Raw genomic sequence first — 112884 nt, 5'->3', positions numbered from 1 at the left:
TTTTCCCGCGGACATGGCCTGCGTGGGTTTGTCCGAGTCGCCGGAAAGCCCGCTGCTGCGCGCGCCCGGGGGCGCGTGGCAGGCGTGTTCCTACCGCATCGGAAGCGATTGGGTGGCCTCGGTGGTGTGGCAGGCCCCGCAGGATCGAGCCGCGGACGCGGTGGCGCCGCAATGGATCTGCCTGCCCGCTTGCGCCTTGCCGCCGCCCGCGCCGTTTGGCCGCTGGCGCTCCGATTCAGACTGATCCTAGCTGCGATTTTTCTGCCCGCCCTTAAAGATGTATTATGAATATATGTTTAAAGGCGAGCACGATCGCCATTCAAGGAGCCGTAGATGTTGAGTCCCCAAGTCCGCGAGCTGGTCAAGGCCACCGCCCCTGTCCTGAAGGTCCATGGCGTGGCCCTGACGAAGCACTTTTACGCGCGCATGTTCCAGCACAATCCGGAACTCAAGCACGTGTTCAACCAGGCCCACCAGGCCGGCGGCGCGCAGCAGCATGCGCTGGCCGGCGCGGTAACCGCCTATGCGGAGCACATCGACGATCCCTCCGTGCTGATGCCGGTGGTGACGCGCATCGTGCACAAGCACGTCAGCCTGGGTATCCGGCCCGAGCACTACGCCATCGTGGGCAAGCATCTGCTGGCGTCCATCCGTGAAGTGCTGGGCGACGCCGCCACGGACGAACTGGTGGATGCGTGGGCCGCGGCCTACGGGCAGTTGGCCGATCTGCTGATTGCCGAAGAGGCGCGCCTGTACGCGGAATCGGCCAACAAGCCGGGCGGCTGGACCGGCTGGCGTGCGTTCCGCGTGGTGGGCAAACAGCCGGAAAGCGCCGAGATCACCTCCTTCTACCTGGCGCCGGCCGATGGCGGCACGGTGCCGGCGTACCGGCCGGGGCAGTACGTGTCGGTGCGCGTGTATGTGCCGGAACTGGGACTGATGCAGCCTCGCCAGTACAGCCTGTCGGACGCGCCGGGGCAGGACCGCCTGCGCATCTCGGTCAAGCGCGAACCCGCTGGCGACCAGACGCCGGCGGGGCGCGTGTCCAATGCGCTGCACGACCGCCTGGAAGAGGGCGGCGTGCTGGACGTGGCGCCGCCGCAGGGCGATTTCCACCTGCGTGAAGACGGCGACGCGCCGGTCGTGCTGCTGAGCGGGGGCGTGGGCCTGACGCCGATGGTGTCGATCCTGAACCATCTGGTGCGGGCCAACGACGATCGGCAGATCCGCTTCGTGCACGGCTGCCGCGACCGGTCGGTGCATGCCATGCGCGACCACGTGAACGATATCGCCGCGTCGCGCGCCAATGTGCGCAAGGCGGTGTTCTACGAAGAGGTGGCCCATGGCGACCAGCCTGGCCGCGATTACGACCACAAGGGGCGCGTCGATCTGCACGCCATCCGCGAGGAGGCCATCGTGCCGGGCGCCGATTACTACCTGTGCGGCCCGGCTGCTTTCATGCGGGCGCAGCGCGAGGCGCTGCTGGGCCTGGGCGTGGCCGAAGACCGCATCCACGCCGAGGCATTCGGCACCGGCGGCGTCGCCGCCTGAGCGGTGTATCCTGGCGGCCTGATGTTTCCGGGCCGCCCGGTCTCCGCCCCACACCCATGCAATTGACCCGATTCACCGACTTCGGCCTGCGCGTCCTGATGTACCTGACGCAATGCCGCGACCGGCCCGCCGCCGTCACGATCCCCGAGATCGCGGACCGCTTCGACTTGTCGCGCAACCATCTGGTGAAGGTGGTGCATTTCATGTCGCAGCGCGGCTGGGTCAGCACCTCGCGCGGCAAGGGCGGGGGCCTTGCGCTGGCGCATCCGGCCACCCACTACCGGGTCGGCGACCTGGTGCGCGAGCTGGAACAGCAGGGACCGCTCATCGACTGCCGCGAGCCGCCCTGTGCGCTGGACGGCGTGTGCCGGCTGGCGGGCGTGCTGGCGCAAACGCTGCAGGCGTTCTACGACGCGCTCAACGCCTACACGCTGGCCGATCTGGTGCGCGAACCGACCGCCGCCGCCATCATCAAGCTGCACCGGATCGCCTGATCCCAGGGCATGAAGTTTGGTTATGGCCCCTGCGGCGTTTGGCATTTGCCGGCGCCGGGACCCCGTTACAGAATGGACCGGTTCGCGGTCTTTTTTGGATAACGGTATGCGCGTTTGCGTGATTGGCGCGGGCGTCGTCGGTGTGACGTCGGCCTATTTCCTGGCGCGCCAGGGTCATGAAGTGGTGCTGGTCGACAGCCAGCCCCGTCCGGCGGAAGTCTCCAGCTATGCCAACGGCGGTCAGCTCAGCTACAGCTATGTGGCGCCGCTGGCCGGCCCCGGCGTGCTGCCCAGCGTGCCGGGCTGGCTGCTGCGCCAGGATTCGCCGCTGCGTTTCCGGCCCCGGCTGGACCCGCACCAATGGCGCTGGTGCCTGCAGTTCGCGCTGGCCTGCCGCGCGTCGGTGGCCAAGGCGTCCACGGCGCAGATGCTGACGCTGTCCTACCTCAGCCGGGACGTGATGCATTCCCTGCTCGAACAGGAAGACCTGGCCTTCGGGCACCTGAAGAACGGCAAGCTCATTGCGTACCGCAGCGCTGAACTGCTCGATAAGGCGCGCGCGCTGGTGGCCTACCAGGCCGCGCACGGCGCGGACCAGCAGGTGCTGGACGCCGCCCAGACCGTGGCGCGCGAGCCGGCGCTGGCCGGCATGGGCGCCAGCCTGGCGGGCGCCATCTACACCCCAAGCGAAGAAGCCGGCGACTGCCGACAGTTCACCGAAGCGCTGTTCGATCGCCTGCAAACCCTGGGCAACGTCGAGTGCGCCATGTCCAATCCCGTGTCCGGCCTGCAGCGCGAAGGCCGCCGCATCGTCGCGGTCAACACGCGCGATGGCGATATCGGCGCCGACGCCGTGGTGCTGGCCACCGGCATCGGCACGCGCGCCTTGCTCAATCCGCTGGGCCACGACGTGCCGCTGTACCCGCTGAAGGGCTACAGCCTGACCGTTCCGCTGGCCGATGACGACAACGTGGCGCCGCGCATCAGCGTGACCGACTACGAGCGGCGCATCGTCTACGCCCGCGTGGGCAGGGTGCTGCGGATCGCGGCCATGGTGGACATCGGCAGCAACAACGCCGACATCGACCCGGCGCGCATCGGCCTGCTCAAGCGCCAGGTGCGCGAAGCCTTCCCGCAACTGGACCTGAGCCAGGCCATCCCCTGGGCTGGACTGCGGCCGGCCACACCCACCGGCAAGCCGCTGATCGGCCGCAGTCCGGCCGCCGACAACCTCTGGCTGAACGTCGGCCAGGGCGCGCTGGGTTTCACCCTGGCCTGCGGCAGCGCGGCGCTGCTGACCGCCCAGATGGGCGGGCTGGAGCTGCCGCTGGATCCCGCGCCGTTCCGGCCCTGATCCGGGCCTGATCCGGGCCTGATCGGAATCCCGGCATGTCCCGGCGTCCGTTCACGGGCGTTCAAGACAGCCTTTCGCCGTCGCTGCATAGTGGCCGCTTTGCGCGGTGAGGCGATGAGCATTTTCCAGAGAACCACGATTGCGTTGGCGCGCAGCCCGGCGGTCGGGCAGGCGATGCGGGCGATGGCCGCCCGGACCTCGCTGGCCCGCCGGTTCGTCGGCGGCGCCGACGTGCACGAGGCCGTGCGCACGGCCGTGCGGCTGCGCGAGGTGCATGGCATTCGCGCATCGCTCTTCTACCTGGGCGAGTACGTCGCGGACCGGGCCGCCATCGCGCACAACGTCGATCAGGCCATCGGCGCATGCAAGGCGTTGGCCGACGCCGGCCTGGACGTGCACGTGTCCGTCGACCCCACCGCCATCGGCTACATGCAGGGCGACGCGCTGGGCGAGGACAACGCGCGGCGCATCGGCATCGCGGCGCAAGGCGCCGCGCGCGGGGGACGCGGCTGCCTGATGCTGGATATGGAAGATTCCGCCATCCGCGACCGCACCTGCGCGCTGCATCGCCACTTGCTGGAAGCGGGCGTCCCCGCCGGGCTCACGCTGCAGGCGCGGCGCCGCCGCACGCCGGAAGACCTGGCCTGGGCGATTCGCCAGCGGACCTCGCTGCGGCTGGTGAAGGGCGCGTTCCCGGAGCGGGCGCTGGATCACGCGGGGCGCGCGCGCATCGACCTGGCCTATCTGGACGCGGCCGCCATCATGCTGTCGCGCGAGGCGCGGGACTCGGGCTTCTACCCGGTCTTCGGCACGCACGACGACCGGCTGGCGGGCGCCATCATCGACCTGGCGCGCGAACGTGGCTGGTCCCCCGCCGACTTCGAATTTGAAATGCTCTACGGCGTGCGCCCGGACTGGCAACTGGCGCTGCGCGGATTGGGCTATAACGTCAGGGTCTATCTCCCGTTCGGCGCGGACTGGTGGCCGTATGCCATCCGGCGCGTCGGAGAAAATCCTCGCAACGCGTGGCTGCTGGCCCGATCCCTGACGTCGGATGGGCGCTACTTCGGATAGCCGCGAGACGGCTGACCCTCTACCCATGGCGGTTTCTCAACACATCTGGCATTGCGGCGCGGGCCTGCCCGGCGACGTGCTGATCGCAGACCTGCGCGCCTATCGCTACGCGCCGCATTTCCATGACGCCTGGGCCATCGGCGCGGTCGAGCAGGGCTGCTGCGAATTCACGGTGCAAGGCGCGCCCTACACCGCGCGGGCAGGCGAACTCGTGGTGATCGCCCCGGGACAGGTGCACACCGGCGGCACGGCTGCCGGGTCGCTGGTGTACCGCATGGCCTATCTCGACCCCGCCTGGTTCCAGGACCACGAGCAGGCGCTGGATGCGCATGGCGTGCGGCGGGCCGGGCCGGTGATCGCCGATGCCTCGCTGTGCGCGACCTGGCTGAATGCGCTGACGGCCGACGAGATTCCCGCCGCGCAGCGCCGCGCGCGCATGTCGGCGGCCGTGTTCGGCCTGCTGGCCGCGCATGGCAGGACGCCGGACGGCGGCAACGAGAGTGGCCGTGTAGCGTCGGGCGACCCTGCCGGCGTGGCCGACATGGCCGACCTGACCGACCTGACCGACGTATGCGCCTTGCTGCGCGAACGCATGGCCGCCGATCCGGCCTGCGCGCCGGACCTGGAGGCGCTGGCGCAGGCGCAGGACCGGCACCGCACCACGCTGGTCAAGCAGTTCGCGCGGCGCTATGGCCTGCCGCCGCAGGCGTGGCTGCGCAACTGGCGGGTGGCGCGCGCCCGCGCGCTGCTGCGCGGCGGCCTGCCGCTGGCCGACGCCGCGCAGGCGGTGGGCTTTGCGGACCAGGCGCATCTGACCCGTGTGTTCAAGCAGGTCTATGGCAGCCCGCCCGGCGTGCTGCTCAAGGCGGGCGCGGCCTCCCAGACGTTGTGACGGCGGGGCGTCTCGATCCGGTAGTCGGAGTATTTGCGGGTGAAGAACTCGGCGCCCAAGGTCTGCGCGGCCGCCAGGGGCTGGCGCGGATCCCGCGCGATCTCGCCGCGCTTGTTGCCCGCGCCGTGCACGTAGCCGACAAAGTCGGAATGGGTGTAGCGCGCATATTCCTGGACCTGGTGCACGATGCCCAGCGCCGCGCCGGGATAGGTCTCTTCCGAGGCGACCGCCAGGCCCAGCCGCTTGCCGGTCATGCGCGCCATGACGCGCTGCGGCTCGGGTCCCGCCCCGGCGTAATGGCTGAACGACCGGTCGAAGAACGCCTTGGCCTGCGCCGACATCCCATACCAATAGACGGGCGTGCAGAGCAGCATGCCGTCGGCGGGCAGAAAGTGTTCCAGGAAGAGTTCGGCGTACCGGTCCGCCGGCGCGCGGGCGTGCCGCAGGTCCGGAAGGAAACCGTGGATGTAGTCATCGATAAAGAGCAGGGTGGCGGCGGTGCCGGCGGCCTCGGCCCCGCGCAGGGCGGCCTTGCCCAGCGCGGCGCTGTTGCCATCGCGGCGCGGACTGCCCACCAGGATGAGCAGCCGGTTGGATTGCTGATTTGAATTCATGTTTGGCTCCCGCAAGAGTGATTGGAAACGATCTTCATGGCCATGTTGCAGGCCATGTTGGCCGCAAGCCGCCGCCGCGACAAATGATCATTCCTGAATTAAGCTGAATCAAATTCATCCAGGTCTGCCGCCTATGTTTGCCACGCTTCCCGTCACCGCGCTACGCACCTTCGAGGCTGCCGCGCGCCTGCGCAGTTTCAAGCTGGCCGCGAACGAGCTGTCGGTCACGCCCACCGCCGTCTCCCATCAGGTCAAGGCGCTGGAGCGCCACGTGGGGTGCGCGCTGTTCGACCGCGTGCCGCGCGGCGTGCGCCTCACCGACAAGGGCGCGCGCCTGTTTGCGGGCGTGCATGGCGCCCTGCTCGATGTCGCCCAGGCGGTGGACGCATTGCGCCCCGCGCCGGCGTCGGGCGCGCTGACCGTCTCCACCACGCACTCCTTCGCCGCGCTCTGGCTGGTGCCCCGGCTGGGGCGTTTCCATCAGGCGCATCCCCAATACCAACTGCGCCTGGACGCGACGCCCGACCCCGTCGACCTGCTCCAGGACGCCAGCGTGGACGTGGCCATCCGCTACAGCGGCGAGCGCTATCCCGCGCTGCACGCGGCTTGCGCGCTGCCGGAGTGGTTCGGCGTGTACGGCGCGCCGGCCCGCATCGCGCGGGCAGGACGGCGAGCACCCGCGCTGGTGACGGTGCGCTGGCGCGATTCGCCACTCTATGAGCAGGGGTGGCAGGCGTGGTGCGACGCGGCGGGCCTGCCGGCATGGCGCCGCCCGGCCGCCGAGCATGCCTACACCGAGGAACACTACGCCTTGCAGGCCGCCATCGCCGGGCAGGGACTGGTGCTGACCAGTTCGGTGATGGTGTCCGACAGCGTGGCGGCCGGCACCCTGGTGCCGTTCCGGCCGGAGATCCGCGTCGCGGGCTCGGCCTACACCGCGCTGTGCGCCCCGGGGCGCGAGCGTCACCCGCCTGTCAAGGCGTTTCTGGCGTGGCTGCGCAAGGAGTTCCGCGGCCAGGCGCTGCGCGGCGGGCAGGACAAGGCGCACGCTCGCGGGTAAATTGCAGGCAACGGCGCGAGACGCGACGCCACCACGCATCACACGACTACGGAGCCCGTCCCGCTGTGAACCGATTCCATGAGATGACGGTATTTCTTGCCGTGGCCGACGCGGGCAGCTTTGCCGCGGCGGCGCGGCGCCTGCAGATGTCGGCGCCCACCGTCACGCGCAGCGTCGCCGCGCTGGAGCGCCGCCTGGGCGCGTTGCTGCTGGTGCGCACCACGCGCAGCCTGCGCCTGACCGAAGCGGGCCAGCGTTATGCGGCCGACTGCCGCCGCATTCTGGACGACGTCGAACAGGCGGACGACGCCGCGGCGGGGGCCATGGCCGCGCCGCGCGGCGCGCTCGCCATCACCGCGCCCGCGCTGTTCGGCGAACTGCACGTCATGCCGGCCGTGCTGGGCTATCTGCGCGAGCATCGCCAGGTTTCGGTGCGCGCGCTGCTGGTGGATCGCGTGGTCAATCTTGTGGACGAGGACATCGACGTGGCCGTGCGCATCGGTGCGTTGCCGGATTCCTCGCTGACCGCGGTGCCGGTCGGCCACGTGCGCCGCGTGGTCTGCGCATCGCCGGATTTCCTGCGCGAGCGCGGCGTGCCCGAAACCCCCGACGCCCTGCATCGCTTCTGCACGATCACCGCGGCGATGGAGGGCAGGGCGCCGCAGTGGCGTTTCGTGCAGGACAACCAGATCCAGCGGCTCAACGTGCAGTCCCAGCTCACCGTCACCTCGTTCCAGGCCGCAGTCATGGCCGCCCGCGAGGGCTGGGGCCTGACGCAGGTGATGTCCTACCAGGTGGCGCCGCACCTGGCCAGTGGCGCGCTGCAGGTGGTGCTGCGTGAATTCGAGATGCCGCCCGTGCCGGTCCACGTGGTGTACCCGGAAGGGCGCAAAAGCTCGGCCAAGGTGCGCAGCTTCGTGGAATTCTGCGTGCAGGCCCTGCGCCGGGACCTGGCCGCGCTGCCGGCCTGACCGGTTTATTTCATGTACGGCAAGAGTGTCTTGCCGGCGCCGGCCGTTCCCGATCCGGCCGGCGCGCCCCAAGATGGAGCCCTGAATCCACCTGGGAGCCCGCCATGCCGTCCACCCCCCTGAAGTTCTACCGTTACCCCTTGTCCGGCCACGCGCATCGCGTCGAGCTGATGCTGTCCCTGCTCGACGTGCCGCATGAGGCCGTCGACGTGGACCTGCGCCAGCGCGAGCAGAAGCGGCCCGAGTTCCTGGCGCTCAATGCCTTCGGGCAGGTCCCGGTGATCGATGACAACGGCGTCGTGGTCGCCGATTCGACCGCCATCCTGGTGTACCTGGCCAAGCGCTATGGCGGGCAGGCGTGGTTGCCGCAGGATCCTGTGGGGGCGGCCGCGGTCCAGCGCTGGCTGTCGGTGGCGTCCGGGCCGCTGGCCGCCGGCCCTGCGTCGGCGCGCCTGGTGACGCTGTTCGGCGCGCCGCTCGACGCGGACGCCACGCTGGCGCGCGCGCATGCGCTGCTTGCCGTCATGGAAGGCGAACTGCGCCGACGCGATTTCCTGGCGGGCGATGTCCCGACGATTGCCGACGTGGCCTGCTATGCCTACGTGGCGCATGCGCCGGAGGGCAACGTGTCGCTGGCGGACTATCCCCATATCCGCGCGTGGCTCGACCGGATCGAGCATCTGCCGCGCTTCGTGCCCATGGCGTCGTCCGCCGTGGGCCTGCTCGCGGCCTGAGGCCGGGCGCCCGCCGCAAGGAGACCATCATGAATGCTTCCGAGACCCCCGCGCCCTCGCCGTGGCACGCCGGGGAACGCCAATTGCAGAACCACACGGGCGTGGCCGCGCGCATGGACCTCGTCGGACGCAAGGTCATCCGCGACTACATGCCCGACCAGCACCGCGAGTTCTTCGCGCAGCTTCCATTCCTGGTGGCGGGCGCCGTCGATGCGCAGGGCGATCCCTGGGCCGGCATCCTGGAAGGGGAGCCCGGTTTTGCCGCGTCGCCCGACCCGCACACGCTGCGCATCGCCGCGATGCCCGACACGGACGATCCGCTGCGCGCCGGGCTGGGGCCGGGCAAGGCGGTGGGGCTCCTGGGCATCGAGCTGCATACGCGCCGGCGCAACCGCATGAACGGCCGCATCCAGGCCTGGGATGGCAAGCGTTTCGACGTGGCGGTGGCGCAATCCTTCGGCAATTGCCCGCAGTACATCCAGTCGCGCGACTTCTATTTCTCGCGCTCGCCGTCGCTGCGCTTTGCCGCGGCGCTGCCCGGGCAGGCCGGACTGGACGCGGCGGCGCGCGCGCTGATCGCGGCGGCCGACACCTTTTTCGTCGCCAGCTACGTCGACCGCGAGGACGGCGACGGCGGCCGGAGCGTGGATGTCTCGCATCGCGGCGGCAAGCCCGGCTTCGTGCGGGTGGACGGCGACGTGCTGACGATTCCGGATTTTTCGGGCAACCGCTTTTTCAACACCTTGGGCAACCTCGTGGCCAATCCCGTGGCCGGACTGCTCTTCATCGACTTCGAGCGCGGCGACGTGCTGCAACTGACCGGGCGGGCGGAAGTGGTCCTGGACGGCCCCGAGATCGCGCAATTCCAGGGCGCCGAACGCCTGTGGCGCGTCCATGTGCGCCGGGTGGTGCGGCGGCCGGGGGCGCTGGCCTTGCGCTGGCGCTTCGAGTCGTGGTCGCCGACGGCGCTCGCGACCGGCCGCTGGCCCGCGGCGGCCTAGGGCGGGGAAGTTGGCCGGCCGTGGCCGGCCCTGCGCATCAGCGTGCGGCGTCGCCCCGCGGATCCGGTGCGGACGGCGCCACCTTGCGCACGACCGTGTCGCCCGGCGCCAGCACGCGGCCGTCCTGCGCGCGGATCTCCAGGCGCCGCACCGGCTGGCCGCGCTGGCGGTCGATGAGCGCCGAATGCGCTTCGTCAGGGCCGTAGTAATGGTCTTCACCCCATTGGCGCAGCCCCACGATCACCGGAAACAGCGCCTCGCCCTTACTGGTGAGCACGTACTCCTGGTAGGCGCTTCCGTCCGAGGCGGGCGCGACCTGCAGGATGCCGTGCGCGACCAGCGTGCGCAGGCGGTCGCTGAGGATGTTCTTGGCCATGCCCAGGTTCTTCTGGAATTCGCCGAAGCGGCGCAACCCGTCGAACGCGTCGCGCACGATGAGCAGCGACCACCAGTCGCCGATGGCGTCGAGCGAGCGCGCCACGGGGCAGGCGGCGCCTTCAAGGCTGGTGCGTTTGACCATGTCGGGTTCCTTGCTGGGTCTGGGGCTGGATCTGGATCTGGATCTGGGCCTGGGCCTGGGCCTGCGGCCGGTCGCGCCGGCCGAAAGTTGGTTGCATTATAAAACCTGGTCGCCTAGCATTCTGGTTTCGTAATAAAACTGGATTTGCCATGAAACCCTCCCCCTCGCCGGACGGCAACGCGCCCGCTACGCCCGCCCTGCTGGTCTTGCTGCTGGCCGCGGCCTGCGCCCTGAGCGTGGCGAACGTCTACTACGCGCAGCCCCTGCTGGACGCCATCGGACGGGAATTCCACCTGGACGAGGCGGCGGTCGGCATCGTCGTCACCGCCACCCAGCTCGGCTGCGCGCTGGCCCTGTTCTTCGTGGTGCCGCTGGGCGACCTGCTGGACCGCCGCCGGCTGATGCTGGGGCAACTGGCCCTGCTGGTGCTGGCCCTGGCCGCGGTGGCGAGCGCGGCGAATCCGCCATGGCTGCTGGCGGGCATGGTGGCGCTTGGCCTGCTGGGCACCGCGATGACGCAGGGCCTGCTGGCGCTGTCCGCGGCGCTGGCGGCCCCGTCCGAGCGCGGGCGCGTCGTGGGCGCGGCGCAGGGCGGGGTGGTGATCGGCCTGCTGCTGGCGCGCACGCTGGCCGGCGTGCTGGCGGACCTGTGGGGCTGGCGCGCGGTGTACCTGGCCTCGGCTGGCCTGTCCGCCTTGCTGGCCGTGGCGCTGGCCCGCTGGCTGCCGCGGCGGCGCCTGCCCGCCGCGGGCCTGCGTTACGGCGCGCTGCTGCGCTCGGTGTTCACCTTGCTGGCGACCGAGCGCGTCCTGCGGGTGCGCGGCATGATCGCGCTGTTGATGTTCGCCGCGTTCAGCGCCTTCTGGACCGCGCTGGTGCTGCCGCTGAGCGCGCCGCCGCATGCCTTGTCGCACACCGCGGTGGGCGCGTTCGGGCTGGTGGGGGTGGTGGGCGTGCTGATGGCGGCGCGCGCCGGACGGTCGGCGGATGCCGGCCATGGCCAGCGCACCACCGCGATGGGCCTGGCGTTGCTGTGCCTGGCCTGGGTGCCCATCGCCTTCCTGGACCGCAGCCTGTGGCTGCTCGCGGTCGGCGTGCTGGCGCTGGACCTCGCCCTGCAGGCGCTGCATGTGACCAACCAGGCCATGATTTTCAGCATCGGCGCGCAGGCGCACAGCCGCCTGGTGGCGGGCTACATGTTGTTCTACGCGGTGGGCAGCGGACTGGGGTCGATCGCGGCCACGGCCGTGTATGCGCGGGCCGGCTGGCTGGGCGTCTGCGTGCTGGGCGCGGGCATCAGCGTGGCGGCGTTGCTGTTCTGGGCAGCGACGGCCCCGCGCGCGGCGCGCGCCGCCTGTCCCGCGGACGGGCGGGCGCGCACCTAGCCGGCTGCGCCCGCCGCGCTCAATCCAGCCAGCGCCGGATGCGGGCGGCCAGCGCTTCGCGGCTGATGCCGTAGCGGTCATGCAGCGTGGGCAGGGCGCCCGCGTCCAGGAAGGCGTCCGGCAGCCCGGCCAGCTGGAACCGGGCCGGTTGCACGCGGTGCCGCAGCAGGGCGCTGGCCACGGCCTCGCCCAACCCGCCGATCACCGAATGGTTCTCGGCCACGACCACCAGCCGGTGCTTGTAGCGCACCGCCTCGACCAGACTGGCCTCGTCCAGGGGCTTGATGGTCGGGCTGTGCATCACCGCTACGCCGATGTTGTCCCGCGCCAGGTCCTCGGCGGCCTCCAGCGCGCGCATGGTCATGATGCCGCTCGAAATGATCAGCACGTCGCCGCCTTCGCGCAGCATCTTCGCCTTGCCCAGTTCGAAGCGGTAGCCCTCGATCTCGTCCAGCACCAGCGGCACCTGCCCGCGCAGCAGCCGCATGTACACCGGTCCCTGGTGTTCGGCGATCTGCGGAACGGCCTGTTCGATGTCCAGCGCGTCGCAGGGGTCGACGATGGTCAGGCCCGGAATGCCGCGCATCATGGCCAGGTCCTCGGTGGCCTGGTGGCTGGGCCCGTAGCCGGTGGTCAGCCCCGGGAGCGCGCAGCAGATCTTCACATTCAGGTTCTCTTCGGCGATCACCTGGTGGATGAAGTCGTACGCGCGGCGCGTGCCGAACACGGCATAGGTCGTGGCAAACGGCACGAGGCCCTCTTTGGCCATGCCGCCGGCCGCGCCCATGAGCAGTTGCTCGGCCATGCCCATTTGGAAAAAGCGTTCGGGATAGGCCTGCGCGAACAGGTGCAGGTCGGTGTACTTGGCCAGGTCGGCGGTCAGTCCCACGACGTCCGGCCGGGACTGCGCGTAGTCGACCAGGGCCTTGCCGAAGGGAGCGGCCCGGACGCGCTGTCCCTCCGAGGCGATCGACGCGATCATGGCCGACGTGGTGAGGCGGGGTTTTTGCGGGGTGCTGGCGCGGCTCATGACCAGGCTCCTTCGGTCGTGGGGGTGGGGCGGTTCTGGTCCAGGATGTCCAGCGCCTGCTGCCATTCGGGCGGGTCGACGCGGATGAAGTGGTTTTTCTCGCGCTGTTCGAGAAAGGGGATGCCCTTGCCCATCCGCGTATCGAAGAGGATGACGCGCGGCTTGCGGTCCGGCAGCGTGCGCGCGGCATCGAATGCCTGGATCACGGCGGCCATGTCATTGCCGTCCACGCGCTGCACGTGCCAGCCGAAGGCCGCCCATTTGTCGGCCAGCGGCTCGAATCCCAGCACCTTGCCGGAAGGGCCGTCCGCCTGCTGGTTGTTGATGTCGACCAGGCAGATGAGGTTGTCCAGTTCATGGTGCGCGGCGCCCATCGCGGCTTCCCAGGTGGATCCTTCGTCCAGTTCGCCGTCCGACATGGAGTTGTAGACGAAGGCCGGATTGCGCTTGTGCTTGAGCCCCAGCGCGATGCCGACCCCGATGGACAGGCCCTGGCCCAGCGAGCCGCCCGAGATCTCCATGCCCGGCGTGTAGGCCGCCATGCCCGACATGGGCAGGCGGCTGTCGTCGCTGCCGTAGGTGTCGAGCTCGCTTTCCGGGATGACGCCGGCCTCGATCAGCGCGGCGTAGTGGGCGATCGCGTAGTGGCCGTGGGACAGCAGAAAGCGGTCGCGGCCTTCCCATTGCGGATCTGCGGGCTGCAGGTTCATGGCGTGCCGATAGGCCACGGCCAGGACGTCGGCCCATCCGAGCGCCTGCCCGATGTACCCCTGGCCTTGGACTTCTCCCATGCGGACCGCGTAGCGGCGGATGCGCCACGCGGCCGTCGCCAGTTCATTCAAAGCGGTGGACTGCTCCATTCGAAGCTCCCTTTTGTTCAGTTGTGGTTCATTGCAGGATGCTGGCCGGCACGTAGGAAACCAGCCCCAGCACGGCAAACGCGACCAGATAGAAGGGCACCAGTTCGCGCACGGTCTGGCCCACCTTCACCTTGGCCAGCGCGCTGGTGATGAATAGCGTCGTGCCCACCGGTGGCGTGTACAGGCCGATCGCCAGGTTCACGACCATCATCACGCCGAGCTGGGTCATGTCCATGCCGATGCTTTGGGCCAGCGGGACGAAGACCGGCGCCAGCAGCAGCACGGCGGCGGGCAGGTCGATGAACATGCCGAGGAACAGCATCATCAGGTTCATCAACAGGATGACGAGCCATTTGGCATGCACGTTCTCCTGCACCCAATGCGCAATTCCCTGCGGCGTCTGGTCGAAGGTCAGCAGCCAGCCGATGGCCGACGACGCCATGATCACCAGCAGCACCACGCCGGTCGCCAGCCCGGCATGGACGACGGCGGCGTTGAGCCGCTGCCAGCTCAGGTCGCGATAGATCACCGCGGAAACCAGGCCGGCATACAGCGTGGACAGGACCGCGACCTCGGTCGGCGTGGCGATGCCAAAGCGCAGGAAGACGATGATCAGCAGCGGCAGGATCACGGCAGGCATCGCGAAGAACAGATGGCGCCGAAACGCCGCGCCATCGAAGGGCGCCGTGTCGCGCGGGAAGTTGCGCCGCCGCCCCACCCACCAGCAAGCCGCCATGAATCCGCCGCACAGCAGCAGGCCCGGCAGTACGCCCGCGACGAAGAGCGACGCGATGGAGGCGTTGGCCGTCAGGGCAAACAGGATCAAGGGAATCGACGGCGGAATCAGGATGTCGATCGTGGCGGCGGCGGACAACGTGGCCGCCGAAAACGCGGCCGGGTAGCCCAGCCGCTTGTGCCACGGGATCATCAGCGAACCGATGGCCGAGGCGTCGGCCACCGCCGAGCCCGACACCCCGCCGAACAGCGTGGACGACAGCACGCCGACCTGCGCGGGTCCGCCGTGATAACGGCCGATCATCGCCGACAGCACGCCCACCAGCGCCTCGCCAAGCTTGCCGCCCATCATGAGCGAGCCGGTCAGCATGAAGAACGGAATGGCGATCAGGGGAAAGCTCTGCACCTGCGCGACCATCTGCTGGACCACCACATCCAGCGGCACGCGGTCCGTGCTGGCCACTGCCGCCATGGCGGCGACGAGCAGCGCGTGGGCAATGGGCATGGCCGCGACCGCGGCGCCCATGAAGACGATAAGTATCACTGCACTCATGGCTATCCTCCGTCCTCACCAGTGCGCGGCGCGCGCCGGCGGCTCGCCCTCTGACTGGGCCGCGGTTTCGAGACAATGCCAGCTGTGCCACGCCGACTGCAGCGCCAGCACGGCGAGCAACATCATTGCGCCCATCACGCAGGCATAGGTCAGCGAGCCGGGCATCTGCAGGATGGGGGACTTTTCGTCGTGGACGATTTCCAGCATGTTGAAGGTCGCCCAGGACAAGGTGGCGTACAGCGCGGCCACCACGCTCCAGACCCCGGTGGCCACCAGGCGGCGGACGGGGGCCGGCACGGCGTCCATCATGAACGTGGTGGCGATGTGCGCGTGATGCAGCGCCGCGAGCACCACGCCCGACATGACGAGCCACGGAAAGAGCAGCTCGGGTATTTCGTTGGCCCATTTCAGGCTTGAACCGGTTGCGTAGCGCAGGCCGGTGTTGACGACGAGGATCACGAAGATCACCGTGGTGGACAGCCAGAGCACCACGCGGCATAGGCCGTCGATGATCCTGCCGACCCGTCCGTGTCGATCGGTATGCATGTTGTCTCCTGCCTTGTGCACGGTCCGCCCCTGACCGCCGCGGCGGTCAGGGGCGGACCCGGGACATGTCAGTTGGCGCGCGCCGCGGCCAAAACCTTTTTGACGTAGGGACCGATGGGGCCGGCCAGCCATTTCTCGTCCACGGACGCGGTCGCTTTTGCGAACGTCGCGGTATCGGGCGTCGTGACCTGCACACCCTTGGCCTTCAGCTCGGCCAGCAGCCTGTCGTCCGCGTCCTTGCTCAGCTTGCGCTGGAGCGCCGACGCTTCGTCCGCCGCCTCCTGCACGGCCTTGCGGTCGGCTTCGCTCAGGCGGTCCCAGGTGCGCTTGCTCATCAGGAACGGCGTCATCTGGAACTGGTGATTGGTCATCGCCAGGTGCTTCTGCACTTCGTAGAGCTTGCTCGCCTCGAAGTTCATGAGCGGGTTTTCCTGGCCGTCCACCACGCCTTGCTGCAACGCCACGTAGAGCTCGGCGAACTTGATCTGCTGCGCCTGGGCGCCAAGGGCGTTCATGATGTCGACCAGGGTGGCGTCGGGCGGCACGCGCATCTTCAGGCCTTTCATGTCCTCGACCTTGTTGATGGGGTGCTTGCTGTTGGTCATCTGGCGGATGCCGTTGTCCCAGGTTCCCAGCAGGATCAGGTTCTTGGCGGCCGATTTTTCGGCCAGCTCCTTGCCCAGCGGGCCGTCCAGCAGCTTGAAGGCCGCGCCGGCATCCCGGAACAGGAAGGGCATGCCGAACGCGGCGTACTCCGGCACCGCGGCCGCGACGGCGCCCTGCGAGTTGGCGCTCAGGTCCAGGGCGCCAGTGCGCAGCGCGGTCACCATCGCGGCGTCGTCGCCGAGCTGGGCGGACGGCGCGACCTGGACCTCGATGCGCCCGCCGGTCTTGGCCTTGAGCACCTCGGCGAATTTCACCGACGCTTCGTGGCGGGGATTGCCCACCGCCGCGCCGTGCCCCAGGGTCAGCTTGATGTTCTGCGCCTGCGCCACGACGGGCAGCAGGGCGGCGGCGGCGAGTGCCAGGCCCGCGCGAAGCAATGTCTTGCTTTTCATGATTTGTCTCCTTGGATTTTTTTATGGGTGCTGCGATCGGTAAATCGGGGACTCGGTGAATCAGTGAATCAGCATGCCGCCGTTGACGTCGAGCGTGATGCCCGTGCAGTACGCCGACAGGTCGCTGGACAGGAACACGCATGCGCCCGCGACGTCGTCGGCCTTGCCCAGCCGCGCCAACGGGATGGTGGCCTCGATGTCGGCCTTGCGCTCGGCCGACAGCTTGCCCTGCGTGATGTCGGTTTCGATCAGGCCGGGCGTGATGCAGTTGACCCGGATGCCGTCCCCGCCGAACTCGCGCGCCATGGCGCGCGCCAGGCCCAGCACGCCCGCCTTGGCGGCCGAATAGTGCGGCCCGCCGAAAATGCCGCCGCCGCGCTGCGCGGACACCGAAGAAATGCAGACGATGGACCCGGAACGTTGCGCCTGCATGGCGGGCAGCACCGCCTGCGACAGGTAGAGCGTGCCGCGCAGGCTGACGTCCAGGATGCGGTCATAGTCCGCGCCCGTGATTTCCAGTGTCTTGACCGGTTGCGTGATCCCGGCGTTATTCACCAGGATGTCGATCTTGCCGTAAGTCTTGAGGGCCTGTTCGACGGCCGCGAGGCACGCGGCCTTGTCGGTCACGTCCGCGACCAGGCCCAGATGGCCGTCGCCCAGCCTGGCGGCCGCGGCCGCCGGCTCCGCGCGTTCCAGGTCCAGGATCACGACGCGGGCGCCGTGCGCGGCCATGTGGCGCGCGGTGGCGAATCCCAGTCCGTTGATCCCTGCGCCGCCTGAAATCACGGCGACCTTGTCCTTGAGCAGCATTTGTCGTCCTCCTGTCGTTGTATGGGTCAGCGAGGACAATTCTGGACGCGGCCTAGCATTAAGACAAACGATGTGTCATCAGTCTAAGATGACGAATCTTCATCTGAAGTCAGGGTCTACCCCCATGCCTGCTCTGCCGCCCATCGTCAATCTGCTGGCGTTCGAAGCTGTGGCGCGCAGGCGCAGTTTTGCCATCGCCGCCACGGAGCTGCACCTGACCGCGTCAGCCGTCAGCCATCAGATTTCCCGGCTGGAAGCCGACCTGGGCGTGCGCCTGTTCGAACGCAGCGCGCACGGCGTGCGCCTGAGCAGCGCGGGCGAACAGTACCTGGCGCGCATCGGCGGGGCGCTGGCGGCCATTTCTTCGGCGACCGAAGATCTGCGCCAGGGCGTCAGCAACAGCCTGTATGTGCATTCGGCGCCCAGCATCGCCAGCCTGTGGCTGATGCCCAGGCTCCGACGGTTTGCCGAGGCGCATCCGCACGTGGCGCTGAATTTGTCGGCGGCGCATTCGCACAGCGATTTCGCGCTGGGCCAGTCTGACATCGACATCCGCTACGGGGTGCCGCATTGGGACGATGTGGTGGTGGAGCCGTTGTTTGAAGAGCGCATCCTGCCGCTCGCGAGTGCGGCGTTCATCCGCGAGCACGGCATCAAACGCATCGACCAGTTGCTGGACGTGCCCCTGATCCAGAGCAACGTCAGCGTCATCCAGTGGTCCGACTGGTTCGGGCGTTATTCGGACCGGCGGGCGCCGGACCACTTCACGATCCGGTTCGACCGGGCGCAAATGTCGCTGGATGCCGCGGCCCAGGGGCTGGGCGTGGCGCTGGAAAGCGCCACCATCGCGGGAATGCATCTTGACCAGGGCAGCCTGCAGCCGGTATTCGGCATGGCCAAGGCCATTCTGGTGAAGGCGCACTTCGTCGTGTACCCGGCCCGGCATGCCAAGCGCCCGTCGGTGGAGGCCTTTCTGGCCTGGATCCACGCCGAGGCGTCCGGCACCGGCGGGCAGCGCTGAAACCCGGCTCGCGGGCCGGGCCCCACGCGCCGCGCTACGGCTGGATGTCGTATTCCGCCGTGCCCAGCACGACCGCCGCCATGCCGGGCGCCTGGGTCAGCTTGTGCAGGGCGTAGCACTGCGCGGTGGCGATCTTGGCGTCATGGAAGGCCGGGTCTTCGGCCCGCAGGTCCAGGCTGACGAGCAGGGCGCGGGCCATCTGCCAGCCGGCGAAGGTGGTGCCCGCCAGCAGCAGGTAGGGCACGGCGGCGCCGAACACCGCGTTGGGATTGCCGGCTGCATTGGCCAGGATGAATTCGACGGCGCTGGCCAGCGCTTCGCGCGCCTCGCGCAGCGGCTTGACCATGCGTTGGGCGGCGGGCTCGCTGCGGGCGGCGAGGTCGGCTTCGGTCTGGCGCACGGCCTCCAGCAGCGCGCGCGCGACCGCGCCGCCGTCGCGCAGGGTCTTGCGGCCGACGAGGTCGTTGGCCTGGATGGCGGTCGTGCCCTCGTAGATGGTGAGGATGCGGGCGTCGCGGTAATACTGCGCGGCGCCGGTCTCCTCGATGAACCCCATGCCGCCATGGACCTGCACGCCCAGGCTGGCGACGTCGATCGACATTTCGGTGCACCAGCCCTTGACGATGGGCACCAGGAATTCCTGGATGGCGAGGTGGCGCTTGCGCGCGTCGGCGTCCGGGCTGGCATGGGCCAGGTCGGCGTGGCCCGCGGTGACGTAGGCCAGCGCGCGGCCGGCTTCGGTCAGGGCGCGCATGGTGCCCAGCATGCGGCGCACGTCCGGATGCTGGATGATGGGCACGGCCTCTCGCGAGGAACCGTCCACCGGACGGCTCTGCACGCGGTCGGCGGCATAGGCCAGCGCATGCTGGTAGGCGCGGTCGGCGATGGCGATGCCCTGCACGCCGACGGCGTAGCGGGCGGCGTTCATCATGATGAACATCGCGTCCAGGCCGCGGTTCTCCTGGCCGACCAGATAGCCGACCGCGCCGCCCGCGTCGCCGAACTGCAGCGTGGCCGTGGGGCTGGCCTTGATGCCCAGCTTGTGTTCGATGGAGACGCACGCGACGTCGTTGCGCGCGCCCAGGGTGCCGTCTTCGTTGACCAGGAACTTGGGCACCAGGAAAAGCGAAATGCCCTTTACGCCCTCCGGCGCGTCGGGCAGCCGGGCCAGGACCAGATGCAGGATGTTCTCGGCGAGGTCATGTTCGCCGTAGGTGATGAAGATCTTGGTGCCCGACAGTCGGTAGGTGCCGTCGCCCATCGGCTGGGCGCGGGTGCGGATCATGGCGAGGTCCGAACCCGCCTGCGGCTCGGTCAGGTTCATGGTGCCGGTCCATTGCCCGGAGATCATCGGGCCGATGAAGCGCTGGCGCAATTCGGGCGAGCCGGCCGTCATCAGGGCCTCGATGGCGCCGTTGGTGAGCAGGGGGCAGAGGGCGAACGACAGGTTCGCGGCGTTCAGCATTTCGGAGCAGGGCGACCCGATCAGGCCGGGCAGTCCCTGGCCGCCGTATTCCACGGGGTGGGTCATGCCCTGCCAGCCGGCGTCGGCGTACTGGCGAAACGCCTGCTTGAAGCCGGGCGCGGTGGTGACCGCGCCGTCGTGCCAGGCGCTGGGCTCGCGGTCCGCGGGGTGGTTCAGCGGCGCCAGCACCTCGGCGGCGAAGTGGGCGGATTCTTCCAGCACGGCTTGCGCGGTGTCGGGCGTGGCTTCCTCGAAGCCGGGCAGGGCGGCCACCTGGGCCAGGCCGGCCAGGTGGTTCATCACGAACAGCATGTCTTTCACGGGGGCTTGGTACGTCATGGCGTAAGCGCTCCTGGATTCAGCGGGTAATTGTTCAGCGAGTGATCGTGGGAAAGGGGCAAGGGCCAGCGGGTCAGTCCGGCTTGCCGGGCTTGGCCACGTCGATCGCCGACGTGGCGCCGACGGCGGCGCGCAGCTCGAATTTCTGGATCTTGCCGGTGGACGTCTTGGGCAATTCGCCAAAGCGCACCGCGCGCGGCACCTTGAAGCCGGGCAGCAGCAGCTTGCAATGCGCGATGATTTCGTCGGCGGTGGCGGTGCAGCCGGGCTTGAGCTCGACGAAGGCGCAGGGCGTCTCGCCCCATTTGGGATCCGGCATGGCCACCACGGCCACCGCCGCCACGGCCGGATGCCGGTACAGCGCGTCCTCGACCTCGATGCTGGAGATGTTCTCGCCGCCCGAGATGATGATGTCCTTGCTGCGGTCCTTGATGCGGACATAGCCGTCGGCCGTCATCACGCCCAGGTCGCCGGTATGGAACCAGCCGCCGGCGAAGGCGTCCTCGGTCGCGCGTTCGTTCTTCAGGTAGCCCTTCATGCAGATGTTGCCGCGGAACATGACCTCGCCGATGGTGGCTTCGTCGGCCGGCACCTCCTGCATGGTTTCCGGATCGCGCACCGATACGCCGGCCTGCAGGTGATAGCGCACGCCCTGGCGCGCGGTCAGCAGCGCGCGGCGTTCGGGGTCGAGCGCGTCCCAGGCGTCCTGGTGGGCGCACACGGCGGCCGGGCCATAGACTTCGGTCAGGCCGTACACGTGGGTCAGCTCAAAGCCGATCTCGCGCATCTTGTCGATGACCGCGGGCGCGGGGGCGGCGCCCGCCACCATGGTGCGCACGGTATGCGCGATGCCCGCGCGCATCTCGGCCGGCGCGTTGGCGAGCGCGCTCTGCACGATGGGCGCGCCGCAATAATGCGTGACGCCTTCGTCGCGGATCAGGTCGAACACCGTCTTGGGGTCGAACTTGCGCAGGCATACGTTCACGCCCGCGCGCGCGGCGACCGTCCACGCGAAGCACCAGCCGTTGCAATGAAAGAGCGGCAGCGTCCACAGGTAGACGGGGTGCTTGGGCATATCCCATTCGAGGATGTTGCTCAGCGCGTTCAGGTAGGCGCCGCGATAGTGGTAGACGACCCCCTTGGGATCGCCCGTGGTGCCGGACGTGTAGTTCAGGGCGATGGCGTCCCATTCGTCGGCGGGCGGCTTCCAGTCGAAGGTAGCCGGGGCGGCCGTCAGGAAGTCCTCGTAGTCGGTGGCGCCGGGCAGGGTGGCGGGGGCGCCGTCCAGGTCGTGGACCGAAATGACCTTGAGATGCGGAAACTCTGCCCGGGCGCGCTGGGCGAGGTCGGCGTATTCGGTGTCGACGATCAGCGCGCGGGCTTCGCCGTGGCCCAGCATGAACAGCACGCTGGGCGTGTCCAGGCGGGTGTTCAGCGTGTTGAGCACGGCGCCCAGCATGGGCACGCCGAAGTGCGCTTCGACCATGGCCGGAATGTTGGGCAGCATGACGGCGACCGTGTCGCCGCGCTGGATGCCGGCCTGCGCCAGCGCGCCGGCCAGGCGCTGCGCGCGCTCGTAGGTCTGGGCCCAGGTGCGGCGGACCTTGCCGTGGACGATGGCCAGCCGGTGGCCGTAGACCTGCGCGGCCCGGGCGATGAAATCCACGGGGGTCAGGGCTTCGTAATTGGCCTCGCGGCGCGCAAGGCCGTGGTCGAACATGCCGGTCATGCTTGGTCTCCAATTGGGGCGCGTACGCCTCTTATGTGTCTGCGGGGAAGTTTGATCCCCGTCGCTTGCCCTAGCTTATGGCCCGCCGGAAAATGGCGTCTGTCGCCTGCGCGACAGACGGCCGGCCGCGCACCCCCCAGTTTTACACGGTTCTTCCCATGTCCGATGTTTCAAACACAGTTTCCTCCGACGAACTGCCGGGGCTCTTTCGCGCCTGCCGTTGGTTCGGCGCGCTGGACGCGGCGCACCAGGACCTGGTGCTGGCGACCTCGCGCGCCGAACACGTGGGCAGCGGGGCGTGGATCGCGCGGCGCAACGCGCCGTCGGACTACTGGCTCGGGGTAAGCAAGGGGCTGCTCAAACTGGCGATCTACAACGAATCGGGCCGCAGCTGCACGTTTTCGGGGGTGCCGCTGGGCGGTTGGTTCGGCGAGGGCAGCGTCATCAAGCGCGAGCTGCGCAAATACGATGTGGTGGCGATCCAGCCGTCGCTGGTGATGCTGGTGCCGGCCGCCACGTTCCATGCGCTGCTGTCGGCAAGCCTGCCCTTTTCGCATTTCGTCATCGGCCAATTGAACGACCGCATGGGCGAGTTCATCGCGTCCATCCAGAACCACCGCCTGCTGGATGCCGACGCGCGCGTGGCGCAGTCGCTGGCGCAATTGTTCAACCCGCAGCTGTATCCCTCCACCGACCTGACCCTGGCGATCTCGCAGGAAGAGCTGGGCTACCTGACCGGCCTGTCGCGCCAGCGGGTCAACCAGGCGCTGCAGACCCTGGCCGACCTGGGCATCCTGGCGCTGGCCTACAACCAGATCCAGGTGCGGGACCTGGCCCGCCTGCGTCAGTACGGGCTGGACCAGATCTGAGCGGCGTCAGGGCGTCCGGCCGTTGATCGCGCGATCCAGCGCGGCGCGCGCCAGGATGCGGGTCGAATCCAGCGTGGGCAGGGCGCAGTTGTTGTCGTTCAGCACCAGCGGCAGTTCGGTGCAGCCCAGCACGACGGCGTCGCAGCCGTCGTCTTTCAGCCGGTCGACGATGCCCTGCAGCCGCGCCACCGACGCCGGCTCGAATACGCCGTAGACCAGCTCGTCCATGATGATGCGGCCGAGCAACTGGCGGTCTTCCTGCGCGGGGCGCGCGTAGTCCAGGCCCCGTTCGCCCAGCTTGCCGGGGTAGACGCCGCTGTCCACCAGCCAGTGCGTGCCCAGGATGCCGATCCGCCGGTAGCCGCGCGCCGACGCCACGGCGGCCACTTCGGCCGCGATGTGCAGCCAGGGCCGCGGCGCGTGCGCCACGATGCGGTCCAGCGCCTGGTGGATGGTGTTGTCCGGGCAGATCAGGAAATCCGCGCCGGCGCGCGCCAGCTTGTCGGCGGATGACAGCATCAGGGCGGCCACGCCGTCCAGGTCGCCTCGGTCCAGGCAGGCCACGTAATCGGCCAGCGAATGCGTGTGCAGCGAAATCTCGGGGTGGGCGTGCGGGCCCATGCGGCGCGCGCCTTCGGCGCACAGGGTGCGGTAGCAGAGCGCGGCGCCCTCCGCGGAGCAGGCGACGATTCCGATGTGCAGCGGCGCGGTGTTCATCCGGGCTATTCCTCGCGTGTGGGGCCGGCGGGTGGGACCAGGGCGTATGGCGGGCAGATGCCACGCCCATTGTAGTGACGGCAAGGGGATGGGGCGCCGGCGCTGCGCGGTGGAATTCACCCCGTGATGGTGATTTATACCTGCCGGCGCAACAGTAAAAAACACCACGCCCTTCACAGTGCATTGATTCCGAACGGTTTTTTTCTGGCACGGATTTCGCATGGGGGCAGGTACCCCAACCAACCGCAACACAGGAGGGCGTTCCCATCATGGGTCCGTATCGGAAATTATGGTTCACGCTGATCGCCGTGGTGGCGATCACCTTTGCACTGCTCGGCTTCTACGGCGGCGAGGTCTACCGGCAGGCGCCGCCCATTCCCGGCCACGTGGTGACGTCCGACGGCCGCGCGCTGTTTGGCCGCGACGACATCCTGGATGGGCAGACCGCCTGGCAATCCGTCGGGGGCATGCAGCTCGGTTCGATCTGGGGCCACGGCGCGTATCAGGCGCCCGACTGGACGGCCGACTGGCTGCATCGCGAGTTGACGGCCTGGCTGGACCTGGCCGCGCGCGACGAGCACGGCCAGGCCTATGCACAGCTTCCCGCGCCGCAGCAGGCCGCGCTGCGTGAAGCGCTCAAGGCCGAGTACCGCGCCAACCGCAGCGACGCCGCGACCGACACGTTGACGATCACGCCGCGCCGCGCAACAGCCATCGAGCAGACCGCGTCCTACTACGACCAGCTGTTCTCCGACGCCCCGGCCCTGCACGGCAGCCGCGAGAGCTTCGCCATGAAGGAAAACACGCTGCCCGACGCCGCGCGCCGCACGCAGCTCACGCGCTTTTTCTACTGGACGGCCTGGGCCGCGTCGACCGAACGCGAAGGCATGCCGGTCACCTACACCAACAACTGGCCGCACGAACCGCTGATCGGCAATCAGCCCAGCGCCGAAAACGTGATGTGGTCCATCATCAGCGTCGTCGTGCTGCTGGCGGGCATCGGCTTCCTGGTCTGGGCCTGGGCCTTCCTGCGCGGGCAGGAAGAAGCGGAGCCGCAAGCGCCCGCGCGCGATCCGCTCACGGCCTTCGCCCTGACGCCCTCGCAGCGCGCCCTGGGCAAGTACCTGTTCCTGGTCGTGGCGCTGTTCGGCTTCCAGGTGCTGCTGGGCGGCTTCACCGCGCACTACACGGTTGAAGGACAGAAGTTCTATGGCATGGACGTGTCCCAGTGGTTCCCGTATTCGCTGGTGCGCACCTGGCACATCCAGAGTGCGCTGTTCTGGATCGCTACCGGGTTCCTGGCCGCCGGCCTGTTCCTGGCCCCGTTGATCAACGGCGGACGCGATCCGAAGTTCCAGAAGGCCGGGGTCGACATCCTGTTCTGGGCGCTGGTGCTGGTCGTGGTCGGCTCGTTCGCCGGCAACTATCTGGCGATCGCGCAGATCATGCCGCCCGAGCTGAACTTCTGGCTGGGCCACCAGGGCTATGAGTACGTGGACCTGGGCCGCCTGTGGCAGATCGGCAAGTTCGCCGGCATCTGCTTCTGGCTGGTGCTGATGCTGCGCGGCATCGTGCCGGCGCTGCGCACGCCCGGCGGCGACAAGAACCTGCTGGCGCTCCTGACGGCTTCCGTCGGCGCGATCGGCCTGTTCTACGGCGCGGGCTTTTTCTACGGCGAACGCACGCACCTGACCATCATGGAGTACTGGCGCTGGTGGATCGTCCACCTGTGGGTCGAAGGCTTCTTCGAAGTGTTCGCCACCACCGCGCTGGCCTTCATCTTCTCGACGCTCGGCCTCGTGTCGCGCCGCATGGCCACCACGGCCAGCCTGGCCTCGGCTTCGCTCTTCATGCTGGGCGGCATTCCCGGCACGTTCCACCACCTGTATTTCGCGGGCACGACCACGCCCGTGATGGCGGTCGGCGCCAGCTTCTCGGCGCTGGAAGTGGTGCCGCTGATCGTGCTGGGCTACGAAGCCTGGGAAAACTGGCGCCTGAAGACCCGCGCCGCCTGGATGGACAACCTGAAGTGGCCGCTGATGTGCTTCGTGGCCGTGGCCTTCTGGAACATGCTGGGCGCGGGCGTCTTCGGCTTCATGATCAACCCGCCGATCTCGCTGTACTACATCCAGGGCCTGAACACCACGCCGGTGCACGCGCACGCCGCGCTGTTCGGGGTGTACGGCTTCCTGGCGCTGGGCTTCACCCTGCTGGTGCTGCGCTACATCCGTCCGCAGTACGCGCTGAACCCCGGGCTGATGAAGCTGGCGTTCTGGGGCATGAACATCGGCCTGGTGCTGATGATCTTCACCAGCCTGTTGCCGGTAGGCCTGATCCAGTTCCATGCCAGCGTCAGCGAAGGCATGTGGTACGCCCGCAGCGAAGCCTTCATGCAGCAGGACCTGCTCAAGACCCTGCGCTGGGGCCGCACGTTCGGCGACGTGGTGTTCCTGCTGGGCGCGCTGGCCATGGTCATGCAGGTGATCCTGGGCCTGTTGAGCAGCAAGCCCGCGCGGGTCGAACCGCGCCTGACGCCCAAGGCGGCGCGCGGCTGATCCGCGCACGTGGGCGACTTTGCGCCAGCACAACGTCGCGGACCCTCGCGGCGGGTCCAATGCAAGCCAAGCCCGCGCCCGACCGGCGCGGGCGCCTCGGAGAACCTCCGCATGCGCTTGCTGCCTCTTGCCGCCATCCTTTGCTTATCGTTGACCGCATGCGGGCCCGCAGACCGGGCCCGTCTTGCCTTGCCGGACCTGACGCGGCTGCCGCCCGGCGTAGCCACCCATCAACCGCCCGGCGAGGCGCTGCGCAACGGCTATCCGGTGTCGCAGGCGCCGGTCACCACGCGCCATGCGCGCGGCGTGGCGATCATGACGCGCCAGGTCAGCCAGGCGGAATACGCGGCGTGCGTGGCCGCCGCCGCGTGCAAGCCCCTGGACGCCGCGCATCGCCAGGGCGCGTCGCCCGACCTGCCGGCCACGGGCATCAGCTGGTCGGACGCTTCCGCCTACGCGGCATGGCTGTCGGGCTCGACGGGCCAGCGCTATCGGCTGCCGCGTTACGCGGAATGGGTCTATGCCGCGGGCGAAGCCTATCGCGAAGAGACGCTGTCCGACCCGCAGAACGGCGGCCAGGACGCTGTCGACCCCGCGCAGCGCTGGCTGGTGGAATACGAACAGCAGAGCCGCCGGGGCGGGGAGGGCGCCGATACGTCGGTGCGTCCGTTCGGCGGCTATGGCGTCAACGCCGCTGGATTGCAGGACATGGCGGGCAGCGTGTGGGAATGGACATCGGACTGCCATTCGCGGCGCGTGCTGGATGCGCCGGCGGACGCGGCGCTCAGCCGAAACTGCGGCATCCGGGTCGCGGCGGGCCGGCATATCGCCTACCTGCCCGACTTCATCCGCGACCCCAAGAGCGGGGCCTGTTCGGTGGGCGTGCCGCCCGCGAACCTGGGGCTGCGGCTGGTGCTGGAGGAGGGGTAGCCGCGCGGCGCGGGCCGTGCGGGCCGCGCGGATCGTACCGGCCGTGCGGGCAACGCAGGCCGCGCTACGGGTGCGCGGCCGCCTCGGCGCGCTGGGCGGCCGGCGGATCGGCCGCCGGCGAACCGTCCCGGCACGACAGACACGACGCGCAGTCCATCGCCGGCTGCGCGTTTTCGGACAGGCGGGCCAGCGCCGCGGGCGAACGCAGCACGATGCGTTTGCGGCCGCTGGCCACGATGCCGCGCTGCTTCCAGTCGCTGAGCAGGCGGCTGACGGTGTGCAGCGTGGTGCCGGTCATCTCGGCCACGTCCTGCCGCGTGATGGGAAAGCCGATGCCGATGCCGTCCTGCATGGGCTGGCCGGACTGCTGCACCAGCCGCAGGATCGCGCGCGCCACGCGCTGTTCGACTTCGTCGGTGGAAAGCTCCTGGATGCGCAGGTGCGCGTCCTGCAGGCGTTGGCCCATGGTCTGGAGCGCGATGGCGCCCAATTGCGGATGGCTGGCGATAAAGCCTTCCCATGCCGACGCCGGCCACGCCAGGCAGACGCTTTCCTGCACGGCCAGCACGGTGGCCGGATAACAGGACTGCCGCATCGCGCACGCCAGCCCGAACATATCGCCCGGATTGACATATCTCACGACAACTTGATCGCCTTCCGATGTAAGTTGAGTGACCTTGAGGCAGCCGTGCAGCAACACGAAGAAGTGGGCGCCGTCGGCGCCTTGCCGGTAGGCGACTTCGCCCGCTTCAAGACGGCAGGGAACGGCGTCCCGGAGCGCGGCATCGAGCTGCGCGTCGGACAAGGGCCTGAAGACATCCAGGTTGCGCAGCAGGGCATGGCATAAAGGCGATGGCATGGCGGTCCGCGTGTGGCCGTGGAGGAATTCCACGGTCCGATGGTGACACCTGGGGGTGGCACTGACAATGCGCGGACGGCCGCAGGGTTATCCCGAATTTGCGCTACGACAAAGAACGCATTGGCCCGCGGTTCTTCAATGGGGCTGCCGACAGACTCGGCGTTGAAGAAACCGAAAGAGGAGTAGCACATGAACGCGTTGCGCCCCACCTTGCTTGCCGCCGCCCTGGTTCTCACGATGGCCGGAGGTCTGGCCCACGCCCAGGATGCCGACACGCTGCCGCGCGCCAAGGTCACGCTGGTTGCCCCGCCGATGGTCCACCCGCATGAGCAGGTGGCCAAGTCCGGCCCCAAGGTCGTCGAATTCACCATGACCATCGAGGAAAAGAAAATGGTCATCGACGGCAAGGGCACCACCCTGCGGGCCATGACCTTCAACGGGTCCATGCCCGGCCCCACCATGGTCGTGCACGAGGGCGATTACGTGGAACTGACCCTGGTCAATCCCAAGTCCAACGCCATGCCGCACAACGTGGACTTCCATGCCGCGACGGGCGCGCTGGGCGGCGCCAAGCTCACCAACGTGAATCCCGGTGAACAGGCCACGATGCGCTTCAAGGCCGACCGCGCCGGCACCTTCGTCTATCACTGTGCGCCGGAAGGCATGGTGCCCTGGCACGTGGTGTCCGGCATGAGCGGCACGATCATGGTGCTGCCGCGCGAGGGCCTGAAAGACCCGCAGGGCAAGCCGCTGCACTACGACCGCGTCTACACGATCGGCGAATTCGATCTGTATATCCCGAAGGACGCCAACGGCAAGTACAAGGACTACGCGACCCTGGCCGAAAGCTATGGCGACACGGTCGAAGTCATGCGCAAGCTGACCCCGTCCCACATCGTCTTCAATGGCAAGGTCGGCGCGCTGACCGGCGACAACGCGCTGACCGCCAAGGTCGGCGAAACCGTGCTGCTGATCCATTCGCAGGCCAACCGCGACACGCGCCCGCACCTGATCGGCGGCCACGGCGACTGGGTCTGGGAAACCGGCAAGTTCAACAACCCGCCGGAAAAGGACCTGGAAACCTGGTTCATCCGGGGCGGATCGGCCGGCGCGGCCCTCTACACGTTCAAGCAGCCGGGCGTGTACGCGTACCTGAACCACAACCTGATCGAAGCCTTCGAGCTGGGCGCGGCCGGGCACATCAAGGTCGAGGGCAAGTGGAATGACGACCTGATGAAGCAGATCAAGGCGCCGGGTCCGATCCCGCGCTGATCGATGCCGGGCAGGGCGCGCGCCGCGCGCCTTGCCGCTTCATTCCCACCCCGTAGACGAGAACCCCAGCCATGCCTCACTTTGCCCGACTCGCATTCGCCCTGGCCCTGGCCAGCCTGCCCGCGCACCAGGCGTCGGCGGACACCCTGGCCGCCGTCAACCCCGCCGGCGAAAAGCTCTACAAATCGGCCTGCGTCGTCTGCCATGCCAGCGGCGTGGCCAACGCGCCCAAGCTGGGCGACAAAGCGGCCTGGACGCCGTTCCTGGCGCAAGGCGCGGATGCGCTCATGGTCACCGTGCTGAAAGGCAAGGGCGCCATGCCGCCCCGGGGCGGCTCGGCCGCCGACGAGGCGACGCTGCGCGCCGCGGTGGAATACATGATGGCCGCGGCGCGGTAGCGTTCCGGTGGCGCCCTGGCTGCGCTAGGCGCGGCGGGCCAGCATGGCCCAGATGCCGGCGGCCGACAGCAGCGCGCCGCCGCCCAGATTGAAGCCGCGCTGCGCGCGCGGCGACGCCAGCATGCGCCGGGCCGAGCCTGCGAACACGGCGTAGGCGGCGGCGTTGATGCCGGCACAGGCGACAAAGGTCGCCGACAGCATCCAAAGCTGCCGCGTCACGTCGCCCGCTGGGTCGATGAATTGCGGCAGGAAAGCCACGAAGAAGATCATGCCCTTGGGGTTCAGCGCGGTGACCAGGTAGGTGTTGGCGAACAGCTTCCAGCGCGATCCCGTGGCCGTCGCCGCGGGCAGCGTGGCCGGCGACACGCCGGCGCGCAGCAGCCGGTAGCCGAGGTACAGCAGATACAGCCCGCCGACGGTCTTGACCACCGTGAACCAGAACGCCGAGGCGGCGAGCAGCGCGCCCAGTCCCAGCAGCGACAGCACCAGGGCGGTCGAATCGCCCAGCGCCACGGCCAGCACCAGCGGCAGGCGGGCGCGCTTGCCGTGGGTGAGCGAATAGCTGATGACGGTGAGGATGGTGGGGCCAGGCAGCATGACGAGCAGCGCCGAGGCGCCCAGGAAGGCCAGCCAGGTTTCGAGAGACATGGGATGCGCTCCGGATGAAGTGCCGGCCTGCGGGGCCGGCTGCGCCCACTGTATCCCAACCGTCGCCGCGTGGAAACCGGGCGGACGGCAGGGCGCGACCGGTGGCGCGTGCGATGGCTGGGATACAGTGGGCGGACGCGATGAGGCGGAGCCGGCGGCCCGGGACGCAGTGGTGTTAAATACAGCTTTCCCGGACAGTGAACGCCGGCCGCCAGGCCGCGCGAAGGAAACGACATGGCATTTGATTTTGATCTGTTTGTGATCGGCGCGGGCTCCGGCGGCGTCCGCGCGGCGCGCTTTTCGGCCAGCTTCGGCGCGCGCGTGGCGGTGGCCGAAAGCCGCTACCTGGGAGGCACGTGCGTGAACGTGGGCTGTGTGCCCAAGAAGCTGCTGGTCTACGGCGCGCACTACAGCGAAGACTTCGAGCAGGCGCACGGCTTCGGCTGGTCCGCCCAGGCGCCGAAATTCGACTGGCCCACGCTGATCGCCAACAAGAACCGCGAGATCGAACGCCTGAACGGCATCTACCGCAACCTGCTGGTCAACAGCGGCGTGACGCTGCTGGAAGGGCACGCTCGCATCGTCGATCCGCACAAGGTCGAAATCAACGGCAAGACCTACAGCGCCGCGCACATCCTGGTGGCGACGGGGGGCTGGCCCCAGGTGCCCGACATCCCGGGCAAGGAACACGCCATTACCTCCAACGAGGCCTTCTTCCTGAAGGACCTGCCGCGCCGCGTGCTGGTGGTGGGCGGGGGCTACATCGCCGTGGAGTTCGCGTCCATTTTCAACGGCATGGGCGCGCAGACCGTGCAGTCCTACCGCGGCCCGCTGTTCCTGCGCGGCTTTGACCTGGGCGTGCGCGAGCACCTGCGCGACGAGCTCACCAAGAAAGGCATCGACCTGCGCATGAACACCGAGGTCGCGCGCATCGACAAGCGCGAGGACGGCACGCTGGCCGCCACCTGCAAGGACGGGGCCGTCATCGAGACCGACTGCGTGTTCTACGCCACGGGCCGCCGCCCCATGCTCGACAACCTGGGGCTGGAAAGCACCGGCGTCAAGCTGCGCGAGGATGGCTTCATCGAGGTCGATGACGAATACCGGACGGCCGAACCGTCCATCCTCGCCATCGGCGACGTCATCGGCCGCGTGCCGCTAACGCCCGTGGCGCTGGCCGAGGGCATGGCCGTGGCGCGCCGCCTGTTCCGTCCGCAGGAATACCGCAAGGTGGACTACAAGCTGATCCCCACCGCGGTGTTCAGCCTGCCCAACATCGGCACGGTCGGCATGACGACCGAAGAGGCGCGCGAAGCCGGCTACGAATTGCAGCTCTTCGAAAGCCGCTTCCGGCCCATGAAGCTGACGCTGACCGAATCGCAGGAACGCACGCTGATGAAGGTGATCGTCGACGCGCAGACCGACCGGGTGCTGGGCGTGCACATGGTCGGTCCGGACGCGGGCGAGATCGTGCAGGGCCTTGCGGTGGCGCTGAAGGCGGGCGCGACCAAGGCGGTGTTTGACGACACCATCGGCATCCATCCGACGGCGGCCGAAGAGTTCGTGACGATGCGCACGCCGGTGGCGCAGTAAGCCTTTACAGCCGCTCGATCAAGGCGCGCGCCGCCGCCGGGGCGCGTTCCTTGGCCCCGTTGATGAAATACGCATAGACGTCCCGCGGCCGCGCCTTGGCGGCCTTCGCGGGCTCGCCGGCGTGCGGCAGGCCGTGCGGGTCCGCGCCGGACGACCACGCGCGTAGCCGGTCGGCCCAGGCGTCCAGCGCCTTGGGCGCATAGCCCGCCTTGAACCGGGCGCTGGCCCGCATCAGCCGCGCGTACACGAAGTCGCCCGTCTGGTCGGCAAGGGTAGGGTAGTCGTCGCTGTCGGTATGGACGGTGGCGGCACGGTGCTTGCGCGCCAGTTCGACGTATTCCTCGCAGGCGAAGCTGGGATGGCGCACGTCCAGCGCATGGCGCAGGGGCAGGCCCTCGATGCTGTCCGGCAGCAATGCCAGGAAGGCGCCGAAGTCCCGCGGGTCGAACGGCTTGGTCGGGGCGAACTGCCAGACGATGGGGCCGAGCTTCGGGCCCAGTTCGGCGATGCCGCTCTTGACGAAGCGGTCGATGGATTCCTTGGCGCCCGCCAGTTCGCGGCGGTTGGTCGCGTAGCGCGAGGCCTTGAGCGTAAACACGAAACCGTCCGGCGTGTCGTCGCGCCACTTGGCGAAGGTGGCGGGTTTCTGGGTGCCGTAGTAGGTGCTATTGATTTCGATGGCGGTCAATTTCCGGCTGGCGTATTCCAGCTCGCGCGCGTGCGGCAGGTCTTCGGGGTAGAAAGCGCCGCGCCACGGCTCGTAGGTCCAGCCGCCTATGCCGACGCGGATCGCGGCGGGGCGGGCTTCTGGGGACGAATGGCGTTTCGGCATGCCGGGGCTCCATCGGGTGAACGACCGGCAAACTGTATCGCCAGCGCGACCCGCCGCCAACCCCGCCGGAAAAATCCGCTGTTCCGGTACAGTTTTGGGCTAAGGTGTGCGTTCACGACCCGACTTCCGACCTCCGACTTCCGACCGGCGCGCGCCGGCTCATCATGCCCGACCTGACTCATTTGCTGACGTTCGCCCTGGTAGCGCTGGGCATGGTCCTCACGCCAGGGCCCAACATGATCTACCTGGTGTCGCGCTCCATCTCCCAAGGGCCGCAGGCCGGCCTGATCTCGCTGGGCGGCGTGGCGGTCGGATTCATCTTCTACGTGGCCTGCGCGGCGTTCGGCATCACCGCCTTGCTGATGGCCGTGCCCTACGCCTACGACGCGCTGCGCGTCGCCGGCGCCCTCTATCTGCTCTACATGGCCTGGCAGGCGATCCGGCCGGGCGGACGGTCGCCGTTCCAGGTCCATGACCTGCCCAAGAGCAGCCCGCGCCAGTTGTTCACGATGGGGCTGCTGACCAACCTGCTCAATCCCAAGATCGCCGTCATGTACGTGTCGCTGCTGCCGCAGTTCATCCAGCCCGACCACGGCAGCGTCTTCACCCAGTCGCTGGCGCTGGGGATGACGCAGGTGGTGATCAGCCTGTCGGTGAACGCGCTCATCGCCGTCATGGCCGGGTCCATCGCCGGGTTCCTGGCGGGCCGCCCGCTGTGGATGGTGGCGCAGCGCTGGCTGATGGGCACCGTGCTGGCCGGCCTGGCCGTGCGCATGCTTGTGGATACGCGTCGCTGATGCCGGCCCAGGACGGTTTTTTCGCAACGCTGGGCGGCATGCTCGGCGAGGGCCTGCGCGCCATCGTGGCAGGGATCAAATGGCTGCTGGGCGGGCTGGGCGGCGCGCTGGCGGACTTTTACGCCGGCCTGGCCGGCGCGATGGGCATGAGCCCGTCGATTTTCAACCTGGTGCTGCTGGCGCTGGGCCTCATGTTCCTGTGGGGCGCGGTGAAGGCGCTGCTGCGGCGCTCCATCCTCGGGTTCCTGTTCTGGCTGTTCATGACGCTGCTGGTGCTGGGCGGGCTGGTGGATTAGCCCGCTTTCTGGCCGGCCGCCACCTCGTGCAGCCGGCGCACCAGCGCGGGAAACCGCTCCGCGCCGGTATTGCCGTAGCCGATCACCAGCCCGTTGTCTTCTTCGCGCGGGTTCAGCGCAAAGGACGACAGCGCCGCGGGATGCATCCCCAGCTTGCGCGCCTGCGCCACGATGTCCACGTCGGAATAGGCCGGCGCGAGCCGCACCGTCAGGTGCAGGCCGCAATGTCCGCCCAGGACCTCGTGCTCGATGCCCAGATGCGTTGCCAGCGCCTCGCGCAAGGCGGCCTGCCGTTCGCGGTACAGGCGGCGCATGCGGCCCAGGTGGCGCGAGAACTGGCCGTTTTCGATGAAGGCGGCCATCGTGAGCTGTTCCAGCCGGTGGCCGCCGCGCTGCATCTCGATGATGGACGGCATGGCCCGGTCGGCGATCGCCTGCGGCAGCACCAGGAATCCCAGGCGCAGGGCGGGGAACATGGTCTTGCTGAACGTGCCGACGTAGAGGACCGGCGCGTCGGGCAGCAGGCCCTGCATGGCGGCGATCGGTTCGCCCTGGTGCCGGAACTCGCTGTCGTAGTCGTCCTCGATGATCCATGCGCCCGCGCGGCGGGCGCGTTCCAGCAGGTCCAGCCGGCGGGTCAGGGACAGCACGGCGCCCGTTGGGTACTGGTGCGAGGGCGTCGTCTGGATCAGGCGCGGCGGCTGGCTGGTCCACGCGCTTTCCGGGATGACGATGCCGTCGGCGTCCACGCGCATGGCCACCACATTCAGGTCGCCGCCATGGAACGCGGACTTGGCGCCGCGGTAGCCCGGATCTTCCAGCCACGCCGTGTCGCCGGGGTTGGTCAGCAATTGCACGCACAGCGCCAGCGCGCCCTGGGCGCCTTCGGTGATGACGATGCGCGACGCGTCGCAATGCACCCCGCGCGACACCCGCAGGTACTGGGCGATGGCCTCGCGCAGGGCCGGCTCGCCCGCCGGATCGCCATAGCCCAGCGCGGCGGCCGGGGCCGCCTGCAGGGCGCGGTCCTGCGCGCGGCGCCAGGCATTGAGGGGAAACTGGGTCAGGGCCGGCGTGCCGGGCGTCATCGGCAGCGATCCGTCTTGCGCCTGGCGCGCGGAGACGATGCGGGCCAGGCGGCGCGCGGTGGCGGGCGGCCGGTCGTCGGCCGGGGCGGCGTGGCGGGCCGCGCTGCGGGCGGCGGCCGACAGGGGCGCCACGCGCGTGCCCTGGCGGTCGGCGATCACGTAGCCTTCGGCCGTCAGTTGCTCGTAGGCGATCAGCACCGTGTTGCGGGAAATCTCCAGTTCCTCGGACAGCGCGCGCGACGAGGGCAGCCTGCCGCCGGCCGGCAGCCGGCCGGCCAGGATGGCCTGCTTCAGCCGCTGGATGAGCTGGCGCTGGCGCGGCAGCGCGCCGGGGCCGCGCGCCAGCGGGCTGGACAGCAACGATACGCCGGCGGAATCGCTCAAAGTGGTGTCGATCATGGCCCTATTAAACAAGAGGTTCGTGGCGCTTTTTATGATGCCACGGTTCCGATATCGTGAGGGCCTGGATGTCGCGCCCGCCACGCTCGGCGGCGCTCCCTGAACCGACCCGAGGCACCGTCGCATGCAACCCCGCACCAACGCTTTCCAACAACCGATCGGCCCGGCGCTGCCCGGCTGGACCCCGCGTCCGCGTCCCCCGCTGGAACCCGCCATCGGCCGCTACTGCCGGTTGGAACCCCTGTCGGCCGAACGCCATGCGGCTGACCTGTACCACGCCTTCAGCCAGGCGCCCGACGCCAGCGACTGGACCTACATGGGCATCGGACCGTTCGCCGACGAGGCGCAATACCGGGCCTTCGCGGAATCCGTGCAGGCGGGCCAGGATCCGATGCACCACGCCATCATCGATCTGGCCACGGGCCGCGCCATCGGGACGCTGGCCCTGATGCGCATCGATCCGGCCAACGGCGTCATCGAGGTGGGCTTCGTGTGCTATTCGCGCCAGCTCAAGCGCACCCGCATCGCCACCGAAGCGCAATTCCTGCTGATGCGCCGCGCGTTCGACGAACTGGGCTACCGCCGCTACGAATGGAAGTGCGACAGCCTGAACGCGCCCTCGCGCGCCGCGGCGCGGCGCCTGGGCTTCACGTTCGAGGGCGTATTCCGGCAGGCGACGGTCTACAAGGGCCGCAGCCGCGACACGGCGTGGTTTTCCATCATCGACAGCGAATGGCCCGCCCTGCGCGCGGCCTACGAACGCTGGCTTAGCCCGGACAACTTCGACGCCGAAGGCAACCAGCGCCGCGGATTGGCCGACCTTGCGGGCGCCGAAAGGGCAGACTCCCAGGGAGAACACGCCGCGTGCGCCTGATCCCGGTGGCCCTGGCCCTGTTCTGGGGCCTGAACTGGCCGGCGGTGAAGATCATCCTGTCGATCTTCCCGCCGTTCACGCTGCGCGTGCTGGGCCTGGGCAGCGGCGCGCTGCTGCTGTTGCTGCTGGCGGGGGCCAAGCGGCTGCCGCTTCTGCCGCCGCGCAGCGCGTGGCCCGGCATCGCGGTGGGCGGCATCCTGGCGGTCGCGGTCTTCAACCTGGCCGTGGCCTGGGCGCAGCTCAGCACCAGCACGTCGCGCGCGGCGGTGCTGACCTTCACCATGCCGATGATGTCGGCGCTGCTCGCGTGGCTGGTGCTGGGCGAACGGCTGGACCGCCGGCGCGGCCTGGCGCTGCTGCTGGGCGCCTGCGGCGTCGCGGTGCTGGCCTGGCCCGTGCTGCACGCGGTATTCGCCGGCAACGACGTGGCGGCCGCCAAGGGCCTGGTGTTCCCGCTGGTGGCGGCGTTTGGCTGGGCGGCCGGCACCGTCTACCTGAAGCGCTGGCCCGTGGCGGGCGACCGCATCGTCATCACGGCCTGGCAACTGGTCGTGGGCGCAAGCTGCGCCCTGGCCGGGGCGTTGATCGCCGGAGAATCCTTTCCCACGCGCGGCTGGACCGCCAGCGTCGCCGGCGCGCTCTCGTTCCACATCATCCTGGGCACCGCCGTGGCGTATTGGCTGTGGTTCGTGCTGAGCGAACGCGTCAGCGCCACGGTCGCCGCGCTGACCACCCTGATGGTGCCCGTGGTCGGCGTGCTGGGCGCGATGGCGCTGGTGGGGGACCGGCCGGGCGCGTCGGACTGGTGGGGCTTTGCGTTCGTGATGGCCGGGGCGGGGCTGATCGTCCTGAACCTGGGTCAGCGGCGCGCCTGATCCGCACCCGCGGGCGATGCCGGCATCCATGACCCATGCAGGCCGGCGGGGACGCGGCGCGGCAGGCGGATCGTCGCGACCGGGCCGGCGGCCAGGTCGCGGGCGTCCAGCACGATGAATCGCCCGCCCGCGTCGTTTTCGGCATGCACGAAGCTCAGGAGATAGCCGTTTGCCTCGTCCGCGGCGTCCGCGGCGGCCGGGTTTGCGGCCGGGTTTGCGGCGAACACCGGTTCGCACGCGGTCTGGCCGGCGGGCAGCCGGAACACTGTCTTTGCGCCCGTTTCCAGGTCGTAGCGGGCAAAGGCCTCGAAGGCGCCCGGTTGCGGCGTCTCGCCCGGGCGCGGGTCGCGCAGGCCGGCATAGCAGTACCGCGCGCGCCGGCCCAGCCAGGCGTCGTTGATCCGGCCGAACTCGCAGGGCTGGTCGTCCAGCATCTGGTCATCGACCTGCCCGCTGGCAAGGTCGATGCGCAGCCGGTGCAGTTCCAGCCGCTTGCGTGAGTCCGACCCAAAGCCGTCGTGCCAGGGCATCACCGCGTCGATCGTGTCGCCCTCCACGCAGGCGTTGGCGACGTGCCAGTTGAAGAAGGGGGCCGCCTCGATCCACCGGATCTGCGCCGCGTCGGTGCAGTCGCGCGGCACCAGCAGCACCTGTGTGCCGCGCTTCGGTTCCCACGCAGGCGCGGCCGGCCCGCGGCTGAAGTCGAAGACCAGCGGGCACACGAAAGCCACCGCGTGGGTGGCGGTCAGCCCGATGTCGTGGACCAGCGCGGGCCAGGGCGACGCAAACCGCACCTGGCGGTCCACCTGGCCGCTGGCGTCCAGGCGCAGGTATTCGAGCGTGCCCGCCATGAGGTCGTAATTGATCGCCACCATTTCCCCGGTCAGCGGATCGACCTTGGGATGCGCGGAGAAGGCGCCGGCAAGCCTGCCCTGGAACGCGTCCGGTCCCAGCGTCGCCAGCGTGTCATCGATGACGTAAGGGCATCCGCCTTCGTACAGCGCATAAATTCGACCGGCGTGGCGCAGCACGTTGGTATTGGCCAGGTTGGCTTGCGGCGGCGGTCCGAAAGTGGGGTTGTAGAGGCGGCGGCCGGCGTCCCGCTCTTCCTGCAGTTCACGCGTCAGCACCCAGCGATTGCGGTAGCGCGCCCGGCCGGCGTCCAGGTACAGCGCGTGGATCATGCCCGTGCCGTCGTAGGGGTAGGCGTAGCCGGGCCCGGGCTCGAACTGCGGATTGGGACCGTTGCGCATGAAGACGCCGGACAGGCCCGCGGGCAGCGCGCCTTCCACTGGAAGGTCCGTGTCGTCGCGTTCCTCGAAGACGGGGGCAAAGGCGCCCGCAAGCGCCGGGTTGTCGCTGTGCCAGGGTTGCATGGGGGGCTCCGCGCCGTGGCCGCGCGCCGGACCGGCCGGCCGGGCGGTGGGAAGGATGCTTGGTTATATCCGGTCGGCATTCTCGGCGCCAGCCGAGATAACCATGAGGCTACCGGCCATGGCGCCAGGCGCCGCGCGGTGCCGCGCCTAGCGTCGGCGCAGCAACTGCCTGACCATTTCCGCGCCGTTGACCAGGGTGATCCCCGCCAGCACCATCGCGGCGCCGATCACGAATCCCGCGTCCAGCGGCTCGTCCAGGATCAGCACGCCGAAGCTCACGCCAAAGAGCGGCGTCATGAACGACAGGATGGACAGGCGCGACGCGAGATAGCGGCGCAGCAGCCAGAACCAGGCCAGGTAGCTGGACAGCGCCACCACCACCGACTGGAAGCCGACGCTCAGCATCGCCGCCGGGGTGTAGCGGATGCCGTGCTGGCCAGTGGCCGCCGCGAACGCCAGCAGGCCCACCGAGGCCACCGCCATCTGGTAGAACAGGGTCTTGGCGGGCGCGGCTTCGGACAGCGAGGTCTTGCGGATCGCCACCGTCGTGGCGCCCCACAGCAGGCCGGCCAGCAGGCCCATGGCGTCGCCCAGCAGCATGTTGCCTGCGCCGCCCGGCGCGGCCGGCTGGCTGTCCTTGACCAGGAACGCGACCGTGATGCCGCAGAAGGCGATCGCCACGCCCAGCCACTGCAGCGGCTTCATGCGCTCTTCGGGCAGCAGCCAATGTAGGCCCAGCGCCGCGAAAATCGGCGCGGTGTACAGGAACACCGACATGTGCGAGGCCGTGGTGTGGAGCAGGCCCTGGGCCACGAACAGGAATTCACCGGCGAACAGCAGGCCCACGATCAGGCCGGGCAGGATGGTGCCGTCCGTGAAGGCGCGCCGGCCTTCGCCGCGCCACACCACCACGGCCAGGACCAGGGCCGCGAAGGTCGACCGCAATCCGATCTGCATGATCGGGGCCACGTCGTCCGCCACCAGCTTGATGGCGATCTGCTGGAAACCCCAGCACACGCACAGCAGCAGCATGGCGCCGGTGGCCAGCGCGTCCAGGGGCAGGCGCTGCGGTGTTGCCGTGGCGATGCTCACGGCAATTCGGCGGGGTAGCTGTCCAGCGCCAGGCCGATCTGCTGGCGCAGGTCCCATTCCGCCAGCGTGGACTGCACCGGTCCGTAGAAGGCGCCGTCGCGGGCGACGAACATGGCGGGCAGGTGGAAGACTTCGTAGCGCTCGACCAGGCCGCGGTTGTCGCCGGCGTCGATCCAGCAGAGACGCTCCACGGGCAGTTCCACGGCGGGAAGCTGCTCGCGCGCCACGCGGCAGGTGCCGCAGGTGCGGCTGTGAAAAACGATGAGCGACAGGCCGCGCGCGTCCAGCAGAAAGCGGTCGGCGGTGCTGTCGTTGAGTTCGATCTGTTCCATGGGGTCGTGAGCCTCAAGCGCCGCGCAGCGCGCGGTCCAGTTCCAGCACCGACTGGTACAGCACGCGGGTGCCGTCCAGCAGTTGCGCGGGTTCGATCCATTCTTCGGGGCAGTGGCTGCGGCCGTTCAGGCAGGGGATGAAGATCATGCCGATGGGGCCGGTGGGCGCCATGTAGACCGCGTCGTGCCCGGCGCCGCTGGGCAGGCGCATCGACGCATAGCCCAGTTGGTCGGCCGCGGCCTTGACGGCGTCCATGACCAGCGGCGAACAGTCGGTGGGCTGCGCGCGGCTGAGCTGCGTGAAGCCGGCGGTCAGGCGCAGCGCCTTCAGGTCGTCGGCCACCCCGGCCATCAGGGTTTCCGGGAAGGCATCCAGCACGGCGTTGCTGTCGCTGCGCATTTCCAGCGTCATCTCGACCCGGCCGGGCACCGCGTTGGCCGCGTTGGGCGTCAGGGACAGCCGGCCCACGGTGGCGACCACGTAGTGCGGGTTGCCGCTGGCGGCGCTGGCCTGGCGATGGGCGGCGTCGATGATGCGGGCCGCGCCCACCAGCGCGTCGCGGCGGATGTCCATGGGCGTGGTGCCCGCGTGGTCGGGCTGCCCCTCGACCACGATCTGCACGCGGCGGATGCCGACGATGTTGGTGACCACGCCGATCGGCAGCTTGCGGCTTTCCAGGACGGGGCCCTGTTCGATGTGCAGTTCGACGAAGGCGGCCGTTTCGCCCGCGCGGCGCAGCGGCGCGCCCAGCGCGGCCGGATCGCCGCCGATGCGGGCGATCCCCTGCGCCAGCGTCTCGCCCTGCGGATTGCGCGCGGCCAGCATGTCGGCGGTGAGCTGGCCGCACAACGCGCGGCTGCCCACGCACGAGATGCCGTAGTCGCTGGGTTCTTCGGACAGGAAATCAATGACCTCGAAGGGGTGGTCGAGCGTGATGCCGTGTTCCTGCATCGTGTGCGCGACTTCGATGCCGGCCAGCACGCCGATGATGCCGTCGAAGCGGCCGCCGCTCATCACGGTGTCGCAATGCGATCCGGTGGCGATGGGCTTGCGCGACGCGTCGCGCCCCGCCCGCGTGCCGATCAGGTTGCCGCCCGCATCCAGGCGGGTGACCAGGCCGGCGGCCTCGAACTCGCTGCGCAGCCAGGCGCGCGCGTCATCGAACAGCGGCGAAAAGGCGCGGCGCGTCCAGGGCACGTCGGGCAGGGTGAACCGGGACAGGGTTTCGACCCGTGCCCACAGGCGTTCGGCGTTCAGGGGAGGCAAGGCGGGCGGTGTGACGTGCGGCATGAGGCTTCCAGAAGATCCGCCCGGGATTATGGCATCAATGGCGCGGCGGCTCCGGGGCGCGGATCACGGGGTGCTGCGCCAGGCCGGCTCGCGCTTTTCCAGGAACGCCGTCACGCCCTCGCGGGCTTCATCGGTGCTGCGGATGGCCGCGATGCGTTCGACCGTATCGGCGATCAGGGCGGCGTCCAGGGGCTGGCCCGCAAAGTCCCGCACCAGCCGCTTGCTCGCCTGCACGGCGCCCGGACCGTTGGCGCACAGCGTGCGGCAAAGGGCTTCGGCGGCCTCGAGCGCCTGCGCCGCCGGGACCACCTCGTGGACCAGACCGAGCCGCAGCGCGGTGGCGGCGTCGAATCGTTCGGCGGTCAGGAAATAGCGGTTGGCCGCGCGCTCGCCCATCGCGCGGATCACATAGGGGCTGATGGTGGCGGGCAGCAGGCCCAGGCGGGTTTCCGACAGGCAGAAATGCGCGCTGTCCGCCGCGACGGCGATGTCGCAGGCCGCCACCAGGCCCATGCCGCCGGCATACGCATCGCCGTTGACGCAGGCCACGACGGGCTTCGGGCAGGTCCAGACCGCATTCAGCATGTCCGCCAGCCGCGTGGCGTCCTGGCGGTTGTCCGCGGCGGTCAGCGTGCCCATTTTGCGCATCCAGTTCAGGTCGCCGCCCGCGCAGAACGCCTTGCCCGCGCCCGTCAGCAACAGCACCCGCACCTGCGGATCGTCCGCGGCCGACCTGACCGCCGCCGTGAGCGCGGCAATCAGCGTATCGTCGAAAGCGTTGCGCATGTCCGGCCGGTTCAGCGTCAGCCGGGCGATGGCGCCGTCCAGGGCGACGTCCAGGGGGGTGTTCGGCGTCATGAGTAGTCTCCGGTTTTGTTGATGGTGGCTCAATGAATGCTGTCATCTGGTGGACTGATTCTATTGGCAAAAGACCAAAACGGCGACCCTTCCTTTCCAGTTATTGAGTTATGCTCAACAAAAAAAGGAGCGAGACATGAGCCAGCAGGCAGGCGGCGTTGCCGCCGATCAGCGTTATGCATCGGTATTCCGGCCGGGACTGTTCGACGGCAAGACCGTGATGGTGACCGGCGGCGGCAGCGGCCTGGGCCGCTGCACCGCGCACGAACTCGCGTCCCTGGGCGCCCGCCTGGCGCTGGTCGGGCGCAATCCCGACAAGCTGCGGATGGCGGCCGACGAAATCGCCCGCATCTATCCCGAGGCGGCGGGGCGCATCAGCCAGCACGCCTGCGACATCCGCGACGAGGCCGGCGTGCGCGCCGCCGTCGCCGATGCGCTGGCCGCGCATGGCGGCGTGGACGGGCTCTTTAACTGCGCGGGCGGCCAGTTTCCCGCGCCGCTGGACCGTATCAGCCTGAACGGCTGGAACGCCGTGGTGCAGAACAATCTGCACGGCACCTTCCTGGTATCGCGCGAGGTCTATACGCAGCATATGCGCCAGCACGGCGGGGCCATCGTCAACATGCTGGCCGACATCTGGGGCGGCATGCCGGGAATGGGGCATTCCGGCGCGGCGCGCGCCGGGGTATGGAACCTGACCGAGACCGCCGCCTGCGAATGGGCCCACGCGGGCGTGCGCGTCAATGCCGTGGCGCCGGGGTGGATCGCCTCCAGCGGCATGGACAGCTACGACGAACACTACCGCGGCGTGTTGCGCGAATTGAAGACCAAGGTGCCGCTGCAGCGCTTCGGCACCGAGGCCGAACTGGCTGCGGCCGTGGTCTTCCTGCTATCGCCCGCGGCGGCGTTCATCAATGGGAGCGTGATACGCGTCGATGGCGGCGTGCCCAACGCCCGCCACTCCTGGACGCTGCAGCCCGCCGAACGCAGCGAGACCTACAACGGCTTTCCTCAGTACGTGCCGCCTTCGCTCTTCTCGGACGACTGAAGACGATGCAGCGCGTCCTGGACTTCACCGCGAAACTGCGCCAGCGCCAGGGCGTCCCGGCGGGGCGGCTGCAGGGCCTGCCACAGAAAGCCGACCAGATGGTCGGCGGTGGCGGCCACGTCCGCGCCCGCACCCCGCAGGATCGCGTCCCACAGCACATGCTCCATCGGGCCGTAGACCGCCGACCGCAGCAGCCGCAGCGGCATGTCCTGGCGGATGTCGCCGTCGGCCTGGCCCTGCGCCAGGATGCGCATCAGCGGCGCGGTATAGCGGCGCTGCAGGTCGGCGTAGATCTCGCCGAAGTCGTCGTTGCGCGCACGGCCCTCGGAAAGAATGAACGCGCACAGGCCCGGCCCCTCGGCCAGCAGGTGGCGCAGGTGCGTGTGCACAAGATAATGCAGTTGGGCGCGCGCGCCGTGGATATGCGGCAGGTGGTCCTCCACCTTGGCGATGATTTCGTCGTACCAGTCGCTGATCACGCGCACGCAGAGTTCGCGCTTGCCGCCGAAATACGTGAACACGGTGGCCTCCGACACGCCCAGGCGCTGCGCGATCTCGGTGGTGGTCGCCGCCTGGAAGCCGGCTTCGGAAAACACCTGGCGCGCGACGCGCAGGATGTCCCGGATGCGTTGCTCGGATTTGGCGCTGGCCGGCGGGCGGCGCATGGGAACGGGTGGGGTCTTTTCCATACAGGCAGAAAGCGGAAGGAGAGGGCGGCCAGCCTGCCGGGCCGCCGCGCGAGGGCCTATTATTGAGCCAGGGTCAACTTCCAGGCAAGGCGGCGCATATGCCCCGCGCCGCGCCGGAGCCGGCCCGCATCCATAACAACACCAGAGACAGACCATGCTGCACAGCGCAGATTCCTACGATCAACTCGTGTCCACGTTCCAGTGGCAGGTGCCCGCCGCCTACAACATCGGCGTGGACGTGTGCGACAAATGGGCCGACGGCAGCGGCCGGCTGGCGCTGATCTACGAAAAGAGCGACGGCGCGCAGACGCGCTACACGTTCGATGAGATCAAGGCGCAGTCCAACCGGCTGGCCAACAGCCTGGCGCGCCATGGCATCCGGCGCGGCGACCGCGTGGCCATCTACCTGCCGCAGGCGCCGGAAACGGCGATCGCGCACGTCGCGGCCTACAAGCTGGGCGCGGTCGCGGTGCCGCTATTCACGCTGTTCGGGGTGGACGCCATCCAGTACCGGCTGGCCGACAGCGGCGCGGCGGCCCTCGTGACCGACGCGGACGGCTGCCGCAAGCTGCGCGAGATCCGCGACAGCCTGCCCGCCCTGAAAGTGATCTATTGCATCGATGGCGAAGGGCAGGACGGCGCCGAGGCGTCGTCCGCCGCTTCCGGCGCCCCGGCCCAGGTCGATGCATTGCCATTCAACCGCAGCCTCGCGTTGGAATCCGACGCCTACGACCCGGCGCCCACCGCGGCCGACGACCCGGCCGTCATCATCTATACCTCCGGCACCACCGGCAAGCCCAAGGGCGCGCTGCACGCGCATCGCGTCCTGCTGGGCCATCTGCCGGGCGTCGAGATGTCGCACGAGTTCTTCCCGCAAAACGCCGCCCTGATGTGGACGCCGGCCGACTGGGCCTGGATCGGCGGGCTGCTGGACGTGCTGCTGCCGTCCTGGCACCACGGCGTGCCCGTGCTGGCGCGCCGCTTCGAGAAATTCGACGGCGCCTCGGCGCTGGAACTCATGGCCCGCCACGGCGTGACGCACACCTTCCTGCCGCCCACCGCGCTGAAGATGATGCGCGGCTGCGACTGGCCCGGCCAGGCCGGGCCGCGCGCGCTGCGTTCCGTGGCCAGCGGCGGGGAGTCGCTGGGCGCGGAACTCATCGACTGGGGCCGCCGCGTCCTGGGCGTGACCATCAACGAGTTCTACGGCCAGACCGAGTGCAACATGATCGTGTCGTCGTGCTCGACGCTCTTTGACCCCTGCATCGGCGCCATCGGCCGGGCCGCGCCCGGTCACCACGTCGCTATTGTGGATGACGCCGGCGTCGAAGTGGCCGATGGACAGGAGGGCAACATCGGCGTATTGCGCCCCGATCCGGTCATGTTCCTGGGCTACTGGAACAACCCCGATGCGACCGCCGAGAAATTCGCGGGCGATTATCTGTTGACCGGCGACATCGGCGTGCGCGACGCGCAGGGGTTCATCCGCTTCGTCGGCCGCAACGATGACGTCATCACCAGCGCCGGCTACCGGATCGGCCCGGGCCCGATCGAAGATTGTCTGATCGGCCATCCCGCCGTGCGCATGGCGGCGGTGGTGGGCATGCCCGATGCGCAGCGCACCGAGATCGTGGTGGCGTACGTGGTGCTGAACGAGGGAGTCGAGGGCGACGAGGCGCTGGTCAAGGCGCTGCAGGAACATGTGCGCACTCGTCTCGCGGCGCACGAATATCCGCGCGCGATCCGCTTTGTAACCAGTTTGCCAACCACCGCGACGGGCAAGATTATCCGCAGGGAGCTACGCGCCGGTCGCCATGCCTGAGCGGTCTCACACGGTGACAATCTCCCCCATGAGGATGGGTTGACGGGTTGCCCGGCGCTGCAAGTATGATGGCGCAAACTGGATACGGCCCCACCTAATTGGGGCCGTATCACCTTTAGCCATAGTATGGAGATAGCCCCAATGAATAAGCCTTTGGACGGGGGATTGGCAGCCTTGAACGTGCCCGCGTACGTCAAGCATCGCGGACTGATCGACTGGGTCGCCAGTTTTGTCGCGCTGGCCAAGCCCGATCGCGTGGTGTGGTGCGATGGTTCTCAGGAAGAGTACGACCGCCTGTGCGAGCAGATGGTCCAGTCGGGCACCCTGCGCCGGCTCAACCCCGCCAAGCGCCCCAATTCCTATCTGGCCTGGTCCGATCCCTCCGACGTCGCGCGCGTGGAAGACCGCACCTTCATATGCTCGGACCGCGCCGAAGACGCCGGCCCCACGAACAACTGGGCCGATCCCGCCGAAATGCGCGACACGCTCAACGGCCTGTTCGACGGCGCCATGCGCGGCCGCACGCTGTACGTGGTGCCGTTCTCGATGGGCCCGCTGGGCTCGGACATCGCGCACATCGGCGTCGAACTGTCCGACAGCCCCTACGTGGCCGTCAACATGCGCATCATGACGCGCATGGGCAAGCAGGTCTATGACGTGCTGGGCACCGATGGCGACTTCGTGCCGTGCCTGCACTCGGTGGGCAAACCGCTGGCCGACGGCGAAGCCGACGTGGCCTGGCCGTGCAATCCCACCAAGTACATCGTCCATTTCCCCAAGACCCGCGAAATCTGGAGCTACGGCTCGGGCTACGGCGGCAACGCGCTGCTGGGCAAGAAGTGCTTCGCGCTGCGCATCGCGTCCACCATGGGCCGCGACCAGGGCTGGTTGGCCGAGCACATGCTGATCCTGGGCGTCACCTCGCCCAAGGGCCGCAAGTACCACGTCGCCGCCGCGTTCCCGTCGGCCTGCGGCAAGACCAACTTCGCCATGCTGATCCCGCCGCAGGGCATGGACGGCTGGAAGGTCACCACCATCGGCGACGACATCGCCTGGATCAAGCCCGGCCCGGACGGCCGCCTGCACGCCATCAACCCCGAGGCCGGCTATTTCGGCGTGGCCCCGGGCACCAGCGAGCAGACCAACTTCAACGCCATGGCCACGCTCAAGGCCAACGTTATCTTCACCAACGTCGCGCTGACCGACGACGGCGACGTCTGGTGGGAAGGCATGACCGACACGCCGCCCGCGCACCTGGTCGACTGGCAGGGCAAGGACTGGACGCCCGAGATCGCGCGCGAAACCGGCCGCAAGGCCGCGCACCCGAACGCGCGCTTCACCGCGCCGGCCTCGCAGTGCCCGTCCATCGACCCCGAATGGGAAAACCCCAAGGGCGTGGTCATCGACGCCTTCATCTTCGGCGGCCGCCGTTCCACCACCGTGCCGCTCGTCACCGAAGCCCGTAACTGGGTGGAAGGCGTCTACATGGCCGCCACCATGGGCTCGGAAACCACCGCCGCGGCCGCCGGCCAGCAAGGCGTGGTGCGCCGCGATCCCTTTGCCATGCTGCCGTTCTGCGGCTACAACATGAGCGACTACTTCGGCCACTGGCTCAATCTCGGCAAGCAGCTCGAAGCCGCCGGCGCGACCCTGCCGCGCATCTACTGCGTGAACTGGTTCCGCAAGGGCCCGGACGGCAAGTTCGTCTGGCCGGGCTTCGGCGACAACATGCGCGTGCTGCGCTGGATGCTGGGCCGCATCGACGGCCAATCCAAGGGCGTGGACCAGGTCTTCGGTGTGTCGCCCACGTACCAGGACATCGACTGGACCGGCCTGGAATTCAGCCCGGACAAGTTCGAACAGGTCATGTCGGTCGACGAAGCCGCGTGGCGCGAGGAACTGGCGCTGCACCATGAGCTGTTCGGCCAGTTGGCCCAGGGGCTGCCCGAAGAGCTGCGCTCGACCAAGACCGAGATCGAGGGCCGGCTGGCAGCCTGAGGCTGCTCAGGTTCGTCCCTGAAGGACCGTGGGCGGTCAATCCGCCGGTCTGTGAGAGAGTCAGCCCGATTTCCGCGCAGCGTTACGCTGCGTGGAGGTCGGGCTGATTTTTTTTTGCGGCTATCAGGGCACCGTATCGCCGGCTGACCGGGCGTCCGCAAATCAATCGGGCCAGATTTGACCCGACCGGGCCAAATCTGGCCCGGTGCGTTTTCTTATTTATCAATGACTTGGAAATAACCGGGCCAAATTTGGCTCGATTTTCCGGCCAAACCGCGGCTTTTCTTGAGCCGCGATGGCGATCGGCTGGCTGATTCGCGCGAGATTCAGCTTCAAGGCCTTGATGTTGCAGGGGTTTTCTTTGCACCGCCAACCCTGGCACGGATTTCGCATATGTCGCCGCATTCCCGCAACGGGATGCCTCCGGCCTCTTGAAGGCCTTTGCGACGACACCGGACTCCGTCATGCCAACCCCGCCAGGCGCTGCCCCCTCCATTCCAAAGCGAAACGCCCCTCCAGTCGAAGAGCACTACACCGACGCCGAATACCTGGAAGCCGAAGCCGAGAACGACGGCATCCAATGGAGTGACGAAGACCTGGACGGCCCGCAAGGCGTGGTCGCTCCGCTGAACACCATTGCCCCCGAAGACGTCGAAGCCGGCCAGAACGCCTTTGACCAGTGGCTGCGCGAAAACAGCGACGGCTGGGTCACGCTGCCGCGCATCAAGGCGGCCGCGGGCGCGGTGCCGGTGCTGGGCAACCTCATGGCGCTGGTGGATGCCATCGGCGACATCACCACATTGGTCGACAGCAATCCCACCCAATTCCTGGACTGGGTGAGCCTGGGCATCAACCTCTTCGGCGTGGTGCCCGTGCCCGGCACGGCGGCTGCGCGCATGAGCCTGCGGCCCGCGCTGTTTCTCGTGCAAAAGGAGGTCGCGCGCCAGGCCAAGGCGGGCCTGGGCAACGCGATCATCATGGCCTTGGCTGCGCACCTGAGCGAGAACATCGCCGGCGACATCGAAGACTTCGCGCAACAGGCGCAGGCACGGCTGGAAGGGCTGCTGCAGGATGCGGGGGCCAAGGCCGAAGAAATCATCAAGGCGCTGGCCGATGTCCTGGTCAGCCTGACCGTGCCGGCAAACGCGGATGCCTCGTTCGAGAAGGCGGGCGAGCAGCTCTCGTCCGCGTGGGACAAGAAGTGGGACTCGCCCTTGGGCGCCGCGCGCGACCTCTGGGATGGCCTCGGTAGCGGCGTGCGCGGCAGCAAGCAGTCGGTCGGCAACGCCGCCAAGGACCTGCTTCCCGCCAAGGCGCGCGACTTGATGCTGCGCTCCGCCCAGCGCCTGAACGCGCTCGCGCCGCAAGTCAATGACAGCATGCAATCGCTGGCCGACGAGAACAACGTCAACAGCATCGCGTCGCTGCTCATGCAACTGTCGGTGGCCGTGGTGCTGTGGCGCCAGCGCAAGGGGTACGCGATCGGCGCGAACGTCCGACCGGCCGTGGCGAGCAAGGCCCGGCAGATGGCGCGCTCCATGCGCCTGGCGCGCATCCGCCGCCAGGCCCGCGCGCGGCGAAATGCCAATAAAGACAAGAACGGCGCGTGCCCGGCCACCTGCCACAGCATCAGCTTTGCGATGGGGACGGAGCGGATCACGCATGTGGATTGCTCGCTGCCCGGGCCATTTCCGCTGCGCTGGGCACGCACGTATTCGTCGGATCTCGCCGCATTTGATCGCGGACCGCTGGGCGCGCGCTGGATCAACGAGTACACCACGCGCATCGACATCAAGACGGCAGGCGCCGATCGCGAAACCCTGCTCTATCACGCCGAAGACGGGCGCACGCACGCCTGGCCGTTGCCGGCGGTCGGCAAGTTCCACTACGACCCCGTCGAGAACCTGACGGTGGTTCGCACTTCCAACAGCGAACTGACCGTGGCGCAAGGGTGCGAGCGTCGCGCCACCTACCAACGCGAGGGCCGGCGGTTTCGGCTGACGGGCATCCACCTGCGCAACGGCGCGCGCGTTGCATTGCTCTACCGGCATATCGTCGGGCGGCGCAGCGTGCTGTCCGATCTTGTCACCCACCTGGACGACGCCATCCACACCCATGTCGGCACGCAGATCGACGACGCCGGCCGCATCGTCGCGCTCTGGCAACTCAAGGAGGGAGAATCGCAGCGGCAGTTGGCCGGCTACGACTACGACGAGCAAGGGGACCTGCTGCAAGCGCGCGACGAACACGGCGCCCAGTGGGACTACCACTATCGCCAGCACCTCATCACCCGCTACACCGACCGCACCGGACGAGGCATGAACCTGGAATGGGAAGGTTCAGGCCCCAAGGCGCGCGCCATCCGCGAATGGGCCGACGACGGCAGCTTCGACACGCGCCTGCGCTGGCACCCCGAGATCCGCCTGACCTATGTCACCGATGCGCTGGGCCACGTCACGGAGCACTACTACGACATCGACGGCTATACCTACCGCATCGTGCATCCGGACGGCCTGTCGGAATGGCTGTATCGCGACGACGCCAAGAACGTGGTCACGCACATTCACCCCGACGGCAACATCGACAGCTACGCCTACGACGAGCGCAGCAACCTGCTCGAACATCTGCGCGCGGATGGCACCTCGGTCCACTACGCCTACGACGACCAGGACCAGCTTTTCAAGATCCGCGACGCCGAGGGCGGCCTGTGGCAGCGCGACTACAGCCCGCGCGGGTACCTGACCGAGACCATCGATCCGCTGGGTCGCAAGACCGAATATGCCTATGACGCGGCGGGCAATCCGGTTGCGATCCGGGACGCCCGGGGCGGTCAGAAACTGCTGGCCTACAACGCGGCGGGGCTGCTCACGCAGTACACGGATTGCTCGGGCAAGCGCAGCGCCTGGACGTATGACGAACTCGGCCAGTTGCGTGAATACACCGATGCAGCCGGCAACGTCACCCGCTACCGGTACGAGATGGGGCACCTGGCCTACGTCACGCACCCGGACCAGACGGTCGAACACTTCGAACGCGACGCCGAGGGGCGGTTGCTGGCGCACATCGACGCGCTGGGCCGGCGCACGCAGTGGACGTACAACGGCGCGGGGCTCCTCGCCCAGCGCCTGGACGCGGCGGGCCGGACGCTCCAATACGAATGGGACAAGCTGGGCCGGCTCACGGCGCTCGCCAACGAGAACGACCGGCAGGCGAGATTCGTCTACGACCCGGCCGGGCGACTGCTGGAGGAGCGAGGCTTCGATGACGTCGCTACCCGATATCGCTATGACCCGGATAGCGGCACGTTGCTCTCGGCGCAGGATGGCGACCGGGTCATCGAGTTCACGTTCGACCCGCTGGGGCGCGTGACCCAACGTTTGGCGCGGCCGTATGCGCCGTCAGCGCAAGCGGCGGGGCAGACCGCAGCACAAGCGGCGGCGCGTACGTCGGCGCAAACGGCCACGCAAACGTCAGCACCCGCGTCCACACGCTCAGCACCGGTTCGCGTCGAGGCCCAGACAGAGCGCTACGCCTACGATGGCAACGGCCGCCTGATCCTCGCCGAGAACGCGGCCTGCCGGCTCCAATGGTTCCACGACGCCGCCGGCAACCTGACCCGCGAACACCTGCACTATCTACGTCTGGCGCAACCAGTCGTGGCAGTCTGGAAGCACGAGTACAACGAACTGAACCAGCGCATCGCCACGCTCCGCCCCGATGGCCATCGCGTCAGCGTGCTGACCTATGGCTCGGGCCACGTCCACGGCCTGCTGTTCGACGACCATGAGCTCGTCAGCATCGAACGCGACGACCTGCATCGGGAGACCACCCGCATGCAAGGCAATGGCCTGGCGCAAACGCAATCGTGGGACGCGATGGGGCGCCTCAATGCACAGAGCATCGCGCGGGGCGCGCAGCGCCTGATCCATCGCGGCTACCGCTACGATGCGGCGGGCCAATTGGAAGCAATCCAGGACAGCCGCCGAGGCCCCTTGGCGTATCGCTATGACCCCGTAGGACGCCTATTGGAGGCCACCAGCAGCCTCGGCAAGGAAACCTTCGCCTTCGATCCGGCAAGCAATCTCCTCGATCCGTCGAGCGACCCGGCCCACGCCAGCACGCTAGGCATGGCCGGCCCCGTCTACACCTACCGCCAGCGTTCCGCGCGCCTGGACAACCTGCTGCGCGAGTACGCTGGCAGCCATTACACCTACGACCCGCGCGGCAACCTCGTCGAGAAGCTGCACAACGGCCAGCGCTCGCGCTTCGAATGGGATCTCTTCAATCGCCTGACGGGCTACAGCAACGACCGCCTGCACGTGAGCTACCAGTACGACGCGCTGGGCCGCCGCCTGCTCAAGCAATCCGAAGCGCACTGGCGCGAACGGCCCGGCATGACGCCCGCACAGCGCCAGGAAGAACAAGCGCGCGCGAATCGCGCGATGGGCTGCAGCACAACGCTGTACGGTTGGGATGGCGACACCCTGGCATGGGAAGGCCGCGACGACCAGACCACGCACTACCTCTACGAACCCGGCAGCTTCGTCCCGCTGGCCCAGGCGATCAGTCGCAAGGCCGTACTGCTTCATCAGCAACCTGTTTACGCGGGTGCCTATGACATCGACCGCGATCCACTATGGACAACCTCGCCCGACCCGGACCCGGTGGATGCCCTGGTCTGGTATCACTGCGATCACCTGGGCACGCCACAGGAACTGACGGACGCGCAAGGCGAGATCGCCTGGAGCGCGCACTACCACGCGTGGGGCGCGGCGAAAGAAGCTATCACGGAAGCCGCCCGCGCGGCGGGAATACGTAATCCGATCCGATTCCAGGGGCAGTATCTGGACTCGGAAACGGGCCTGCACTACAACCGGCACCGGTACTATGATCCGCAGATCGGACGCTTCATTACGAAGGATCCGATCGGCTTTGCGGGGGGGCTGAATGTTTATCAGTATGCGGATAACCCGGTTGAATGGATAGATCCATCCGGCTTATCCAAAGGAAATAGAGGTGCGACAGGGAAAATCGAGGGCGGAAATATTCCCGGCGGCGTGGTGTCGGGCATGAGTACACGTGCGGGTGGGGCTGGAGTTCATCATCCGGTGGTACAGGACCTCTATGATTCCGTTGCTATCGAAGAACGAAGTCCGTTCCATTGCAAGTGCGCTGAAGGCGATGCCCTGTCTAAGATTGCAACTCAAACCCAGGCAGCGAGCATGGAAAAACTAAGGGAGATAACGTCTGGAGCCGAGTCTTCGGTGTATGGACCAAAGGGGGAATACAAGCCCGCATGCAGCTCATGCGCCCCAGTTCTTGACATGTTAGGGATCAGGCATAAGAGATGAGAGAAGACGCCATTCAATTGAGTGCTCTAGAGGGGCGCATCGATTTGGAACAGATTCCGTTCGATCGATCTTTAATCGTTTTTTCAAAATTCCTTTTGGATGTTTCGCGGGAGTATCTGAAAGAAAATAAGATAGAACACGATTTTTTTGAATGGATAGATGAAACCCTAAGATTTCCAGTTCTTTTTTTTTCCGGCAAATGCTCAGTCGAGGAGTTTGGGGGGCGCAGAATTGACGCTTGGGTAAGACATGATGCAGAGAAAAATTCACTGAAAAAAGCCATCCTTCGGGCAATTGTCTGCTGCTTATATGAAGGAACTTCAGATAGGGGGGAGGAATACGAAACGCCAGAGATGATGGAGTTGTTTTTCTCCGTTCTTCTGGACGTCGATGTGCATCTCTGTTCTAGGTTTCGGAAATTTTTTGAAAATGAAGTCGGATGTTAGGCAGTGACAGCACATAAAGTCAGTGATCGCGGATCTACATTCCCGATTTGACTCAAAAAACATGTAGTAGTTGCGTGCTCAGGGATTTGATTTATGAGAAATCTAGCTGGATTTAGAGCCTTTGGTACCGCAGTGGGTACCGACACGTCCTTAGCGCTGGACGAACTTTCCATTATTGGAAGCGCGGAAACCTTTCGTGCGCTGGGTGATTTTCTATTAAGGGCATCTCGGGAAATTCAACTCTATGATATTGAGCATATGCACCTTCAAGATGCAGTCGTGGATTTTTCTCCAGAGAATCATGTGGACATTATCGTCCTCAATGAGAGAAGAATAGAGCAGTAGGAGTGAAGCTATGTTCGGGCGGACCGGGCAAGTTGGGCCAGGGTTAATCTTGCAACTGGACAGCGCGCGCGGGAAGGGCCGGAAGCTTATCGGGCTTGTCGCCGGGTAATCCAACTTTGAACAGTGTGAAGATTGTCGCCCTACCCGGAACGAATAAGGTGGTCACTTAATTTCCCAAAAGAACGAGGAGGTTCATGGAAGATAAGTACTACGTAACTATGGCATTGAGCGTGGACTGCTATGAGCAAAGTGATTACTTGCATCTAATGACCTTGGATGGCGTTGAGATCATTGGTTACTCCGCGGAGTTCGACACGTGTACAACTGATGTGGCCCATGCGTGTGATCGGCACAATTATGAAAATACACGTTGGTTCGCTTGGGATGAGGATTGGCAATGGCGCCCCGCCAAACTCGCGGAGATAGCGGCCGCAAGGCTCGATAAGTATTTGATCGGCGCAAAAAGTGATATGAAAACGTCGACAGAGATTTGCCGTTTTTGATTGCCTCGCCGAGCGGAGTCAACGGCAGTGCATAGGGTAAAAACGTAAACCGCCATTAGGGCGGGGCCGTCTCCGTCGGCCTCGTCAGGTCATGCGCGAGTAGCCGCCCACCTGCGACTTCGCGGCATCCCGCCGCTCCAATGCCTCCCGCGGCGTTGACGGGCTCGCACTCAAGCCGGTTCGTGGGCCGCTATGTCATCCAGCGCCCTCGCCACATCCTCCGGCAATCGCAACGACCCCGCCGCCATATTCTCCCGCAGATGGCCGGTCGATGACGTGCCCGGTATCAGCAAGATATTCGGCGCACGCCGCAACAGCCACGCCAGCGCCGTCTGCATGGGCGTCGCGCCGATCCGCGCTGCCGCATCGTTGAGAATGGACGACTGCAATGGGCTGAAGCCGCCCAGCGGAAAGAACGGCACGTAGGCGATTCCCTCGCGGGCCAGGTCGTCGATCAGGGCATCGTCGCCCCGGTGGGCCACGTTGTACTGGTTCTGCACGCAGACGATTTCGCAGATCCGGCGGCCCTGGGCCACCTGGGTCGGCGTGACGTTGCTCAGGCCGATGTGGCGGATGAGCCCTTGCTGCTGCAGGCCGGCCAGCACGGAGAGCGGCTCCTCGATGGAACCTTCGGCCGGCCCGTGCACGTCAAACATGGCGCGCAGGTTGACCACGTCCAGCACGTCGCGGCCCAGGTTGCGCAGGTTGTCGTGGACGGCGCGGGTCAGTTGCTCGGGCGAGAAGGCGGGATTCCAGGAGGCATCGTCGCCGCGCACCGCGCCCACCTTGGTCACGATCACCAGATCGTCGGGGTAGGGGGCAAGCGCCTCCTTGATGAGCTGATTGGTGATGTGGGGGCCATAGAAGTCGCTGGTGTCGATATGGTCGACCCCGGCGGCCACGGCCTCGCGCAGCACGGCGATCGCCGCATCGCGATCCTTGGGCGGTCCGAAGACGCCGGGGCCGGCGAGCTGCATCGCGCCGTAGCCAAGCCGATGGACCTGGCGCGAGCCCAGGGGGTAAGTGCCGCTGTCTTGGAGATGGGACATGTGGGGTTCCTGTTCCGGTGAAATGTGGGTACGGACACACGATAGAGCTTCCGGCATACGCTGATAAGCCAATACAATCCGGACGGCTTGTACGGAATTCTGAACAATGGCGACCGATCTCGATGACCTCCATGCCTTCGTCGCGGTGGCGCGCGCCCAGGGTTTCCGGGGGGCGGCCCGGACCACGGGCACCAGCGCCTCGCGGCTCAGCGACACGGTGCGGCGGCTGGAGGCGCAGCTTGGCGTGCGGCTGTTCAACCGGACGACGCGCTCCGTGGCGCTGACGCAAGCGGGGCAGGAACTGTTGAGCCGGCTGGCGCCCGCGCTGACGGAAGTGGAGGCGGCGCTGGACGCCGTCAATGGCTTTCGCGACAAGCCGGCGGGCACGCTCAGGCTCAACGTGCCGCTGAGCGCTTCGCGGCTGGTGCTGCCGTCCCTCGTTCCCGACTTCCTGGCGGCGTATCCCGACATCCGCCTGGAGGTCGTGGCCGAGGAGAGTTTCGTCGACGTACTGGCGGCCGGCTGCGACGCCGGCATCCGCTACGACGACCGGCTGGAACAGGACATGATCGCGGTGCCCATCGGTCCGCGCGTCCAGCGCTTTGCGGCCGGCGCCTCGCCCGCGTACCTGGACCGGCGAGGGCGTCCCGCGCATCCCGGCGACCTGATGCAGCACGCCTGCCTGCGCGGCCGCTTTCCCAGCGGGGCCATGCCGGCCTGGGAATTCGAGCGGGACGGGGAGTCGGTGCGCATCGACGCGACGGGGCCGCTGGTCGTGCAGATCGGCGGCGCGGTGGACCTTGCCGTGGATGCGGCTATTGCCGGCGTGGGCGTCATGTATCTGTTCGAGGACTGGCTGCGTCCGCACTTCGAAAGCGGGGCGCTGGAGCCGGTGCTGCAGCCGTGGTGGCCGCGGTTTTCGGGGCCGTTTCTTTACTACTCCGGGCGCCGCCTGGTGCCGTCGCCGCTCAAGGCGCTGATCGATTTCATCAAGGCGCGGCCGTTTCCCTGAGCTGGGACGGCCGTCTTTCCGGCAGTCGCGGTGCCCCTGAACGACGCCCGCCGCCTCGCCGGCCCGCGCCATTTCATGCACAATCGCCCCATGCACCTGGACCCCGAAGACCTCGCCAAGATTACCTCCCTGACGCTGGCCCACTACGAAGAGAACGCCGAGTCGTTCGAAGCCGGCACGCGGGACCACGATGTCAGCCAGAACATCGCGGCCTTGCTGCGGCACATCGAAGGGCAGCCGCCCTACGACATCCTGGACCTGGGCTGCGGTCCGGGGCGCGACCTGAAAACCTTCCTGGCCATGGGGCATCGGCCCGTGGGCGTGGACGGCACGCCGCGGTTCGTGCAGATGGCGCGCGCGGCAAGCGGATGCGAGGTCTGGGAGCAGGACTTCCTGCAACTCGAGCTTCCGGCGGCCCGGTTCGACGGCATTTTCGCCAACGCCGTGCTATTTCATGTGCCCGGGCAGGAGCTTCCCCGCGTGCTGCGCGAACTGCGCGCGGCATTGCGGCCGCGCGGCGTGCTGTTCAGCTCCAACCCCCGGGGCGGCAATCAGGAAGGATGGAATCGCGGGCGCTATGGGGCCTATCACGACCTGGACGGCTGGCGCGCCTTGATGGAAGCGGCCGGATTCGAGGAGCTGGAGCATTACTACCGGCCCGACGGCCTGCCGCGTGAACAGCAGCCCTGGCTGGCGAGCGTGTGGCGGCGCCTGGACTAGGGACGCGTCAGGCAAGCGGGGCGTTCAACAGGCGCTCATAGTGCATCAGGTCTTCGGTCGAGAAACAGCAAAAGATGACCTCCTGCACAGGCGAATCCCGCGACAGGCTTTCGCGGATGGTGTTGAACGCCACCTGCGCCGCCAGATCGATGGGATAGCCATATATGCCCGTGCTGATGCTGGGAAAGGCAATCGAGGCGACCGCCCTGTCTTGCGCCAGATCGATGCACCGGCGATAGCAGCTTGCCAGCAACGCCGGCTCCCCGCTGTCGCCGCCTCTCCAGACCGGCCCCACGGTATGAATGATGTAGCGAGCCGACAGCCGATAGGCGCCGGTCACCTTCGCATCGCCCGTCTTGCAGCCCCCCAGCAGCCGGCACTCATGCACCAGATCCGGCCCCGCGGCGCGATGGATGGCGCCATCGACGCCACCGCCGCCCAGCAGCGAGGAGTTGGCGGCGTTGACGATGGCGTCGACTTGGAGTTTTGTAATGTCGGAGCGCAGGGCGCGCAGGGTGGTGGGCATGATTTTGATCCTCATGGCGTGAATGCGGCTGCGGGCGTGACGGACGCCCACAACACTTCTCAGCGTACGCCGGAATGGCGCAGTGTTGGCTTTTCGGACAGCACTGATATTTTCGGCGCCATCTGCCAGGCAAGCTAACGCCCCACAGTTTGAAGGCCTATGGAATCGTAAATGTCCGATGTGGCGGAGTGAATTAATGCGACGACTTTTGCAATGCCTGGCGCTGCTGGTGTGGTTGACCCTATCCAGCCTGGCATTGGCCTACGTTTGGATTCGCAGCCCCGATGCCTGGAATCCCATCCCTCGTTGGATCTGGGAGCAAGTAGAGCGAAATGTCGAAATCGGGTGCTGTGAACAGGCTGCCGACGTGGAATATTCCGTCGTGCTTGGGGCGGCCGTTCTTACGATGCTGTTGGTAACGGCCGTGATCGGCTTGGGAATGCGATGGGCGACCTTCCGGTCGAGGCGACGGCAAGATTAATGTGTTGGGCCCAACTGCGGGAAGCCCGAGCCGGATGCACGCAGGTTGGTTGGCATGTTTCTGGCCGTCCTGACGGAAAGGCGTCGACATTCTTCCGGCACAATTCTTCCGGATAACGTCCGGCGCACCCAGCATTCGCCAATTCAAAAGCTCCCCTTGACCTGGCTGACATTTCCTCGGTTAATGCTTCGCTTGGCACGGCCTGATCGTGCCGGTACTGGAAATCTGCTTCCCTCTCGACGTTCATCTCATGGTTGCCTCCACGCTAGTCGGCATGCTGTGCGCACACCTGTTGTGCTTTTCCGGCATGTTTTTGCTTATCAGCCGTCGCCTGCCTGGCAACAGGATGGGGATGGATGTCTTTGCCGTGGGCAATCTGCTGCTGGCGGGGGCCTATATTCTGCAACTGGTTGAAGGCGGCCCCGCCTGGAGTGCGATGAGCGTCGTCAATCACTGCCTGACGCTGGCGGCCCCCATCGCCTACGTGCTCGGCGCCATGCGGTTCTTCGGGCATCAGGTTCGGTTATGGCGGCCTTTGATTGTGTTCTGCGTGGTTTATGGCGTTGCCCAGTGGTGGGTGCAAGCGCAAAGCGGGCCGGAGGCGCGCTACGCCATGCTTGCGGCGTCGGCGACGCTGCTTTTCTTTGCGATGACCGTCACCGTGCTCTACGGAGGGCGCACGTTCGCCAAAGACTTGTTCGGCGAGATGATCTTTTTCGCGTTGCTGATCGGCGGAATCTGTGTTCTGAACGCATTGAAATTTCTGAAGATCGTGGATGGCGGCCTGGACGCGCTGCACATGGACAGCCGCTTCCAGATGATTTTCTACATCTACATGTCGACCCTTGCCACCATCGTGCCGCCCTCCATTGTCTGGCTCGTCCTGCGCCGGCTGACCGACAGCCTGCGCAATATGGCGGCGCGCGATCCCCTGACGGACCTGTTCAATCGCCGAGGGCTTTCAGACGCGCTGACCCAGTATTTCAACGCCCGAAATGCCGCACCCGTCTATCTGCTGGAATTGGACGTCGACCATTTCAAGCGGATCAATGACAGTCATGGTCACCAGGCGGGCGACGAGGTGATCCGCCACGTCGCCAATCTGCTGCGCGCCACCGTGCGTCGCGGCGACCTGACAGGCCGGTTTGGGGGAGAGGAATTTGTCGCCATCATCCTGGAAGCGGATGTCGCGGATGTGATGCAACTGGCAGAGCGGTTACGTGTCAGCGTCGAAGAGCAGCCGATCAACGTCGCGGGCGTCGACAAACCGCTGCGCTGCACGGTCACGATCGGTGTGTCATCCCGCTTTCACGGGGCGCAGGGCCTGGACGAGGCGCTTCGACAGGCCGATTCCGCGCTTTATAGAGGAAAGGCCGCGGGGCGCAACCGGGTGGAGCTGGCAACCGCGCCTCACGGCCTGCCAGCGGCCGACATCGAACTGGCCGGCGCGCATTCCTGAGGAACCCAGGTCCCGTTCTTGCTGTCCCTCTTGTACAGCGCTGGCAGCGGGCCGGCGCCATAACAGGAGTCACACGCATGACACGATCACAACCTCTTCGGCTGGCTGCGTTCTGCGCCGGTGTCGCGCTTGCGGGCAGCGCCATCGCGGCGGACGCGCCCAAGGTGCCTGACTACGGTCCCAATCTGGAGCGTTTCGCGTATCCGCACGAGGTCAAGCGCATCTCGCTGGACACGCAGGGCCAGAAGCTCTCGATGGCCTACATGGACGTGGCCGCCGCCAAGCCCAATGGCAAGACCGTCGTGCTCATGCATGGCAAGAACTTCTGCGGCGCCACCTGGGAGGCCAGCATCGCCGCACTGAGCCAGGCCGGCTATCGCGTCGTGGTGCCCGACCAGATCGGCTTTTGCAAATCCGACAAGCCGCAGGCCTATCAGTTTTCGTTTCACCAACTCGCCGCCAACACGCACGCGCTGCTCGACCATTTGAAAATCGATCGCGCGAGCATCGTCGGCCACTCCATGGGCGGCATGCTGGCTGCGCGCTATGCGCTCATGTACGGCCCGCAAACCGAAGCCCTGGTGCTCGTCAACCCCATCGGGCTCGAAGACTGGAAACAGGAAGGGGTGCCGTACCGCAGCATCGACGACTGGTACCAGCGCGAGCTCAAAGCCAACTTCGACGGCATGAAGAAATACCAGCTCGGCACTTACTACGCCGGCCAATGGCGCGACGACTACGACAAGTGGGTTCTCATGGCCGCTGGCATGCTGCAGGGCGAAGGGCGCGAGCGCGTCGCCTGGAACCAGGCCCTCACTTACGACATGTTGTATACCCAGCCGGTCGTCCATGAATTCGGCCAGATCGCCGTGCCCACCACGCTGCTCATCGGCGAAAAGGACAACACGGCTCCCGGCAAGGACGCCGCCCCACCCGAAGTGGCCAAGCGCCTGGGCAACTACGCCGCGCTGGCGCCCAAGGCCGCCAAAGCCATCCCCAATGCCACCCTCGTCGTCTGGCCCGACCTCGGCCATTCCCCGCAGGTGCAGGATTCGACGCGGTTCAACGAAGCGCTGCTCAAGGCATTGCCCGCCCCGAAGGGGTGATGCGTGGCCCGTGTCCGCATGCCGTGACCGGCATGCGGACGTGAGGCGGGATTGCGGCACGCCGATAAAGTCGATCACCACATCCACGCCGCCCGCCGCCGCGTGGATCAGGACGGATCACCCTATCGGACTAAGGCCCGCGACGCGTCGGCCGATTCACGTTTATTCGACGCCGGAAAAGAAGGCGCAATGCCCCGGGTAGCCGGGCCGCGCGTCGCAGGCCTTCAAGCAGCCGGGCTTGCCGCCCGGGAAACCCGCCGCGACCGACATCCCGAACCCGTACGTCGGCGTGGTCACGTCGAAGCGGCTTTCGCACACGGTCTTCGTGCTGTAGGCGAACGTCATGCCCTCGCGTCGGCCGTTGATGGCGAACTCCACCTGGAAGCTGTTCGTGCTGGTCCACCCCGGCCGTGGCAAGACGACGAACCGGTAGTGCGTGGCGTCCAGGCGTTCGCCGAAGATCTTCAGTTGCGCGGACGTGGTCCGCGTCGTGGGCGACGGATACGGCAAGGCCAGCAACGTCCGCGGATCGCCCAGCACGCCCAGGTCCAGGCCCATGCCCTTCTGGTAGAACGGAACGTCGATGCTGGGATAGCCGGCGTATTCCACCACCTTTACCTTCGATCCGTACTCGATCGTCTGAGGATCGTAGTCGGGCGCCTGAGCAAACGCCACGTCCAGCGTCAGCACCACGTCCGCCGGGTTGGCGTCTTCGGCGCGGACGTGTCGTTCATATACGTCGGCGTGGGTTGCGCAGCCGGCAAGCGCCGCGGCGCACCCGAGCGCCAGCCAGCGCCAGCAATGAACCGCGGGAATCGGCCTCATCTCATTGCTCCTTCTTCGATTGCACGGGAAGCGCGGCGGGCTTCAGGCCCTGGCCGATGAATTGCCAGCCGTCCTTGCCTTGTTGCCATCGGAAATTCCGGTTGATCCATTCCGCCTTCAGGTTGTCGTGGAGGCGGCGCTGGTCAATGTGCTTGCCTTCGTCCAGCGCCGCGCGCGCACGCGCACGGCTCTGATCCCACGCCGGCTTGAAGGCCTCGCGCTGCATCGCCCTGGTGAACGGGACGCTAGCGTAGGGGCCTTCGCCCGCCACGCTGAGCCGGATCTCGTTGTCGAGCAGCAGGGCGCCATGGCGATTGTCCGGCGACACCGACACCAGCAGCGGGCTTGAGCGCAGGTACTCCTTGGGCAGCAGGTGCTCGAACCACAGCACCTGTCCGGTCGACGTCACCAAGGCCCGCGAACCCGCGGTGAACAGCAGCAGGTCCTGACGCCCGGGCTGCGCCAGGCCCATGTCCGGGTCGCGCACGTCGACGGTGGGACTCAGGACGCGCGCAAGGGGCGTGTCGTTCTGCACCGCGATCAGGATCGTGCCCACGCCCATGAAATCGTTCGACACCGCCAGCAGCATCGGCTGGCCGCCCTGGGTCGGGCCCAGCGCCCTGACGTGGATGAACTGGTATGCGTTCAGCGGCCGGTAAGGCTTGCCGCGGTACTTGATTCGGTAAAGGTTCGAATTCGGCTGGTCTTCCAGTTCAAAGGCGCCGCCTAGCGGTTGGGTGGCCTTGACCGGGGCTGATGCGGGGGCCGCCGGCTGCGCCTGGGCGTGAGCCATTATCGATAGCGTCAGGCCCAGTACGACGTTCGCGCAAACTCGGAAGCGGCGGCGGCCGGGAAAAACGATCTTCGTAGGATGAGGCACAACGTCTTTGGCGGCGGCGCCGCATGAAAGCGATGCCGGCATTCTAGGTCAAACGCTTAGCCGGGGACGGAGGGCGGCCGCGGGCCGCCAGCCCGGATGTCCCCGGCCTTGTGCCTGCGCTCGGCCTGTCGCGTCACTTCAGGTCCGGAAAATCCACCGTGGTGTCGTTCACGCGATTGAAGACGTTCGTGAACGTGATCACGGCGATGGCCAGTGCAATATCCACCACTGCCTCGTCCGGAAAGCCCGCTGCGCGCAACGCCGTGAGCGACTCGGCTTCGAGCGTGCCCTGGCCTTCCTGAAGGCGTCGTACAAACGCGATCAGCGCATCGCGCCTTGCGTCGCCCGTCGGTTCCAGCGCCCTGATGGCGCGGACCGTGTCCACGGACAGGCCGGACGCCTTTCCCGCCAGGCTGTGTGCCGCGACGCAGTAGTCGCAGCCGGCGATCGCGCTCACCACCAGTTTGACGGTTTCGCGGTCCTGCGCGGAAAGCACGCCACGCGCAAGCACCGCGTCGGCGGAAAGCATGGCCTTGAGCGCCGGCGTACTCAAGGCGCCAATGGCCGCATAGGCATTGGGGACCATGCCCACCGCCTTGCGGATACCGGCAAAAACGTCGGCGGTTTCGCCCGAAGCGCTGGTGGCGGCGGGGGTGTCGATACGGGAAGTCATTGTCTTGGTTCCATTCAAAGTGGGCTTGCGGGAAGACGGGTGCGCGATGCGCGCGAGTTCAGCGCAGGCGTTGCGATCACGACGCAACTGTCTTGAAAACGCAGTCCGCGCGAAGGCGAACGCGGACGCGTCGATCCGCTGGCTTTATACGGGGATGGGATTGGCCGCGATTTCAGCGTTGAAGCCATCGACCAGCGCATGTTCGCCGCTGCCGGGGTTATCGCGCAGGGCGCGAATCGCCTCGACGAACACTTCCGGCGCGTCGGTTGCCAGCCCCTTCATAGTTTCGGCGATGAAGGTGTCCAGCGGCATGGCGCGGGGATCTCCGCTCTTTTTGATGAGATCGGTGTCGACCCACGGCGGCGCGATTTCCTGGACCGTCACGCCGGTGCCCTTGAGCATGAACCGCTGCGACAAGGCGTAGGAGTGCAGCGCCGCCTTCGAGGCGGAATAGACCGCGTTGGTTGCGATCGGCACGAATGCCAGCATCGAGGTGTTGTGGACGATGGTCGCTCGCGGTTGCGCCTTCAGGTGTTCGATCAGCGCCGACGTCAGCCGGATCGGGCCAAGCAGGTTCGTGTCAAGGATCTGGCGCGAGACGGCGTCATCGATGCGGCCGGACGGATCGTCGAACGGCATGACGCCCGCATTGTTGATCAGGACGTTCAACGTCGGATAGTCGCGGATCAGTTGCGCGGCGACGCGGTCGATGTCGGCGGCATCGGAGATGTCCAGCGCCACACCCTCGATCCCTGGATGCGCGGCAGCCACTTCATCCAGCAGCGCCTGCCGGCGCCCGGCGATGATGACCTTGTTGCCCAGGGCATGGAATTGCTCGGCCAGCGCGCGGCCAATGCCCGAGGTGCCGCCGGTGATGAAGATCGTGTTGCCCGTCATTTGCATGATTTGTCCTTGTCTTGCGCCGGGGTGGCGCCTTCGATGGACGTACTATGCGCGGATCTGGTCAAGTCTTAAATGTCATAGATCCGGCAAAAACGGACATGGGCAGTCAGCACGGCCTGACAGGCCCCTCGGTCAGGCGTTGGTCTCTTGCATCGACATCAGGCCCCGCTTCACGCTGGCCGGCGGTTGGCCCAGGTTGCGCAGGAAGGCGCGCCGCATCCGGTCACGATCGGCAAAGCCCGTGTCGCGCGCCACGATTTCCAGGGGATGGCGGCCGTCTTCCAGCATCACGCGTGCGGCCTCCAGCCGCAGCATTTCCACGGCTTTGGCGGGCGATCGCCCGGTCTCTTCGCGGAATACCCGGCTGAACTGACGGGGCGACAGGCTGGCGGCTTCGGCAAGCTCTTCCACGGACAAGGGATTGCGCAGGTTTTCGCGGGCATAGGCCAGTGCGCGCTTGACCCGGTCCGAACGCGGCTCCAGCGCCAGCATCGCCGAGAACTGCGATTGGCCCCCGTGGCGGCGATGGTAGACGACAAGTTTCCGCGCCAGCGCCCGGGACAGCGTGGACCCATGGTCTTCTTCGATCAGGGCCAGCGTCAGATCGATGGCCGATGACATGCCCGCCGACGTCCAGATGTTGCCGTCACGCACGAAAATGCGGTCCTCTTCGACGCGAACCTTCGGAAAGCGCGCCTGAAGCGTGCGTGCATGCGCCCAATGCGTGGTGGCGGTGCGGCCATCGAGCAGCCCCGCCTGCGCCAGCACGAAGGCGCCCGTGCATACCCCGGCCACCCGGCGCGCCTGGTGGCCGGCAAGGGCGATGTATTCACGCAGCCCCGGCGAAATATCCTGGGGCACCAATTGCCCGGCCACCATCAGCGTGTCGGGGATGAAGTCCAGCGGCGAGGTTTCGATACCGGCATTCATCGACGACCTGATCGTGCCGCCTTTCTCGGACAGGACCGTCAGCCGATAGCCCGCGCCGCCCAGCTCCGCGTTGGCCAGTTCAAAGGCGGAGAGGGCCGCCAGCCCCATCAGCTGGAAGCCATCTTCAAGGATTAAACCGACGTGCTGCATGGTGTTTCCTTTTCAATGCATCTGCCCATACCGCCCGGCATTGAAATCCTGGATCGCTTCCACGATTTCCGCCTGCGAGTTCATCACGAAGGGTCCATAGCCCACCACCGGCTCATCGATCGGCTCTCCGCTCAACACCAAAAACACCGCGTCGTTGTTGGCCTCGACGGTGATGTCTTCCCCGTCGCGCGAGAACAGCGCCAGTTGCGCGTCGCGCGCAACCGATTCGCCGTTTACCAGCACCGTTCCACGCAGCATGACGAGCATGCTGTTGCGGCCCGCGGGGATGGGGAAGGTGGCCGACTTGCCAGCCGCCAGCTTTACGTCCCACACGTCCATCGGCGTGAAGGTGCGCGCCGGGCCTGTCTGGCCCGCGTAGGCGCCTGCGATCACGCGCAGGGTGCCGGCGCCGTCGGGCAGGGCCACGACGGGGATGTCCGTGCTGAGGATGCCCTGGTAGCCCGGCGCCGCCTTTTTGTCCTTGGCGGGCAGGTTGACCCAGAGCTGCACCATTTCCAGCTTTCCGCCCGTGCGGGTGAAGGCATGGGAGTGGAATTCCTCGTGCAGGATGCCGGAGGCCGCCGTCATCCATTGCACGTCGCCGGGGCCGATGACGCCGCCGTTGCCGGTGGAATCGCGGTGCTCGACTTCGCCGCTGTAGACGATGGTGACCGTTTCAAAGCCGCGATGGGGATGCTGGCCGACGCCGCGGGGCTGGCTGGCCGGGCCGAATTCGGCGGGGCCGGCGTAGTCCAGCAGCAGGAACGGGCTGGTGTCGCGGCCCTTGTCGTTGTACGAGAACAGGGAGCGCACCGGAAAGCCGTCGCCCACCCAGTGGGGACGGGGACTGGCGTGCAGGCCGAGGATCTTCTTCATGATGAGGTTTCCTGTTGCGCGGCGCCATCGGCGCCGTTCGTCATAGAAAGGAAGATAAGGGCGGAACGCCGATTCCGGTAGACCCCGCCTGCGATAAGCACTGTTCCATGTGTCGGACGATGGGGCGGCGCCAGCCGGGGGGCGGGGATTTCGGCGGTATGCTCCCCGGCATGGACAAGCAGAGGGATGGCGCCGCCGCGCGGCGCGAGGAACAGGTTTGGGGGTTTGCGCCGGTGGTGGGGCAGGGCGCGCGCGTGCTGGTGCTGGGATCGATGCCCGGCGTGGCGTCGCTGCGGCAAGGGCAGTATTACGCGCATCCGCGCAATGCATTCTGGCCCCTGGCGGCGCGCATCCTCGGTTTTGACGCGGGCCTGGATTACGACGCCCGCCTGCGGGCGCTGCAGGCCCGGGGCGTGGCGCTCTGGGATGTCCTGCAAGCCTGCGAACGGCCGGGCAGCCTGGACGCGGATATCCGGCGCGAGACGCTGGTGCCGAACGATTTCCCGGCCTTCCTCGCCCGCCATCCGTCCATCGTCCGCGTCTGCCTGAACGGCGGCAAGGCCGCGGCGATGTTCCGGCGCCACGTGTTGCCGGCGTTGGCGCGGGCGGACCTGGAATGCATCGAATTGCCATCGACGAGTCCGGCGCATGCGGCGGCCAGCTTCGAGCAGAAACTGACGGCGTGGCGGCCGGCGCTGACCCTGCCGATAGTCTGACGGCGGCGGTGCGGCGGTGCGGCGATCCTGCGATCCGGCGATCCGGCGGTCCGGTCGTCGCCGACGCGAGGCGTTCAGTCCTCCCTGATCCGGCGCACTCTGTCCCCGAATTGACAGATATCAAGGCTCTATATAACTGCGAGTGATAAGTTAATTCCCGTAACAGCTAAATGTTTCGGAGTTTAACGATGCACACCCCCACGAGCCCCCCGGAAACGCCTCTCCCGGGCAAGCGTGGCTTCCTGAAAGGGCTGCTTGGCCTGGGCGCCGCCGCCACCGTCATTCCCATCCATGCGCAAGCCGCGCCCGGCTTGAACGGCCAGCCGCCGCGCCGCCCCGGCATGGCCGGCAAGCGCTTCGGCATGGTCGTGGACATGCGCAAATGCATCGGGTGCCAGTCCTGTACGGTGAGCTGTTCGCTGGAGAACGTGCCGCCCATCGGGCAGTTCCGCACCACCGTCCTGCAGTACGAGGTCACGCCCGATGCGGGCGGGCCGTGTTCGATGGTCATGCTGCCGCGCCTGTGCAACCACTGCGACAAGCCGCCCTGTGTGCCGGTCTGTCCGGTGCAGGCGACCTTCCAGCGCGAAGACGGCATCGTGCTGGTCGACAACGCGCGCTGCGTGGGCTGCGGCTACTGCGTGCAGGCCTGTCCCTACGACGCGCGCTTCATCAATCACGAGACGCAGACGGCGGACAAGTGCACGTTCTGCGAGCACCGCCTGGAAGCCGGGCTGCTGCCGGCCTGTGTGGAAAGCTGCGTGGGCGGCGCGCGCGTGATCGGCGACATGAACGATCCCGACAGCGCCATCTCGCGCCTGCTGGCCGAGCACAAGGCCGATATCAAGGTGCTCAAGCCCGAGATGAAGACCGATCCCCACGTCTATTACATCGGCCTGCCCGACGCGTTCGTGCATCAGGTGGACGGCCAGGCCGGCGTGCGCCTGGCCGGCGGCCATTGAGCCATCGACGAGGACTCTCATGCAAATCTCCGAATTGCTCACGCCGGTCTACGACGCCGCCTGGCTGCCCTGGGCCGTGCAGTATTTCTTCCTGATCGGGATCAGCGCCACCACGGCGCTGACGGCCGCCTTCGCGTCCTTTGGCCGGGCGGATTCCGACGCGCGCCGGCTGTTGCCGGCGGCGGTGACGGTGCTGCTGGTCAGCGCCATCGCCGCGCCGGTGTCGCTGCTGGCCGACCTGCACCAGCCGGGCCGCTTCTGGCACTTCTATGCGCACATCACGCCGTGGTCGTGGATGTGGCTGGGCGCCTTGCTGCTGCCGGTCTTCGTATCGCTGGCGCTGCTCTTCTGCGCGGTCTGGTGGTGGGGGCGGATGGGATGGCTGCGGGTGGTGGCGGCGGCGCTGGCGCTGTCGGCCCTGTCCATCCTGGTCTACACGGGCGCCGAGGTGATGGTGCTGCGCTCGCGGCCGCTGTGGCACACCGTGTTCCTGCCGCTGAACTTTGCGTTGACGGCGTGGCTGGGCGCGCTGGGCGCGATGTTCCTGGTGGGCCGCTGGCTGCCGGGCGGACTGCGGGCGCTGCCGGTGGACGCGTTGCGCCGGCTGAGCGTGACGGCGGTGGCGATGATCGCGCTGGGGGCGGGCGCCTGGGCGGTGCTGGGGATGCTGGGGCTGGATGCGTCGTTCGACGCGGCGCTCCGGTTGTTCGCGGCGTTCCCGGTCTGGCGTCTCAGCCTGGCCGGCGCGGTGATGACTGCGTTTTGCATCGTCGCGCTGTTGCAGCGTCCGTCGCGCACGCTGGCCGCGCCCCTGCCGTCCGCCGCGCTGGCGCTGACGATGCTGGGCGCCGCGTGGATCTTCCGCTGGGTCGTCTTCATGAGCGTGCAGGGCGTGCCCAAGTACGGCGCCGGGCTGTACCTGTACGAGATGCCCTGGGGCAGCGACGGGCTGCTGGGCATGGCGGGCGTGCTGGGCCTGTGCGTGGCGCTGGTCACCGCCGTGACGTGGGCCATGGAAATCCTTCCGGCCCGCGCCCGCGCCGTGGCCGCCTGAACGGGCGGCGATACGCAAGAACATGGAAAAGAAAGCAATGGACAAGCAACACGAAGACGACAAGCGCCGCCCGGCGGACGATGGCCCGGACGTGCCGCACGATGAGGCCCGGCGCAAGCTGGTGATGCGCGGCGGCATGGTGGCCGGCGGCATGGCGGCCTTTGCCGCGGGATATGGCGAGACCGTCGTGAAGGCGGTCAAGGGTCTGTCGCAGGGCAGCGCCGGCGTGCCGACCGCGCATGCCGTGCGGGGCAACTCGCTCACGCCGGAGTTCCGCATCGATCCGCTGACGGGCGCGTTCGACGCGCAACCGGGCCAGATCGTCAGCCCGTCGAGCTGCCTGGGCTGCTGGACGCAGTGCGGCGTGCGCCTGCGGGTCGACACGGCCCAGAACCGCATCCTGCGCGTCGCCGGCAATCCGTATCATCCGCTGGCCACGACGCGGCCCGCGGCCATGGAGACGCCGGTGCGCGACGTCTACGCGCAGTTGGGCGGCGACAACGGCCTGGAGGGGCGGGCCACCTCGTGCGCGCGCGGCTCGGCCATGCTGGAGCAATTGGACAGCCCGTTTCGCGTGCTGCAGCCCATGAAGCGCGTCGGCAAGCGGGGCGAGGGCAAGTGGCAGACCATCACCTTCGAACAACTGGTCCTGGAGGTCTGCGAAGGCGGCGACCTGTTCGGCGAAGGCCACGTCGATGGCCTGCGCGCCATCTTCGACCGCGAGACGCCGCTGGACCCGGACAATCCGGAGTACGGCGCGAAGGTGAACCAGTTTCTTTTCACCGACGCTTCCAACGAAGGGCGCACGCCGCTGATCCAGCGCTTTGCCGGGCAGTCCTTCGGCACGGTCAATTTCAGCAATCACGGTTCCTATTGCGGGCAGAGCTTCCGCGTGGGCGCGGGCGCGGCGCTGGGCGACCTGAAAGGCATGCCGCACGGCAAGCCGGACTGGGACAACGCGCGCTTCGGGCTGTTCATCGGCGCCGCGCCGGCGCAGGCGGGCAATCCGTTTCAGCGCCAGGCGCGGCAACTGGCCGAAGCGCGCGTGCGGCCGCAGGAATCCGGTTTCACCTACGTGGTCGTGTCGCCGGTGCTGCCGGCCTCGTCCAGCCTGTCGGCCGGGTCGGGCAATGAATGGGTGCCCGTCAATCCGGCCAGCGACCTGGCGTTGGCCATGGGCCTGATCCGCTGGATTCTGGACAACGAACGTTTTGATGCGCGCATGCTGGCGCAACCGGGGCCGCAGGCCATGCAGGCGGCGGGCGAGGCGGCGTGGACCAATGCGACGCACCTGGTGGTGGCCGAACCCGGCCATCCGCGGCAGGGCGCGTTCCTGCGCGGCGCGGACCTGGGCTGGGCGCGCCCGGCCGACGCGGACGAGAAATGGGAAGACGTGTACGTCGTGCGCCTGGCGGACGGCACGCTGGCGCCGCATACGGGCGCGACGCCGGCTGAGCTTTTCGTGGACGAGGCCATCGCCGCCCCGGGCATGGCGGGCGCGCCCGAATCGCTGCGCGTGTGCTCGTCGCTGACGCTGCTGCGCACGGAAGCGCGCCGCAAGACGCTGGAGGAATACGCCGCGCTGTGCGGCGTCCCCGCAGCCAAGATTGCGTCGCTGGCCGAGCGCTTTACCAGCCATGGCAAGCGCGCGGTGGCCGATGCGCACGGCGGCACCATGAGCGGCGCGGGCTTCTACACCGCCTACGCCATCGCCATGTTGAACACGCTGGTGGGCAACCTGAACGTGGAGGGCGGTCTGGTGCTGGACGCCGGTCCGTTCCCGCCCTACGGCGCGGGTCCGCGCTACAACATCGCCGGCTTTGCCAACAAGGCGACGCCCAAGGGCGTGTCTTTGTCGCGCAACCGCTTTCCGTACGAGAAATCCAGCGAGTTCAAGCGCAAGAAGGCGGCCGGGCAGCCGGCGTATCCGGCGGCCGCGCCCTGGTATCCGGCCACCGGGGGCCTCAGTTCCGAGATGCTGGCGTCCGCGCTGGCGGGCTACCCGTACCGCGCCAAGGTCTGGTTCAACCACATGAGCAACCCGGTCTACGGCATTGCGGGGTTCAAGCAGGTGGCGCTGGAGAAGCTGAAGGATCCGGCCGTCCTGCCGCTGGCGGTGTCGATCAACCCCTTCATCAACGAGACCAATGCGCTGGCCGATTACATCGTGCCGGACACGGTCACCTATGAAAGCTGGGGCGTGTCGGCGCCCTGGGCGGACGTGGTGGCGAAGGCGTCCACCGTGCGCTGGCCCGCCGTGCAACCGCGCGTGGCGCGCACGGCCAGCGGCGAGCCGGTGTGCCTGGAGACCTTTCTCATCGCCTGCGCCAAGCGGCTGGGCATGCCGGGCTTTGGCGCGGGCGCCATCTCCGACAAGGAAGGCGCCAAGTATGCGCTGGACACGCCCGAGGACTTCTTCCTGCGCGGCATGGCCAATATTGCGTTCGCGGCGGGCCGCCCGGTGGGCGAGGCCAGCGACGACGACATGGCGCTGACCGGCGTGGACCGCCATCGCGAGCTGCTGCAGAGCATGTTGAAGCCGGGCGAGTGGCGGCAGGTGGCCATGCTGATGAGCCGCGGCGGTCGCTTTGACCGGATGGATGACGCGTGGACGCAGGACGCAGGGCAGGGCCGCCGCACGCGCGCCGCCTACGCCAGGCCGCTGCATGTGTGGAGCGAGGAACTGGCGGGCTTTCGTCATGCGATGACGGGCGAGCGCTACAGCGGCTGTCCGACCTGGTATCCCACGCGGCTGGCGGACGGGCGCGACGTGCGGGACGAATATCCGCGCGACGATTGGCCGTTCCTGCTGAGCTCGTTCAAGTCCAACCTGATGAGTTCTCTGTCGATCGGGGTGAACCGCCTGCGCCAGGTGCATCCGCACAACCCGGTGTCGATCAACCGGCAGGACGGCGAACGGCTGGGCATCCGCAACGGCGACGCGGTGCGCATCGTCACGCCGGGCGGTTCGGTGACGGGGCTGGCGCTGCTGCGAGACGGCGTGCAGCCGGGCGCGGTGGGGATCGAGCATGGCTACGGCCATACCGAGCTGGGCGCCCGCGCGCACGTGGTGGACGGCAAGCCGATGCCGCACGATCCGGCGCTGGGGGCGGGCGTCAACCTGAACGACCTGGGCTTTGCCGACGCCACGCGCGGCGCGCATGCCAACGTGTGGATCGACTGGGTGTCGGGCGCGGCGGTACGGCAGGGCCTGCCGGCACGGATCGAGCGGGCCTGATCGCACGGCGCGGCCGGCGCCGGCAATGGCGCGGCCGCTAGCGCACGACGGTGTCGGCCACCAGTTCCAGGCCTTCGGCGCGGGTGGCCACGTCATTAAGCACGCCGCTCAGGTCGCCGGCCTGGGCGGCGGCGTTGCCGGACGCGCTGACGCGGATCTCCACCCGCACGGTGCCCGCCTTCGACAAGGTGGCGTCCGGCGACATCGCCGTGCTGTCGTCCAGCACGAAGGCGCGCGGCAGGTCGGCCACGCGCATCCGCAGGATGGCGACGGGCATGCGCGGGCCGTCCACCGGCCGCGCCAAGATGAAGACGGTGTCGGCCGGTCGGACCTGTCCGCGCAGCGCCTCGGCGATGCGTGCCTGGCCGCTGATGCGGGCGGGCGCGGCGGGCGTGGGGGCGGTGGTGGTGGCGGCAGTGGTGGCGGTGGCCGCCGGCGCAGCGGAGGGCGAGGTCGCCGGGGGGGACCCCGGCGCGCCCGGCGCCGATGCCATGGCGCGCGCCTGCGAGATATTGGTCTGGATCTGGCGCGCGGCCTCGGAATCCGGGGGCAGCAGGGCTTGCAGCCGCTCCCAGTGCGTCAGGGCCTCGGCGGCGTCGCCCCGCCGCAACGCCATCATGCCGGCCAGCGCCAGCGCCTTGGGCTGGTCGGGTTCCGCCTCCAGCGCCTGCGCGACGGCGGCGATGGAATCCTCGTCGGGCCGACCCTGCCGCGCCGACAGCAGCGCGTCGGCCAGGTCGGCCAGCACGGCAGGCTGGCCGGGCACCCGCCGCAGCACCTGCTGGTAGGCGGCCACCGCATCGTTGTAGCGGCCCAGCGTCTCGTAGGAGCGGGCCAGCATGTACCAGCCATCGACATCGTCGGGCGCGGCGCGCAGGCGCTGGGCCAATGCGTTGATGGCCAGCGCCATGTCGTTGCCCGCCTGCGCCGCGTGCGGCTCGGCCGCTTGCGGCAGCGCGAACATGGCCGCCGCGCGGGGATTGCCGAGTTGTCCGTACAGCAGCACGGCGGCGACCGGGACGGCCACGGTGAGCAGGCAGGCCGCGGCGATCCCCGCGCGCTGTCCGCCCCGGCGCGCGCCGGAACCGCTGCGCAGGGCAAGGTCCTGCAGCAGCGCGCGCTGCAGCTCCTCGTCGGCTCGGGCGTGCGCCTGCGGCGTCAGGGCGCCGTCGTTCAGGTCGCGACGCAACTGGTCGCGTTGGGCCAGATAGAACGCCCGCACGCTGGCGTCCGACGCGTCGTCCGGGGGGGAGCCCGGGGCGTCGTCCGAACCCGGCGGGCGGCGCAGCAGCGGGGGCACCAGGCAGAACAGCGTGGCCAGCAGCAGGGCCAGGACGACGAGCCAGAGCGTGGTCATGAGCCGGAATCCAGGAAGCGGGCGGCGCGCTCGCGTTCGTCGGCGGTCAGCGGCGCGCGCATGCCGGCGCGCCGCTTGAGCGTGCGGGCCAGGACCAGAAAGCCCAGCGCCAGCAGCGCGAACGGGCCCAGCCAGAGCAGCCAGGTGGCCGGCTTGAAGGGCGGGTCATAGCGGACGAAGTCGCCATAGCGGTCCTGGAAGAAGCGCATGATCTGCGCGTCGGTCCTGCCCTCGGCAAGCTGGTCGCGGATGAGCTTGCGCATGTCCAGCGCCAGCGGCGCATTGGATTCGGCCAGAGTCTGATTCTGGCAGACCAGGCAGCGCAGGCCGTGCGCCAGCTTGTCGGCGCGTTGTTCCTGGTCGGCGGACAGTACAGGTACCGGCGCGGGCGCGGCGTGCAGGGCCGCCGGGGCCAGGAGCATAGCCAACAGCGCGGTCGCCACGGCGATCAGCAACGCGGCCGACGGCAGGCGCAGCAGTGGCGGGTGGGGCGGGATACGTGGCGCGGTCATTGCAGCGCCTCGATGACAGGTTGCAGGCGCGTGCGCCAGAGTTCGGGCGTGATGAGGCCCAGGTGCTTGTAGCGGATGCGACCGTCACCGTCGATCACAAAGGTCTCGGGCACCCCGTAGACGCCATATTCGATGCCCACCCGCCCGTCGGCGTCGCTGGCGGACGCGAGGTACGGATTGCCGTTGCGCGCCAGCCATGCGCGCGCCTCGTCGGGCTTGTCCTTGTAGTTCAGTCCGTAGAGCGCGATGCCGTGGCGCTGCGCGGCCTCGCGCAGCACGGGCAGCTCGTCCTTGCAGGGACCGCACCAGGAGGCCCACACGTTCAGCAGCCAGACCTTGCCGCGCAGGGACTCCACGTCCAGCGTGCGGCCCGGTTCCAGCAGGTCGGGCAGCCCGATGGCGGGGGCGGGCTTGTCGATCATCGCCGACGGCACCGCGCGCGGGTCGCGCGACAGGCCCATCGCCAGGAACACGGCCATCGCCAGGAACGCGGCCAGCGGCAGCAGGTAGCGCAGCATCAATAGCCCTCCCGCGCGGCACGCCCGGCAGCCGCGCCACGGGCCTGGGGGACGGCGGCGCCGGCCTGCTGCGTACGCCGGTAGCGGCCGTCGCCCGCCGCCAGCAGCCCGCCCAGCGCCATCAGGATGCACCCCGTCCAGATCCAGGTCATGAAGGGCTTGACCTGGATGCGCACGGTCCAGGCGTTCTCGCCCACCGGTTCGCCCAGGGCCACGAAGAGGTCGCGCGAAAAGCCGCTGTCGATGTCGGCCTGGCTGAGCGCCATGTCCTGCACGGTATACAGGCGCTTTTCGGGATACAGCGTGACCACCGGCCTGCCGTCGCGCGTGACGCGAAAGACGGCGCGCTGCGCGCTGTAGTTGGGTCCGGCGGCCGGGCCGATGCCGGCGAACGTGAAGCCGTAGCCGCCCGCTTCGTGGGACGCGCCCACCTCCAGCCGCAGCTCGCGCTTGACTTCGTAGCCGTTGGCCAGCGTGACGCCCGCGATGAAGACGCCCACGCCCGCGTGCGCCAGCAGCATTCCGTACCAGGAGCGCGGCTGGCGCGCCAGCCGCCGCAGCACCTCGCCTTCGCCATCCGTAATGCGCTGCCACGCGTGCGCGGCGGCGCTGGCGATGGACCAGGCGGCCAGCCACAGGCCCAGCACGATCATCGGCGATCCGAAGCGCGGCGGCCCGGGCATGGCCAGCGGCGCCAGCACCGCCGTCAGCACGCTGACCCCGAACGCCGCCTTCAGCCGCCTGGCGAGGTCGGGGACCTCGGCCTGCTTCCAGCGCGCGACCGGGCCCACGCCCATCAGGAAGATGGCAGGCGTCATCAGCGGCACGAACACGGCTTCGAAGTAGGGCGGGCCGATGGAGATCTTGCCCCAGGCCAGGACGTCCAGCACGACCGGATACAGCGTGCCCAGCAGCACCGAGCCCGCCGCGACCGTCAGCACCACGTTGTTCGACAGCAGCAGCGATTCGCGCGACAGCAGCGAAAAGCCGCCGCCCAGCCCGACCGAGGGCGCGCGCCAGGCATACAGCGCAAGCGATCCGCCCACGATCACCGTCATGAAGGCAAGGATGTACAGGCCCCGGCCCGGGTCCACCGCGAAGGCGTGCACCGAGGTCAGCACGCCCGAGCGGACCAGGAAGGTGCCCAGGATGCTGAGCGAGAACGTGCAGATGGCCAGCAGCACCGTCCAGCTTCGGAACGCGCCGCGCCGCTCGGTGACGATGAGCGAATGGATCAGCGCGGTGCCCGCCAGCCAGGGCATGAAAGAGGCGTTTTCGACCGGGTCCCAGAACCACCAGCCGCCCCAGCCCAGGACGTAATAGGCCCAGGCGCTGCCCAGCAGGATGCCGATGGTAAGGAACGTCCACGCGGCCAGGGTCCAGGGGCGCACCCAGCGCGCCCACAGCGCGTCCAGTTCGCCCGACAGGAGCGCGGCGATGGCGAAGGCGAACGCCACCGAGAAGCCCACATAGCCCATGTACAGCATGGGCGGATGCACGATCATGCCCGGGTCCTGCAGCAGCGGGTTCAGGTCGCGGCCCGCCATGGCGGGCGGAATCAGGCGTTCGAACGGGTTGGACAGGAACAGCATGAACAGCAGCAGGCCCACGCTGATCCAGCCCATCACCGCCAGCACGCGGCCGGCGAAGGCCAGAGGCAGCCGCCGGCTGCACAGCGCCACGGCCAGCGTCCAGGCTGTCAGCAGGGTCTGCCACAGCAGGAGCGACCCTTCGTGTCCGCCCCAGACTGCCGCGAAGCGGTATGCGGGCGGCAGGTCGGCGTGCGAGTTCGCGGCCACGTACAGCACGGAAAAGTCGTTGTGCACGAAGGACCATGCCAGACAGGCGAAGGCCAGCGCCGTGAGGGCGAACTGTCCCATGGCGGCAGGCCGCGCCACGCGCAGCCCCGCCTGCCAGCCGGCGGCCGCGCCGATGAGCGGCAGGATGCCCTGCGCCAGCGCCACCAGCAGCGCGAGGATCAGGCTGAAGAGACCGATCTCGGGAATCATCGCGCCTCCGCCTGCTTGATCGCCGCGGCGGCTTCCGGCGGCATGTAGTTCTCGTCGTGCTTGGCCAGCACCTCGGTGGCGCGGAATACGCCGTCACGGCCCATCTTGCCGGCCACGACCACGCCCTTGCCTTCGCGGAACAGGTCGGGCAGCAGCCCCTGGTAGGCGACGGGCACGGCGTGGGCCGTGTCGGTCACGGCAAAGCGCAGGGTCAGGCCGTCGGCCTCGCGGCGCAGCGAACCCTGTTCGACCAGGCCGCCCACGCGAAAGCTCCCCTGGCTGGGCGCCTCGCGGGCCGCCACCTGCGTCGGGCTGAAGAAGAACACCAGATTGGATTGCAGGGCGTTGAGCACCAGCGCGGTGGCCAGTCCCAGCAGCACGAGACCGCCCAGGACGGCGAGCGCGCGGCGCTTGCGCGGGCTCATGGACGGGTCCTGCCGGCGAGACCGCCGGAGTCGTCCCGCTGCCGCCGGGCGCGGCGCGCGCGCCGCCATAGCGACAGCGCCTCCCACCCCATCAGCAGGATGGTGACGCCGTAGGCGCCCAGGATGTACGGGCCGTGGCCCTGCAGCGAAAACAGGGTTTCCCAGCTCATTTTGCCTCCGTGCGCGCGCCGCGCGGGCCGGTCCGTCCCGCTGCCATGTCGCCGCCCGCCTGCACGGCGCCGGGCTCGCGCTCCAGGATGATGCCGCGCACGCGCGCCAGCGCCACCGCCGCGCTGTACAGCCAGAAGGCGGCGACCATCAGCAGCATGGCGGTGACCATGATCCGCGCCATGCTGGGCGCGGCCGTCAGGTTGATGGACGCGCCCTGATGCAGCGTGCTCCACCATTGCACCGAGAAATAGATGATGGGTACGTTGACCACCCCCGCCAGCAGCAGGATCGCGCCGCCCCGGTCCGCGCGTTGCGTGTCGTCGGTGGCGGCCAGCAGGGCCATGAACCCCAGATACAGGAACAGCAGGATCAGCTCGGACGTCAGCCGCGCATCCCACACCCACCATGCGCCCCACGTCGGCTTGCCCCACAGCGCGCCCGTCCACAGGGTCAGGAACGTGAACAGCGCGCCGGTGGGCGCCAGCGCGCGCATCATCATGAACGACAGCCGCGTGTTGAAGATGAGCCCCAGCGCGGCGTATCCCGCCATGACCAGGTACAGGAACATGGACATCCACGCCGCCGCCACGTGGATGAAAAGGATGCGATAGACCTCGCCCTGCTGGCTGTCCACGGGCGCGGCCACGAGGCCCGTGTACAGCCCGGCGGCCGCGAGCAGGGCGGCGCCCACGGCAAGGAACGGAATCATCCGGCCGGCCAGCGGGTAAAACAGCGCGGGCGAGGCGTAGCGCAGCCAGCGCGTGCGTGGCGGGGCGGGGCGGGGGGAGCCGAAGGCGGATGGGGGGATGTGCATGGAACCCTCAGTCCAGCGCCACGCGCAGCGCCGCCGATGCGCTCCAGGGGCAGAGCAGGATCGCCAGGCACAGGCCCGCGCCCAGCAACGAGAGCTGCGGTCCCGCGCTCAAACCGGCGTGCGTGGCCGACACGGCGCCCGCGCCAAATATCAGCACCGGCACGTACAGCGGCAGCACCACGAGCGGCAGCAGCGCGCCGCCGCGCAGTCCCAGCGTCAACGCCGCGCCCAGGCCGCCCACCAGCGCCAGCGTGGGCGTTCCCAGCAGCAGGGACAGCACGAGGATGCCGATGGCGTGCGGCGCCAGGCCGAACTGCAGGGCCAGCACCGGGCTGGCAAGAATGAGCGGCAGGCAGGTGCTGAACCAGTGCGCGCCCAGCTTCACGCCCACCAGCAGCGGCAGCGGATGCGGCGACACCAGCAACTGTTCCAACGCGCCGCTGTCGTAGTCCTGCGCAAAGGGGCGCTGCAGGCTGAGCAGGATGCCGAGCAGGGCGCAGACCCACAGCACGCCCGGTCCCATCGCCAGCAGCAACGCGGGCTCGGGCCCCACCGCCAGCGGGAACAGGGAACCCGTGACGATGAAGAACAGCGTCGCGCCCAGCGTGTCGGCCGGTCGCCGCCAGGCCAGCCGGATCTCACGCAGCGCCAACTGAGACAGCGTAGCCAGCATCCGCGTAGTCATCCATGTTCAGGGTTTGGGTAGGGGAGGCGCAGGTGGCCGGCGCCCGGTGCGAGGCGACGACAGCCGCGCCGCCCGCCGCCAGGTGCGCCTCCAGGGCCTGCCGCAGTTGGTCCAGGCTGGCTGCGTCCAGGCCCGCGTCGGGCTCGTCCAGCAGCCACAGGGGCTTGGCCCCCAGCACCACGGCAGCCAGCGCCAGGCGGCGGCCTTGGCCCTGCGACAGCCGGGCGGCGGGGGCATGCAGGCAGGCGCCCAGCCGCCACGTGCGCAGGCAGGCGGCGATCTCGGCGTCGGCGTGCGGCGTACCGGCCACGTGCAGGGCGCAGCGCAGGTTCTCCAGCGCGGTCAGGTCGCCGGACAGGCCGTTGCCATGGCCCAGGTAGGCGGTGCGCGCGTAGTGCGCGGCCGGATCGCGCCGGACGTCGCCGTCCGCGTTGAACACGGCGCCCGCCAGCGGCCGCAGCAGGCCCGCCAGCATGCGCAGCAGGCTGGTCTTGCCGCTGCCGTTGGCCCCCTGCACGTGCAGCAGCTGGCCGGCGTGCAGGTCGAAATCCAGGGGAGCAGGCCCGCCCGGTCCGCCGCGCCGGCTGACCAGTCCGCGCGCGCAGAGCACCGGGGACGGCGCGTCAGCGGGCCGCATTGGCCACCTCTTGGGACGCCCTGGCCGGCGGCGTCGCTTGGGAGGTCTGGCCAGGCGGAATGTGCGGCAGCGTGTGGGCAATGCCTTTGTGGCAGTCGATGCAGGTCTTGGACTTGTCGGCCAGGTAGGTGGAATGCATGTTCTGCGCCCGCACGCTCTGGCGGGTGAAGTCCATGTATTCGTAGTTGTGGCAGTTGCGGCATTCGAGCGAGTCGTTCGCCTTGAAGCGCGCCCACTCGTGCTGGGCCAGCTCCAGCCGCTTGTCGACGAACTTCTCGCGCGTGTCGATGGTGCCGAAGATCTTGCCCCAGACCTCTTTGGACGCCTGCATCTTGCGCGCGATCTTGTCGGTCCAGTTGTGCGGCACGTGGCAGTCCGAACACAGCGCCCGCACCCCCGAGCGGTTGGTGAAGTGGATGGTGCCCTTGAGTTCCGCGTAGACGTTGTCGCGCATTTCGTGGCAGCCGGTGCAGAACTTCTCGGTGTTCGTCAGCTCCATGGCGGTGTTGAACGCGCCCCAGAACAGGATGCCGCCAATGAATCCGCCCACGGTCAGAAAGCCCAGGCTGAAATGCACGCTGGGCCGGCGGATGATGTTCCAGTATCGCTTGATGAGCTTGACCATGACGGGCTCCTGTCCCTTACTTCTTGTCGGACGCCGGAGCGGTCAGGCGCTTGAGGATCACGTCGATGTCCTGGTAGTCATTGGCCACGAGCGGCTTGGCTTCGGCCTGCGGCACGTGGCATTGCACGCAGAAATAGCGCCGCGGCGACACCTCGGCCAGCACATTGCTGTCGCGGTCCATGTAGTGCGTGACGCTGAGCGGCGGGGCCTGCGTCTCTTCCGTGTTGACGCGCGCATGGCAGGTCAGGCAGCGATTGAAGTTCTTGTCGATCTGATAGCCATCGATCTTGTGCGGGATGGTGGGCGGCTGCATGGAATACGTGCGCATCCGCTTGATGTCCTTGTTCTCGATGGGGCTGATGAGCGGCGGGTCGGTCTCGTCCGCCACGGGCGTGGGGCCGCGCATCGGATCCACCACCTCGAAGGGCGGGGCCGCCCAGGCGGCCGAGCCGAGCAGGGCGCAAAGCGCGATTGCGGTGACGCGATTCTTCATGGCTGTCTCCCGGGCTCAGACCTTGACGATCTTCACGGCGCATTTCTTGAAGTCGGTCTGGAACGAGATCGGATCGGTGGCGTCCAGGGTGACCTTGTTGATGAGCTGACCGGCGTCGAACCAGGGCACGAAGACCAGGCCGCGCGGCGGCTTGTCGCGTCCCCGCGTTTCCAGCCGCGTGCGCATCCGGCCGCGCCGCGAGACGACTTCGACCTCCACGCCCCGGCGCAGTCCCATGGCCTGGGCGTCGTCCGGGTGCATGAAACAGACCGCATTGGGAAACGCCTTGTACAGTTCGGGAACGCGCCGCGTCATCGATCCCGAATGCCAGTGCTCCAGGACCCGGCCGGTGGACAGCCAGAACGGATATTCCTCGTCCGGCGACTCCGGGGGCGGCTCGTAGGGCAAGGCGTAGATCACGGCGCGGCCGTCCGGGTTGCCATAGAACTCGAAGCCCGCGCCCGCCTTCACGTAGGGGTCGCTGCCTTCGCGGTAGCGCCAGAGCGTCTCTTTGCCATTGACCACGGGCCAGCGCAGGCCGCGGACCTCGTGGTACGTGTCGAAGGGCGCAAGGTCGTGGCCGTGGCCGCGGCCGAACTCCGCGTATTCCTCGAACAGGCCCTTTTGCGCATAGAAGCCGAAGGCCTTGGCTTCTTGATTCTCATAGTCGGCGTTGAGCTCGGTATTGGGGAACTTGTTGACCTTGCCATTGGCGAACAGCACGTCGAACAGGGTCTTGCCCCGGTACTCGGGCTTCTTGGCCAGCAGGTCGGCCGGCCACACTTCCTCGACCTTGAAGCGCTTGGAGAACTCCATCAACTGCCACAGGTCCGAGCGCGCGTCGCCCGGCGCATTGACGAGCTGGTGCCAGAACTGGGTGCGGCGTTCGGCGTTGCCGTAGGCGCCTTCCTTTTCCACCCACATGGCGGCCGGCAGGATCAGGTCGGCCGAAATGGTCGTGACGGTGGGGTAGGCGTCCGACACCACGATGAAGTTGTCGGGATTGCGATAGCCCGGCAACCCTTCGTTCATGAGGTTCGCGGCCGCCTGCATGTTGTTGTTGACCATCACCCAATAGGCGTTGATCGTGCCGTCCTTGAGCATGCGGTTCTGCAGCACGGCATGGGCGCCGACCTTGTCGGGGATGGTGCCCGCGGGCAGTTGCCAGATCTCTTCGGCATGCGCGCGGTGCTTGGGATTGGTGACGACCAGGTCGGCGGGCAGGCGGTGCGAAAACGTCCCGACCTCGCGCGCCGTGCCGCAGGCCGAGGGCTGGCCGGTCAGCGAGAACGGGCTGTTGCCCGGCGTCGAGATCTTGCCCGTCAGCAGGTGGATGTTGTAGACCATGTTGTTGGCCCACACGCCGCGGGTGTGCTGGTTGAACCCCATGGTCCAGAACGAGGTGACGCGCACCTTGGGATCGGCGTAGAGCTCGGCCAGGTCCTGGAGCTGCTTCTTTGGCACGCCCGTCAGCTTGGCGGTGTAGTCCAGGTCGTAACTGGAGACGAACTTGGCGAATTCCTCGTAGGTGATCGGCTTGGACCCGCCCGCCTTGTCGGCGTTCTTGGCCGCCTTCTGCAGCGGGTGGTCCGGACGCAGCCCGTAGCCGATGTCGGTGTTGCCTTCGCGGAACACGGTGTGCTTGTCCACGAATTCGCGGTTCACCCGCTTGGTCTGGATGATGTGGTTGGCGATGTAGTTCAGGATCGCCAGGTCGGTCTGGGGGGTGAAGGTCAGCGTCAGGTCGGCCAGCTCATACGAGCGGTGCTCGAAGGTGGACAGCACCGCCACCTTGGTCTTGGGCGCGGACAGCCGCCGGTCCGTGACGCGCGTCCACAGAATGGGGTGCATCTCGGCCATGTTCGAACCCCACAGCACGAAGGCGTCGGCGTTCTCGATGTCGTCGTAACAGCCCATGGGCTCGTCCGCCCCGAAGGTGCGCATGAAGCCGACTGCCGCGGACGCCATGCAATGGCGCGCGTTGGGATCCAGGTTGTTGGACCGAAAGCCCGCCTTCATCAGCTTGAGCGCGGCATAGCCTTCCCAGACGGTCCACTGGCCCGATCCGAACATGCCGACCGCGGTGGGGCCCTTATCCTTCAGCACCCGCTTGAACTGCTCGGCCATCACGTCGAACGCGGTGTCCCAGGACACGGGCGCGAATTCGCCGTCCTTGGCGTACTTGCCGTCCTTCATGCGCAAGAGCGGCGTGGTCAGCCGGTCATTGCCGTACATGATCTTGGACAGGAAATAGCCCTTCACGCAGTTCAGGCCCTTGTTGACCTCGGCGTTGAAATCTCCGTGCGTGGCCACGACCAGGTTGTCCTTGACCGCGACGTTCACGCCGCAGCCGGTCCCGCAGAACCTACAGGGCGCCTTGGACCATTTCAGCTTGGCGGCCTCGGATTCGGTCACGATGTTCTGCGTGTAGCCCACGATCGGGATGCCGGCCACGGTGGCTGCGGCGGCAACGGCGGACTGCTTGATGAATTCCCTACGGGCGATGGCCATCGTCGATCTCCTGATTCATCGCGTCCAGCGTATCCGCGGCCTGGAAGACCAGCGCCGACGCCAGCACGCCATCCAGGCGCTGGATCGCGGAGATCTGCGCCATCATGTCGTCGGTGGAGGGGGCTTCCAGGGTGACCACCAGCTTGCCGGTGTCGGAAGCGCCGTGGATTTCCGCGCCCGCGATCGCCTGGATCGCGGCGCGCACGCCGGTCAGCCGGCGCGGCATGGCGTGCACCACCATGCTGGCGATATGCAGCTCGGGCGCCGCGCTACAGGATGCGGAGGAAGGCTGAGCTTGGGGGGAGGGGGGGCGCAGGGGCTGCATCAGCTTCCCGGGGGGCCTGCGAACATCTGGTAGATCCAGACGGCAAAACCGTAGCCGGCCACGATGAGAACCGCCAACACCGGGGCCATGACTGCCGCCAGGAACAGGAAACTTCGGAGTTCCTGGGCTTTTGTATAGCCATCAGACTCGTTTTGCACACACCACCTCTCAGTTGGAACTTTCAGGGGTATTGCGTAGAACGTGCGGATGCGGAACTTTTAGCAGAGGACTTTGCGCAGCGTCAATGTTGCGGCACAGCGAAAAAATGTCATCACGGCGCAATGCGCCCGGTGCAGGGAAATGGACGCCGGGACGCCGGGCGGGCGCAGGGCCCGGCGTCACAGGGCGGTCAGGTCAGCCGATGGCCCCGTAGATCCGCCGCGCGTCGGCGGCGGTGGCGAGCGGCCGGCCCAGCGCGCGCGCGCCCTGCGCGGCCTGCGCCACCAGCGCGGCATTGTGCGGCGCGATCGTGCCGTCGCGCAGCTTCAGGTTGTTTTCGAACCCGACCCGCATATGGCCGCCGAACGCCGCGGCGGTCGTGACGCAGGCGTTTTCCTCGGGGCCGAAGGCGCAGATGGCCCAGGGCAGCGCGTGGTCATAGGCCGCGAGAAAAGGCAGCAGGTCGTAGGCGGACGACGTCTGGCCCGCGCTGTAGCGGCCCAGCACGAACAGCACCGACCACGCGCCGGGCGGAACCAGCCCGCGCGCGCGCAGCGCCAGCCAGCGGCGCACGTCGGCGTCGTCGTACAGGATGATCTGCGTCATCACGCGGCGTTCGGCCAGCCACGCGAAGAACGCGGCGAGGTCCGCCTCGGCAATGCCGGGCACGGCGATCTCGCGCAGGCCGATGGAGACGGCCTCGGGCTGCAGCTCGCGCACCATCGCGATCTGTTCGGCCGCCTGGTAGACGCCCGCGGCTTCGCTGGTCACCTGCACCAGCAGCTCGTCGCCGACCGCCTTATGCACCGCGGCAAGCGCATCGCGATAGGCCTGCGCGTCCAGCAGATGGCTGCCGTCGGGCTTTCTGACGTGCATGTGCATCATGGCGGCGCCGGCTTCCAGGCAGGCGCGCGCTTCCGACGCCAGCGCGGCGGCGGTCAGCGGCACGGCCGGATGGTCGGCGGCCTTCTTGTAGGCGCCATTGGGCGCGACGGTGATGATGACGGGGGAATCGGCCAGCGCGGTGCGCGGCGGGACGGAAGCGTTCAAGGCTGGATCTCCGGCAGTTCAGGAGCGATCAGGTCCAGGCCGGCGCGCAGCAGCCTGTCGTAGCGGGCGCGTTCGGCCGCGATGGTTTCCGGCGTCCAGGCATAGAAGCCTTCGCCGGTCTTCATGCCGTGGCGGCCGTCGGCGGCGCGTTCGGTCAGGCAGCGCGCCGGGTGATCGGCGTTGCAGAACGTCGGGTACATGGTCGCGCCGGCCGCGGCGTGCACGTCGATGCCGGCGTGGTCGCGCTGCATGACGGGGCCGGCGGCCAGGAACCGGAAGCCAAAGCCGAAGCGCACGGCGGCGTCCACGTCCTCTGGCGACGCGATGCCGCGGTCGATGAGGTCGAAGGCCTCGCGCGACAGCGCGTGCTGCAGGCGGTTCGCCAGAAAGCCCGGCAGGTCCTGCTTGACCTTGACCGGCACGCTGCCGCAGCGCCGCATGAAGGCGATCAGCGTGTCGGCGCAGGCGTCGTCGCTGGCCTCGCCCAGCACCACCTCGACGAGCGGCACCAGGTGGGCCGGCATGAAAAAGTGCAGGCCAAGCATACGGCCCCGGGTGTCCAGGCCCTGGCTGATCGCGCTGATCGGAAAGCTGGAGCTGTTGCTGGCCAGGATGGCGTCGGGCCGGGCGCGTTGCGCCAGGTCGGCAAACAGCGCCTGCTTGATGTCCAGGCGCTCGGGGATGCATTCGATGACCAGATCCACCGTGGACCAGTCCACCTCGTCCAGCGAGGGCGCGGTGGCCAGCAGGGCGGCGTTCGCCTCGCGCCCGATGGTCTTCAGGTTTTCGGCCACCCGCGCGGGCAGGCCGGCCGCCCTGTCGGCATTCGATTCGATCACGGTCGTGCGGCAGGCCGCGCGGGTCAACACCACCGCGACATCGGCGCCCATCGTGCCGCCGCCCACCACCACCGCATGCGCCGCGCCCGGATTGGGCAGCGCCTTTGCGTCCTTCTGCATGCTGTTCTCCTGGTTCTGAAACCCTGCTTGGGGGCGAGTGTAGAGAAGCGCGGTTGATTGATGAATCAGAATTTTTGAATAGAATGATCGGTCAATCAGATCAATAAATCCATGCTTGAGGTGGGGGACGAATCATGCAGATCAATCTGTCGATGCGCGACATCGACACGACGCTGGTGCTGGGACGCACCCTCAATTTCCGGCAGGCCGCCGGGCAGCTTCATCTGTCGCAGTCCGCGCTGTCCACGCAGGTCCAGCGGATCGAGGACGCGCTGGGCGTGCGCCTGTTCGACCGCACGACGCGCACGGTGCGGCTGACGGCCGCGGGCGAGGTCTTCCTGCAGCAGGCCGCGACCCTGCAGGCGGCGTTTCGCGACGCCATTGCCGCCGTGGGCGGCATTTCCAGCGCGGAGCAGGGGCAGGTGTCGGTGGCGGCGCTGCCGTCGCTCGCGGCGCGGCTGCTGCCGCGCGTGCTGATGGCCTATCGCCAGGCGCATCCGCACGTTGCGCTCAAGGTGCGCGATACGCTGTCCGGCCCGGCGTTCGACCTGGTCCGCGCCGGCGAGGTGGACTTTGCGCTGACCGCGGCCGATCCGCAGCATGCGGACCTGCATTACGTGCCGTTGATGTCCGACAGTTTCATCCTGCTGATTCCCGAGGCGCACCCGCTGGCGCGGTCCAAGGGGCCGCTGCGCTGGGCCGATACGGCGGGCGCCGAGCACGTGTCCATGGTGCATCCGAGCAGTGTGCGCCAGTACACGGAATGGGCTTTCCTGCAGAACCGCATCCGCTTTGCGCCCGCCTTCGAGGCCGAGCACCTGACCACTATCGTGGCGATGGTGGAATGCGGTTTCGGGGTCGCGGCGCTGCCCGAGATCGCGGCGGGCGCGGTGGCGCAGAACGGCATCGTGCAGCGGCGCCTGACCGGGCCGGTGGCCGAGCGCTCCATCGGTCTGGTGACCGCGCGCAACCGCAGCCTGTCGCCCGCCGCCGTGGCGCTGGTGCAGACCCTGCGGGAATACGTGGCGGCCGCGCCGCGCCAATAAAAAACCGGCCCCTGTGCAGGGGCCGGCTGTCGTTGGCGCAAGCTGGGCAATCCGCGGCGCCGGCCGCGGTTCGCCGCTGGAGGTCCGTGGCGCCTAGAAGTCGATCTGCGCCGACAGCAGGAACGTGCGCGGCGCGGCGACCGTGGCGTAGGAGCCGCTGGCCAGCCAGTAGTCCTTGTTGAAAAGGTTCTCGATGTTGGCGCGGAACACCACCGCGCGGCCCAGGATCTCGGTGTTGTAGCGCGCGCCGATGTCATAGCGGGTCCACGAGGGCAGGGTCAGCGTGTTGGCCGCGTTGAAATACATCGACGACGTATGGATCACGCGCGCGTTCAGGCTCAGGCCGCGCACCCACGGCGTGTCCCAATCCACGCCCAGGTTGAAGGTGTTCTTCGGCACGCCGTTGGCCTCGTTGCCGTCGTTCACCCCGCCCGCGGTGCGCTTGAGCGTCGCGTCGTAGAACGTGGCGCTGGCCATCATGCGCAGGCCCGGCATGGCTTCGCCGAAGGCCGACAATTCCAGGCCGCGGTTGCGCTGTTCGCCGTCGAAGCTGTAGATCCGGGTGTCCGGGTCGGTCATCGAGTTGGGACGCGTGATCTGGAACACCGACGCGCTGGTGATGATCTTGCCCCAGTCGACTTTGACGCCCGCCTCGTACTGCTTGGACTTGTACGGCGCGAAGACCTGGCCGGCGTTCGCCGCGGTGGCCGGCGCGATGCCGCCGCGGGTCAGGCCCGAGGTGAAGTTGCCGTACAGCGAGACGTTGGAAATGGGCTTGAACACGATGCCCGCGACCGGCGAGATCGCGCTTTCGTCATACGAGCTGGTGCGCGCGCCGGTGGCCGTCGAATAGTTGTCCAGGGCCACGCGCTGATTGCGCAGGCCGCCCGTGATCAGCAGGGTGTCGTCGGCGAAGGACAGCGTGTCGGTCAGGGTGTAGCTGGTCAGCTCGGTCTTGGACGCCTTCTGCGGCGCGCCGCGGTCGGCGGTGACCGGGGGCAGCGGCGCGGGACGGAAGATGCTGGACGGCACCGAGGTGCCGGACGTGACGTAGGCGTTGCCGGATTCCTGGTCCAGGCGCGTGGCGGACAGGGTCAGGGTGTGGCCGACGCCCCAGGTGTCAAAGCGCGCGCGCAGGCCGACGTCGCCGGTCCAGGTGCGCGAATACGAATCGTAGTAGGCGTTCGTCACCGTGAAGTTGCCCAGCGCGTCGGCGGGGCCGGACGGGAAAGTCTGCTCGGCGGTGCCATAGCGGTAGCCGGTCGCGCCATAGACCATCAGGTGGTCGTTGATGTCGTATTCAAGACGCGTGGCGACGGTGGAATCGTTGAGCGTGAGCTCGGTGCCGGGGTAGAAATTGCGGTGGCCCGACGGCGGCGAGGGCAGCGAAGTCACGTTCGACTGGAACCCGATCTGCGGCCGGAAATTGTCGATGTCCTCGTGCTGCGTGTAGGCGTCCAGCGACCAGCGCAGCCGCGCGCCGCGATAGTCCAGCGCCAGCGCGCCCACGCCTTGCTCCTGTTTGCCGTCGTCGATGGTCGTGTCGCCGTTGTTGTACACGCCGTTGACGCGGATGCCCCATTCATTGTTCTCGCCAAAGCGCCGGCCCATGTCGAGCTGGCCGCCCAGCTGCGACTTGCTCTGGTACGTGGTGGTCAGCCGGGTCAGGGGCTCGTCGCCGGCGCGCTTGGTGACGATGTTGATGCCGCCGCCGATGCTGCCGCTGGGGCCGATGCCGTTCATCAGCGTGCCGGGGCCCTTCAGGACTTCGACGCGCTCCATCATGGCGGCGGGCATGCGGCTGGCGGAGGCCAGGCCGTACAGGCCGTTCAGGCCCACGTCGCCGGCGGACACGGAAGAGCCGCGGATCTGGAACTCGTCGGAAAAGCCGCCGCTGGAGGTCGTGGTGCGCACCGACGACTCGTTGATCACCACGTCGGCCAGCGTGCGGGCCTGCTGGTTCTCGATCATCTGCGCGGTGTAATTGGTGGTGCTGAACGGCGTGTCCATGATGTCGGCCGTGCCCAGCACGCCCAGGCCGCCGCCGCGCGCCACCTGGCCGCCCGCAAAGGGCGCGGGCAGGGCGGGATCGGCGGCCGAGGCGGTCACCGTCACGGCGGGCAGTTGCGTGGTCGCGATCCCCGCGCCTGCGGGACGGTCCAGCACATAGCTGCCGTTCGCCTGCGGCAGCACCCGGATGCCGGTGCCGGCCAGCAGCGCGTCCAGTCCGCCGCGCACGCCGTAGTTGCCCCGCAGGCCGTTGCTTTGCAGGCCGGCGGTCACATCGGGCCGGAACGACAGCACGATGCCGGCTTCGCGCCCGTAGCGGCCCAGCGCGTCCTCGAGCGTGCCCGCGGGAATGTCATAGCTGCGGGTCGCGGCGGCCTGCGCGTGGGCCGCGGTTGGAACGCCGAGGACCGGCGCCGCCAGCAGCGAGGCGGTGGCAATGCGTCCGGCCAGGCGCGCCGTGGCGGCGCGCCGCAGGAATCGAGGGGACTGGCGCTTGGGCGCCCGGACGTGGGTCATGTACTGGCCTTTCAGAGAGGTGAGGTTGCTGTGTGCTCACCTGTCATGACCCCCCAGATCGCAAAACGGATCAGCTTTTTTGTAACAGTGCCGATGGGCGTGCCGCCTCGGGTCCGGCGATCAGGTGCAGGCGCCGCCCGCGCCACAGGCGGGTTTCCGCTTGCACGCGGATGTTCAGGGTGGCGCTGAGCGCGGCCAGCACCTTGTCCACGTCGTTGACGGGAAACGAGCCCGACAGCCGAAGACCCGAGATGGCGGCATCGCAACTGAGCGTGTCCCGGCAATACCGTCCCAGCTCGGCGATGAAGTCATCGAGCCGCATGCCGCGCGCGACGATGAAGCCGTCCTTCCAGGCGATCTGGTTTTCCTCGGCCGCGGCCGGCTGGTCGACGCCGCGCGCCCAATAGTGCGCGCGCAGGCCCGCCTGCAGGGTCAGTCCGGGGTTGGCGCCGTTGCGCGGCTGGATCTGGACCGCGCCCTGGAAGACGCTGACCTCGGTCGATGCGCCCAGCAGCCGCACGGTGTATTCGGTGCCCAGCGCGCGCGCCGTGCCATGGGGGGTTTCGACGAGGAAGGGGCGCGCCGGCGCGGCCGTGTCGGGCGCGGTCGCGATCAGGATCTCGCCCGCGATGAGCGCCACGCGGCGTTGCAGGGCGTCGTAGCGCACGTCGATGGCGCTGTCCGTGTTCAGCACGACGCGCGTGCCGTCCGGCAGGGTCAGGCGGCGGCGTTCGCCCACGGCGCTGCGGTGGTCCGCTGTCCATTCGCGCCAGGGCGTGACCTGGCCGACGCCCCACGCCGCGCCGCTCGTGATCGCCAGGACGCTCATGGCCTTCAGCGCGCGGCGGCGCTGCGCACAGGCAGGCGCGGCAAGCGCGGCCTGCGCGATGGCGGCGCCGGCCGCGCCGGCGAGCGGCTGCAGCGTGCCCTGGACGGATTCGATGCGCAGCCAGGCCCGTTCATGGTCCGGGTGCGCGGCGCGCCAGGACGCCCATTCGCGCACCGTCTCCGGCGCGACCGCGTCGCCCTGCAGTTCCACCAGCCATTCCAGCGCGCGTTGCGCCACGGCGGGCGACAGGGCGCCGGCATCGCGCGTGGTCCGGTACCAGGGCGAGGCGGCCATGCGGGTCATCCGGTAAAGGAAAGGTCGGCAAAGCAGCAGCGCTGCAGGGCCTTGACGAGGTAACGCTTGACCGTGGGGATGGAGATGCCCAGCGTCTCGGCCACCTGGGCATGGGTGCGCCCCTCCAGTTGCGACAGCAGGAAGGCGCGCCGCACCAGGGCCGGCAGGCCGTCGAGCAGGCGGTCCAGCTCCAGCAGCGTTTCCAGCACGATGGCCCGGTCTTCGGGCGACCAGTACACCGCCTGCGGCGCCTGGGCCAGCGCCTCGAGGTACGCGCGCTCCAGCTTTTCGCGGCGCCAGTGGTTGGACACGAGATGCTGGGCCACGGTGGTGAGGAAGGCGCGCGGTTCGGCCAGCGTGGCCGGGACGCGTTCGCTGCTCAAGAGGCGGATGAAGGTGTCGTGGGCCAGGTCTTCGGCCTGGTCGGCGTTGCCCAGGCGACGGCGCAACCAGCCGCGCAGCCACGAGTGGTGGTCGCTATAGAGCGTTTCGATGGAGGAGGGGAAGGCGCATCCCGGCGTACTCAAGATCCAACCTTTTGATCAAGCCGCCGGCGCCTCGCAGGCCGAGGCGGGCCAACTGCTCATGCGAATTACGGGAAATAGTAATTGTTATTATTACCGATTCGGGGCGGGTCTTGTCAAATTGTTGCCGGCGCGGGCGCGCGGTGTTGCGCCGATGTCAGAAGGCGGCGCTGGCGGCGAGGGTCGCCCCGTGGGTCTGGGCGTACGCCTGCTGCGACGCCAGATAGGCGTCGCGCGAGGGGATCAGGTGGTCGCGGCAGACCGTCATCAGCGCCTGCCGGTCGCCGTCGCGCAAGGCCTGGATCATCGTCCAGTGCTCCTGGCGCGCGCGTTCGCGATGGCCCGCCGTCACCAGCGAGCCGAAGCGGATCGGGTGGGTGCGGCGCGCGTATTCCTCGATGGCCTGGCCCAGCACCGCGTTGTCCAGCAGCCCGAAGAATTCGCGGTGAAAGCGCTGGTTGCTGCGGAACACGCGGCGCGCGTCGCCCGCGGCCACCGCCGCGTCGTGCTCGCGCTGCACCGCCACCAGCGCGGCCAGCCGCGCTTCGGGCACGGGCAGCGGCATCTGGCGGGCGGCGTGCACTTCCAGCACTTCGCGCAGCGCGTACAACTCCATCACCTCGCGCACCGAAAACGCGCGCACCACCGCGCCGACATTGCGCTTCTTCTCGACCACGCCCAGCAGTTCCAGGTCGACCAGCACCTGGCGCACCGCATGCCGCTTCATGCCGAAGCGGGCCATGAGCTCGTCTTCGGTCAGGCGTTCGCGGGGGTGCAGCCGGCCGAAGACGATGTCTTCTTCCAGCGCGGCCACGGCCGCCTGGACGGCGTCGGCGGCGGGTTCCTGCAGGGCGGCGGGCGTGATGGCGTTCATGGCTAGGCAGGGCGTGTCGAGAATGGCTTACTGAAAATGGCTTACTTCTTGGGAACGGTGTCGTGCGTGACGCCCGCGCGCAGGAAGTCGAAGTCGACGCCCTGGTCGGCCTGCGTCACGGACTGCAGGAACAGCTTGCGGTAGCCACGGTCGGCGGCGGGCCGGGTAATGGGCTGGGCGGCGGCGCGGCGGGCCAGTTCGGCGTCATCGACCAGCAGCGCGATCTCGCGCCGGGCCACCGACAGGCGGATGCGGTCGCCATTCTGCACGTAGGCCAGCGGTCCGCCGATGGCGGCCTCGGGCGTCACGTGCAGCACGATGGTGCCGGCCGCGGTGCCGCTCATGCGGCCGTCCGAGATCCGCACCATGTCCTTGACGCCGGCGCGCGCCAGCTTCTTGGGAATGGGCATGTAGCCCGCTTCGGGCATGCCCGGCGCGCCGGTGGGTCCGATGCGCTTGAGCACCAGGATATCGTCGGCGGTCACGTCCAGCGCGTCGTCGTCGATGCGGCGCGCCATGTCCTCGGCGTCCTCGAACACCACGGCGCGGCCTTCGTGCTCCATCAGGTCGGGATTGGCCGCCGACTGCTTGATGATGGCGCCGCCGGGGGCCAGGTTGCCGCGCAGCACGGCCAGGCCGCCCACCGGATAGATGGGTGCGGCGGCGGTGCGGATGACGTCCTGCTTGAAAGGCGGGGGCGCGTCGTCCAGTTCTTCGCCCAGCGTGCGGCCGGATACCGTCAGCGCGTCCAGGTGCAGGAAGGGGCGCAGCTCGCGCAGCAGGGCAGGCATGCCGCCCGCGTCGTGGAAGTCTTCCATATAGTGCTGGCCCGAGGGCTTCAGGTCGACCAGCACGGGCGTCTCGCGGCTGATGCGGTCCAGGCCCGCCAGGTCGATGTCGATGCCCAGGCGGCCGGCGATGGCGGTCAGGTGGACGATGCCGTTGGTGGATCCGCCGATGGCGAGCAGCACGCGCAGGGCGTTCTCGATGGATTTGCCGGTCAGGATGCGGTCGGGCGTCAGGCGCGACGCCGCCATGGCGACGGCCGTGGCGCCGGTGCGCTCGGCCACGCGCACGCGGTCGGCGGTGACGGCCGGGGCGGACGCGCCGCCCGCCACCATCATGCCCAGGGCCTCGGTGATGCAGGCCATGGTGCTGGCCGTGCCCATCACGGAACAGGTGCCCACGCTGGCGACGAGCTGGTTGTTGACGTCGGCGATCTCGACGGCGTCGATTTCCTCGGCGCGGTAGCGGCCCCAGTAGCGGCGGCAGTCGGTGCAGGCGCCCACGCGCTCGCCGCGGTGCGAGCCGGTCAGCATCGAGCCGGTGACGAGCTGGATGGCGGGCACGCCGGCCGAGGCGGCGCCCATCAGTTGCGCCGGCACGGTCTTGTCGCAGCCGCCGATCAGCACGACCGCGTCCATGGGCTGCGCGCGGATCATCTCCTCGGTGTCCATGGACATCAGGTTGCGCAGGTACATGCTGGTGGGCTGCGAGAAGCTTTCGTGCACCGAGATGGTCGGGAAGTCCATCGGCAGGCCGCCCGCCAGCATGACGCCGCGCTTGACCGCCTCGATGAGCTGCGGGGCGTTGCCGTGGCAGGGGTTGTAGCTGCTGCCGGTGTTGACGATGCCGATGATGGGACGGGCCAGCGCGTCGTCCGACAGGCCGGCGCCCTTGATGAAGGCCTTGCGCAGGAACAGCGAAAAGCCCTTGTCGCCGTAGTTCGTGAGCCCGCGGGCGACGCCCTGCGCGGTGGCGCCGTCGCTGTCAAAGGGGCCCTTGGCGGGCTTGCCGCCCTTGGTCTCGTCCGTCATTTTCAGTCCCGATAATATTATTGATAATCCTGGGCCGACATCATATCCAGCCCGTGGCGAGGCCCGCAAGCGGTTTATCCAGCGGGTTGGGATTGATCTGCCTGGAAGATCAGTCGATAGAAAAATGGCGATTCTTCAATCAAGCTTGGCCCCCTACACTGGCGCGGTTGACGAACCGGGCGTCCGATCATTCCTATACCCATCCCGGCTGGAGAGACTGATATGTCAGACCTGCGTCTGCGGCCGCGCCGCGCCGTGCTCTTTTCCCTGCTGGCCCTGTGCGCCGGCATGTCCGCCCCGGCGTTGTCCGCCGACGCCTATCCCGACAAGCCCGTGCGCCTCATCGTGCCGTATCCGCCCGGGGGCGCCACCGACGTGATCGGCCGCGTGCTCGCGCAGGAACTGACCGGCGCGCTGGGCCAGACCGTGGTGGTCGAGAACCGGGCCGGCGCCGCCGGCAACATCGGCGCCGACCAGGTGGCCAAGGCCCAGCCCGACGGCTACACGCTGCTGATGGGTGCGCTGACCAGCCACTCCATCAACGCGGCGCTGTACCGCGGCCGCGTCACCTACGACGTGGAAAAGAGCTTCGCGCCGGTGGCCATCGTGGGCACGGTGCCGCTGGTATTCGTGGTGAATCCCTCGGTGCAGGCCAAGACGCTGTCCGAATTCATCGCGCTGGCCAAGTCCAAGCCCGGCTACGTGACCATGGCCTCGGCCGGCAACGGTTCGCCGCAGCATCTGGCCGGCGAAATGTTCAAGCGCACCGCGGGCGTCGACATCCTGCACGTGCCCTACAAGGGCAGCGGCCCCGCGATGACCGACCTGATGGGCGGACAGGTGCTCAGCATGATCGAGACCGTGCCTGCGGCGCAGGCCAACATCAAGGCCGGCAAGCTGCGCGCGCTGGCGGTGACCTCGCCGCAGCGCGTCGATGCGCTGCCCGACGTGCCCACCGCGGCCGAAGCCGGCCTGAAGGACTTCGAGGTCAGCTCGATGTTCGGCATCGTGGCGCCCGCCAACACCCCCGCGCCGGTCATCGAGCGGCTCAACGCCGAGCTCAAGAAGATCCTGGCCAAGCCCGAGGTGAAGGCATCGCTGCTGAACCAGGGCGCCGTCGCCACCTGGACCACGCCCGCCGACGCCGGCGCGCGCGTGTCGGCCGAGGTGGCCCGCTGGACCAAGGTGATCGACGAAGCCGGCGTCAAGGGCGAGTAAGCCGCCCCGTCCGGCGCGTTGCGCGCCATTTCCACCTTGCGCCGGAGATCCGACACGGATTTCCGGCGTTGTCGTTTTTATGGCAACGGAAAAGAACCGAAATAATCGGTTCCCCGTCCGCCGTCCGCGCGCCGGGATAAATCCTGTATTTCAGAGAGTTGCAATACCCGGGCCGACCGCTATGCAATAAATCGCAATAATCGCCTCGGAACGTACCGCGGAGGTGGTTGACCCCAAATTCAGTAGCCCGTAATGTGCTTTGCGGGCCTTAGGACGGCGGGGGGGATACCAATGACTGAGAACCAGGACGAAAAGTCGATCCTGCATACGCATTTCGGTACGTATAGCCCTTATTGGCGCTTGTCCGCCGATAGCGATGCCATTGAGCTCGCCGCGGTCAAAGGCGCCACCAATATCGCGATGGCCCTGCGGCCGGACCAGGCCGATGCGGTGCGCAGCCTGACGGGCATCACGTCCAGCGTGCGCATCGACATCATGCTGTATGGCGACCTGCTGCATCTGCACCTGGTCGGCCGCAAGATCAACCCCAACGAATGGGCCGGCACCGCGTCCGCCTACACCGACACCGATTCCGTCGCCAAGGACCTCGTCGAAGGCCTGTCGTTCGCGGAAACGGTCGTGTCCGAAGCCAATTCGGTCATCGCCATCGTGGACCAAAACGGCCGCGTGCAGCGCTTCAACAAGCTCTGCGAGGAATACACCGGCAAGCGCGAACAGGACATCGTGGGCCGCAGCGTCTTCGATATGTTCATGACGCGCGAAGAGGCCGTCGCGTCGCGCCGCAATATCGCCGAGTTCTACAAGCGGGGCCAGTCGTACGAGGTCGAGCGCACCATCAACACGGTCAAGGGGCCGCGCCTGTTCCTGTTCCGCAACAAGTTCGTCACCAGCGGCAGCGGCGAAAAGCGGGTCTACCTGATCTGCTCGGGCACCGACATCACCGAGGAACGCCAGGCGCAGGAGCGCCTGCGCGTGCTCGCCAACACCGACATGCTGACCAACCTGCCCAACCGCCACGCGATTACCTCGCGGCTCAAGGGCGCGCTGGCGGCCGGCAAGGAAGGGCGCGGCGGGGTGCTGTTCCTGGACCTGGACAATTTCAAGCGCATCAACGACCACTACGGCCACGGCTTCGGCGACCGGCTGCTCAAGGCGGTGGCGGTCGCCATTTCGAACTGCCTGTCCGAAGGCCAGACCCTGGCCCGCCTGGGCGGCGACGAATTCATCGTCCTGCAGGAAGAGGCCCAGGCCTGGCAGCTCGAGGCCACCGCGCAGCGCATCATCGAACGGTTGCGCGAGCCCTTCCGCCAGGGCCTCATCGAGGTCTACACCAGTTGCTCCATCGGCATTGCGATGTATCCCGACCACGGGGCCGACCTGGATAGCGTGGTGCGCAGCGCCGACATCGCCATGTATGTCGCCAAGGAAGCGGGCCGCCACACGTACCGCGTGTTCCAGAGCGAGATGGACCGCCGCAACGCGGACTACGTATGGCTGGACACCAATCTGCGCAAGGCGCTGGCCGAGAACCACCTGATGCTCTACTACCAGCCCAAGCTGGTGGGCCGCACGGGCGAGGTCGACGGCGTGGAAGCTCTGGTGCGCTGGCGCTCGCCGGAGCGCGGCATGGTGGGCCCCGACACCTTCATCCCCTACGCCGAAGAATCGGGCCTCATCTCGCCGCTGGGCGTCTGGGTCATGCGCGAAGCCGCCCGGCAGGCGGCGGCCTGGAAGCGCGATGGCCTGAATCTGCGCATCGCCATCAACATGTCCGCCCGCCAGCTCGACGACAAGGGCGTGGTCAGCGATTTCATGCGGGCCATCAACGATGCGAACCTCGATCCCTGCCTGCTCGACATCGAACTGACCGAAAGCTGCCTGATCGACGATGAAGACGCCGCCATCGAACTGATCAAGCAGTTCCGCCAGCTCGGCGCCCGCGTCCACCTGGACGACTTCGGCACCGGCTACTCGTCGCTGTCGCAGCTTGCGCGCATTCCGCTGGACGCGATCAAGCTCGACGCCAGCTTCGTTCGCGGCGTGAACGAGAACCCGGTGTCGCAGGCGCTGGCGCGCGCCATCGTCGCGGTGGCGCGCACGCTCGAGCTCAAGGTCATCGCCGAGGGCGTGGAGACCCAGGAAGAAACGGCTTTCCTGGACACCCTGGGCGTGGACGCCAAGCAGGGCTATCTGTACGCCAAGCCGATGCCCGCGGAGGAGTTCACCGCCTGGCTGGCCAAGCGCCGCCGGCTGCATCTCATCGCGTGATGCAACCGGCGATGCCTCGCCGGATCAGTGCATGGTCGCCACTTCGGAGGCCTCCGAACTGCTCGCCGTGCGGCGGTTTTGCGCCATCACCAGCCGCTCCATGTAGGCGCGGTCCTTCGGGTCGATGGAGAACGCAGCCTCCACCCAATCCTCGGTGATGTCCATCAGCTCCGAGCGCGTCAGGCTCAGCACGCGCTGGCGGGCGCGCAGCATGGCGCGCATGCCGTTGAGCTTGGGCCGCATCACGTCGATGAAGGTGCGGGTGGCCTTGTAGGCCTCGCCCGGTTCGAACAGCACGTCCACCAGGCCCCGGCCGTGGAACCACTCGGCGGTGTGCGATTCGCCCGTGCCGATCAGCTCTTCGGCCAGCTTCATGCCCGAGCGGCGCGCGACCAGCGAATAGCCGCCCATGCCGGGGAACAGGTTGAACGCCATCTCGGGAAAGCCCATGCGCGCATTGTTCTGCGCCAGCACGAAGTGGTGGGCCAGCGCGGCCTCGAAGCCGCCGCCCAGCGCGGTGCCTTCGATCATGGCCAGCGAAATGGCGCCGGTGTCAAAGCCGCGCGTCGCGGCGTGCACGCAGTCGACGCAGGCGCGGGCATAGGCCCGCAGCGCTTCGCGCTTGCCGGTGCGGATGGCCTCGGCGAAGAAATTCAGGTCGCCGCCGACGTTGTAGATCTGCGGCACCAGCGAGCCCGTGACCCAGAAGTCGATGGGCAGGCCGGAATCCTTGGCGGCGCGCGCCAGGGTCATGATCTCGTCGATCAGTTCATGGTTAAAGCACGGGCGCGGTTGCGCGCGCAGCATCATCCACATGACACGGCGTCCCTCCTCGTAGAACGCGGAGATCTGCTTCAGATTGCCTGCTGCGGTAAAGGGGTGGCAGTCCGGATGAATGAGTTGATTCATTGCTTTCGTCCAATCGATCAAGGTGAGTCGGAGTACTGCCGGGTCAGGCTAAACCACGGCTTACGGAGTCCGTCTCATGCAAACCTCGTCCAACTGGCCAGACTTTTCCGTAAATCAAAGTCCGGGTCGCGCAATTCAAAAAATTCAAAACTGGCGGTGACGCCTCACCCCATCAGGGGATGGCCGCATGGGTAGAACGGATGAGGGGGGCAAGCAAATCCGCGGCGTTCCGGGCGATGCCGCGCGCAGCCGGCAAGGGCGCCGCGTTCATGCGTAGGGATGAGGGGTCTGCGTTGCGTCTGCGGTCCCAGCGCGCCGCGCGGGCCGTGAAATCGTCCGTCCGCACCCGTGCGCGTGCGACTGGTCCAGGCCAGATGGAGGGCGTAACGTGTTGCGCACCCTGAACGGTGGTCCTATCCAGAAGGTGGAACGACATGAACATGCTCGAACGATTCGCGCTTGTCTGCCTGGCCGGGCTGGTTACGGCTTGTGCGTCCACATCAACGGGTACGGGCGGCGGCACAAGCGTGCAGAAGGTGCCCGTATCGGTGCCCACGGACAGCGGCGTCGTCACGGGGGAATTGGTGGTGAGCGTGCATGTGCCCGCGGCGGCGGGCAAGCATCCGCTGCTGGTCCTCAACCATGGCCGGGGCGCGAGCGCGGCAGAGCGGGCGAAGATGAACCGCACGCCGTATCCGCAGGCGGTCAAATTCTTTACCGACGCCGGCTTCGTGGTCGCCGTGCCGCAGCGGCTGGGCTATGGAGAAACGGGCGGCCCCGACCTGGAAGACAGCGGACCTTGCGACGACCGGCAGTTCACGCCGATGTTCGACCGGGTCGCCAGCCAGATCGGCCAGGTGGTCAAGGCGCTGCAGCAACACCCGGCCGTGGAGCCCTCGCGCGTGGTGCTGGTGGGCCAGTCGGTGGGCGGGGCCGCCGTCATCGCATTGGCGGCGCAGAATCCGCCCGGCGTCAGTACCGCCATCAACTTCGCGGGGGGCGCGGGCGGGGACGCCAAGTCGCCGGGCCAACCCTGCGGACCCGAACGGCTGCAGCAGACCTTTGCGGCCAATGGCAAGACTTCCCGCCTGCCCACGCTCTGGATCTACGCCGAGAACGACCTCTTCTGGGGTGCGGACTGGCCCACCCGGTGGGTGGACGCCTACAACGCCGCGGGCGGTGCCGCCACCTTCATGGGGATGGGGCCCGATGGCAACAACGGCCATCTGCTGTTTACCCGTTCACCGCAGAAGTGGCAGCCCGTCGTCACCAAATACCTGCGCGACCTGGGCTACGCGATGCCCAAATAGGCCAGGCCGCGTCGCGGGCCACCTGCTCAGGCCACGCCGCCGTTGGCGCGCACGATCTGCCCGTTGACCCAGCCGCTGTCCGGCCCCGCCAGGAACGAGACGATCCCCGCAATATCATCCGGCTGGCCCAGGCGTTCCAGGGGCGGCATCTTGGCGTAGTGCTCGATGAGCTCGGGGCTCTTGCCCTTGAAGAAGAGCTCGGTGGCGACCGGGCCGGGCGCCACCGCGTTGACGCGGATCTGGCGCCCGCGCAGTTCCTTGGCGAAGACCTGCGTCAGGCTTTCCACCGCGGCTTTGCTGGCGATGTAGACCGAGTAGCCGGGCAGGTTGAGCGCGACAGTGGTGCTGGACACATTGACGATGCTGCCGCCATCGGCCAATCGCGTGGCGGCTTCGCGCATCGTATTGAAGGTGCCGCGCGTGTTGATGTCGAAGGTCCTGTCATAGAGCTCGTCGCTGGTCTCGGCCAGCGGCAGCACCTGCAGGACGCCGGCGCTGTTGACCAGCACATCGATCCGGCCGAATTCGGCCAGCACGGCGTCGAACAGGGCGCGGACCTCGGCCGTTTTGGATACGTCGGCGCGCACGGGCAGGGCGCGTCCGCCGGCCTGGCGGATCTCGGCGGCCAGGGCCTGCGCCTCGGCTTCGCTCGCGGCGCAGTTGATGGCGACGGCAAAGCCGTCGTTTGCCAGGCGCCGCACAATGGCGGCGCCGATGCCGCGCGATCCGCCGGTGACGAGGGCAACGCGCTGGGGGGCTTGGTCGTTCATGGAAACTCTCCGTCGAAAAGGGGTGGGACGTATGATCGACTATTCCTGAGCAAAGATAATTACCTTTACTTTGCTAAGATAATTTCATTTGCTTTAACAATGGGATCGGATCTACGACCCCGGATCTACGGCTCCGGATCTCAGGCCCCACACCTCAGATTTCAGACCACAGACCATGGACAACGGGCGGCAATAGGCATGGATCGCTTCCAGGAAATGCAGGTGTTCGTGCGCATCGCGGAGCGCGGCAGTTTTTCCAAGGCGTCGGAGGACCTGCGCATTCCGCGGGCCACGGTGACCAACCTGATCAAGCGCATGGAGGCCCGGCTGGGCGCGCGCCTGCTCGATCGCACGACGCGGCAGGTGCGCCTGACGCACGACGGCGAGGCGCATTACCAGCGCTGCGTACGCCTGCTGGCCGACCTGGAAGAAGCCGACGGCGCCTTTCTCGACACCGCGCCCAAGGGCCTGTTGCGGGTCAACGCGCAGGGCACGCTTGCCCGGTTCTTCGTGATGCCGGGGCTGCCGGACTTCCTGCAGCGCTATCCCGACATCGTGCTGCACCTGGGCGAAGACGACCGGCTGGTGGACCTGGTCCGGGAAGGCGTGGATTGCGTGCTGCGCGCGGGCGTCCTGCAGGATTCCACCCTGGCCGGCCGGCAAATCGCCCAGATGCCGCAGGTGACGGTGGCCAGTCCCGCCTACCTGGCGCGCCATGGCGTGCCCGCCAGCCTGCAGGACCTGGAGCGGCACCGGGCCGTGGATTACGTGTCCAGCGCCACGGGCCGCGCCGTGCCGCTGGATTTCATGGTGGAGGGCCGCAGCGTGCAGGTGCGCCCGCGTTCGGTCGTCAGCGTGACGGGCGCCGAACTCTACACCAGCGCCGCGCTGGCGGGGCTGGGACTGGCGCAGGTGCCGCGCTACCGGATCGAGCGCGAACTGGCGGCGGGGCATCTGCGGATCGTGCTGCCCCACGCGCCGCCCGCGCCCATGCCGGTATCGGTGCTGTATCCCCAGAACCGGCAGGTGTCGGCGCGGGTGCGCGTTTTCACACAGTGGCTGGCGGGCGTCTTCGCCGCCGCTTTCGATCAGACGATGCCGGTCAGGTAGAAGACGCCGATCACCACGAACACCGACAGGGTCGATATCAGCGTGATGGCGAAGATGTCGCCGTAGGACTGGCGGTGCGTCAGGCCAGTGACGGCCAGCAGCGTGATGACCGCCCCGTTGTGCGGCAGCGTGTCCATCCCGCCGCTCGCCATGGCTGCCACGCGGTGCAGCACCTCCATGGGAATGCCGGCCGCCAGCGCGCCGTCGATGAAGGTCTGCGACATCGCGGCCAGCGCGATGCTCATGCCGCCCGAGGCCGAGCCCGTGATGCCGGCCAGCGTCGTCACCGCCACGGCTTCGCCCACCAGCGGATCGGGGATGGCCTTGAGCGCCTGGGCCACCAGCAGAAAGCCCGGCAGCGCCGCGATGACGCCGCCGAAACCGTACTCGGCCGCGGTGTTCATGGAGGCCAGCAGCGCGCCCGACACGGCGCTTTTGCTGCCTTCGGCGAAATGCGACTTGATGGCCCGGAACGAAAACAGCAGGATGGTGACGATCCCCGCGATCAACGCGCCCATGACGGCCCACAGCGCCACCTGCTCGTCCGCGTTGACGGGCAGGGGCTTGGGCAGGCCGGGCAGGACGACTTCCGAGCCCGCCGGATACCACCCCGGAATCCAGCGCGTCAGCAGGAAGTTCATCACGCCCACCACCACCAGCGGCAGCAGCGCGATCAACGGATGATGGTCGCGTTCGCCGGTCGGCGTCGCGGGCTCGTTGCGCAGGTCCGTGCCGTAGGTTTCGCCGGCCGCGGCGGCGCGCTTGCGGCGCCATTCCAGGTAGGCGATGCCGGCGCACAGCGTGAACGCCGAGCCGATCAGGCCCAGCCAGGGAGCGGCCCAGGTCGTGGTCTCGAAGAACGTCGTGGGGATGATGTTCTGGATCTGGGGCGTGCCGGGCAGCGCCGTCATGGTGAAGGTGAAGGCGCCCAGCGCAATCGCGCCGGGCATCAGGCGCTTGGGAATGCCGCCCTGGCGGAACATCTCCGCGGCAAACGGGTACACCGCGAACACCACGACGAACAGCGATACGCCGCCATAGGTCAGCACCGCGCACACCAGCACGATGGCGACGATCGCGCGCTCGGCGCCGATCAGGCGCAGCACGGCCCGCACGATGGCGCGCGAAAAGCCCGACAGCTCGATGAGCTTGCCGAACACGGCGCCCAGCAGGAACACGGGGAAATAGAGCTTGGCAAAGCCCGCCATGCGCTCCATGAAGATGCCCGAGAACACGGGCGCCAGTGCCGACGGGTCCGTCAGCAGCACCGCGCCCATGGCTGCAATGGGCGCGCACAGGATCACGCTATAGCCTCGATACGCCGCCAGCATCAGAAACGCCAGCGCCGCCACCACGATGAACAATCCGGTCATTCGGTACTCCAGGAATGATGTGACAAGGGGTGTGGGGCTACACCTTAACGCATCGTCCCGGCGGTTTCGTTGCGCGGCGCGGACGGCCAGGCAAGATGGCGACGGCCGATACCGGGTCGGCGCTACCCAGCTCCTGCCCATCAGTATCGCAAGCGTAAATAAGAACCTTCTTATGTACGCGGCAGAATCTGGCATGCACGATCTGGACCCAAGTTCTTGGACGTCCATTGCTGTCAGAGGCGAATATCGCGTACGCCCGCGCGCGGCAGTGGATGCTCATTCCCCACATGGCCCGGACGCGGATGCTGACGCACAGGGCCGCCGATGCAGGAGCGCCGCGTGCATGCCCTATCCGATCCGCGCTTTTCTTTTGCCGTTGGCGCCGTCGCCGGCGCCGAGTCGCTGCATGAATCGCTGCACGAGCCGCTGCATGAATCGCTTGCCCGGCTTTCGACACCCCAAGACCGGGGGGCGCGGTCATGAAGCCGATTTCCCTCGACCAACTGCTATCACAGGCACTCGATATCGCGCGCAGCACCCGCCGGGACGAGCCCGCGAGCCCCTGCGTCGACTGCAAATCCGAAGTCGCCCTCCTGCCGCTGCGCTATGCCGTGGTGACCAGCGATGACCCGCAAGCCCTTGCCGCCCTGACGCCGGATCTTCCCGCCAACCTTGGCCGGGGACTGCCCCCGCTGGAAGCGGCGGGTGTGCGATACGCGGTGCGCGCCATGCGTCAGGGCTACCTGTACGCGTTCATCAAGCGCTTCGGAAAGTGGACGTGCGAGAGCGCATGGCGCGCCACGGGGACGGGGGTGTTCTCGCCAATCTGGCCCTACGCGCCGACTCTGCCCTATGCGCCGGACCAGAGCCGTCTGCTCGGGCTTGGCGCCTGGACCCTCCTGTTCAAGGCGCCCGAAGCCATCGACGAAGCGCGCCTGCTGTTCACGCCTGATCCCTTGACCGAACGCATGCTGGACAAGCTGCGCGATACCGACGCGCTGCGCAACAAGCTCCAGGCCTTCGACATCCGCGAGATCGCCAAGAGCTGTTCGTTCGCCGCGGATGTGCTGGATACCGCAACGCCCGCCAGCAGCGTCGCCGAGGACATCGCCGCAGCCAACAAGCATCTGGCGCCGGTGCTTGCCAACCAGCTTTACGCCGATCCGGATTACCACCACGCGCCGCAACTGATCGCGTCGGACCTGAAAGAAACGCGGACGCGCGCCCGCGGCGCCGCGATCGTCTTGCACGATCCCATCGGCATTACCCAGCAACTCAATGCCTGGCGCAACGAGGCCGTGGAGAAGTTGCGGGCCCACCTGAACAAAGGGGCGGCGAACAAGGGCATCAGCAACGAGCGCAAGATCCTGGTGGCGCAGGCGTTCGAGGACGTCAGGCGCCAGTTCGAAGAAAAGTCTGCCGCGCTGGAGGCGCAGCACTACATCGAGATCGAACGGGACAAGGTGTTCAATCCCGAGATGGCCCAGGCGCGCAACTGGATTCTCAATGATGAGGAGCAGAGGCGCTGGGACGAGGCGGCCGCGCAGCACGTGCGCGCCTATGAAGCGACGATACGGGCGCGCGTCCAGGCCAAGCTCGACAGCGGCGAATACCGCAATCGTTTCGAAAGCAAATACGTCACGCCACCGGATCCGCAAGCCGCCCTGCAGGTGGGCGCCATGAAGGCGGCGCTGGCGGATTTTGAAGCGCGGTGCCAGGCCGCCCAGACGGAAGCCGAACGGCGTGCGCGGCCCTATGAGGCATGGCTGCAAAGCGCGCAATTGCTGGACGGGTTGGAGGTCTATGACGATGCAGACCTGGCAAATGGCTGGCAGTTTGCGGGCCAGACCGGGCTGTGCGTGTTTGGCGCGGAAGGGTGCGAGAGCAGCGCCGACCTCATCCAGCAGTGGTGGCAGGGCCGCCCGCAAGACCGCAATAACCTGGCCCTGCGCAGTTTCGGGTTGAACCAGAAGACCATTCTGGCCGAGATGCATCGCACGCTGGAAGCGGCCCGGTCCCAACCGTTCCCCATCGATGCCGAAGCCATCTACCAGTACACGAAGACGGGCCTGGAAAAGGCAAAGACGCTTGCAGAGCTTTTTGACAAGGCCAACGGGGTGTTTGAAGAGCTGGAGAGAGCCGGCCGAGCGGGATTGTCCGGCGGCATCCTGGCCTGGTACAGCAGCCTGGGCCGCCAGACGCTGCGCCACGCGCCAAAAGGGGGAGAGTGGTTCGTCCACGGCGCCACCCGCGCCTGGCTGGCCGCCAGCATCGGCAAGGGCGCAGTCAACCTTCGCCTTGAGGAATTGCAGGCCGTCGGCCGCAGCGCCGATCGGGCGACCATGCGCGGGCAGATCAATAGGAACGTCCAACTCGCCTTTGCGACAGAACTGGTGGACGCGCGTTCGAGCGAGTTCTACAAGGTGCGCGCCAGCGGCTGGCTGCTGTTGCTGGAGGCGGGGCTGCTCAGTTTGAGGATGCGCAGCCTGCCGAAGGATGACAGGCAACGCGCGGAGCTGGCCGCCGCGGTCTTGGCGGCGGGCGCGGCCGGGATGGAGGTGCTGGCCTGCGGCACGGAATTAGTGCTGCGGCACTTCGGGGCCGCGAGTACGACGGGAGTGGGTGCGACGGTGTTTTTGGGGAGGTTGAAGTTGTGGGGAGGGGTGTTGGCAACGGCGGGCAGCGTGGTGCTGCTGATTCACGAGTGGAGGGATGGTACGGCGGCGTTCAAGGTCGATCGCACTGTACTCGGCGTCGCATACCGGATTCGCTTTTTTGCGGCAGCTGCGATGACAGCCAGTCAAGCCAGTTTGGCAATTGCGGCTGCGAGCCCCATGTTCAAGATACTGGCCGAGCGTGCGATGCTGAGCAAATTTGGCACCTTCTTCAACCTATTCGCTCGAATCTCGGCGCTGTTGGCCCAAAGAGCGGTGATGCTCTTCTTGAGGCGGGTGTTGCTTCGTGGAACGTTGATAACGATCGCCGTTACTGCGGTCATTGTGATCTTTGATGACGACGCCTTAGAAAAATGGTGCAAGCGCACACTCTATCGCGGTCCGAAATTCAAGGATGAAAAGGCGTTTGATGATGCGCCACAAGAACTGGGCGCCTTGTAAGGCGCGTTGTCGGAGGTTATCTGATGTACGTCGCAGAGTGGATCATGTGGTTAAGTTGCCTGAAATCCGATTCTTGGTTCAGGAAGAACCTGGATGAGTATAAGAATCCGGCGACGCCAATCATCCAGCCCGCCTATGAGGACAGCATCGTGGAAGACCGGGCGCGCCAGGCGGCAAAGCGGTTCAAGCATGCCAAATCCAGGGGGCCTGTCTATGCATGCAACGACACATACCTGGAACTGCGCTGCGGCGGCATGGAGGACAAAAGGGGATTCATTTCGCTCCTTACGATAGTGGTGATGTTCTTCCTTGTTGGTTCATGGATCGATTTTGATGGAAGACTTGTCTGGGCGGTCATTTCCGGTTCGGGAACCGTGTATGGCCGAGCACTTTCCAGCGGCGACCTGTTCATGTTTCTGGTTGGAACCAGCCTTACGGGGGGCGCGCTCTGGCTGTACTTCAAATATGCGTTCCGCTTCAGTCGCTTGGAACTTCTGACATCGCGTCATCTGCTCATCCGCTTCAACCGAATGACGCGCCAGGTCTTTCTTCATCGACCGGCAAGTTGCGGCGGCATCCTTGTCCTGCCTTGGGACGGGGTGCTTACAGAGGAAGTCGCCGGATTCAGCCTCACGATGGGCTGGTTTCCCGGCGACAGCACAGACTTGCCCTTTCCCACATTGGTCTTCATTGGCAGGCAAAGCAGTCGTCTATCGGACCTGCAATCCGAATGGGAATTCATCCGGCGCTACATGGATGAGGGCGGCGTCCAGGCTGTCGAGAAACCGCGCATCAGCTCGCAACTGCCCTTGCCGTGGCCTGCCTTTACCGCGCAGTTCGACGCCCTGGGGCCATTCCTGCGTAACAGCGGCCCTGTCGTATGGCTGGGTTGCCTGCTGATCTCGCCGGCCTTCGTCATCCTCGGTTTGTCGCACTGGGCATCGCTGCTGCTGTGCTGGCGTCCCCGTTGGCCGCGCATCATCCGCGAGGCCGGGCAGCCGGGCAAGCCGGTGCCGGCCTTTACGACCGTGGAAGACTATCCGCCAGAGGTGCGGGTGCAATTGCTGGCCAATGCGCACCGCTGGGCGTTGCGCCCGGGGCGTGCGCCAGAGAATCGGCGGCGCGGCGGGCGTTGAGTCTGGTTGAGAGTTCGGGCGACGCCAAGTGATGCTTTGGCAGCCTGGCACTGATAGTGCGTCATTCCCCTGGCAGGCTTTCCCTCATCAGGTCCGCTGCCTTGTGCGCCAGTTCCGCCACGCCGAAGCTGGTCGCCAGCGCATGGGCGTCCAGGTCGGCCAGGGGCACCCAGCGCGCATCGCGCGCATCGTCGCCCGCGACCGGTTCGCCGGATTGCCAGCGGCACAGCACCGCAATCAGGATGAAGTGGCGGCGCAGGGCGCCCGCCTCGTCGCGGTCGAACACGTCGACGGCGTCAAAGACGTGCAGCGGTTCGGCCGTCACGCCGGTTTCTTCCCGCAATTCCCGCGCGGCGGCGGCCTGCAAGGTTTCTCCCGCGTCGATCTTGCCGCCCGGGAATGCCCAGCGGTCCTGGTCGGGCGGGTTGGCGCGGCGCACCAGCAGCACGTGGCCGTCCCGCACGACGGCGGCGATGGTGGCGGCGATGGGGCGCGAAGCGGGCGTGGTCATGCGGGTTTCCTTGGGGGTGTCGTTCACCCCGCAAGAATACGCCGGTCCGGCCACGCCGCTTGGTCGCAGGCGCCCCGCGCTGCGCGCGCTACTTCTTGGCCAGCGGGCAGGTGGACCGGGACAGCGGCATGAAGGCCTGGTCGCCCGGCAGCGTTGCCACCAGCTTGTAGTAGTCCCACGGCCCCTTCGATTCCGACGGCTTCTTGACCTCGAACAGATACATGTCATGGACCATGCGGCCGTCTTCGCGGATGCGGCCGTTGGTGGCGAAGAAGTCGTTGATGGGCGTGGCCTTCATCTGCTTCATGACCGCGGTGGGCTCATCCGTGCCCGCCGCCTGCACCGCCTTCAGATAGTGCATCACGGACGAATACGTGCCGGCCTGGCTCATGTTGGGCATTTTCTTGAGCTTGTCGTAGTAGCGCTTCGACCAGGCCCGGGTCTGGTCGTTCATGTCCCAGTAGAAGGCTTCCGTCAGCGTCAGCCCCGCCGCCGCGTCCAGGCCGATGGCGTGGATGTCGTTGATGTACAGGAGCAGGCCGGCCATCTTCTGCCCGCCCTTGGTCAGCCCGAACTCGCTGGCCGCCTTGATGGCGTTGACCGTATCGCCCCCTGCGTTGGCCAGTCCCACGATCTGCGCCTTGCTCGCCTGGGCCTGCAGCAGGTACGAGGCGAAGTCGGCCGACCCCAGCGGATGCCGCGATGCGCCCAAGACCGTGCCGCCGTTGGCTTTCACGACCTCCGTGGCCGATGCCTGCAGCGTGTGGCCGAAGGCGTAGTCGGCCGTCAGGAAGTACCAACTCTTGCCGCCTTGCTCGACGGTGGCGCGCGCGGTGGTGTTGGCCAGCGACCAGGTGTCGTAGGTGTAGTGCACGGAATACGGCGAGCACAGGTCGTTGGTGATGCGCTCGGTGCCGGGGCCGCTGAAGACCACGATCTTTTTCTTTTCCCGCGCCACTTCCAGCACCGCCAGCGCGGGCGCGGAAGCCGCCACGTCCATGATGGCGTCCACCTTCTGGGTGTCGAACCACTCGCGCGCCTTGGCGGCGGCGATGTCGGCCTTGTTCTGGTGGTCCACCACCAGCAAGTCCACCTTTTTGCCCAGCACGCTGCCGCCGAAGTCGGCGATCGCCATTTCGGCGGCGGTGGCGCTGCCCTTGCCGGTCACGTCGGCGTAGACGCCGCTCATGTCCAGGATCAGGCCAAGCCGGACCACGTCGTCGGAAATGGCGGGCGAGGGCGCCTGGGCCTGCGCTTGCGCGCCGGCCGAGGCGGCGAACGCCGCGGTGGCGAACAATCGGGCGATCGTGCTGCGGCACTGCAATGAAATCCGGGTCCTGTCGGCATGTCTCATGGTTGTCTCCCTGTATGCCGGATTCTTTTCGGATGTTGCGGGCGCTTGTTCTGTTTTGAGGATGCGCCATGTGGGGTCGGACGGCGGTGATGGCGTGGGGTGGCGATCGTCTCCTTGGTCGGGTGGGCAATGCGCTCAGCGGCTGCCGAGCAGGTCGAATTCCATGCGCACTTTGCGGAACGGGAATTCCAGCCGCGCGAAATACACCACGCGGCCGTCGATGCAGGCGTAGCGGCGCAGCTCGGCCACGGGCGAGGACACCGGAATCTGCAGCGATTCGGCCGACTCCTGGCCCGCTTCGATCACGTTGAGAACCTGGCGCGCTTCGGAGATGCGCGCGCCGTAGAACTGGTCGAGCACCGGCGCCACGGTGCTCTTGCGGATGCGGGCGCGATGCTTGCGAAACAGGCCGCTTTCGAGGAAGACCTCGCTATAGCAGAACGGCCCGGCGTCGGTGGTGTGGACGCGGCGCAGGTACTGGAAGCTGCCGCTGCGGTCCGCCTGGCAAGGCATGCCCAGCGTGTCGGGCAGCGGCGAATCGGCGCTGGACTCCACCAGCGACACCGTGCCGAGCTGGTTGCTCAGTTCGACGGTTTCGGCCCAGGTCTTGGGGATGAGCAGGGTCGGTGTTTCCGGCAGCTCGGCGTTGACGAAGGTGCCCGAGCCGCGCGAGCGCCGGATCAGGCCGTCTTCTTCCAGCAGGCCGAATGCCTGGCGGATGGTCGCGCGCGAGATGCCGTAGGTCTGCATCAGCGATTCCAGCGGCGGGATCTGCTGTCCGGGGCGCCAGGTGCGGTTCTGGATGTGGCTGCGAAACAGCGCCGCCGCCTGCAGGTAGAGCGGCTGGGGGCTGTGCGAGAAAAGCTTGCGGGCGGTCATGGCGAGGCGTGGGGCTAGGAAGCGCAATCCGAGAGTATGGCGTCTGCCATCTCGCGCAGGCGGTGCTTCTGGATCTTGACCGAATTGGCGCTCTCGACCGACGGAAAGGCCTCCAGCACGGTAAAGCCCGCGGGCGCCTTGAATCCCGCCATCGCCGCCTTGCAGGCGGCAGTCCAGCCGACGGCGTCCGCCTGCGCGCCCGCGTGCAGCAAGACGAAGGCGTAGGGCACGATCCTGCCCTGGCGCGTCGCACCGACCACCTGGCAGGCGCGCACGCCCGGCAGCGTCTCGACGACCTGTTCGATTTCGACCGGATTGACCAGAAAGCCCGACAGCCGCAGCGAGTCTCCCATCCGGGTCTGGAACACGAACTGGCGCCCGGTCAGCGTATAGCCCAGGTCGCCGGTCTTGAAATAGCCGTCGTCCGTGAGCGCCGCCCGGGTGGCCTCGGGATTGTCCAGGTAGCCTCGCATCAGGCTGGGCGAGCGGATCTCGATTTCGCCGGACTGGCCATGCGGCAGGATCTGGCCGGTTTCGGGATCGCGGGCCCGCACGCGGGCATCGGGGTAGATCAGCGTGCCGCCGGGCTGGTGCCGGGCCGACACGTCGCCCTCGGCGGGATCGCGCGGTTGGCCGGCCACCAGCGCGATCAGTTCGCTGGAGCCGTACAGGCCCGTCAGCGGCACCCCCGCCTCGCCCGCCAGGTCCAGCAGATTGTCCAGCGCGGGCGTGAAGCTGGCGAAACCGAACAACTGCGCGCGGGAGAACGCGCCGGGCGCGGCGGCCTGCATCATGCCGACCAGGGCTTCGTTGTTTGCATAGGTGTGGGTGACGGCGTGGCGGGCGGCGGCCTGGGCCGATTGCGCCGCATCGAACACGGGCGCGCAGACGACGGGCACGCCGCGCGCCAGGCCGCCCACCAGCGTCGCAAAGCCGAAGGCGCCGCAGAATGGCGCGCTGGCCAGCACGCAGGCGTCGTCGCCGTAGCCGAAGGCCCGCGCCACCATCGCGCCGTGCCGCAGCAGGGTCTTTTGATCGTGCAGCACGAACTTGGGCTTGGACGTGGTGCCGGACGTGGTGAAGCACAGCACGCCCGCGTTGCCTTGCGCGGCGGGGGCCGGATCGGCGCAGGCCAGCAGGGCGTCATACCGGTGCACGGGCTTGCCGTGCACGGCGGCGGGAGAGAGCTCGTTCGCGCCGGACAGGGCGACCGCGCCCTGCAGCCGCGCCAGGTCCTCGGGCGCCACCCCGTCCAGGATGCCCTGGAAGTCGATGCCCTTGAAGCCCGGCCAGTACACCAGCCAGTCCGCCCGGCCGCGGCCCAGGATGTCGGCCACTTCCAGCGCGCGAAAACGCGTGTTGACGGCCAGCACCAGCGCGCCCAGGTGCGCGCAGGCCAGAAAGGATTCGACCCATGCCGCGCAATTGGGCAGCCAGACGGCCACGCGATGGCCGGGCTGCACGCCAAGGCGGGCCAGGCCCGCGGCCAGCGCCCGGCTGCGCGCGCGCAGGTTTGCGACGGAAATGGGCTGGTCCTGGTCGATCAGCGCGGCGGCGCCGGACTGGCGGGCGGCCAGCGCGTCCAGGTGCTCGGAAAACGTCGAGTACGGCAGGGGCATGGCTTACACCGTGGCGATGGGCGTCACGGGCGACCCCACCGCGCCGGGCATGCGCAGGGGCGGGGCGGTCAGCAGGAACCGGCTGCGGCCGTGTTCGTGCAGCCAGTCGGCCAGGTCCTTCAGATACCAAAGCTCGGCGAGCGGCACGCCCAGCTTGAAAAGGCAGTGATGATGCAGCGGCAGGATGGAATGGCCGGGGCCGGACGTGCGCGCCGGATAGGACTCCACCGCATAGTTGTCGGCGCAGATCGCGGCAATGCCCGATTGCGTGATCCAGTCCAGCAGCGCCGGGTCGGCGCCGTCCAGCACCGCGCCCGTCTCTTCGAGGCGGTGCGGGTCGGGCTTGCCCGCCATGGCCACGACGGCTTCGGCAAAGCCCGTGCGCAGCACCAGCATGTCGCCGGCTTCGGGCACGGCGTCCTGCTCCCGCATCGCGGCCTGCAACTGGTCGTGTCCCACCACCGTGCGTCCCGGGCCGAAGGCGCGCGCCAGATCGACCAGCACGCCGCGTCCCTGCATGCCTTTTTCGGCGTAGCGGCTGACGCTGAGCTTGCGCGCATACGACCCGCCCGGCGGGCAGCAGGCGTCCGCTGCGTTGTCCGGATCCGCGCCGCCGAACACATCGACGCCCGCCGCGTAGCCGTTGTAATAGACGCGGCGCGCCTGCCCGTCGCCCTGGATGTCGAACATCGCACCCACGTGGCACAGGCCGTCCCATTGCGTGGAGTACTGCATGGAAAGCGTGACCTGGTCGTCCGACAGCACGTCGATGGCCTCGGGCTGCACCTGCGACATGGCGAAGTTCAGGTAGGGCGTGCCTTCGCGGAAGGTGGGCTTGAGCGTGGGCGCGTGGCGGCGGGGATTGAGCACGTTGCCGCCGGGAAGATCCAGCGGCAGCGACAGGCAGAAGACCTTGCCGGCGCGGACTTCGCGCACCGCCTGCAGCACCTTTTCCTCGGTCAGCAGATTCAGGCGGCCGAGTTCGTCGTCCGGGCCGAAGTCGCCCCACGTGGAACCTTCGGGGCGTTGCGTCCAGCGTTTCATCTGCTTGTCTCCTGTCGGTTTTGTATGTTCTTATGGATGCGCTTGTGAGCATAGTACGTATTTACGTACTTTAAAGAAATACCCCATAAAAGAAATCCCCATAAAAGAAATCCGCATTCAGCGGGTTCGATAGGAGACAAGACCATGACGCAACCGCAGCATCCGCGCGCCGGCTGGCGCATCGCCTTCGCCGCGCTGGCCGTTCTGGCGCTGCCCGCCGCCCACGCGGCGGGGTATCCCGACCACCCGGTGACGGTCGTCGTGCCGTATCCGCCGGGCGGCGGCGCCGACCTCTTCGGCCGGGCCATCGCCAACGCGCTGCAACCCGGCCTGAAACAGACCGTGCTGGTCGAGAACAAGCCCGGCGCGGGCGGCAACATCGGCATGGCCTACGTGGCGCGCGCCAAGCCCGACGGCTACACGCTGGGGCTGGGCACGATCGGCACGCAGACCATCAACCAGTTTCTGTACGGCAACATGCCCTTCGATCCCGAGCGCGACCTGGTTCCCATCGCGCTGGTATCGACCACGCCCAACGTCATCGCCGTCAGCGCGAAATCGCCCTACAAATCGGTCGCGGACGTCATCAAAGCGGCCAAGCAGTCCAAGGACAAGAAGCTGACCTACGCATCGCCCGGCATCGGGTCGTCGGTGCACCTGACGGGGGCCTACTTCGAGGCCATGGCCGGGGTGACGATGCTGCACGTGCCCTTCAAGGGCTCATCGGCGTCGCTGCCGGCGGTGGCGGGCGGGCAGGTCGACCTGCTGTTCGACAACCTGCCTGGCGCGCTGGCGCAGATCAAGGACGGCAACCTGGTGCGCGGCGTGGCCGTGACCTCGGCCGCGCGCGATCCGTCGGTGCCCGACCTGCCCACCGTCGCGGAATCCGGCCTGCCGGGGTTCGACGTTACTGCCTGGTTCGCCCTGTACGCGCCGCGCAATACGCCCGCGCCGGTCGTCGAGCAACTGATCGCCGCCGCCCGCAGCGGGCTGCAGACGCCGGCCATCGCCGCCAGCTTCGCCACCATGGGCGCCAAGCCCGGCACGCTGTTCGGCGCGGACCTCGCCGCGTTCGAAACCACCGAGCGCAAGAAATGGGGCGGACTCATCAAGGACCAGGGGATCAAAGCGCAATGAACACGCCCATCGCTCTCGTCACCGGCGGCAGCCGGGGCATCGGCCGCGCCATCGTGGCGCGGCTCGTCGAAGACGGCTATCAGGTCGTCAACTTCAGCCGCACAGCGCCCGAGGCGTTGCTGCGCGGCGAAACGTTCCGCTCGGTCGACCTGGGCGATGCGGCGGCGACGACCGCCGCCGCGCGCGAACTCGCGGCGCAGCAGCCCGTGCTGAACCTGGTCAACAACGCCGGGATGATCCAGGTCGCCAACATCGAGGACATCACGCAGGAAGCGCTGGCGCGGACGATGGCGCTGAACCTCGTGGCGCCCATCCTGCTGCTGCAGGCGTTGCTGCCCGGCATGCGCCAGGCGAAATACGGGCGCGTCGTGAACATCGGCAGCCGGGCCGCGCTGGGCAAGGGCGGCCGCTCCGTGTATGGCGCATCCAAGGCCGGGCTG

The 112884-nt window shown here is 67.8% G+C and carries 104 protein-coding genes (2 of these 104 running past the window's edge); 46 read left to right on the top strand and 58 right to left on the bottom strand.

All coding sequences use genetic code 11. The annotated features are described in order from the left end of the window. From BXA00_RS27765 to BXA00_RS27740, 6 genes are all read left to right on the top strand, one after another. Positions 1–244, top strand: partial view of a 4'-phosphopantetheinyl transferase superfamily protein gene (locus BXA00_RS27765; RefSeq protein ID WP_076521594.1) — the 3' end only. Its footprint begins 422 nt before the window's first position; the window shows 244 of its 666 coding nt (coding positions 423–666); its start codon lies beyond the left edge, outside the window; it ends in the stop codon at positions 242–244. An 89-nt stretch (positions 245–333) separates the two neighbouring features. Beyond that, on the top strand, positions 334–1551 hold the full coding sequence (hmpA, locus tag BXA00_RS27760; protein WP_076521593.1) for an NO-inducible flavohemoprotein: 1218 nt from the start codon (positions 334–336) through the stop codon (positions 1549–1551). A gap of 56 nt (positions 1552–1607) precedes the next feature. Continuing rightward, positions 1608–2045 carry an Rrf2 family transcriptional regulator gene (locus BXA00_RS27755; protein WP_076521592.1) on the top strand — a complete coding sequence of 146 codons (438 nt, stop codon included), beginning with the start codon at positions 1608–1610 and terminating at the stop codon, positions 2043–2045. A gap of 106 nt (positions 2046–2151) precedes the next feature. Further along, entirely contained in the window at positions 2152–3399 is a 1248-nt protein-coding gene (locus tag BXA00_RS27750; RefSeq protein WP_076521591.1) for a D-amino acid dehydrogenase, read from the top strand. Positions 3400–3513: 114 nt separating this feature from the next. Beyond that, a complete protein-coding gene (locus BXA00_RS27745) occupies positions 3514–4473 on the top strand; it encodes a proline dehydrogenase family protein (protein WP_076521590.1) in 960 nt (319 codons plus the stop codon). Between the two features lie 25 nt (positions 4474–4498). Beyond that, entirely contained in the window at positions 4499–5365 is an 867-nt protein-coding gene (locus BXA00_RS27740) for an AraC family transcriptional regulator (protein ID WP_076521589.1), read from the top strand. Here BXA00_RS27740 and BXA00_RS27735 read toward each other — a convergent pair. Beyond that, on the bottom strand, positions 5308–5979 hold the full coding sequence (locus tag BXA00_RS27735) for a flavodoxin family protein (RefSeq protein WP_076521588.1): 672 nt from the start codon (positions 5977–5979) through the stop codon (positions 5308–5310). The two genes, BXA00_RS27740 and BXA00_RS27735, sit on opposite strands and share 58 nt — an antisense overlap. Positions 5980–6112: 133 nt before the next feature. Between BXA00_RS27735 and BXA00_RS27730 the strand changes: the two genes are divergently transcribed. The 4 genes from BXA00_RS27730 to BXA00_RS27715 all read left to right on the top strand — a co-directional run bounded on the left by BXA00_RS27730 (position 6113) and on the right by BXA00_RS27715 (position 9745). Then, positions 6113–7039, top strand: coding sequence for a LysR substrate-binding domain-containing protein (locus BXA00_RS27730; RefSeq protein ID WP_076521587.1), 927 nt, complete (start codon positions 6113–6115; stop codon positions 7037–7039). A gap of 65 nt (positions 7040–7104) precedes the next feature. Next, positions 7105–8010 (top strand): LysR family transcriptional regulator, encoded by a 906-nt coding sequence (locus BXA00_RS27725; RefSeq protein ID WP_076521586.1) that lies wholly within the window; start codon positions 7105–7107, stop codon positions 8008–8010. A 104-nt stretch (positions 8011–8114) separates the two neighbouring features. Next, positions 8115–8744 (top strand): glutathione S-transferase family protein, encoded by a 630-nt coding sequence (locus BXA00_RS27720; RefSeq protein WP_076521585.1) that lies wholly within the window; start codon positions 8115–8117, stop codon positions 8742–8744. Positions 8745–8773: 29 nt separating this feature from the next. Then, complete coding sequence (locus tag BXA00_RS27715; RefSeq protein WP_076521584.1) at positions 8774–9745, top strand: pyridoxamine 5'-phosphate oxidase family protein; 972 nt, start codon at positions 8774–8776, stop codon at positions 9743–9745. 37 nt (positions 9746–9782) lie between these two features. Here the strand turns inward: BXA00_RS27715 and BXA00_RS27710 are convergent, their stop codons facing one another. Further along, positions 9783–10265 carry a helix-turn-helix domain-containing protein gene (locus tag BXA00_RS27710; protein WP_076521583.1) on the bottom strand — a complete coding sequence of 161 codons (483 nt, stop codon included), beginning with the start codon at positions 10263–10265 and terminating at the stop codon, positions 9783–9785. Between the two features lie 149 nt (positions 10266–10414). Here BXA00_RS27710 and BXA00_RS27705 point away from each other — a divergent pair, with 149 nt between their 5' ends. Further along, entirely contained in the window at positions 10415–11650 is a 1236-nt protein-coding gene (locus BXA00_RS27705) for an MFS transporter (RefSeq protein ID WP_076521582.1), read from the top strand. Positions 11651–11669: 19 nt separating this feature from the next. Here BXA00_RS27705 and BXA00_RS27700 read toward each other — a convergent pair whose 3' ends face one another. From BXA00_RS27700 to BXA00_RS27675, 6 genes are all read right to left on the bottom strand, one after another. Then, a complete protein-coding gene (locus tag BXA00_RS27700; RefSeq protein WP_076521581.1) occupies positions 11670–12680 on the bottom strand; it encodes a transketolase family protein in 1011 nt (336 codons plus the stop codon). Beyond that, positions 12677–13540, bottom strand: coding sequence for a transketolase (locus BXA00_RS27695; protein ID WP_076521580.1), 864 nt, complete (start codon positions 13538–13540; stop codon positions 12677–12679). The genes BXA00_RS27700 and BXA00_RS27695 overlap by 4 nt, the downstream gene beginning before the upstream one ends. Positions 13541–13568: 28 nt before the next feature. Then, the gene (locus BXA00_RS27690) at positions 13569–14828 is read right to left on the bottom strand and encodes a TRAP transporter large permease (RefSeq protein ID WP_076521579.1); all 1260 of its coding nucleotides are present in this window, start codon (positions 14826–14828) and stop codon (positions 13569–13571) included. 15 nt (positions 14829–14843) lie between these two features. After that, complete coding sequence (locus tag BXA00_RS27685; protein WP_076521578.1) at positions 14844–15374, bottom strand: TRAP transporter small permease; 531 nt, start codon at positions 15372–15374, stop codon at positions 14844–14846. Between the two features lie 68 nt (positions 15375–15442). Beyond that, the gene (locus BXA00_RS27680) at positions 15443–16432 is read right to left on the bottom strand and encodes a TRAP transporter substrate-binding protein (RefSeq protein WP_076521577.1); all 990 of its coding nucleotides are present in this window, start codon (positions 16430–16432) and stop codon (positions 15443–15445) included. Between the two features lie 60 nt (positions 16433–16492). After that, positions 16493–17242 (bottom strand): SDR family NAD(P)-dependent oxidoreductase, encoded by a 750-nt coding sequence (locus BXA00_RS27675; protein WP_076521576.1) that lies wholly within the window; start codon positions 17240–17242, stop codon positions 16493–16495. 124 nt (positions 17243–17366) lie between these two features. Between BXA00_RS27675 and BXA00_RS27670 the strand changes: the two genes are divergently transcribed. Beyond that, complete coding sequence (locus BXA00_RS27670) at positions 17367–18263, top strand: LysR substrate-binding domain-containing protein (protein WP_076521575.1); 897 nt, start codon at positions 17367–17369, stop codon at positions 18261–18263. Between the two features lie 34 nt (positions 18264–18297). On the opposite strand, the gene BXA00_RS27665 is transcribed toward BXA00_RS27670, so the two are convergent. Both BXA00_RS27665 and BXA00_RS27660 read right to left on the bottom strand, forming a co-directional pair. Beyond that, the gene (locus tag BXA00_RS27665; protein WP_076521574.1) at positions 18298–20067 is read right to left on the bottom strand and encodes an acyl-CoA dehydrogenase; all 1770 of its coding nucleotides are present in this window, start codon (positions 20065–20067) and stop codon (positions 18298–18300) included. A 73-nt stretch (positions 20068–20140) separates the two neighbouring features. Further along, positions 20141–21796, bottom strand: a complete 1656-nt coding sequence (locus BXA00_RS27660) for an acyl-CoA synthetase (RefSeq protein ID WP_076521573.1) — start codon at positions 21794–21796, stop codon at positions 20141–20143. A 158-nt stretch (positions 21797–21954) separates the two neighbouring features. Between BXA00_RS27660 and BXA00_RS27655 the strand changes: the two genes are divergently transcribed. Next, positions 21955–22665: a Crp/Fnr family transcriptional regulator gene (locus BXA00_RS27655; protein ID WP_076522153.1), complete on the top strand. Its 711-nt coding sequence runs from the start codon at positions 21955–21957 to the stop codon at positions 22663–22665. A gap of 6 nt (positions 22666–22671) precedes the next feature. Here the strand turns inward: BXA00_RS27655 and BXA00_RS27650 are convergent, their stop codons facing one another. Continuing rightward, on the bottom strand, positions 22672–23382 hold the full coding sequence (locus BXA00_RS27650; protein WP_076521572.1) for an aspartate/glutamate racemase family protein: 711 nt from the start codon (positions 23380–23382) through the stop codon (positions 22672–22674). Between the two features lie 269 nt (positions 23383–23651). Here BXA00_RS27650 and BXA00_RS27645 point away from each other — a divergent pair, with 269 nt between their 5' ends. Together BXA00_RS27645 and BXA00_RS27640 are read left to right on the top strand one after the other, a co-directional pair. Continuing rightward, positions 23652–25937, top strand: coding sequence for a nitric-oxide reductase large subunit (locus BXA00_RS27645; RefSeq protein ID WP_076521571.1), 2286 nt, complete (start codon positions 23652–23654; stop codon positions 25935–25937). A gap of 189 nt (positions 25938–26126) precedes the next feature. Next, positions 26127–26867: an SUMF1/EgtB/PvdO family nonheme iron enzyme gene (locus BXA00_RS27640; protein WP_231952164.1), complete on the top strand. Its 741-nt coding sequence runs from the start codon at positions 26127–26129 to the stop codon at positions 26865–26867. A gap of 64 nt (positions 26868–26931) precedes the next feature. Here the strand turns inward: BXA00_RS27640 and BXA00_RS27635 are convergent, their stop codons facing one another. Further along, positions 26932–27726 carry a Crp/Fnr family transcriptional regulator gene (locus tag BXA00_RS27635; RefSeq protein WP_076521569.1) on the bottom strand — a complete coding sequence of 265 codons (795 nt, stop codon included), beginning with the start codon at positions 27724–27726 and terminating at the stop codon, positions 26932–26934. Between the two features lie 189 nt (positions 27727–27915). Here BXA00_RS27635 and nirK point away from each other — a divergent pair, with 189 nt between their 5' ends. Continuing rightward, positions 27916–28998: a copper-containing nitrite reductase gene (gene nirK / locus BXA00_RS27630; protein ID WP_076521568.1), complete on the top strand. Its 1083-nt coding sequence runs from the start codon at positions 27916–27918 to the stop codon at positions 28996–28998. A 71-nt stretch (positions 28999–29069) separates the two neighbouring features. Further along, positions 29070–29396 carry a cytochrome c5 family protein gene (locus BXA00_RS27625; RefSeq protein ID WP_076521567.1) on the top strand — a complete coding sequence of 109 codons (327 nt, stop codon included), beginning with the start codon at positions 29070–29072 and terminating at the stop codon, positions 29394–29396. 24 nt (positions 29397–29420) lie between these two features. Here BXA00_RS27625 and BXA00_RS27620 read toward each other — a convergent pair whose 3' ends face one another. Further along, the gene (locus tag BXA00_RS27620) at positions 29421–30044 is read right to left on the bottom strand and encodes a LysE family translocator (protein ID WP_076521566.1); all 624 of its coding nucleotides are present in this window, start codon (positions 30042–30044) and stop codon (positions 29421–29423) included. Positions 30045–30278: 234 nt separating this feature from the next. On the opposite strand from BXA00_RS27620, the gene gorA reads away from it, so the two are divergent. After that, on the top strand, positions 30279–31637 hold the full coding sequence (gene gorA, locus BXA00_RS27615; RefSeq protein WP_076521565.1) for a glutathione-disulfide reductase: 1359 nt from the start codon (positions 30279–30281) through the stop codon (positions 31635–31637). Positions 31638–31641: 4 nt separating this feature from the next. On the opposite strand, the gene BXA00_RS27610 is transcribed toward gorA, so the two are convergent. Further along, the gene (locus tag BXA00_RS27610) at positions 31642–32469 is read right to left on the bottom strand and encodes a DUF72 domain-containing protein (RefSeq protein ID WP_076521564.1); all 828 of its coding nucleotides are present in this window, start codon (positions 32467–32469) and stop codon (positions 31642–31644) included. 164 nt (positions 32470–32633) lie between these two features. Here BXA00_RS27610 and BXA00_RS27605 point away from each other — a divergent pair, with 164 nt between their 5' ends. Both BXA00_RS27605 and BXA00_RS27600 read left to right on the top strand, forming a co-directional pair. After that, the gene (locus tag BXA00_RS27605) at positions 32634–33266 is read left to right on the top strand and encodes a LysE family translocator (RefSeq protein WP_076521563.1); all 633 of its coding nucleotides are present in this window, start codon (positions 32634–32636) and stop codon (positions 33264–33266) included. Beyond that, on the top strand, positions 33266–33562 hold the full coding sequence (locus tag BXA00_RS27600) for a hypothetical protein (protein WP_056316115.1): 297 nt from the start codon (positions 33266–33268) through the stop codon (positions 33560–33562). The genes BXA00_RS27605 and BXA00_RS27600 overlap by 1 nt, the downstream gene beginning before the upstream one ends. Here the strand turns inward: BXA00_RS27600 and BXA00_RS27595 are convergent. Then, a complete protein-coding gene (locus BXA00_RS27595; protein ID WP_076521562.1) occupies positions 33559–35049 on the bottom strand; it encodes a PLP-dependent aminotransferase family protein in 1491 nt (496 codons plus the stop codon). The two genes, BXA00_RS27600 and BXA00_RS27595, sit on opposite strands and share 4 nt — an antisense overlap. Positions 35050–35173: 124 nt before the next feature. Here BXA00_RS27595 and BXA00_RS27590 point away from each other — a divergent pair, with 124 nt between their 5' ends. Together BXA00_RS27590 and BXA00_RS27585 are read left to right on the top strand one after the other, a co-directional pair. Beyond that, complete coding sequence (locus BXA00_RS27590) at positions 35174–35923, top strand: GNAT family N-acetyltransferase (RefSeq protein ID WP_076521561.1); 750 nt, start codon at positions 35174–35176, stop codon at positions 35921–35923. Continuing rightward, positions 35914–36798, top strand: a complete 885-nt coding sequence (locus tag BXA00_RS27585; protein WP_076521560.1) for a DMT family transporter — start codon at positions 35914–35916, stop codon at positions 36796–36798. The genes BXA00_RS27590 and BXA00_RS27585 overlap by 10 nt, the downstream gene beginning before the upstream one ends. Here the strand turns inward: BXA00_RS27585 and BXA00_RS27580 are convergent. The 5 genes from BXA00_RS27580 to BXA00_RS27560 all read right to left on the bottom strand — a co-directional run bounded on the left by BXA00_RS27580 (position 36783) and on the right by BXA00_RS27560 (position 41747). After that, positions 36783–38174 carry a carotenoid oxygenase family protein gene (locus BXA00_RS27580; RefSeq protein ID WP_076521559.1) on the bottom strand — a complete coding sequence of 464 codons (1392 nt, stop codon included), beginning with the start codon at positions 38172–38174 and terminating at the stop codon, positions 36783–36785. The genes BXA00_RS27585 and BXA00_RS27580 overlap by 16 nt on opposite strands. 147 nt (positions 38175–38321) lie before the next feature. Next, entirely contained in the window at positions 38322–39260 is a 939-nt protein-coding gene (locus tag BXA00_RS27575) for a DMT family transporter (RefSeq protein ID WP_076522152.1), read from the bottom strand. A 2-nt stretch (positions 39261–39262) separates the two neighbouring features. Further along, the gene (locus BXA00_RS27570) at positions 39263–39598 is read right to left on the bottom strand and encodes a co-chaperone YbbN (protein ID WP_076521558.1); all 336 of its coding nucleotides are present in this window, start codon (positions 39596–39598) and stop codon (positions 39263–39265) included. A 13-nt stretch (positions 39599–39611) separates the two neighbouring features. After that, the gene (locus tag BXA00_RS27565; protein ID WP_076521557.1) at positions 39612–40889 is read right to left on the bottom strand and encodes a Zn-dependent hydrolase; all 1278 of its coding nucleotides are present in this window, start codon (positions 40887–40889) and stop codon (positions 39612–39614) included. A 63-nt stretch (positions 40890–40952) separates the two neighbouring features. After that, a complete protein-coding gene (locus tag BXA00_RS27560; RefSeq protein ID WP_076521556.1) occupies positions 40953–41747 on the bottom strand; it encodes an enoyl-CoA hydratase/isomerase family protein in 795 nt (264 codons plus the stop codon). A 136-nt stretch (positions 41748–41883) separates the two neighbouring features. Here BXA00_RS27560 and BXA00_RS27555 point away from each other — a divergent pair, with 136 nt between their 5' ends. Beyond that, the gene (locus BXA00_RS27555) at positions 41884–42795 is read left to right on the top strand and encodes an SDR family oxidoreductase (RefSeq protein WP_076521555.1); all 912 of its coding nucleotides are present in this window, start codon (positions 41884–41886) and stop codon (positions 42793–42795) included. Here BXA00_RS27555 and BXA00_RS27550 read toward each other — a convergent pair. Beyond that, positions 42759–43484 (bottom strand): TetR/AcrR family transcriptional regulator, encoded by a 726-nt coding sequence (locus BXA00_RS27550; protein WP_076521554.1) that lies wholly within the window; start codon positions 43482–43484, stop codon positions 42759–42761. The two genes, BXA00_RS27555 and BXA00_RS27550, sit on opposite strands and share 37 nt — an antisense overlap. Positions 43485–43638: 154 nt before the next feature. On the opposite strand from BXA00_RS27550, the gene BXA00_RS27545 reads away from it, so the two are divergent. The 6 genes from BXA00_RS27545 (at position 43639) to BXA00_RS27530 (ending at position 53949) form a co-directional block, all read left to right on the top strand. After that, positions 43639–45306, top strand: a complete 1668-nt coding sequence (locus BXA00_RS27545; RefSeq protein ID WP_076521553.1) for an acyl-CoA synthetase — start codon at positions 43639–43641, stop codon at positions 45304–45306. A 141-nt stretch (positions 45307–45447) separates the two neighbouring features. Continuing rightward, entirely contained in the window at positions 45448–47304 is a 1857-nt protein-coding gene (locus BXA00_RS27540; protein WP_076521552.1) for a phosphoenolpyruvate carboxykinase (GTP), read from the top strand. Between the two features lie 464 nt (positions 47305–47768). After that, a complete protein-coding gene (locus BXA00_RS27535; protein WP_083714350.1) occupies positions 47769–52655 on the top strand; it encodes an RHS repeat-associated core domain-containing protein in 4887 nt (1628 codons plus the stop codon). Beyond that, entirely contained in the window at positions 52652–53101 is a 450-nt protein-coding gene (locus BXA00_RS29005) for a hypothetical protein (RefSeq protein ID WP_156902881.1), read from the top strand. The genes BXA00_RS27535 and BXA00_RS29005 overlap by 4 nt, the downstream gene beginning before the upstream one ends. Positions 53102–53194: 93 nt before the next feature. Next, positions 53195–53446 carry a hypothetical protein gene (locus tag BXA00_RS29000; protein ID WP_156902879.1) on the top strand — a complete coding sequence of 84 codons (252 nt, stop codon included), beginning with the start codon at positions 53195–53197 and terminating at the stop codon, positions 53444–53446. A gap of 194 nt (positions 53447–53640) precedes the next feature. Then, entirely contained in the window at positions 53641–53949 is a 309-nt protein-coding gene (locus BXA00_RS27530) for a hypothetical protein (RefSeq protein WP_076521551.1), read from the top strand. Positions 53950–54119: 170 nt separating this feature from the next. On the opposite strand, the gene BXA00_RS27525 is transcribed toward BXA00_RS27530, so the two are convergent. Then, complete coding sequence (locus BXA00_RS27525; RefSeq protein WP_076521550.1) at positions 54120–54998, bottom strand: aldo/keto reductase family oxidoreductase; 879 nt, start codon at positions 54996–54998, stop codon at positions 54120–54122. A 106-nt stretch (positions 54999–55104) separates the two neighbouring features. Between BXA00_RS27525 and BXA00_RS27520 the strand changes: the two genes are divergently transcribed. Continuing rightward, complete coding sequence (locus BXA00_RS27520) at positions 55105–56010, top strand: LysR family transcriptional regulator (RefSeq protein ID WP_076521549.1); 906 nt, start codon at positions 55105–55107, stop codon at positions 56008–56010. 90 nt (positions 56011–56100) lie between these two features. Further along, positions 56101–56730 carry a class I SAM-dependent methyltransferase gene (locus BXA00_RS27515; protein ID WP_076522150.1) on the top strand — a complete coding sequence of 210 codons (630 nt, stop codon included), beginning with the start codon at positions 56101–56103 and terminating at the stop codon, positions 56728–56730. 7 nt (positions 56731–56737) lie between these two features. Here BXA00_RS27515 and BXA00_RS27510 read toward each other — a convergent pair whose 3' ends face one another. Next, positions 56738–57256, bottom strand: a complete 519-nt coding sequence (locus BXA00_RS27510; RefSeq protein WP_076521548.1) for an O-acetyl-ADP-ribose deacetylase — start codon at positions 57254–57256, stop codon at positions 56738–56740. A gap of 731 nt (positions 57257–57987) precedes the next feature. Here BXA00_RS27510 and BXA00_RS27500 point away from each other — a divergent pair. Then, positions 57988–59196, top strand: a complete 1209-nt coding sequence (locus tag BXA00_RS27500) for a GGDEF domain-containing protein (RefSeq protein ID WP_076521546.1) — start codon at positions 57988–57990, stop codon at positions 59194–59196. A 77-nt stretch (positions 59197–59273) separates the two neighbouring features. Next, positions 59274–60302, top strand: coding sequence for an alpha/beta fold hydrolase (locus BXA00_RS27495; protein WP_076521545.1), 1029 nt, complete (start codon positions 59274–59276; stop codon positions 60300–60302). Between the two features lie 162 nt (positions 60303–60464). Here BXA00_RS27495 and BXA00_RS27490 read toward each other — a convergent pair whose 3' ends face one another. From BXA00_RS27490 to BXA00_RS27465, 6 genes are all read right to left on the bottom strand, one after another. Continuing rightward, positions 60465–61127, bottom strand: a complete 663-nt coding sequence (locus tag BXA00_RS27490) for a hypothetical protein (RefSeq protein WP_076521544.1) — start codon at positions 61125–61127, stop codon at positions 60465–60467. A 1-nt stretch (position 61128) separates the two neighbouring features. Further along, on the bottom strand, positions 61129–61920 hold the full coding sequence (locus BXA00_RS27485; RefSeq protein WP_231952163.1) for a hypothetical protein: 792 nt from the start codon (positions 61918–61920) through the stop codon (positions 61129–61131). Positions 61921–62140: 220 nt separating this feature from the next. Continuing rightward, entirely contained in the window at positions 62141–62680 is a 540-nt protein-coding gene (locus BXA00_RS27480; RefSeq protein ID WP_076521543.1) for a carboxymuconolactone decarboxylase family protein, read from the bottom strand. A 144-nt stretch (positions 62681–62824) separates the two neighbouring features. Further along, positions 62825–63583, bottom strand: a complete 759-nt coding sequence (locus BXA00_RS27475) for an SDR family oxidoreductase (RefSeq protein ID WP_076521542.1) — start codon at positions 63581–63583, stop codon at positions 62825–62827. 132 nt (positions 63584–63715) lie between these two features. Next, positions 63716–64663 carry a GlxA family transcriptional regulator gene (locus BXA00_RS27470; RefSeq protein WP_076521541.1) on the bottom strand — a complete coding sequence of 316 codons (948 nt, stop codon included), beginning with the start codon at positions 64661–64663 and terminating at the stop codon, positions 63716–63718. A 12-nt stretch (positions 64664–64675) separates the two neighbouring features. Further along, complete coding sequence (locus tag BXA00_RS27465; RefSeq protein WP_076521540.1) at positions 64676–65539, bottom strand: pirin family protein; 864 nt, start codon at positions 65537–65539, stop codon at positions 64676–64678. Between the two features lie 170 nt (positions 65540–65709). On the opposite strand from BXA00_RS27465, the gene BXA00_RS27460 reads away from it, so the two are divergent. The 4 genes from BXA00_RS27460 (at position 65710) to BXA00_RS27445 (ending at position 71509) form a co-directional block, all read left to right on the top strand. Continuing rightward, positions 65710–66255, top strand: coding sequence for a DNA-deoxyinosine glycosylase (locus tag BXA00_RS27460; RefSeq protein WP_076521539.1), 546 nt, complete (start codon positions 65710–65712; stop codon positions 66253–66255). Between the two features lie 188 nt (positions 66256–66443). Further along, complete coding sequence (gene dsrO / locus BXA00_RS27455) at positions 66444–67217, top strand: sulfate reduction electron transfer complex DsrMKJOP subunit DsrO (protein ID WP_076521538.1); 774 nt, start codon at positions 66444–66446, stop codon at positions 67215–67217. Between the two features lie 19 nt (positions 67218–67236). Continuing rightward, positions 67237–68271, top strand: a complete 1035-nt coding sequence (gene nrfD / locus BXA00_RS27450) for an NrfD/PsrC family molybdoenzyme membrane anchor subunit (protein ID WP_076521537.1) — start codon at positions 67237–67239, stop codon at positions 68269–68271. 37 nt (positions 68272–68308) lie between these two features. Then, positions 68309–71509, top strand: a complete 3201-nt coding sequence (locus BXA00_RS27445; protein WP_369825588.1) for a tetrathionate reductase subunit A — start codon at positions 68309–68311, stop codon at positions 71507–71509. A 37-nt stretch (positions 71510–71546) separates the two neighbouring features. Here BXA00_RS27445 and ccmI read toward each other — a convergent pair whose 3' ends face one another. The 16 genes from ccmI to BXA00_RS27365 form a co-directional block, all read right to left on the bottom strand. After that, entirely contained in the window at positions 71547–72866 is a 1320-nt protein-coding gene (gene ccmI, locus BXA00_RS27440; protein ID WP_076521536.1) for a c-type cytochrome biogenesis protein CcmI, read from the bottom strand. Beyond that, on the bottom strand, positions 72863–73288 hold the full coding sequence (locus BXA00_RS27435; RefSeq protein ID WP_076522147.1) for a cytochrome c-type biogenesis protein: 426 nt from the start codon (positions 73286–73288) through the stop codon (positions 72863–72865). The genes ccmI and BXA00_RS27435 overlap by 4 nt, the downstream gene beginning before the upstream one ends. A gap of 86 nt (positions 73289–73374) precedes the next feature. Further along, entirely contained in the window at positions 73375–73896 is a 522-nt protein-coding gene (locus BXA00_RS27430; protein WP_076521535.1) for a DsbE family thiol:disulfide interchange protein, read from the bottom strand. Beyond that, positions 73896–75905 (bottom strand): heme lyase CcmF/NrfE family subunit, encoded by a 2010-nt coding sequence (locus tag BXA00_RS27425; protein WP_076521534.1) that lies wholly within the window; start codon positions 75903–75905, stop codon positions 73896–73898. The genes BXA00_RS27430 and BXA00_RS27425 overlap by 1 nt, the downstream gene beginning before the upstream one ends. Continuing rightward, on the bottom strand, positions 75902–76330 hold the full coding sequence (ccmE, locus tag BXA00_RS27420; RefSeq protein ID WP_076521533.1) for a cytochrome c maturation protein CcmE: 429 nt from the start codon (positions 76328–76330) through the stop codon (positions 75902–75904). Before ccmE ends, BXA00_RS27425 begins: the two co-directional genes overlap by 4 nt. Then, positions 76327–76500: a heme exporter protein CcmD gene (ccmD, locus tag BXA00_RS27415; RefSeq protein WP_076521532.1), complete on the bottom strand. Its 174-nt coding sequence runs from the start codon at positions 76498–76500 to the stop codon at positions 76327–76329. Before ccmD ends, ccmE begins: the two co-directional genes overlap by 4 nt. Continuing rightward, positions 76497–77315: a heme ABC transporter permease CcmC gene (gene ccmC, locus BXA00_RS27410; RefSeq protein ID WP_076521530.1), complete on the bottom strand. Its 819-nt coding sequence runs from the start codon at positions 77313–77315 to the stop codon at positions 76497–76499. Before ccmC ends, ccmD begins: the two co-directional genes overlap by 4 nt. A gap of 7 nt (positions 77316–77322) precedes the next feature. Continuing rightward, a complete protein-coding gene (ccmB, locus tag BXA00_RS27405) occupies positions 77323–77988 on the bottom strand; it encodes a heme exporter protein CcmB (RefSeq protein ID WP_076521529.1) in 666 nt (221 codons plus the stop codon). Further along, complete coding sequence (gene ccmA, locus BXA00_RS27400; protein WP_076521527.1) at positions 77954–78637, bottom strand: heme ABC exporter ATP-binding protein CcmA; 684 nt, start codon at positions 78635–78637, stop codon at positions 77954–77956. Before ccmA ends, ccmB begins: the two co-directional genes overlap by 35 nt. After that, a complete protein-coding gene (locus BXA00_RS27395; protein ID WP_076521526.1) occupies positions 78624–79262 on the bottom strand; it encodes a cytochrome c3 family protein in 639 nt (212 codons plus the stop codon). Before BXA00_RS27395 ends, ccmA begins: the two co-directional genes overlap by 14 nt. 16 nt (positions 79263–79278) lie before the next feature. Continuing rightward, entirely contained in the window at positions 79279–79755 is a 477-nt protein-coding gene (locus BXA00_RS27390) for a nitrate reductase cytochrome c-type subunit (protein ID WP_076521524.1), read from the bottom strand. 15 nt (positions 79756–79770) lie between these two features. Continuing rightward, complete coding sequence (gene napA, locus BXA00_RS27385) at positions 79771–82266, bottom strand: periplasmic nitrate reductase subunit alpha (protein WP_076521522.1); 2496 nt, start codon at positions 82264–82266, stop codon at positions 79771–79773. Continuing rightward, a complete protein-coding gene (locus BXA00_RS27380) occupies positions 82250–82591 on the bottom strand; it encodes a chaperone NapD (protein WP_076521521.1) in 342 nt (113 codons plus the stop codon). Before BXA00_RS27380 ends, napA begins: the two co-directional genes overlap by 17 nt. Continuing rightward, positions 82591–82749, bottom strand: a complete 159-nt coding sequence (gene napE / locus BXA00_RS27375; RefSeq protein WP_076521519.1) for a periplasmic nitrate reductase, NapE protein — start codon at positions 82747–82749, stop codon at positions 82591–82593. Before napE ends, BXA00_RS27380 begins: the two co-directional genes overlap by 1 nt. 196 nt (positions 82750–82945) lie before the next feature. Then, positions 82946–83800: a 3-keto-5-aminohexanoate cleavage protein gene (locus BXA00_RS27370; protein WP_076521517.1), complete on the bottom strand. Its 855-nt coding sequence runs from the start codon at positions 83798–83800 to the stop codon at positions 82946–82948. After that, complete coding sequence (locus tag BXA00_RS27365; RefSeq protein ID WP_076521516.1) at positions 83797–84759, bottom strand: 3-hydroxyacyl-CoA dehydrogenase family protein; 963 nt, start codon at positions 84757–84759, stop codon at positions 83797–83799. The genes BXA00_RS27370 and BXA00_RS27365 overlap by 4 nt, the downstream gene beginning before the upstream one ends. Before the next feature lie 134 nt (positions 84760–84893). Between BXA00_RS27365 and BXA00_RS27360 the strand changes: the two genes are divergently transcribed. Continuing rightward, entirely contained in the window at positions 84894–85805 is a 912-nt protein-coding gene (locus BXA00_RS27360; RefSeq protein WP_076521514.1) for a LysR family transcriptional regulator, read from the top strand. A gap of 93 nt (positions 85806–85898) precedes the next feature. Here the strand turns inward: BXA00_RS27360 and BXA00_RS27355 are convergent, their stop codons facing one another. The 5 genes from BXA00_RS27355 to BXA00_RS27335 form a co-directional block, all read right to left on the bottom strand. Next, positions 85899–88331, bottom strand: a complete 2433-nt coding sequence (locus tag BXA00_RS27355; protein WP_172805893.1) for a TonB-dependent receptor — start codon at positions 88329–88331, stop codon at positions 85899–85901. Positions 88332–88401: 70 nt separating this feature from the next. Continuing rightward, entirely contained in the window at positions 88402–89454 is a 1053-nt protein-coding gene (locus BXA00_RS27350) for a FecR domain-containing protein (protein WP_076521513.1), read from the bottom strand. A gap of 5 nt (positions 89455–89459) precedes the next feature. Then, positions 89460–89981: a sigma-70 family RNA polymerase sigma factor gene (locus tag BXA00_RS27345; protein WP_076521511.1), complete on the bottom strand. Its 522-nt coding sequence runs from the start codon at positions 89979–89981 to the stop codon at positions 89460–89462. A 154-nt stretch (positions 89982–90135) separates the two neighbouring features. After that, positions 90136–90852, bottom strand: a complete 717-nt coding sequence (locus BXA00_RS27340; protein WP_076521510.1) for a GntR family transcriptional regulator — start codon at positions 90850–90852, stop codon at positions 90136–90138. Between the two features lie 41 nt (positions 90853–90893). Next, the gene (locus tag BXA00_RS27335; protein ID WP_076521508.1) at positions 90894–92669 is read right to left on the bottom strand and encodes an IlvD/Edd family dehydratase; all 1776 of its coding nucleotides are present in this window, start codon (positions 92667–92669) and stop codon (positions 90894–90896) included. Between the two features lie 222 nt (positions 92670–92891). On the opposite strand from BXA00_RS27335, the gene BXA00_RS27330 reads away from it, so the two are divergent. Further along, positions 92892–93887, top strand: a complete 996-nt coding sequence (locus BXA00_RS27330) for a tripartite tricarboxylate transporter substrate binding protein (protein ID WP_076521507.1) — start codon at positions 92892–92894, stop codon at positions 93885–93887. Between the two features lie 291 nt (positions 93888–94178). Next, positions 94179–96176, top strand: a complete 1998-nt coding sequence (gene pdeR / locus BXA00_RS27325) for a cyclic di-GMP phosphodiesterase (RefSeq protein WP_076521506.1) — start codon at positions 94179–94181, stop codon at positions 96174–96176. Between the two features lie 24 nt (positions 96177–96200). On the opposite strand, the gene BXA00_RS27320 is transcribed toward pdeR, so the two are convergent. Beyond that, entirely contained in the window at positions 96201–97085 is an 885-nt protein-coding gene (locus BXA00_RS27320; protein ID WP_076521505.1) for a crotonase/enoyl-CoA hydratase family protein, read from the bottom strand. A 440-nt stretch (positions 97086–97525) separates the two neighbouring features. On the opposite strand from BXA00_RS27320, the gene BXA00_RS27315 reads away from it, so the two are divergent. Next, on the top strand, positions 97526–98395 hold the full coding sequence (locus BXA00_RS27315) for a dienelactone hydrolase family protein (RefSeq protein ID WP_172805892.1): 870 nt from the start codon (positions 97526–97528) through the stop codon (positions 98393–98395). A 26-nt stretch (positions 98396–98421) separates the two neighbouring features. Here BXA00_RS27315 and BXA00_RS27310 read toward each other — a convergent pair whose 3' ends face one another. Further along, on the bottom strand, positions 98422–99165 hold the full coding sequence (locus BXA00_RS27310) for an SDR family oxidoreductase (RefSeq protein ID WP_076521504.1): 744 nt from the start codon (positions 99163–99165) through the stop codon (positions 98422–98424). A 198-nt stretch (positions 99166–99363) separates the two neighbouring features. Between BXA00_RS27310 and BXA00_RS27305 the strand changes: the two genes are divergently transcribed. Continuing rightward, positions 99364–100275 (top strand): LysR family transcriptional regulator, encoded by a 912-nt coding sequence (locus BXA00_RS27305; RefSeq protein ID WP_076521502.1) that lies wholly within the window; start codon positions 99364–99366, stop codon positions 100273–100275. Here the strand turns inward: BXA00_RS27305 and BXA00_RS27300 are convergent. Continuing rightward, on the bottom strand, positions 100254–101648 hold the full coding sequence (locus tag BXA00_RS27300) for a GntP family permease (RefSeq protein ID WP_076521501.1): 1395 nt from the start codon (positions 101646–101648) through the stop codon (positions 100254–100256). The genes BXA00_RS27305 and BXA00_RS27300 overlap by 22 nt on opposite strands. 479 nt (positions 101649–102127) lie before the next feature. On the opposite strand from BXA00_RS27300, the gene BXA00_RS27295 reads away from it, so the two are divergent. After that, complete coding sequence (locus tag BXA00_RS27295) at positions 102128–104764, top strand: T6SS effector BTH_I2691 family protein (RefSeq protein WP_076521500.1); 2637 nt, start codon at positions 102128–102130, stop codon at positions 104762–104764. A 23-nt stretch (positions 104765–104787) separates the two neighbouring features. After that, positions 104788–105900: a hypothetical protein gene (locus BXA00_RS27290; protein ID WP_076521499.1), complete on the top strand. Its 1113-nt coding sequence runs from the start codon at positions 104788–104790 to the stop codon at positions 105898–105900. A gap of 61 nt (positions 105901–105961) precedes the next feature. On the opposite strand, the gene BXA00_RS27285 is transcribed toward BXA00_RS27290, so the two are convergent. The 5 genes from BXA00_RS27285 to BXA00_RS27265 all read right to left on the bottom strand — a co-directional run bounded on the left by BXA00_RS27285 (position 105962) and on the right by BXA00_RS27265 (position 111307). After that, complete coding sequence (locus BXA00_RS27285) at positions 105962–106411, bottom strand: NUDIX hydrolase (protein ID WP_076521497.1); 450 nt, start codon at positions 106409–106411, stop codon at positions 105962–105964. 88 nt (positions 106412–106499) lie between these two features. Further along, the gene (locus tag BXA00_RS27280; RefSeq protein WP_076521496.1) at positions 106500–107765 is read right to left on the bottom strand and encodes an ABC transporter substrate-binding protein; all 1266 of its coding nucleotides are present in this window, start codon (positions 107763–107765) and stop codon (positions 106500–106502) included. Positions 107766–107900: 135 nt separating this feature from the next. Then, complete coding sequence (locus BXA00_RS27275; RefSeq protein ID WP_076521494.1) at positions 107901–108644, bottom strand: GntR family transcriptional regulator; 744 nt, start codon at positions 108642–108644, stop codon at positions 107901–107903. Positions 108645–108658: 14 nt separating this feature from the next. Beyond that, on the bottom strand, positions 108659–110263 hold the full coding sequence (locus tag BXA00_RS27270; RefSeq protein ID WP_076521493.1) for an AMP-binding protein: 1605 nt from the start codon (positions 110261–110263) through the stop codon (positions 108659–108661). Between the two features lie 3 nt (positions 110264–110266). After that, positions 110267–111307: a cyclase family protein gene (locus BXA00_RS27265; protein WP_076521492.1), complete on the bottom strand. Its 1041-nt coding sequence runs from the start codon at positions 111305–111307 to the stop codon at positions 110267–110269. Positions 111308–111451: 144 nt separating this feature from the next. Between BXA00_RS27265 and BXA00_RS27260 the strand changes: the two genes are divergently transcribed. Next, positions 111452–112444, top strand: a complete 993-nt coding sequence (locus BXA00_RS27260; protein ID WP_076521491.1) for a tripartite tricarboxylate transporter substrate binding protein — start codon at positions 111452–111454, stop codon at positions 112442–112444. Then, positions 112441–112884 carry the 5' portion of an SDR family oxidoreductase gene (locus tag BXA00_RS27255; protein WP_076521489.1) on the top strand. 279 nt of this gene lie beyond the right edge of the window, so 444 of the gene's 723 nt are visible here — the first part of the coding sequence; its start codon is at positions 112441–112443; its stop codon lies beyond the right edge, outside the window. The genes BXA00_RS27260 and BXA00_RS27255 overlap by 4 nt, the downstream gene beginning before the upstream one ends.

The organism is Achromobacter sp. MFA1 R4 (assembly GCF_900156745.1).
Taxonomy (GTDB): Bacteria; Pseudomonadota; Gammaproteobacteria; order Burkholderiales; family Burkholderiaceae_B; genus Achromobacter.
Note: the sequence above shows the minus strand (reverse complement) of the source record. Positions and strands in the feature narration are given on the sequence as shown.

Excerpts from the sequence above, each read along its gene's own strand:
- BXA00_RS27695 (WP_076521580.1), bottom strand. The coding sequence starts at position 13,540 with ATGGAGCAGTCCACCGCTTTGAATGAACTGGCGACGGCCGCGTGGCGC.
- BXA00_RS27580 (WP_076521559.1), bottom strand. The coding sequence starts at position 38,174 with ATGCAACCCTGGCACAGCGACAACCCGGCGCTTGCGGGCGCCTTTGCC.
- BXA00_RS27700 (WP_076521581.1), bottom strand. The coding sequence starts at position 12,680 with ATGAGCCGCGCCAGCACCCCGCAAAAACCCCGCCTCACCACGTCGGCC.
- BXA00_RS27545 (WP_076521553.1), top strand. The coding sequence starts at position 43,639 with ATGCTGCACAGCGCAGATTCCTACGATCAACTCGTGTCCACGTTCCAG.
- BXA00_RS27340 (WP_076521510.1), bottom strand. The coding sequence starts at position 90,852 with ATGAACGCCATCACGCCCGCCGCCCTGCAGGAACCCGCCGCCGACGCC.
- BXA00_RS27355 (WP_172805893.1), bottom strand. The coding sequence starts at position 88,331 with ATGACCCACGTCCGGGCGCCCAAGCGCCAGTCCCCTCGATTCCTGCGG.
- BXA00_RS27655 (WP_076522153.1), top strand. The coding sequence starts at position 21,955 with ATGTCCGATGTTTCAAACACAGTTTCCTCCGACGAACTGCCGGGGCTC.
- BXA00_RS27275 (WP_076521494.1), bottom strand. The coding sequence starts at position 108,644 with ATGACCGCCCGCAAGCTTTTCTCGCACAGCCCCCAGCCGCTCTACCTG.
- BXA00_RS27445 (WP_369825588.1), top strand. The coding sequence starts at position 68,309 with ATGGACAAGCAACACGAAGACGACAAGCGCCGCCCGGCGGACGATGGC.
- BXA00_RS27270 (WP_076521493.1), bottom strand. The coding sequence starts at position 110,263 with ATGCCCCTGCCGTACTCGACGTTTTCCGAGCACCTGGACGCGCTGGCC.
- BXA00_RS27595 (WP_076521562.1), bottom strand. The coding sequence starts at position 35,049 with ATGATCGACACCACTTTGAGCGATTCCGCCGGCGTATCGTTGCTGTCC.
- BXA00_RS27555 (WP_076521555.1), top strand. The coding sequence starts at position 41,884 with ATGAGCCAGCAGGCAGGCGGCGTTGCCGCCGATCAGCGTTATGCATCG.
- BXA00_RS27565 (WP_076521557.1), bottom strand. The coding sequence starts at position 40,889 with ATGCCGCACGTCACACCGCCCGCCTTGCCTCCCCTGAACGCCGAACGC.
- pdeR (WP_076521506.1), top strand. The coding sequence starts at position 94,179 with ATGACTGAGAACCAGGACGAAAAGTCGATCCTGCATACGCATTTCGGT.
- BXA00_RS29005 (WP_156902881.1), top strand. The coding sequence starts at position 52,652 with ATGAGAGAAGACGCCATTCAATTGAGTGCTCTAGAGGGGCGCATCGAT.
- ccmB (WP_076521529.1), bottom strand. The coding sequence starts at position 77,988 with ATGCTGGCTACGCTGTCTCAGTTGGCGCTGCGTGAGATCCGGCTGGCC.
- BXA00_RS27470 (WP_076521541.1), bottom strand. The coding sequence starts at position 64,663 with ATGCAGCACGTCGGTTTAATCCTTGAAGATGGCTTCCAGCTGATGGGG.
- BXA00_RS27570 (WP_076521558.1), bottom strand. The coding sequence starts at position 39,598 with ATGGAACAGATCGAACTCAACGACAGCACCGCCGACCGCTTTCTGCTG.
- BXA00_RS27365 (WP_076521516.1), bottom strand. The coding sequence starts at position 84,759 with ATGCAGAAGGACGCAAAGGCGCTGCCCAATCCGGGCGCGGCGCATGCG.
- BXA00_RS27300 (WP_076521501.1), bottom strand. The coding sequence starts at position 101,648 with ATGACCGGATTGTTCATCGTGGTGGCGGCGCTGGCGTTTCTGATGCTG.
- BXA00_RS27635 (WP_076521569.1), bottom strand. The coding sequence starts at position 27,726 with ATGCCATCGCCTTTATGCCATGCCCTGCTGCGCAACCTGGATGTCTTC.
- BXA00_RS27670 (WP_076521575.1), top strand. The coding sequence starts at position 17,367 with ATGCCTGCTCTGCCGCCCATCGTCAATCTGCTGGCGTTCGAAGCTGTG.
- BXA00_RS27335 (WP_076521508.1), bottom strand. The coding sequence starts at position 92,669 with ATGACGGACGAGACCAAGGGCGGCAAGCCCGCCAAGGGCCCCTTTGAC.
- BXA00_RS27395 (WP_076521526.1), bottom strand. The coding sequence starts at position 79,262 with ATGGTCAAGCTCATCAAGCGATACTGGAACATCATCCGCCGGCCCAGC.
- BXA00_RS27745 (WP_076521590.1), top strand. The coding sequence starts at position 3,514 with ATGAGCATTTTCCAGAGAACCACGATTGCGTTGGCGCGCAGCCCGGCG.
- BXA00_RS27465 (WP_076521540.1), bottom strand. The coding sequence starts at position 65,539 with ATGAAGAAGATCCTCGGCCTGCACGCCAGTCCCCGTCCCCACTGGGTG.
- BXA00_RS27740 (WP_076521589.1), top strand. The coding sequence starts at position 4,499 with ATGGCGGTTTCTCAACACATCTGGCATTGCGGCGCGGGCCTGCCCGGC.
- BXA00_RS27540 (WP_076521552.1), top strand. The coding sequence starts at position 45,448 with ATGAATAAGCCTTTGGACGGGGGATTGGCAGCCTTGAACGTGCCCGCG.
- BXA00_RS27315 (WP_172805892.1), top strand. The coding sequence starts at position 97,526 with ATGCTCGAACGATTCGCGCTTGTCTGCCTGGCCGGGCTGGTTACGGCT.
- BXA00_RS27600 (WP_056316115.1), top strand. The coding sequence starts at position 33,266 with ATGCCGGCCCAGGACGGTTTTTTCGCAACGCTGGGCGGCATGCTCGGC.
- BXA00_RS27500 (WP_076521546.1), top strand. The coding sequence starts at position 57,988 with ATGGTTGCCTCCACGCTAGTCGGCATGCTGTGCGCACACCTGTTGTGC.
- ccmA (WP_076521527.1), bottom strand. The coding sequence starts at position 78,637 with ATGCGGCCCGCTGACGCGCCGTCCCCGGTGCTCTGCGCGCGCGGACTG.
- BXA00_RS27495 (WP_076521545.1), top strand. The coding sequence starts at position 59,274 with ATGACACGATCACAACCTCTTCGGCTGGCTGCGTTCTGCGCCGGTGTC.
- BXA00_RS27590 (WP_076521561.1), top strand. The coding sequence starts at position 35,174 with ATGCAACCCCGCACCAACGCTTTCCAACAACCGATCGGCCCGGCGCTG.
- BXA00_RS27435 (WP_076522147.1), bottom strand. The coding sequence starts at position 73,288 with ATGCTCCTGGCCCCGGCGGCCCTGCACGCCGCGCCCGCGCCGGTACCT.
- BXA00_RS27685 (WP_076521578.1), bottom strand. The coding sequence starts at position 15,374 with ATGCATACCGATCGACACGGACGGGTCGGCAGGATCATCGACGGCCTA.
- BXA00_RS27625 (WP_076521567.1), top strand. The coding sequence starts at position 29,070 with ATGCCTCACTTTGCCCGACTCGCATTCGCCCTGGCCCTGGCCAGCCTG.
- BXA00_RS27290 (WP_076521499.1), top strand. The coding sequence starts at position 104,788 with ATGTACGTCGCAGAGTGGATCATGTGGTTAAGTTGCCTGAAATCCGAT.
- nrfD (WP_076521537.1), top strand. The coding sequence starts at position 67,237 with ATGCAAATCTCCGAATTGCTCACGCCGGTCTACGACGCCGCCTGGCTG.
- BXA00_RS27710 (WP_076521583.1), bottom strand. The coding sequence starts at position 10,265 with ATGGTCAAACGCACCAGCCTTGAAGGCGCCGCCTGCCCCGTGGCGCGC.
- BXA00_RS27285 (WP_076521497.1), bottom strand. The coding sequence starts at position 106,411 with ATGACCACGCCCGCTTCGCGCCCCATCGCCGCCACCATCGCCGCCGTC.
- BXA00_RS29000 (WP_156902879.1), top strand. The coding sequence starts at position 53,195 with ATGAGAAATCTAGCTGGATTTAGAGCCTTTGGTACCGCAGTGGGTACC.
- BXA00_RS27715 (WP_076521584.1), top strand. The coding sequence starts at position 8,774 with ATGAATGCTTCCGAGACCCCCGCGCCCTCGCCGTGGCACGCCGGGGAA.
- BXA00_RS27460 (WP_076521539.1), top strand. The coding sequence starts at position 65,710 with ATGGACAAGCAGAGGGATGGCGCCGCCGCGCGGCGCGAGGAACAGGTT.
- ccmI (WP_076521536.1), bottom strand. The coding sequence starts at position 72,866 with ATGACCACGCTCTGGCTCGTCGTCCTGGCCCTGCTGCTGGCCACGCTG.
- gorA (WP_076521565.1), top strand. The coding sequence starts at position 30,279 with ATGGCATTTGATTTTGATCTGTTTGTGATCGGCGCGGGCTCCGGCGGC.
- BXA00_RS27535 (WP_083714350.1), top strand. The coding sequence starts at position 47,769 with ATGCCAACCCCGCCAGGCGCTGCCCCCTCCATTCCAAAGCGAAACGCC.
- BXA00_RS27680 (WP_076521577.1), bottom strand. The coding sequence starts at position 16,432 with ATGAAAAGCAAGACATTGCTTCGCGCGGGCCTGGCACTCGCCGCCGCC.
- napA (WP_076521522.1), bottom strand. The coding sequence starts at position 82,266 with ATGGCCATCGCCCGTAGGGAATTCATCAAGCAGTCCGCCGTTGCCGCC.
- BXA00_RS27665 (WP_076521574.1), bottom strand. The coding sequence starts at position 20,067 with ATGACGTACCAAGCCCCCGTGAAAGACATGCTGTTCGTGATGAACCAC.
- ccmD (WP_076521532.1), bottom strand. The coding sequence starts at position 76,500 with ATGAGCTGGGAAACCCTGTTTTCGCTGCAGGGCCACGGCCCGTACATC.
- BXA00_RS27755 (WP_076521592.1), top strand. The coding sequence starts at position 1,608 with ATGCAATTGACCCGATTCACCGACTTCGGCCTGCGCGTCCTGATGTAC.
- BXA00_RS27705 (WP_076521582.1), top strand. The coding sequence starts at position 10,415 with ATGAAACCCTCCCCCTCGCCGGACGGCAACGCGCCCGCTACGCCCGCC.
- BXA00_RS27620 (WP_076521566.1), bottom strand. The coding sequence starts at position 30,044 with ATGTCTCTCGAAACCTGGCTGGCCTTCCTGGGCGCCTCGGCGCTGCTC.
- BXA00_RS27525 (WP_076521550.1), bottom strand. The coding sequence starts at position 54,998 with ATGTCCCATCTCCAAGACAGCGGCACTTACCCCCTGGGCTCGCGCCAG.
- BXA00_RS27350 (WP_076521513.1), bottom strand. The coding sequence starts at position 89,454 with ATGGCCGCCTCGCCCTGGTACCGGACCACGCGCGATGCCGGCGCCCTG.
- hmpA (WP_076521593.1), top strand. The coding sequence starts at position 334 with ATGTTGAGTCCCCAAGTCCGCGAGCTGGTCAAGGCCACCGCCCCTGTC.
- BXA00_RS27280 (WP_076521496.1), bottom strand. The coding sequence starts at position 107,765 with ATGAGACATGCCGACAGGACCCGGATTTCATTGCAGTGCCGCAGCACG.
- BXA00_RS27605 (WP_076521563.1), top strand. The coding sequence starts at position 32,634 with ATGCCCGACCTGACTCATTTGCTGACGTTCGCCCTGGTAGCGCTGGGC.
- BXA00_RS27510 (WP_076521548.1), bottom strand. The coding sequence starts at position 57,256 with ATGCCCACCACCCTGCGCGCCCTGCGCTCCGACATTACAAAACTCCAA.
- BXA00_RS27260 (WP_076521491.1), top strand. The coding sequence starts at position 111,452 with ATGACGCAACCGCAGCATCCGCGCGCCGGCTGGCGCATCGCCTTCGCC.
- BXA00_RS27490 (WP_076521544.1), bottom strand. The coding sequence starts at position 61,127 with ATGAGGCCGATTCCCGCGGTTCATTGCTGGCGCTGGCTGGCGCTCGGG.
- dsrO (WP_076521538.1), top strand. The coding sequence starts at position 66,444 with ATGCACACCCCCACGAGCCCCCCGGAAACGCCTCTCCCGGGCAAGCGT.
- BXA00_RS27320 (WP_076521505.1), bottom strand. The coding sequence starts at position 97,085 with ATGAATCAACTCATTCATCCGGACTGCCACCCCTTTACCGCAGCAGGC.
- BXA00_RS27750 (WP_076521591.1), top strand. The coding sequence starts at position 2,152 with ATGCGCGTTTGCGTGATTGGCGCGGGCGTCGTCGGTGTGACGTCGGCC.
- BXA00_RS27520 (WP_076521549.1), top strand. The coding sequence starts at position 55,105 with ATGGCGACCGATCTCGATGACCTCCATGCCTTCGTCGCGGTGGCGCGC.
- BXA00_RS27265 (WP_076521492.1), bottom strand. The coding sequence starts at position 111,307 with ATGAAACGCTGGACGCAACGCCCCGAAGGTTCCACGTGGGGCGACTTC.
- BXA00_RS27485 (WP_231952163.1), bottom strand. The coding sequence starts at position 61,920 with ATGGCTCACGCCCAGGCGCAGCCGGCGGCCCCCGCATCAGCCCCGGTC.
- BXA00_RS27720 (WP_076521585.1), top strand. The coding sequence starts at position 8,115 with ATGCCGTCCACCCCCCTGAAGTTCTACCGTTACCCCTTGTCCGGCCAC.
- nirK (WP_076521568.1), top strand. The coding sequence starts at position 27,916 with ATGAACGCGTTGCGCCCCACCTTGCTTGCCGCCGCCCTGGTTCTCACG.
- BXA00_RS27560 (WP_076521556.1), bottom strand. The coding sequence starts at position 41,747 with ATGACGCCGAACACCCCCCTGGACGTCGCCCTGGACGGCGCCATCGCC.
- BXA00_RS27360 (WP_076521514.1), top strand. The coding sequence starts at position 84,894 with ATGCAGATCAATCTGTCGATGCGCGACATCGACACGACGCTGGTGCTG.
- BXA00_RS27305 (WP_076521502.1), top strand. The coding sequence starts at position 99,364 with ATGGATCGCTTCCAGGAAATGCAGGTGTTCGTGCGCATCGCGGAGCGC.
- BXA00_RS27515 (WP_076522150.1), top strand. The coding sequence starts at position 56,101 with ATGCACCTGGACCCCGAAGACCTCGCCAAGATTACCTCCCTGACGCTG.
- BXA00_RS27475 (WP_076521542.1), bottom strand. The coding sequence starts at position 63,583 with ATGCAAATGACGGGCAACACGATCTTCATCACCGGCGGCACCTCGGGC.
- BXA00_RS27730 (WP_076521587.1), top strand. The coding sequence starts at position 6,113 with ATGTTTGCCACGCTTCCCGTCACCGCGCTACGCACCTTCGAGGCTGCC.
- BXA00_RS27425 (WP_076521534.1), bottom strand. The coding sequence starts at position 75,905 with ATGATTCCCGAGATCGGTCTCTTCAGCCTGATCCTCGCGCTGCTGGTG.
- BXA00_RS27530 (WP_076521551.1), top strand. The coding sequence starts at position 53,641 with ATGGAAGATAAGTACTACGTAACTATGGCATTGAGCGTGGACTGCTAT.
- BXA00_RS27660 (WP_076521573.1), bottom strand. The coding sequence starts at position 21,796 with ATGACCGGCATGTTCGACCACGGCCTTGCGCGCCGCGAGGCCAATTAC.
- BXA00_RS27380 (WP_076521521.1), bottom strand. The coding sequence starts at position 82,591 with ATGCAGCCCCTGCGCCCCCCCTCCCCCCAAGCTCAGCCTTCCTCCGCA.
- BXA00_RS27295 (WP_076521500.1), top strand. The coding sequence starts at position 102,128 with ATGAAGCCGATTTCCCTCGACCAACTGCTATCACAGGCACTCGATATC.
- BXA00_RS27650 (WP_076521572.1), bottom strand. The coding sequence starts at position 23,382 with ATGAACACCGCGCCGCTGCACATCGGAATCGTCGCCTGCTCCGCGGAG.
- ccmE (WP_076521533.1), bottom strand. The coding sequence starts at position 76,330 with ATGAGCCCGCGCAAGCGCCGCGCGCTCGCCGTCCTGGGCGGTCTCGTG.
- BXA00_RS27610 (WP_076521564.1), bottom strand. The coding sequence starts at position 32,469 with ATGCCGAAACGCCATTCGTCCCCAGAAGCCCGCCCCGCCGCGATCCGC.
- BXA00_RS27690 (WP_076521579.1), bottom strand. The coding sequence starts at position 14,828 with ATGAGTGCAGTGATACTTATCGTCTTCATGGGCGCCGCGGTCGCGGCC.
- BXA00_RS27330 (WP_076521507.1), top strand. The coding sequence starts at position 92,892 with ATGTCAGACCTGCGTCTGCGGCCGCGCCGCGCCGTGCTCTTTTCCCTG.
- BXA00_RS27310 (WP_076521504.1), bottom strand. The coding sequence starts at position 99,165 with ATGAACGACCAAGCCCCCCAGCGCGTTGCCCTCGTCACCGGCGGATCG.
- ccmC (WP_076521530.1), bottom strand. The coding sequence starts at position 77,315 with ATGCACATCCCCCCATCCGCCTTCGGCTCCCCCCGCCCCGCCCCGCCA.
- BXA00_RS27550 (WP_076521554.1), bottom strand. The coding sequence starts at position 43,484 with ATGGAAAAGACCCCACCCGTTCCCATGCGCCGCCCGCCGGCCAGCGCC.
- BXA00_RS27645 (WP_076521571.1), top strand. The coding sequence starts at position 23,652 with ATGGGTCCGTATCGGAAATTATGGTTCACGCTGATCGCCGTGGTGGCG.
- BXA00_RS27430 (WP_076521535.1), bottom strand. The coding sequence starts at position 73,896 with ATGCTGCGCTACCTGCTGCCGCTGGCCGCGTTCCTGGCGATGGCCGTG.
- BXA00_RS27735 (WP_076521588.1), bottom strand. The coding sequence starts at position 5,979 with ATGAATTCAAATCAGCAATCCAACCGGCTGCTCATCCTGGTGGGCAGT.
- BXA00_RS27390 (WP_076521524.1), bottom strand. The coding sequence starts at position 79,755 with ATGAAGAATCGCGTCACCGCAATCGCGCTTTGCGCCCTGCTCGGCTCG.
- BXA00_RS27675 (WP_076521576.1), bottom strand. The coding sequence starts at position 17,242 with ATGCTGCTCAAGGACAAGGTCGCCGTGATTTCAGGCGGCGCAGGGATC.
- BXA00_RS27480 (WP_076521543.1), bottom strand. The coding sequence starts at position 62,680 with ATGACTTCCCGTATCGACACCCCCGCCGCCACCAGCGCTTCGGGCGAA.